The 115,343-nt window shown below is 29.5% G+C and carries 125 protein-coding genes, 5 tRNA genes, 3 rRNA genes, 1 other RNA gene, 5 pseudogenes and 1 riboswitch (2 of these 140 running past the window's edge); of the genes and pseudogenes, 30 read left to right on the top strand and 109 right to left on the bottom strand.

The window, feature by feature from the left end:
- A protein-coding gene (locus AC4KN9_RS01240) for an aminoglycoside 6-adenylyltransferase (protein WP_491016867.1) crosses the window boundary here: on the bottom strand, nt 1-580 show its 5' portion. Its footprint begins 245 nt before the window's first position; only the first 580 of its 825 coding nucleotides appear in the window; it begins with the start codon at nt 578-580; its stop codon lies off the left edge, out of view.
- Nucleotides 581-698: 118 nt separating this feature from the next.
- Between AC4KN9_RS01240 and mscL the strand changes: the two genes are divergently transcribed.
- Nucleotides 699-1,100, top strand: coding sequence for a large conductance mechanosensitive channel protein MscL (gene mscL, locus AC4KN9_RS01235; RefSeq protein WP_491016866.1), 402 nt, complete (start codon nt 699-701; stop codon nt 1,098-1,100).
- 192 nt (nt 1,101-1,292) lie between these two features.
- Here the strand turns inward: mscL and AC4KN9_RS01230 are convergent, their stop codons facing one another.
- The 6 genes from AC4KN9_RS01230 to AC4KN9_RS01205 all read right to left on the bottom strand — a co-directional run bounded on the left by AC4KN9_RS01230 (nt 1,293) and on the right by AC4KN9_RS01205 (nt 7,341).
- A complete protein-coding gene (locus AC4KN9_RS01230; protein WP_491016865.1) occupies nt 1,293-2,507 on the bottom strand; it encodes an IS256 family transposase in 1,215 nt (404 codons plus the stop codon).
- A gap of 113 nt (nt 2,508-2,620) precedes the next feature.
- Nucleotides 2,621-3,235, bottom strand: coding sequence for a ribonuclease H1 domain-containing protein (locus tag AC4KN9_RS01225; RefSeq protein WP_491016864.1), 615 nt, complete (start codon nt 3,233-3,235; stop codon nt 2,621-2,623).
- Complete coding sequence (locus AC4KN9_RS01220; RefSeq protein ID WP_491016863.1) at nt 3,228-3,791, bottom strand: phosphatidylglycerophosphatase A family protein; 564 nt, start codon at nt 3,789-3,791, stop codon at nt 3,228-3,230. The genes AC4KN9_RS01225 and AC4KN9_RS01220 overlap by 8 nt, the downstream gene beginning before the upstream one ends.
- A gap of 13 nt (nt 3,792-3,804) precedes the next feature.
- Nucleotides 3,805-5,079 carry a glucose-6-phosphate isomerase gene (locus tag AC4KN9_RS01215; RefSeq protein ID WP_491016862.1) on the bottom strand — a complete coding sequence of 425 codons (1,275 nt, stop codon included), beginning with the start codon at nt 5,077-5,079 and terminating at the stop codon, nt 3,805-3,807.
- A 35-nt stretch (nt 5,080-5,114) separates the two neighbouring features.
- Nucleotides 5,115-6,191: a PP2C family protein-serine/threonine phosphatase gene (locus AC4KN9_RS01210; protein WP_491016861.1), complete on the bottom strand. Its 1,077-nt coding sequence runs from the start codon at nt 6,189-6,191 to the stop codon at nt 5,115-5,117.
- Nucleotides 6,192-6,198: 7 nt separating this feature from the next.
- Nucleotides 6,199-7,341, bottom strand: coding sequence for a THUMP domain-containing class I SAM-dependent RNA methyltransferase (locus tag AC4KN9_RS01205; protein ID WP_491016860.1), 1,143 nt, complete (start codon nt 7,339-7,341; stop codon nt 6,199-6,201).
- 219 nt (nt 7,342-7,560) lie between these two features.
- On the opposite strand from AC4KN9_RS01205, the gene AC4KN9_RS01200 reads away from it, so the two are divergent.
- Nucleotides 7,561-8,865 (top strand): NCS2 family permease, encoded by a 1,305-nt coding sequence (locus AC4KN9_RS01200; RefSeq protein WP_491016859.1) that lies wholly within the window; start codon nt 7,561-7,563, stop codon nt 8,863-8,865.
- Nucleotides 8,866-9,081: 216 nt separating this feature from the next.
- On the opposite strand, the gene AC4KN9_RS01195 is transcribed toward AC4KN9_RS01200, so the two are convergent.
- From AC4KN9_RS01195 to AC4KN9_RS01175, 5 genes are all read right to left on the bottom strand, one after another.
- A complete protein-coding gene (locus tag AC4KN9_RS01195) occupies nt 9,082-9,732 on the bottom strand; it encodes a 50S ribosomal protein L25 (protein ID WP_491016858.1) in 651 nt (216 codons plus the stop codon).
- Between the two features lie 85 nt (nt 9,733-9,817).
- Nucleotides 9,818-10,996 carry a DUF1002 domain-containing protein gene (locus tag AC4KN9_RS01190; RefSeq protein ID WP_491016857.1) on the bottom strand — a complete coding sequence of 393 codons (1,179 nt, stop codon included), beginning with the start codon at nt 10,994-10,996 and terminating at the stop codon, nt 9,818-9,820.
- Between the two features lie 10 nt (nt 10,997-11,006).
- Nucleotides 11,007-11,192, bottom strand: a complete 186-nt coding sequence (locus tag AC4KN9_RS01185) for a TRAM domain-containing protein (RefSeq protein ID WP_491016856.1) — start codon at nt 11,190-11,192, stop codon at nt 11,007-11,009.
- Between the two features lie 34 nt (nt 11,193-11,226).
- Nucleotides 11,227-12,123 carry a PIN/TRAM domain-containing protein gene (locus AC4KN9_RS01180; protein ID WP_491016855.1) on the bottom strand — a complete coding sequence of 299 codons (897 nt, stop codon included), beginning with the start codon at nt 12,121-12,123 and terminating at the stop codon, nt 11,227-11,229.
- Nucleotides 12,124-12,148: 25 nt separating this feature from the next.
- Nucleotides 12,149-12,622, bottom strand: coding sequence for a CarD family transcriptional regulator (locus AC4KN9_RS01175; RefSeq protein ID WP_491016854.1), 474 nt, complete (start codon nt 12,620-12,622; stop codon nt 12,149-12,151).
- 189 nt (nt 12,623-12,811) lie between these two features.
- Nucleotides 12,812-12,899: riboswitch (TPP riboswitch) on the top strand.
- A gap of 32 nt (nt 12,900-12,931) precedes the next feature.
- Here AC4KN9_RS01175 and thiT point away from each other — a divergent pair.
- The gene (gene thiT / locus AC4KN9_RS01170; protein WP_491016853.1) at nt 12,932-13,477 is read left to right on the top strand and encodes an energy-coupled thiamine transporter ThiT; all 546 of its coding nucleotides are present in this window, start codon (nt 12,932-12,934) and stop codon (nt 13,475-13,477) included.
- 66 nt (nt 13,478-13,543) lie between these two features.
- Here thiT and AC4KN9_RS01165 read toward each other — a convergent pair whose 3' ends face one another.
- From AC4KN9_RS01165 to AC4KN9_RS01120, 10 genes are all read right to left on the bottom strand, one after another.
- Nucleotides 13,544-14,140 (bottom strand): peptidylprolyl isomerase, encoded by a 597-nt coding sequence (locus AC4KN9_RS01165; RefSeq protein ID WP_491017912.1) that lies wholly within the window; start codon nt 14,138-14,140, stop codon nt 13,544-13,546.
- Between the two features lie 203 nt (nt 14,141-14,343).
- Complete coding sequence (locus tag AC4KN9_RS01160; protein WP_491016852.1) at nt 14,344-14,685, bottom strand: hypothetical protein; 342 nt, start codon at nt 14,683-14,685, stop codon at nt 14,344-14,346.
- 34 nt (nt 14,686-14,719) lie between these two features.
- The gene (locus AC4KN9_RS01155) at nt 14,720-15,265 is read right to left on the bottom strand and encodes a hypothetical protein (protein ID WP_491016851.1); all 546 of its coding nucleotides are present in this window, start codon (nt 15,263-15,265) and stop codon (nt 14,720-14,722) included.
- Nucleotides 15,258-16,148, bottom strand: a complete 891-nt coding sequence (locus AC4KN9_RS01150; protein ID WP_491016850.1) for an ABC transporter ATP-binding protein — start codon at nt 16,146-16,148, stop codon at nt 15,258-15,260. The genes AC4KN9_RS01155 and AC4KN9_RS01150 overlap by 8 nt, the downstream gene beginning before the upstream one ends.
- 125 nt (nt 16,149-16,273) lie before the next feature.
- Nucleotides 16,274-17,641: a DNA repair protein RadA gene (gene radA, locus AC4KN9_RS01145; protein WP_491016849.1), complete on the bottom strand. Its 1,368-nt coding sequence runs from the start codon at nt 17,639-17,641 to the stop codon at nt 16,274-16,276.
- Entirely contained in the window at nt 17,641-20,034 is a 2,394-nt protein-coding gene (locus tag AC4KN9_RS01140; RefSeq protein WP_491016848.1) for an ATP-dependent Clp protease ATP-binding subunit, read from the bottom strand. The genes radA and AC4KN9_RS01140 overlap by 1 nt, the downstream gene beginning before the upstream one ends.
- Before the next feature lie 103 nt (nt 20,035-20,137).
- Nucleotides 20,138-20,653 carry a hypothetical protein gene (locus AC4KN9_RS01135; RefSeq protein WP_491016847.1) on the bottom strand — a complete coding sequence of 172 codons (516 nt, stop codon included), beginning with the start codon at nt 20,651-20,653 and terminating at the stop codon, nt 20,138-20,140.
- A 14-nt stretch (nt 20,654-20,667) separates the two neighbouring features.
- Nucleotides 20,668-21,129 carry a CtsR family transcriptional regulator gene (locus AC4KN9_RS01130; protein WP_491016846.1) on the bottom strand — a complete coding sequence of 154 codons (462 nt, stop codon included), beginning with the start codon at nt 21,127-21,129 and terminating at the stop codon, nt 20,668-20,670.
- Nucleotides 21,130-21,230: 101 nt separating this feature from the next.
- A complete protein-coding gene (locus tag AC4KN9_RS01125; protein ID WP_491016845.1) occupies nt 21,231-21,398 on the bottom strand; it encodes a hypothetical protein in 168 nt (55 codons plus the stop codon).
- Nucleotides 21,399-21,483: 85 nt separating this feature from the next.
- Nucleotides 21,484-21,633, bottom strand: a complete 150-nt coding sequence (locus AC4KN9_RS01120; RefSeq protein WP_491016844.1) for a hypothetical protein — start codon at nt 21,631-21,633, stop codon at nt 21,484-21,486.
- A gap of 251 nt (nt 21,634-21,884) precedes the next feature.
- Between AC4KN9_RS01120 and pflB the strand changes: the two genes are divergently transcribed.
- The 4 genes from pflB (at nt 21,885) to AC4KN9_RS01100 (ending at nt 25,888) form a co-directional block, all read left to right on the top strand.
- Entirely contained in the window at nt 21,885-24,014 is a 2,130-nt protein-coding gene (pflB, locus tag AC4KN9_RS01115) for a formate C-acetyltransferase (RefSeq protein ID WP_491016843.1), read from the top strand.
- 47 nt (nt 24,015-24,061) lie between these two features.
- Nucleotides 24,062-24,301: an autonomous glycyl radical cofactor GrcA3 gene (gene grcA3, locus AC4KN9_RS01110; protein WP_491016842.1), complete on the top strand. Its 240-nt coding sequence runs from the start codon at nt 24,062-24,064 to the stop codon at nt 24,299-24,301.
- A gap of 1 nt (nt 24,302) precedes the next feature.
- The gene (gene pflA, locus AC4KN9_RS01105; RefSeq protein WP_491016841.1) at nt 24,303-25,082 is read left to right on the top strand and encodes a pyruvate formate-lyase-activating protein; all 780 of its coding nucleotides are present in this window, start codon (nt 24,303-24,305) and stop codon (nt 25,080-25,082) included.
- Between the two features lie 101 nt (nt 25,083-25,183).
- Nucleotides 25,184-25,888, top strand: coding sequence for a Crp/Fnr family transcriptional regulator (locus AC4KN9_RS01100; RefSeq protein WP_491016840.1), 705 nt, complete (start codon nt 25,184-25,186; stop codon nt 25,886-25,888).
- Nucleotides 25,889-25,921: 33 nt separating this feature from the next.
- Here AC4KN9_RS01100 and AC4KN9_RS01095 read toward each other — a convergent pair whose 3' ends face one another.
- The 4 genes from AC4KN9_RS01095 to AC4KN9_RS01080 all read right to left on the bottom strand — a co-directional run bounded on the left by AC4KN9_RS01095 (nt 25,922) and on the right by AC4KN9_RS01080 (nt 31,567).
- Nucleotides 25,922-27,115 carry a pyridoxal phosphate-dependent aminotransferase gene (locus AC4KN9_RS01095; RefSeq protein ID WP_491016839.1) on the bottom strand — a complete coding sequence of 398 codons (1,194 nt, stop codon included), beginning with the start codon at nt 27,113-27,115 and terminating at the stop codon, nt 25,922-25,924.
- Between the two features lie 402 nt (nt 27,116-27,517).
- Entirely contained in the window at nt 27,518-29,593 is a 2,076-nt protein-coding gene (gene fusA / locus AC4KN9_RS01090; protein ID WP_491016838.1) for an elongation factor G, read from the bottom strand.
- A gap of 76 nt (nt 29,594-29,669) precedes the next feature.
- Nucleotides 29,670-30,080 carry a hypothetical protein gene (locus AC4KN9_RS01085; RefSeq protein WP_491016837.1) on the bottom strand — a complete coding sequence of 137 codons (411 nt, stop codon included), beginning with the start codon at nt 30,078-30,080 and terminating at the stop codon, nt 29,670-29,672.
- Complete coding sequence (locus AC4KN9_RS01080; RefSeq protein ID WP_491016836.1) at nt 30,077-31,567, bottom strand: Y-family DNA polymerase; 1,491 nt, start codon at nt 31,565-31,567, stop codon at nt 30,077-30,079. The genes AC4KN9_RS01085 and AC4KN9_RS01080 overlap by 4 nt, the downstream gene beginning before the upstream one ends.
- Nucleotides 31,568-31,641: 74 nt before the next feature.
- Here AC4KN9_RS01080 and AC4KN9_RS01075 point away from each other — a divergent pair, with 74 nt between their 5' ends.
- A complete protein-coding gene (locus AC4KN9_RS01075; RefSeq protein WP_491016835.1) occupies nt 31,642-31,815 on the top strand; it encodes a hypothetical protein in 174 nt (57 codons plus the stop codon).
- Between the two features lie 473 nt (nt 31,816-32,288).
- Here the strand turns inward: AC4KN9_RS01075 and AC4KN9_RS01070 are convergent, their stop codons facing one another.
- From AC4KN9_RS01070 to AC4KN9_RS00875, 40 genes are all read right to left on the bottom strand, one after another.
- Nucleotides 32,289-32,612: a hypothetical protein gene (locus AC4KN9_RS01070; protein WP_491016834.1), complete on the bottom strand. Its 324-nt coding sequence runs from the start codon at nt 32,610-32,612 to the stop codon at nt 32,289-32,291.
- Entirely contained in the window at nt 32,609-33,238 is a 630-nt protein-coding gene (locus AC4KN9_RS01065; protein ID WP_491016833.1) for a hypothetical protein, read from the bottom strand. Before AC4KN9_RS01065 ends, AC4KN9_RS01070 begins: the two co-directional genes overlap by 4 nt.
- Nucleotides 33,239-33,360: 122 nt before the next feature.
- Nucleotides 33,361-33,549 carry a hypothetical protein gene (locus tag AC4KN9_RS01060; RefSeq protein ID WP_491016832.1) on the bottom strand — a complete coding sequence of 63 codons (189 nt, stop codon included), beginning with the start codon at nt 33,547-33,549 and terminating at the stop codon, nt 33,361-33,363.
- A 96-nt stretch (nt 33,550-33,645) separates the two neighbouring features.
- Nucleotides 33,646-33,807 carry a pyruvate formate lyase family protein gene (locus AC4KN9_RS01055; protein WP_491016831.1) on the bottom strand — a complete coding sequence of 54 codons (162 nt, stop codon included), beginning with the start codon at nt 33,805-33,807 and terminating at the stop codon, nt 33,646-33,648.
- A gap of 45 nt (nt 33,808-33,852) precedes the next feature.
- Nucleotides 33,853-34,080, bottom strand: coding sequence for a hypothetical protein (locus AC4KN9_RS01050; protein WP_491016830.1), 228 nt, complete (start codon nt 34,078-34,080; stop codon nt 33,853-33,855).
- Nucleotides 34,081-34,271: 191 nt separating this feature from the next.
- On the bottom strand, nt 34,272-35,177 hold the full coding sequence (locus tag AC4KN9_RS01045) for a C1 family peptidase (protein ID WP_491016829.1): 906 nt from the start codon (nt 35,175-35,177) through the stop codon (nt 34,272-34,274).
- Entirely contained in the window at nt 35,158-35,601 is a 444-nt protein-coding gene (locus AC4KN9_RS01040; protein ID WP_491016828.1) for a C1 family peptidase, read from the bottom strand. The genes AC4KN9_RS01045 and AC4KN9_RS01040 overlap by 20 nt, the downstream gene beginning before the upstream one ends.
- Before the next feature lie 254 nt (nt 35,602-35,855).
- Nucleotides 35,856-36,785 (bottom strand): DDE-type integrase/transposase/recombinase, encoded by a 930-nt coding sequence (locus AC4KN9_RS01035; protein WP_491016762.1) that lies wholly within the window; start codon nt 36,783-36,785, stop codon nt 35,856-35,858.
- A 581-nt stretch (nt 36,786-37,366) separates the two neighbouring features.
- Nucleotides 37,367-37,558: a hypothetical protein gene (locus AC4KN9_RS01030; protein ID WP_491016827.1), complete on the bottom strand. Its 192-nt coding sequence runs from the start codon at nt 37,556-37,558 to the stop codon at nt 37,367-37,369.
- 387 nt (nt 37,559-37,945) lie between these two features.
- A complete protein-coding gene (locus tag AC4KN9_RS01025) occupies nt 37,946-38,221 on the bottom strand; it encodes a hypothetical protein (protein WP_491016826.1) in 276 nt (91 codons plus the stop codon).
- Between the two features lie 25 nt (nt 38,222-38,246).
- Nucleotides 38,247-38,402 (bottom strand): hypothetical protein, encoded by a 156-nt coding sequence (locus tag AC4KN9_RS01020; protein WP_491016825.1) that lies wholly within the window; start codon nt 38,400-38,402, stop codon nt 38,247-38,249.
- Nucleotides 38,403-38,462: 60 nt separating this feature from the next.
- Nucleotides 38,463-39,236, bottom strand: a complete 774-nt coding sequence (locus tag AC4KN9_RS01015) for an N-acetylmuramoyl-L-alanine amidase (protein ID WP_491016824.1) — start codon at nt 39,234-39,236, stop codon at nt 38,463-38,465.
- 68 nt (nt 39,237-39,304) lie between these two features.
- Nucleotides 39,305-39,676, bottom strand: a complete 372-nt coding sequence (locus AC4KN9_RS01010) for a hypothetical protein (RefSeq protein ID WP_491016823.1) — start codon at nt 39,674-39,676, stop codon at nt 39,305-39,307.
- The gene (locus AC4KN9_RS01005; protein ID WP_491016822.1) at nt 39,673-39,924 is read right to left on the bottom strand and encodes a hypothetical protein; all 252 of its coding nucleotides are present in this window, start codon (nt 39,922-39,924) and stop codon (nt 39,673-39,675) included. The genes AC4KN9_RS01010 and AC4KN9_RS01005 overlap by 4 nt, the downstream gene beginning before the upstream one ends.
- Before the next feature lie 15 nt (nt 39,925-39,939).
- A complete protein-coding gene (locus AC4KN9_RS01000) occupies nt 39,940-41,517 on the bottom strand; it encodes a hypothetical protein (RefSeq protein WP_491016821.1) in 1,578 nt (525 codons plus the stop codon).
- Entirely contained in the window at nt 41,510-44,068 is a 2,559-nt protein-coding gene (locus AC4KN9_RS00995) for a phage tail spike protein (RefSeq protein WP_491016820.1), read from the bottom strand. The genes AC4KN9_RS01000 and AC4KN9_RS00995 overlap by 8 nt, the downstream gene beginning before the upstream one ends.
- The gene (locus AC4KN9_RS00990; protein ID WP_491016819.1) at nt 44,065-44,838 is read right to left on the bottom strand and encodes a distal tail protein Dit; all 774 of its coding nucleotides are present in this window, start codon (nt 44,836-44,838) and stop codon (nt 44,065-44,067) included. Before AC4KN9_RS00990 ends, AC4KN9_RS00995 begins: the two co-directional genes overlap by 4 nt.
- A 13-nt stretch (nt 44,839-44,851) precedes the next feature.
- The gene (locus AC4KN9_RS00985; RefSeq protein WP_491016818.1) at nt 44,852-48,256 is read right to left on the bottom strand and encodes a tape measure protein; all 3,405 of its coding nucleotides are present in this window, start codon (nt 48,254-48,256) and stop codon (nt 44,852-44,854) included.
- Nucleotides 48,253-48,507: a hypothetical protein gene (locus tag AC4KN9_RS00980; RefSeq protein WP_491016817.1), complete on the bottom strand. Its 255-nt coding sequence runs from the start codon at nt 48,505-48,507 to the stop codon at nt 48,253-48,255. The genes AC4KN9_RS00985 and AC4KN9_RS00980 overlap by 4 nt, the downstream gene beginning before the upstream one ends.
- Nucleotides 48,508-48,596: 89 nt before the next feature.
- Nucleotides 48,597-48,950: a tail assembly chaperone gene (locus AC4KN9_RS00975; RefSeq protein WP_491016816.1), complete on the bottom strand. Its 354-nt coding sequence runs from the start codon at nt 48,948-48,950 to the stop codon at nt 48,597-48,599.
- A 59-nt stretch (nt 48,951-49,009) separates the two neighbouring features.
- Nucleotides 49,010-49,516, bottom strand: coding sequence for a phage major tail protein, TP901-1 family (locus AC4KN9_RS00970; protein WP_491016815.1), 507 nt, complete (start codon nt 49,514-49,516; stop codon nt 49,010-49,012).
- A 12-nt stretch (nt 49,517-49,528) separates the two neighbouring features.
- Nucleotides 49,529-49,897 (bottom strand): gp17 family tail completion protein, encoded by a 369-nt coding sequence (locus AC4KN9_RS00965; protein ID WP_491016814.1) that lies wholly within the window; start codon nt 49,895-49,897, stop codon nt 49,529-49,531.
- On the bottom strand, nt 49,894-50,280 hold the full coding sequence (locus AC4KN9_RS00960) for an HK97-gp10 family putative phage morphogenesis protein (protein ID WP_491016813.1): 387 nt from the start codon (nt 50,278-50,280) through the stop codon (nt 49,894-49,896). Before AC4KN9_RS00960 ends, AC4KN9_RS00965 begins: the two co-directional genes overlap by 4 nt.
- A gap of 2 nt (nt 50,281-50,282) precedes the next feature.
- Nucleotides 50,283-50,585: a hypothetical protein gene (locus tag AC4KN9_RS00955; protein WP_491016812.1), complete on the bottom strand. Its 303-nt coding sequence runs from the start codon at nt 50,583-50,585 to the stop codon at nt 50,283-50,285.
- Entirely contained in the window at nt 50,582-50,920 is a 339-nt protein-coding gene (locus AC4KN9_RS00950; RefSeq protein WP_491016811.1) for a hypothetical protein, read from the bottom strand. The genes AC4KN9_RS00955 and AC4KN9_RS00950 overlap by 4 nt, the downstream gene beginning before the upstream one ends.
- Before the next feature lie 51 nt (nt 50,921-50,971).
- The gene (locus tag AC4KN9_RS00945) at nt 50,972-51,130 is read right to left on the bottom strand and encodes a hypothetical protein (protein WP_491016810.1); all 159 of its coding nucleotides are present in this window, start codon (nt 51,128-51,130) and stop codon (nt 50,972-50,974) included.
- A 10-nt stretch (nt 51,131-51,140) separates the two neighbouring features.
- Nucleotides 51,141-52,004 (bottom strand): hypothetical protein, encoded by an 864-nt coding sequence (locus AC4KN9_RS00940; RefSeq protein WP_491016809.1) that lies wholly within the window; start codon nt 52,002-52,004, stop codon nt 51,141-51,143.
- 11 nt (nt 52,005-52,015) lie between these two features.
- Nucleotides 52,016-52,600 (bottom strand): DUF4355 domain-containing protein, encoded by a 585-nt coding sequence (locus tag AC4KN9_RS00935; RefSeq protein ID WP_491016808.1) that lies wholly within the window; start codon nt 52,598-52,600, stop codon nt 52,016-52,018.
- 271 nt (nt 52,601-52,871) lie between these two features.
- Nucleotides 52,872-54,218 carry a minor capsid protein gene (locus AC4KN9_RS00930; protein ID WP_491016807.1) on the bottom strand — a complete coding sequence of 449 codons (1,347 nt, stop codon included), beginning with the start codon at nt 54,216-54,218 and terminating at the stop codon, nt 52,872-52,874.
- Nucleotides 54,199-55,530 carry a phage portal protein gene (locus AC4KN9_RS00925; RefSeq protein ID WP_491016806.1) on the bottom strand — a complete coding sequence of 444 codons (1,332 nt, stop codon included), beginning with the start codon at nt 55,528-55,530 and terminating at the stop codon, nt 54,199-54,201. The genes AC4KN9_RS00930 and AC4KN9_RS00925 overlap by 20 nt, the downstream gene beginning before the upstream one ends.
- An 18-nt stretch (nt 55,531-55,548) precedes the next feature.
- Entirely contained in the window at nt 55,549-56,802 is a 1,254-nt protein-coding gene (locus AC4KN9_RS00920) for a PBSX family phage terminase large subunit (RefSeq protein WP_491016805.1), read from the bottom strand.
- The gene (locus AC4KN9_RS00915; RefSeq protein ID WP_491016804.1) at nt 56,786-57,226 is read right to left on the bottom strand and encodes a terminase small subunit; all 441 of its coding nucleotides are present in this window, start codon (nt 57,224-57,226) and stop codon (nt 56,786-56,788) included. Before AC4KN9_RS00915 ends, AC4KN9_RS00920 begins: the two co-directional genes overlap by 17 nt.
- A 184-nt stretch (nt 57,227-57,410) precedes the next feature.
- Complete coding sequence (locus tag AC4KN9_RS00910) at nt 57,411-57,611, bottom strand: hypothetical protein (RefSeq protein WP_491016803.1); 201 nt, start codon at nt 57,609-57,611, stop codon at nt 57,411-57,413.
- A 328-nt stretch (nt 57,612-57,939) separates the two neighbouring features.
- Nucleotides 57,940-58,371, bottom strand: a complete 432-nt coding sequence (locus AC4KN9_RS00905) for a hypothetical protein (protein WP_491016802.1) — start codon at nt 58,369-58,371, stop codon at nt 57,940-57,942.
- 35 nt (nt 58,372-58,406) lie between these two features.
- Complete coding sequence (locus tag AC4KN9_RS00900; protein WP_491016801.1) at nt 58,407-58,793, bottom strand: hypothetical protein; 387 nt, start codon at nt 58,791-58,793, stop codon at nt 58,407-58,409.
- On the bottom strand, nt 58,786-59,187 hold the full coding sequence (locus tag AC4KN9_RS00895) for a YopX family protein (RefSeq protein ID WP_491016800.1): 402 nt from the start codon (nt 59,185-59,187) through the stop codon (nt 58,786-58,788). Before AC4KN9_RS00895 ends, AC4KN9_RS00900 begins: the two co-directional genes overlap by 8 nt.
- Nucleotides 59,188-59,191: 4 nt before the next feature.
- Nucleotides 59,192-59,500: a hypothetical protein gene (locus AC4KN9_RS00890; RefSeq protein ID WP_491016799.1), complete on the bottom strand. Its 309-nt coding sequence runs from the start codon at nt 59,498-59,500 to the stop codon at nt 59,192-59,194.
- An 82-nt stretch (nt 59,501-59,582) separates the two neighbouring features.
- Complete coding sequence (locus AC4KN9_RS00885) at nt 59,583-59,939, bottom strand: DUF1064 domain-containing protein (protein WP_491016798.1); 357 nt, start codon at nt 59,937-59,939, stop codon at nt 59,583-59,585.
- Nucleotides 59,940-60,067: 128 nt separating this feature from the next.
- Nucleotides 60,068-60,517 carry a single-stranded DNA-binding protein gene (locus tag AC4KN9_RS00880; protein WP_491016797.1) on the bottom strand — a complete coding sequence of 150 codons (450 nt, stop codon included), beginning with the start codon at nt 60,515-60,517 and terminating at the stop codon, nt 60,068-60,070.
- The gene (locus AC4KN9_RS00875) at nt 60,510-61,166 is read right to left on the bottom strand and encodes an NUMOD4 motif-containing HNH endonuclease (RefSeq protein ID WP_491016796.1); all 657 of its coding nucleotides are present in this window, start codon (nt 61,164-61,166) and stop codon (nt 60,510-60,512) included. The genes AC4KN9_RS00880 and AC4KN9_RS00875 overlap by 8 nt, the downstream gene beginning before the upstream one ends.
- Before the next feature lie 137 nt (nt 61,167-61,303).
- On the opposite strand from AC4KN9_RS00875, the gene AC4KN9_RS00870 reads away from it, so the two are divergent.
- Nucleotides 61,304-61,510: a hypothetical protein gene (locus AC4KN9_RS00870; RefSeq protein WP_491016795.1), complete on the top strand. Its 207-nt coding sequence runs from the start codon at nt 61,304-61,306 to the stop codon at nt 61,508-61,510.
- On the opposite strand, the gene AC4KN9_RS00865 is transcribed toward AC4KN9_RS00870, so the two are convergent.
- The 12 genes from AC4KN9_RS00865 to AC4KN9_RS00810 form a co-directional block, all read right to left on the bottom strand.
- Nucleotides 61,502-61,855, bottom strand: coding sequence for a hypothetical protein (locus tag AC4KN9_RS00865; RefSeq protein ID WP_491016794.1), 354 nt, complete (start codon nt 61,853-61,855; stop codon nt 61,502-61,504). The genes AC4KN9_RS00870 and AC4KN9_RS00865 overlap by 9 nt on opposite strands.
- 10 nt (nt 61,856-61,865) lie before the next feature.
- Nucleotides 61,866-62,171, bottom strand: coding sequence for a hypothetical protein (locus AC4KN9_RS00860; protein ID WP_491016793.1), 306 nt, complete (start codon nt 62,169-62,171; stop codon nt 61,866-61,868).
- Between the two features lies 1 nt (nt 62,172).
- Nucleotides 62,173-63,018 (bottom strand): hypothetical protein, encoded by an 846-nt coding sequence (locus AC4KN9_RS00855; RefSeq protein ID WP_491016792.1) that lies wholly within the window; start codon nt 63,016-63,018, stop codon nt 62,173-62,175.
- Nucleotides 63,019-63,026: 8 nt separating this feature from the next.
- Nucleotides 63,027-63,746, bottom strand: a complete 720-nt coding sequence (locus tag AC4KN9_RS00850) for an MBL fold metallo-hydrolase (RefSeq protein WP_491016791.1) — start codon at nt 63,744-63,746, stop codon at nt 63,027-63,029.
- A gap of 10 nt (nt 63,747-63,756) precedes the next feature.
- Nucleotides 63,757-64,641 carry a recombinase RecT gene (locus AC4KN9_RS00845; protein ID WP_491016790.1) on the bottom strand — a complete coding sequence of 295 codons (885 nt, stop codon included), beginning with the start codon at nt 64,639-64,641 and terminating at the stop codon, nt 63,757-63,759.
- 9 nt (nt 64,642-64,650) lie between these two features.
- Nucleotides 64,651-66,594 carry an AAA family ATPase gene (locus AC4KN9_RS00840; RefSeq protein WP_491016789.1) on the bottom strand — a complete coding sequence of 648 codons (1,944 nt, stop codon included), beginning with the start codon at nt 66,592-66,594 and terminating at the stop codon, nt 64,651-64,653.
- A complete protein-coding gene (locus AC4KN9_RS00835; RefSeq protein ID WP_491016788.1) occupies nt 66,587-67,123 on the bottom strand; it encodes a pentapeptide repeat-containing protein in 537 nt (178 codons plus the stop codon). Before AC4KN9_RS00835 ends, AC4KN9_RS00840 begins: the two co-directional genes overlap by 8 nt.
- A 318-nt stretch (nt 67,124-67,441) precedes the next feature.
- Nucleotides 67,442-67,585: a hypothetical protein gene (locus AC4KN9_RS00830; protein ID WP_491016787.1), complete on the bottom strand. Its 144-nt coding sequence runs from the start codon at nt 67,583-67,585 to the stop codon at nt 67,442-67,444.
- Between the two features lie 150 nt (nt 67,586-67,735).
- Nucleotides 67,736-67,903: a hypothetical protein gene (locus AC4KN9_RS00825; protein WP_491016786.1), complete on the bottom strand. Its 168-nt coding sequence runs from the start codon at nt 67,901-67,903 to the stop codon at nt 67,736-67,738.
- Between the two features lie 2 nt (nt 67,904-67,905).
- Nucleotides 67,906-68,697, bottom strand: a complete 792-nt coding sequence (locus tag AC4KN9_RS00820; RefSeq protein WP_491016785.1) for a phage antirepressor — start codon at nt 68,695-68,697, stop codon at nt 67,906-67,908.
- Between the two features lie 89 nt (nt 68,698-68,786).
- Nucleotides 68,787-68,972: a helix-turn-helix transcriptional regulator gene (locus tag AC4KN9_RS00815; RefSeq protein ID WP_491016784.1), complete on the bottom strand. Its 186-nt coding sequence runs from the start codon at nt 68,970-68,972 to the stop codon at nt 68,787-68,789.
- Nucleotides 68,973-69,103: 131 nt separating this feature from the next.
- A complete protein-coding gene (locus AC4KN9_RS00810) occupies nt 69,104-69,238 on the bottom strand; it encodes a hypothetical protein (RefSeq protein ID WP_491016783.1) in 135 nt (44 codons plus the stop codon).
- A 168-nt stretch (nt 69,239-69,406) separates the two neighbouring features.
- On the opposite strand from AC4KN9_RS00810, the gene AC4KN9_RS00805 reads away from it, so the two are divergent.
- The 5 genes from AC4KN9_RS00805 (at nt 69,407) to AC4KN9_RS00785 (ending at nt 74,010) form a co-directional block, all read left to right on the top strand.
- Nucleotides 69,407-69,826, top strand: coding sequence for a helix-turn-helix domain-containing protein (locus tag AC4KN9_RS00805; protein ID WP_491016782.1), 420 nt, complete (start codon nt 69,407-69,409; stop codon nt 69,824-69,826).
- Entirely contained in the window at nt 69,823-70,275 is a 453-nt protein-coding gene (locus tag AC4KN9_RS00800; protein WP_491016781.1) for an ImmA/IrrE family metallo-endopeptidase, read from the top strand. Before AC4KN9_RS00805 ends, AC4KN9_RS00800 begins: the two co-directional genes overlap by 4 nt.
- A gap of 32 nt (nt 70,276-70,307) precedes the next feature.
- On the top strand, nt 70,308-70,937 hold the full coding sequence (locus tag AC4KN9_RS00795) for a LexA family protein (protein ID WP_491016780.1): 630 nt from the start codon (nt 70,308-70,310) through the stop codon (nt 70,935-70,937).
- Between the two features lie 311 nt (nt 70,938-71,248).
- Nucleotides 71,249-72,766, top strand: coding sequence for an RNA/DNA-binding domain-containing protein (locus tag AC4KN9_RS00790; protein ID WP_491016779.1), 1,518 nt, complete (start codon nt 71,249-71,251; stop codon nt 72,764-72,766).
- Between the two features lie 134 nt (nt 72,767-72,900).
- A complete protein-coding gene (locus tag AC4KN9_RS00785; RefSeq protein WP_491016778.1) occupies nt 72,901-74,010 on the top strand; it encodes a tyrosine-type recombinase/integrase in 1,110 nt (369 codons plus the stop codon).
- 75 nt (nt 74,011-74,085) lie between these two features.
- Here AC4KN9_RS00785 and AC4KN9_RS00780 read toward each other — a convergent pair.
- From AC4KN9_RS00780 to AC4KN9_RS00715, 14 genes are all read right to left on the bottom strand, one after another.
- Nucleotides 74,086-74,162, bottom strand: a tRNA-Met gene (locus tag AC4KN9_RS00780).
- 21 nt (nt 74,163-74,183) lie between these two features.
- Nucleotides 74,184-74,272: transfer RNA gene (locus tag AC4KN9_RS00775), tRNA-Leu, on the bottom strand.
- 4 nt (nt 74,273-74,276) lie between these two features.
- Nucleotides 74,277-74,351: transfer RNA gene (locus AC4KN9_RS00770), tRNA-Asn, on the bottom strand.
- A gap of 55 nt (nt 74,352-74,406) precedes the next feature.
- Nucleotides 74,407-74,523 (bottom strand): 5S ribosomal RNA (gene rrf, locus AC4KN9_RS00765).
- A 39-nt stretch (nt 74,524-74,562) separates the two neighbouring features.
- Nucleotides 74,563-77,625, bottom strand: a 23S ribosomal RNA gene (locus AC4KN9_RS00760).
- A 37-nt stretch (nt 77,626-77,662) separates the two neighbouring features.
- Nucleotides 77,663-77,738, bottom strand: a tRNA-Ala gene (locus AC4KN9_RS00755).
- 129 nt (nt 77,739-77,867) lie between these two features.
- Nucleotides 77,868-79,396 (bottom strand): 16S ribosomal RNA (locus tag AC4KN9_RS00750).
- The 16S, 23S and 5S rRNA genes sit together here with 4 tRNA genes alongside, the layout of an rRNA operon.
- A 418-nt stretch (nt 79,397-79,814) precedes the next feature.
- Nucleotides 79,815-80,744: a DNA-binding protein WhiA gene (whiA, locus tag AC4KN9_RS00745; protein ID WP_491016777.1), complete on the bottom strand. Its 930-nt coding sequence runs from the start codon at nt 80,742-80,744 to the stop codon at nt 79,815-79,817.
- The gene (locus AC4KN9_RS00740) at nt 80,722-81,153 is read right to left on the bottom strand and encodes an NUDIX hydrolase (RefSeq protein WP_491016776.1); all 432 of its coding nucleotides are present in this window, start codon (nt 81,151-81,153) and stop codon (nt 80,722-80,724) included. Before AC4KN9_RS00740 ends, whiA begins: the two co-directional genes overlap by 23 nt.
- Before the next feature lie 23 nt (nt 81,154-81,176).
- Nucleotides 81,177-82,025, bottom strand: a complete 849-nt coding sequence (rapZ, locus tag AC4KN9_RS00735) for an RNase adapter RapZ (RefSeq protein WP_491016775.1) — start codon at nt 82,023-82,025, stop codon at nt 81,177-81,179.
- A gap of 2 nt (nt 82,026-82,027) precedes the next feature.
- Nucleotides 82,028-82,936, bottom strand: coding sequence for a UDP-N-acetylmuramate dehydrogenase (murB, locus tag AC4KN9_RS00730; protein WP_491016774.1), 909 nt, complete (start codon nt 82,934-82,936; stop codon nt 82,028-82,030).
- A gap of 10 nt (nt 82,937-82,946) precedes the next feature.
- Nucleotides 82,947-83,867: a D-alanyl-D-alanine carboxypeptidase family protein gene (locus AC4KN9_RS00725; protein ID WP_491016773.1), complete on the bottom strand. Its 921-nt coding sequence runs from the start codon at nt 83,865-83,867 to the stop codon at nt 82,947-82,949.
- A gap of 94 nt (nt 83,868-83,961) precedes the next feature.
- Nucleotides 83,962-84,759, bottom strand: a complete 798-nt coding sequence (murI, locus tag AC4KN9_RS00720; RefSeq protein WP_491016772.1) for a glutamate racemase — start codon at nt 84,757-84,759, stop codon at nt 83,962-83,964.
- A gap of 59 nt (nt 84,760-84,818) precedes the next feature.
- Nucleotides 84,819-85,061, bottom strand: coding sequence for a Veg family protein (locus AC4KN9_RS00715; protein WP_491016771.1), 243 nt, complete (start codon nt 85,059-85,061; stop codon nt 84,819-84,821).
- Between the two features lie 216 nt (nt 85,062-85,277).
- On the opposite strand from AC4KN9_RS00715, the gene AC4KN9_RS00710 reads away from it, so the two are divergent.
- Entirely contained in the window at nt 85,278-85,445 is a 168-nt protein-coding gene (locus AC4KN9_RS00710) for a DUF1858 domain-containing protein (RefSeq protein WP_491016770.1), read from the top strand.
- Nucleotides 85,446-85,568: 123 nt separating this feature from the next.
- On the opposite strand, the gene AC4KN9_RS00705 is transcribed toward AC4KN9_RS00710, so the two are convergent.
- The 5 genes from AC4KN9_RS00705 to metG form a co-directional block, all read right to left on the bottom strand.
- On the bottom strand, nt 85,569-85,799 hold the full coding sequence (locus AC4KN9_RS00705) for a glutaredoxin family protein (RefSeq protein WP_491016769.1): 231 nt from the start codon (nt 85,797-85,799) through the stop codon (nt 85,569-85,571).
- 67 nt (nt 85,800-85,866) lie between these two features.
- Nucleotides 85,867-86,733 (bottom strand): 16S rRNA (adenine(1518)-N(6)/adenine(1519)-N(6))-dimethyltransferase RsmA, encoded by an 867-nt coding sequence (gene rsmA, locus AC4KN9_RS00700; RefSeq protein ID WP_491016768.1) that lies wholly within the window; start codon nt 86,731-86,733, stop codon nt 85,867-85,869.
- Nucleotides 86,734-87,282 carry a ribonuclease M5 gene (gene rnmV, locus AC4KN9_RS00695; RefSeq protein WP_491016767.1) on the bottom strand — a complete coding sequence of 183 codons (549 nt, stop codon included), beginning with the start codon at nt 87,280-87,282 and terminating at the stop codon, nt 86,734-86,736.
- Entirely contained in the window at nt 87,279-88,058 is a 780-nt protein-coding gene (locus AC4KN9_RS00690; RefSeq protein WP_491016766.1) for a TatD family hydrolase, read from the bottom strand. The genes rnmV and AC4KN9_RS00690 overlap by 4 nt, the downstream gene beginning before the upstream one ends.
- Nucleotides 88,058-89,680, bottom strand: a complete 1,623-nt coding sequence (metG, locus tag AC4KN9_RS00685; protein WP_491016765.1) for a methionine--tRNA ligase — start codon at nt 89,678-89,680, stop codon at nt 88,058-88,060. The genes AC4KN9_RS00690 and metG overlap by 1 nt, the downstream gene beginning before the upstream one ends.
- A gap of 162 nt (nt 89,681-89,842) precedes the next feature.
- Between metG and tyrS the strand changes: the two genes are divergently transcribed.
- The 6 genes and pseudogenes from tyrS to ffs all read left to right on the top strand — a co-directional run bounded on the left by tyrS (nt 89,843) and on the right by ffs (nt 94,069).
- On the top strand, nt 89,843-91,084 hold the full coding sequence (gene tyrS, locus AC4KN9_RS00680; protein ID WP_491016764.1) for a tyrosine--tRNA ligase: 1,242 nt from the start codon (nt 89,843-89,845) through the stop codon (nt 91,082-91,084).
- A gap of 10 nt (nt 91,085-91,094) precedes the next feature.
- On the top strand, nt 91,095-91,994 hold the full coding sequence (locus AC4KN9_RS00675; protein WP_491016763.1) for an AI-2E family transporter: 900 nt from the start codon (nt 91,095-91,097) through the stop codon (nt 91,992-91,994).
- Nucleotides 91,995-92,115: 121 nt separating this feature from the next.
- Nucleotides 92,116-92,334, top strand: a pseudogene (locus AC4KN9_RS00670) (AI-2E family transporter); the annotation flags it as partial.
- A 232-nt stretch (nt 92,335-92,566) separates the two neighbouring features.
- Nucleotides 92,567-93,496 (top strand): DDE-type integrase/transposase/recombinase, encoded by a 930-nt coding sequence (locus AC4KN9_RS00665; protein ID WP_491016762.1) that lies wholly within the window; start codon nt 92,567-92,569, stop codon nt 93,494-93,496.
- A gap of 216 nt (nt 93,497-93,712) precedes the next feature.
- A tRNA-Ser gene (locus AC4KN9_RS00660) sits at nt 93,713-93,805 on the top strand.
- An RNA gene (ffs, locus tag AC4KN9_RS00655) (signal recognition particle sRNA large type) lies at nt 93,804-94,069 on the top strand. The genes AC4KN9_RS00660 and ffs overlap by 2 nt, the downstream gene beginning before the upstream one ends.
- A 61-nt stretch (nt 94,070-94,130) precedes the next feature.
- On the opposite strand, the gene AC4KN9_RS00650 is transcribed toward ffs, so the two are convergent.
- Together AC4KN9_RS00650 and AC4KN9_RS00645 are read right to left on the bottom strand one after the other, a co-directional pair.
- Nucleotides 94,131-94,691, bottom strand: coding sequence for a DNA-methyltransferase (locus tag AC4KN9_RS00650; protein WP_491017911.1), 561 nt, complete (start codon nt 94,689-94,691; stop codon nt 94,131-94,133).
- Nucleotides 94,692-94,699: 8 nt separating this feature from the next.
- Entirely contained in the window at nt 94,700-95,053 is a 354-nt protein-coding gene (locus tag AC4KN9_RS00645; RefSeq protein WP_491016761.1) for a hypothetical protein, read from the bottom strand.
- A gap of 191 nt (nt 95,054-95,244) precedes the next feature.
- Between AC4KN9_RS00645 and AC4KN9_RS00640 the strand changes: the two genes are divergently transcribed.
- Genes AC4KN9_RS00640 through phnE (AC4KN9_RS00625) form a run of 4 tightly spaced genes read left to right on the top strand, consistent with a single transcriptional unit; the run spans nt 95,245 to nt 98,788 of the window.
- Nucleotides 95,245-96,330, top strand: a complete 1,086-nt coding sequence (locus AC4KN9_RS00640; protein WP_491016760.1) for a phosphate/phosphite/phosphonate ABC transporter substrate-binding protein — start codon at nt 95,245-95,247, stop codon at nt 96,328-96,330.
- Between the two features lie 56 nt (nt 96,331-96,386).
- A complete protein-coding gene (gene phnC / locus AC4KN9_RS00635; protein ID WP_491016759.1) occupies nt 96,387-97,142 on the top strand; it encodes a phosphonate ABC transporter ATP-binding protein in 756 nt (251 codons plus the stop codon).
- 10 nt (nt 97,143-97,152) lie between these two features.
- The gene (gene phnE / locus AC4KN9_RS00630) at nt 97,153-97,974 is read left to right on the top strand and encodes a phosphonate ABC transporter, permease protein PhnE (RefSeq protein ID WP_491016758.1); all 822 of its coding nucleotides are present in this window, start codon (nt 97,153-97,155) and stop codon (nt 97,972-97,974) included.
- A 7-nt stretch (nt 97,975-97,981) separates the two neighbouring features.
- Nucleotides 97,982-98,788, top strand: coding sequence for a phosphonate ABC transporter, permease protein PhnE (phnE, locus tag AC4KN9_RS00625; protein ID WP_491016757.1), 807 nt, complete (start codon nt 97,982-97,984; stop codon nt 98,786-98,788).
- A 79-nt stretch (nt 98,789-98,867) separates the two neighbouring features.
- Here the strand turns inward: phnE (AC4KN9_RS00625) and clpB are convergent.
- Nucleotides 98,868-101,431: pseudogene (gene clpB, locus AC4KN9_RS00620) on the bottom strand (ATP-dependent chaperone ClpB).
- Nucleotides 101,432-101,434: 3 nt separating this feature from the next.
- A pseudogene (locus AC4KN9_RS00615) lies at nt 101,435-102,325 on the bottom strand (DnaJ domain-containing protein).
- A gap of 194 nt (nt 102,326-102,519) precedes the next feature.
- On the opposite strand from AC4KN9_RS00615, the gene AC4KN9_RS00610 reads away from it, so the two are divergent.
- The gene (locus tag AC4KN9_RS00610; RefSeq protein WP_491016756.1) at nt 102,520-104,091 is read left to right on the top strand and encodes a glucosyltransferase domain-containing protein; all 1,572 of its coding nucleotides are present in this window, start codon (nt 102,520-102,522) and stop codon (nt 104,089-104,091) included.
- A gap of 13 nt (nt 104,092-104,104) precedes the next feature.
- Entirely contained in the window at nt 104,105-105,064 is a 960-nt protein-coding gene (locus AC4KN9_RS00605) for a glycosyltransferase family 2 protein (protein ID WP_491016755.1), read from the top strand.
- 17 nt (nt 105,065-105,081) lie between these two features.
- On the opposite strand, the pseudogene AC4KN9_RS00600 reads toward AC4KN9_RS00605, so the two are convergent.
- The 5 genes and pseudogenes from AC4KN9_RS00600 to AC4KN9_RS00580 form a co-directional block, all read right to left on the bottom strand.
- Nucleotides 105,082-106,466 (bottom strand): annotated as a pseudogene (locus AC4KN9_RS00600) (glucosyltransferase domain-containing protein).
- Nucleotides 106,467-106,641: 175 nt separating this feature from the next.
- The gene (locus tag AC4KN9_RS00595; protein WP_491016754.1) at nt 106,642-108,204 is read right to left on the bottom strand and encodes a glucosyltransferase domain-containing protein; all 1,563 of its coding nucleotides are present in this window, start codon (nt 108,202-108,204) and stop codon (nt 106,642-106,644) included.
- Nucleotides 108,205-108,215: 11 nt separating this feature from the next.
- Nucleotides 108,216-108,659, bottom strand: coding sequence for a GtrA family protein (locus AC4KN9_RS00590; protein ID WP_491016753.1), 444 nt, complete (start codon nt 108,657-108,659; stop codon nt 108,216-108,218).
- Nucleotides 108,646-108,855 carry a helix-turn-helix domain-containing protein gene (locus AC4KN9_RS00585; protein ID WP_491016752.1) on the bottom strand — a complete coding sequence of 70 codons (210 nt, stop codon included), beginning with the start codon at nt 108,853-108,855 and terminating at the stop codon, nt 108,646-108,648. Before AC4KN9_RS00585 ends, AC4KN9_RS00590 begins: the two co-directional genes overlap by 14 nt.
- A complete protein-coding gene (locus AC4KN9_RS00580; protein WP_491016751.1) occupies nt 108,852-109,358 on the bottom strand; it encodes a DUF2975 domain-containing protein in 507 nt (168 codons plus the stop codon). Before AC4KN9_RS00580 ends, AC4KN9_RS00585 begins: the two co-directional genes overlap by 4 nt.
- Before the next feature lie 147 nt (nt 109,359-109,505).
- Here AC4KN9_RS00580 and AC4KN9_RS00575 point away from each other — a divergent pair, with 147 nt between their 5' ends.
- The 3 genes and pseudogenes from AC4KN9_RS00575 (at nt 109,506) to AC4KN9_RS00565 (ending at nt 113,289) form a co-directional block, all read left to right on the top strand.
- Nucleotides 109,506-110,468 carry a glycosyltransferase family 2 protein gene (locus tag AC4KN9_RS00575; protein ID WP_491016750.1) on the top strand — a complete coding sequence of 321 codons (963 nt, stop codon included), beginning with the start codon at nt 109,506-109,508 and terminating at the stop codon, nt 110,466-110,468.
- Complete coding sequence (locus tag AC4KN9_RS00570) at nt 110,465-111,970, top strand: hypothetical protein (RefSeq protein WP_491016749.1); 1,506 nt, start codon at nt 110,465-110,467, stop codon at nt 111,968-111,970. The genes AC4KN9_RS00575 and AC4KN9_RS00570 overlap by 4 nt, the downstream gene beginning before the upstream one ends.
- 150 nt (nt 111,971-112,120) lie before the next feature.
- Nucleotides 112,121-113,289 (top strand): annotated as a pseudogene (locus AC4KN9_RS00565) (IS256 family transposase).
- 237 nt (nt 113,290-113,526) lie between these two features.
- Here AC4KN9_RS00565 and AC4KN9_RS00560 read toward each other — a convergent pair.
- The 3 genes in view from AC4KN9_RS00560 to deoC are tightly spaced (at most 3 nt apart) and all read right to left on the bottom strand, a layout consistent with a single transcriptional unit that may run on beyond the window.
- Nucleotides 113,527-114,849, bottom strand: a complete 1,323-nt coding sequence (locus AC4KN9_RS00560; protein ID WP_491016748.1) for a pyrimidine-nucleoside phosphorylase — start codon at nt 114,847-114,849, stop codon at nt 113,527-113,529.
- 3 nt (nt 114,850-114,852) lie between these two features.
- On the bottom strand, nt 114,853-115,281 hold the full coding sequence (gene cdd / locus AC4KN9_RS00555; protein WP_491016747.1) for a cytidine deaminase: 429 nt from the start codon (nt 115,279-115,281) through the stop codon (nt 114,853-114,855).
- Nucleotides 115,281-115,343: the 3' end of a deoxyribose-phosphate aldolase gene (deoC, locus tag AC4KN9_RS00550; RefSeq protein ID WP_491016746.1), read on the bottom strand. The gene runs 603 nt beyond the window's last position; only the last 63 of its 666 coding nucleotides appear in the window; the start codon falls outside the window, past its right edge; the stop codon is at nt 115,281-115,283. The genes cdd and deoC overlap by 1 nt, the downstream gene beginning before the upstream one ends.

Raw genomic sequence — 115,343 nt, 5'->3', positions numbered from 1 at the left:
TGTTATATTTTATAGCAATAAATACATTTGAAACTCTTATTAGTTTGTTAATAATTTCACTCTTTAACAAATTAGTTTTTAAAATATTTTCATTATGTAAATTAACATATATGCTTATTAGTTCAAAGTAAAATTCTATACATTCTTCTATGTATTCATCTCCATCTGGTATTCTTAGATGATCATACTCTTGTGATTTTTCATCATACTCGACAAGGACATCATCTTTATCAGAAATTATCTCGAAATTACCTAGACATTTTAACACATTATTTATCTCACTAATATTTACAAAAATTAACTCAATGTATTTTTCATTTGAAAATATTTTATAATTATAACTGTCAATACTGTTTATTTTCTGTGGTACTATTTTACTTAATATTATGTCTTTGTCATTACTTATATCTCTAACTATATCAGAAAAATTTGATAAGTCTTTAAGACAAACTAATAATTTATGTTCCATCATTGACTTAGAATAAATATAGCTTAATTTTTTTTGTCTTAGATATAAGAACAATCTAACATTTTTATTTTTTTCAATTTTATTTCTTAATAATATCAAATAATTATCCATATACACTCCTTTATATTATTCTATTATATCGGTTTACTAATATCAATAAATAATATTATTTGACATCACAATGATTAGTCGATAGAATGTGGTTAAAATAAAATAAAAAGGAAGATATATGTTTAAAGAATTTAAGAAATTTATTTCTCGTGGTAATGTATTAGATTTAGCTATTGGGATAATAATGGGGACTGCATTCAGCGCTATTGTAAAGTCGCTTGTTGATGATATTATTATGCCCCTTGTAGGTGCATTAATAGCAAATGTAGATGTAAAAAAATTAACATTAAAAATTGCTGGTGTTGAATTGGGTGTTGGAGTTTTCATTAATACTATTATTGTATTTTTAATTGTTTCATTTGTAATGTTTATACTTGTAAAAGGATTTAACAAACTTAATGATAGATACAAAAAAGAAGAATCTCAACCAACCACAAAAGAATGTCACTTCTGTAAGACAGATATTCATATAGATGCAACTAGATGTCCTCATTGTACAAGTAAATTAGATACTATATAAGGGTCTGTAAATAATTTTGTGTATCAACCTATTTCCTGATATTAAAGGGTATGGGTTGATACATTTTTTGTATCAATAGATATTCATTTCTTAAGAAATGAAGCTTAACTTAATTTTACACATTATTAATACACTGTCAAATTTTGTTAAAAATTTGCAGATATTTTTTACTATTGCTTTCTATTTTTTTTATTATATCCTCCCTTCAAAATATATTGATAATTGTGATAACACCTTATCCCAACCTCTTATTCTACTAGTCCACTTAGCTGAAGCATCTGCCATAGCTAGATAAAGACTTTTTTGTAATGCATAATCATTTGGAAATATTGCTTTATTTTTAGTTACTTTTCTTAACTGTCTATTAAAGTTTTCCATAGCATTTGTTGTGTATATCATCTTTCTAATACCTTCAGGATACTTAAAATATGTTGATAATTCAGCCCAATTATTTCTCCATGAAGATACACATGTAGGATATTTCTTACCCCACTTATCTTCAAATACATCTAAATTGGTTAGTGCTAAATCTTCTGTAGGTGCTTTGTATATTGACTTTAAGTCCTTCATCAACTCTCTAATATCTTTGTATGATACATATTTAGTAGAGTTTCTTATTTGATGTATTATACATTTTTGTATTTCCGCTTTTGGATAGACTGCTTCTATTGCTTGAGTAAATCCTGGTAGATTGTCTGTTGAGAAGATTAATACATCTTCTAGCCCACGTTCTTTTAATTGATTTAATACTAAAAGCCAATATTTACTTGATTCATTTTCTCCTACCCACATACCAAGTATTTCCTTAAAGCCTTCTAAATTGTATCCTAAAGCTATGTAAACAGCTTTTTTAACTACAATATTATTTTCTCTAACATGATAGTGGATTGCATCTAAAAACACCATTGGATAGACTTTATCTAGTGGTCTGTTTTGCCACTCTTCTATTGTTGGAAGTATCTTGTTAGTTATTTTACTTACCATAGTTTCTGATAATCCAAAACCATAAATTTCTTTAATATGAGCTGATATGTCTCTAGTAGTCATACCTTTTGCATACATTGATATTATTTGATTCTCTATATTTGATATGTCTTTTTCATATTTTTTAAGTACTTGTGGTTCAAATGAAGCATATCTATCTCTTGGAATATTAAGATCTATATTTCCATATGAAGATTTAACAGTCTTTTTACTTGATCCATTTCTAGTGTTTAGTGATAGTGGAGCTTGTCCATATTCATAGTCTAGATGCTCATCAAGTTCAGATTTAAGCATTTGTTCTATTGCATCACCTAAAAGGTCTTTAAGTGCATTTTGTAAATCCTGAGCAGTTTCTGGTTGATATTCTTCTAGTAACATTTTAGTTATTTTATTTAGTCTTGTTTCTGGTCTTTTTCTTGGCATAAAAATTCCTCCTAATTAGTTTTTCTTTACCCTAATCAGTAGGTTTCTATACACAAAATTTTACACAGTCTCCTATATAATTAAATACCGGATACATTTTGATCCGGTATTTATTATATCTCAACACCAACAGATTCTTTAGCTAACTTATCCGCCATGTCATTGTATTTATCATTTGAATGCGCTTTAACCTTTATAAAATCAATATCTATTTTAGAATTTACCAAATCTATAAATTTTTTATATTTTTGCGTTAATTCTTTATTAGTTTTCCATTCACCTAAAGCCCAGGCTTTTATTCCCATATAATCAAAGTGTAAATAAATCTTGGATTTTCCTTTTTCCATTGCATATTTTATCGCTTCAATAGAACCATATATTTCTCCTGCAACATTCCTATGATCTATGTATTTTTCATTATCATCAAAACCATTAAATGTATGCTCTCCATTTACATCAATTATAACTACACCATAACCAAAAACTTTGGTATTTTGATTATAAGATCCATCTACATAAGCTATTAACTCATTATCTTTAATCTTATTTTTATTTAAATCAAAAATTTGTCTCTCTTGATTTTTTACATATAACTCAGCTTCTTCTTTTGTCTTAAAACTTTTATACTCTGCACCTTTATATCCTTTTACATAAGAACTGCACTCATCCCACGTGTTAAATATTCCTATTTTGCGACCATTTCTTACGGCGTAAAACTTTTTACTCATAAAACTTTTTATCCGGCTCTTTTTCACTATGAGCGATTCTTGATGCTGCTGATGCCGCTAATGCAGCAATTATATCGTCTAAAAATGTATTAACATTTCCTTCTTTATCTTCATCCACTTTTTTTATAATTCCAGATTTCACTTTATCTAAATAACCAAAATTAGTCAATCCTATTGAACCATATAAGTTGATTATAGATAGTGGTAATATCTCATCAATACCATATAATCCTTCGTCCGATTTTATAATGCTTAGTATAGGTTCCTCTATCAAATTTTGTTCTGCTAATTTATCTATTTGAATACCTGTAAGCACAGCGTTTACAACTTCCCGTTTTTCTAAAATTTTATTTAATGAATATATACAAAATTCTATTGAAAGATTTGGTACATATGGTGATTGTAACTCATAAACAATTTCCGCTATATCACCAATAGTTACTCCTCTTTCATTTAAGGCTTTTTTAGCATATTCTGTAAGTTCATTCATAGGGTATTTGTACTTAGCCTTTAAATTATTTTTTTTCTCATTTATATATTTTTTATCTTTACTCATTTTCTTTCCTTAATTAAAATCCTGGTTTACCTAGCATTTTAAACATATTTCTTTTGTATGTTTCTACACCTGGTTGATTAAATGGATTTACATCTAAAACATAACCTGACACACCAACTGCATATTCAAAGAAATATAATAGTTTCCCTAAATTATATTCATTGATTTCTTCGATTTGGAATAGAAGATTTGGAACATTTCCTTCTACGTGTGCTGCCATAGTAGCTCTTGTAGCTACTTTATTCACTTCATCTACAGTTTTTCCTGCCAAATAGTTTAATCCATCCAATGATTCCTGTTCTTCTTTTATTACAAAATCATATTTTGGTTTTTCTACTTCAATAACTGTTTCGAAAATATTTCTTTCTCCATCTTGAATTATTTGACCTAATGAATGTAAATCCGTTGTAAATATAACCGATGCTGGGAAAATACCCTTATTATCTTTCCCCTCAGATTCTCCAAATAATTGCTTCCACCACTCTGTAAAAAATCTTAGTCTAGGTTCATAAACTGCCATTATTTCAATTTTTTTACCATTTCTATATAAATAGTTTCTAAATGCAACGTATTTTAATATGTCATTATTCTCAAAATCTCCATTTAATGCTATTTCTCTATAATCAGCAGCCCCCTTCATCAACTCGTCAATATTAAATCCTGCTACTGCAATTGGTAAAAGCCCTACTGCTGTAAGAACTGAGAATCTTCCCCCAACATTGTCAGGTACCACAAAAGTTTCATAATCATTTTTTTGAGAAAGTGTTTTTAATGCACCTTTTTGCTTATCTGTAGTAGCAAAAATTCTATCTTTTGCTTTTTCTTTGCCATATTTTTCTTCTAGTATATCCTTAAAGATTCTAAAAGCTATCGCTGGCTCAGTTGTTGTACCTGATTTTGATATTACATTAATTGAAAAATCTTTATCTCTTATATATGATGACAATTCAAAAATCTCTGTAGATGATAAATCATTTCCCACAAAAATAACCTCTGTTTTAGACTTTTGATATTTGTTCTTAAGAGCTGAAATAACTGCCTCTGCCCCTAAATATGAACCACCAATACCTATTGCAACTAATACATCTGAATTTGATTTTATTTTTTCGCTAGCTTGTTTTATTCTTGTAAATTCTTCTTTATCAAAATTTATAGGTAAATCAACCCATCCAAGAAAGTCATTCCCTTCTCCATCACCTTCTTTTAATCTTTTATCCGCTTTTAACACTTCATTTTTTAATTCTTTCCACTCATCTTTATAAATTCCGTATTCAAAATTTAATTTCATTCTATACTCCTATCTCTAAATATAATAATGCAACATCATCCTTTTGAATCCATCCATCTGAAATTTCTAATCTCATTTAGTAAATCATGAACAAAAATATTGCTTTTTCTATTTAATTTTATCCACTCTATTAATCTTTTTTCACCAAAAAATTCACCTGAGGAATTAATAGTTTCAGTTAGACCGTCAGTATAAATCAATATTCTATCGCCCTTAACTAGCTCTATTTTCTTCTCTTCGTATTCTACATCTACAAATATATTACTAATTATTTTTCCTTTATTTTCTAGTATTTGAATTTTTGTATCATTAAATAATATTGGAAAACAATTATGTCCAGCATTTACATAACTAATAGAACTTTTCTTTTTATCTATTAACATAAATAATATAGTGAAATATTGGCTTACGTCTAATCCTAATTCAGCATATCTAGCTTTTAATTCTATAATTATTTCTGATGTTGTATAATTTGGATATTCTTGTAATATACTAAGCATAGATTGTCTAATAAACATAGTCATTATTGACGCTGATATCCCATGTCCTACTACATCAGCAATATACACACCAATTTTGTTTTTATTTATCTCTATAACATCAAAAACATCTCCTGATAAATTGTCAGAAGGTTCATGTCCATATTGAAATTTTACATAACCAAAATTATTTTTTTTAGGAAGTATGCTTTTTTGTATGCTTTTCGCTAATATCATTTCATTATTTATCTTTTGATGCGCATCAAAAAGCTCCATTGTAATATCTCTTTCGATTGTTATATCTCTATATACCTCTATAAAACCTAAAATTATATCATTATAATCATAAATTGGTGACGCTTTTATCGAATAAAGTTTATTGTCTATTCTAACTTCATCAACAAATGGCGAATTATTTTTATCATAAACATTCTTAAAATATTTTGATGAATTAATAATTGTATCATCGTAATGAATTGTTTTTTTTAGTGTATCTCTCATCGCTTTATTTTCAAATAAAATTTCTCCATGCTTATTTCTAATTCTAACAAGATCTTCCATGGCTTCCAGGAATCTAAAATTTGAATTTTCAACGAGCCGAGTGAAATTTACTGTTTTTCTAATTTGACTCATTTTAACCTCATAATAAATTTAATGGATCAACGCCTAAATATTGGTAGTAATCAACTTCTATTCTACCATTATATAGTTTCCTTTTTTGATCACTTACCTTTTTAACTTCTCTTTCAAAATTTTTATCCGATGTTATAAAGAAAAATGACCACGTTGTAAGTATATCAAACAATTTTGATATACTTTTATAAATTTTTTGAATTTCTTTTTCTTCACCTATTCTTTCCCCATAGGGCGGATTAGAAACCATTACTCCAAAATTATTTTGAAGACCTACATCTTTTATATCCTTCGTGACAAATTCTATATCTTCATCTACCCCTGCATTTATTGCATTTTTTTTTGCTATATCTATAGCTTTTTTATCTATATCAAAACCCATTATTTTGAAATTTATATCTGATTTAATAGCTTTATACGCTTTGATTTTTTCTTCTTTATAAATTTTTGAATCAAAAAAATTCCAATTATTAAAAGCAAAATTTCTAGATATCCCTGGTGCAATATTTTTAGCAATTAGGGCGGCTTCTATAGGTATTGTTCCTGAACCACAAAAAACATCTACAAAATTTCTATCCGCATTCCAATTTGATAGCTGAACTAATGCTGCTGCTAGTGTTTCCTTAATTGGCGCCAAAGTCTGATCTCGTCTATATCCTCTTTTATGTAATCCCGAACCAGATGTGTCTAATGTCACTGTCGCCACATCCTTATATAGTGCAATTTTTATATTATATAAAGGGCCGCTTTCTGAAAACCACGTCTTATTATATATTTTTGATAATCTTTTAATGATTGCTTTTTTAGTAATAGCTTGATTATCTGATATAGAGAACAACTTTGATTTTTGAGATTTACCTGATATAACAAATTTTCCATCTTCTGATAAATACCTCTCCCATTCAAAATTATTAATATTCTCAAATATATCATCGAAGGATATCGCTTGAAATTCTAAAAGTTTAATATATACTCTTTCAGCTGATCTAAGCCATAAATTCGCTATAATAATATCTCTTTGTGTACCAATAAATTCAACTTTACCATTTGAAACGGATATATTCTCAAAACCAAGAGCTTGGCACTCCTGCTTTACAACAGATTCTAACCCGAATACTGTTGAAACTATAATATTATATCTTTCTTGCATATTATCCTCCCCATTATAAATTATATCAGTAAGATACAATTTTGTTAACCATTTTATTATACAAAATTGTTATTTTAAATTTTAAATTATTAATTTTTTTTTATTTATTTAAAATAAAATCGTTTACATATTTTTTATATTGATTTTATGTTGACATAAAATCTCTTATTGATAAAATAGTTTTGTCAGCTATTACTTTTTATTTTTAAGGAGAGATTTATGGGAAAATTCTTTAAATTGAAGGAAAATAACACTACGGTGAAAACCGAAATAATAGCAGGTATTACAACATTCATGACAATGGCATATATTTTATTTGTAAATCCAAATATTTTAGCTGAGACAGGAATGAATAGAAACGGTGTTTTTGTTGCTACAGCTTTAGCCGCAGCATTTGCTACAATATTAATGGGGATTTTTGCAAAGCATCCATTCGCATTAGCTCCAGGTATGGGATTAAATGCTTATTTTACATATACTGTCGTAATGGGATTTGGATATTCATGGCAAGAAGCTCTATTTATTATTCTAGTAGAAGGGATTGTCTTTTCACTACTTTCATTCGTAAAATTAAGAGAATTAATTTTCAATTTGATTCCTAGAGATTTAAAAGAAGCTATTTCTGTAGGTATTGGCTTCTTTATCGCATTAATAGGATTTGGAAATGCAGGCATAATAACAAACAAGGGTGCAACCCTTTTATCATTAGGATCAATAAAAGAAAGTGGTCCATTATTAGCAATTATAGGTTTAATTATTACTGCAATTTTAGTTGCAAGGAATGTAAAAGGTGCTATCTTAATAGGTATTATTATTACTACAATTATTGGTATCCCTATGGGTGTAACAGTAATCCCTGAAAATTTTAGATTGATTCAAATTCCTCAAGGGTTAAGTGAAGTGTCATTTAAAATTCAAATTCCAAAAAATTTATTTGAGCCAACAATATTGATTGCAATTTTTACATTTCTATTTGTGGATATGTTTGATACAGTCGGAACACTTGCTGGTGTTGCAACAAAATCAAATATGTTAAATGAAAAAGGAGAATTACCAAGAGTAGAAAGGGCTTTACTATCTGATGCCTTGGGAACTACGGTTGGAGCTTTACTAGGAACCTCAACTGTAACAACATTCGTAGAATCTTCTGCTGGTGTTGCCGAAGGGGGTAGAACGGGGCTAACTGCAGTAACAACAGGTATATTTTTCTTGTTAGCAATCTTATTTAGCCCATTATTTCTATTAGTTCCCGGACAAGCAACTGCTCCTGCATTAATTATTGTCGGTATATTCATGGCTCAATCAGTTAAAAACATTGAATGGAATGATTTTACAATTGCGATTCCAGCATTTATAACTATTACTGGTATGGCATTCACATATTCTATCGCTGAAGGTATTGTAATGGGTATGATTACTTATACAATTATAAACTTGGCTTGTGGCAAAAAGGAAAGAGTTAATCCATTAGTTGCTATTTTAACTGTCGTATTCTTATTAAGGTATATATTTATGCCATTATAAATTTCAAATTGTTTTCTAACAAATAGTCGATACAGTTGTTGAATAAAACTGTTTCGACTATTTTTTATAAAAAATATAAATAAAAACAGAGACAAATATTTCTAAATGTCTCTGATATAAATTCTAACTTTTTAAGTTATTTCAAATATATTTTATTTTTCATTTATAAGTTTAGTTCAAATTAATATTATTTAATAAAGATTAAATTTGAACATTTTATTCTTCTGAGTCTTCTACTTTATCCTCTTCTTCACCAATAACTTCAACTGAATCTGCAGCTACATCTTCAACTTCATCATCTAGTTCCATTTCTTGAGGTTCATTTAATGTACATATTACTGTATCTTCATCTGTAATTAATGTAATATTTTCATCTTTTAATAATTCAATATCAGCAACAGTTAATGATTCACCTAATTTCAATTCTTGTACATCTAATTCTACTTGTTGCGGAATATATTTAGGTAGAGTTTCAATTTCAATTTCCTCTACAAATTGCATCAATACTGATGGTTGTACATAAATTTCATCCCTATTTAATAATACAACTGGTACAGTAACTTTCAATGTTTCATTCATGTTTACTCCAAAGAAATCAACATGTAAAAATTGATTTTTAAATGGATGTTTTTGATATTCTCTTATGATAACATTATGCTCTTCTCCATTAACATCTAATTGAATAATTGCTGACTGACCTGCATCGTTTATTATTTTTTCCAATTCTTTTTCTACAACTTGTAAACTCAAGTTTTCACTATCTCTTTGATATAGCTCTGCTGGTACAAGATTTTCTGCTCTTAATTTTTTAACTGCATTTGATCCAGAAACAGATCTTTTATCTGCTTTTAATACAAATTCGCTCATTTTTCCTCCTAATTTACTGATAAAATATCAATTGTTTAAGTATTATATCACAGAATATACTATTCTACAATTTAATTATTTTTCATTAAAATAAATTTCTAAAAAATTCTCCAATTGATTTGAAAAATCCCTCGAAAAAATTTCCAATTGATTCAAAAAAACCACCTGCTGAGTTAGCTGCTCCATCTAATGTTTCTTGACTAATACCTAGTTTATCTTTAGCACTATTTATTAAATCACCCAATTTATTTGAATCGATATTTTCCTTAACTTTATTTATGGCATCTTCTAACTCTTTAGAGTTTAATTTATCTTTAGCTCCATTAATTAAGCTTTCAAATTGTTCTTTACTCAATTTATCCTTAATTGAATCAATAAATTTCTTACCTTCTGGAGTTTGAATGTATTGTTGCACATTATTAAACTCTTTTTGTGAAAAATCAGATACTTTTGATAGTAAATCTTGTATTTGTTTTTTAGTTTGATCTAAATTTAAATTTCCAATATTAATAAAATTATTGAAGATTACATTTAAGTTTTTAATGTCATTTTTATTTATAATATTTTGAAAATTATTATCTTTAATTACATTCTCTGTTATATTATATACTTTATCAGGACTTACCTTGCCTTGCTTTTGCTTTTCTTCGATCATTTTCTCTTTAACTTCTAAAATAATTTTATTTAGTTTTTCTTTTGAAAATTCTTCATTATTTTTATTATTTTTTTCAATTTCATTAACTAACAATACTTCTTTATTTGCTATATCCGTTCTTTTATCATCAACTTTAATTCCTGATTTTTCTAACGCTTTATATACACCGGTCAATGCTGACGTACCCGTAACAGTTTCTATTGCTCCAACTTTTATATTTACAGATTCTAAGCCTGCTGTTACTGCTGCATTTGAATATTGTAGTGCTGAAACATTTTGAATAGCTAATGGGTTTACAACCTCTACATTGATTTTTTTTGTATTATTTTTAGTAATATAAACAGAGGATATCATCTCGCTATCTTTAGAGTCCTCATTAATATACTTTTTGGCATCTTTACCCTTTATTGATACTTTTTTAGAAGACTTATCTACTCCTAATAATTTAGCGGTAGTTTCAATTTGTGTTTCTGATAATCCCGCTCCATATGCAAAAAAATTATCATCTGAATCTTTTGCAAATACACTCATTAGAGATGTGCCTACTATCCCTACTAGCATCAAAACAGCTAAAGTTAGCGCTATAACTCGTATTAATTTTTTTTTCATCTTATATCTCCTAATTTTCCTCCACTTTTGTAAATATCATTTTTCCAGCCGATGTTTGCAATACAGTAGTTACAACGACCTCTACAGTTTCCCCAATCAAGTGTTTACCATCTTCTACTACTATCATGGTTCCATCATCTAAATATGCCAGTCCTTGTTTTTTTTCTCGACCTTCTTTAATTATATTAACTATCATCTTCTCGCCTGGTATAACAACCGTTTTCACTGCATTAGCGAGAATCATTTATATTTAGTATTTTTATACCCTGTATTACAGCTAATTTATTTAAATTAAAGTCGTTTGTTACTACACTATAATTATATTCTTTTGCATACTTCAATAATTTTAAATCAACTTCATTTATATCTTTATAGTCAATATTTGTGGTTGTTGTTTTTACAATATTGCTATCAAGCAAATTATTTACAATGTCGAATCCTCTTCTTCCTCGTTCTCTTTTTAATTCATCATGAGAATCTGCTATTAATTGTATCTCTTCTAAAACAAAATTTGGTATTATCAATTCTCCATCAATAAAACCTGTCTTTGCTATTTGTAATATTCTACCATCAATCAAGACTGATGTATCTAACAATTTTGAACTAATATTAGTATTATCTATGTTTTGTTTTTTCTTAAAATCTTCTTTACTTGCTAGATTTCTTTGTATTTTTGGTTGAAATCTTTTTAATAAATCATCCTTATTTCTTGTTGCAATTCTATATCCTAAAGTTGCTAACACAATATATAAAACAACATTTATAATTGTAATAATGAATTGTAAAAATTGAGATTGAGGTTTAAAACCACTTAAAGCAAAACTAATAATAAATGCTAAAATAATTCCAATAATAATTCCGATAAATCCAATAATCATGTTTTCTTTTGGGTGATTATATAAAATCGTCTCAATTCTTTCTATGACAGATTCCATTAGTGATATGAGCCGTGGTGCAATTAGATAGAATAGTAAACCAAATATTATCATAGAAAATCCATAATATGTATAAAGTAATATGCTATTTGAAATTACAAATAACTTACTTTGAAATATTATATCTCCAACTGAATATCCTAAGAATACACCTACCACTGCAATCAAAGCTCGCAGTATTTTCTTAAACATTCTATATCCTTTCTGAATAAATATTTTATAAAGTAATCGCTTCGTCAATCAACTCTAAAGCTTCTCCTTTACTCATCATACCAATAATAACTAATTCAGAGGCCATAATTCTTTTTGCGTTATCAAGCATTTTCTTTTCAGATGCAGAAAGTCCCTTTATTTTATTTAATAAAGTTAAATTTCTAACTGTGCTTGCAATTTCAAATATATCTCCTGTTTTAATATTTTCCATATTGTTTCTAAATCTTTTTCCCCAATTTTTAGACATCTCAGTCATATCTTCTTGCAATATTTCTAGAACTTTCTTACCTTCTTCTTGAGTTATTACAGGTCTAAGTCCTTCATCTTCTTTAATTGGAACTGATACCTTAATATCATTTATAGGCAATTGTAAAATGTAATATTTTTCTACATTTCCTAATATATCAATTTCTTGAATATCTACAATTGTACCCGCACCGTGAACTGTGTAAACTATCTTATCTCCAATATTATACATTATACCCTCCTAGTAATATTATATCATATTTAGTATCAATGTATATTTAAACCTATATCTTTAGCAATTACATAAATATAATATCTCATTATTTTGTGTAAATTATGTTTTATTTAATAATAGATTTTACCAAAACAAAATGCTAAAAATTTATAAAGTTGACTTTAATAATTTGTTATGCTAGTATATAAATGTCACTAGGGGCGCAAATAGCTGAGATGAACCCTTAGAACCTGATCTATATAACGATAGCGTAGGAAAGTGAATGACGCTATTATTGCGTCTTTTTTTATTTTAGAAAGAGGAAGAATGAACACAAAAAAATATTTTAATATTCAAATGATGGTTGAAGCTGGATTAAGCATGGCTTTATCTTACGTTTTATCACTATTCAAGGTGTATGAAATGCCATACGGTGGAAGTATTACACTTTCAATGTTACCATTAATGATTTTTTCAATTAGATGGGGTATGAGTAGAGGTTTTATAGTAGGTTTTTTATATGGAATTTTATCTTTAATAATAAAACCACAAGTTGTACACCCGATACAAGTATTGCTTGATTATCCATTGCCAAGTGCATTTATTGGTTTATCCGGATATTCTTACTTAAAAGATAAATCAAAATTACAAGGATATATTCCTTCCATAATAATTGCTTATATATTAAAGTTTGCATGTCATTTCTTGGCAGGTATAATCTTTTACAGAAAATATGCACCTGAAGGTTTAACACCTGAATATTATTCATTTATATATAATATTCAGTATACAGGTCCAGAACTAGTATTATTCTTAGTCGTGATTGCTCTTCTTTGGAGTCCACTAAAAAGTTTAAGAGTAAAACAACATTAAATTTAATTATATAGATTAGAAAAAGCTATTTTAGTTAAAACTAAAATAGCTTTTTAATTTATGATTTTATTCAACTATAATTTTTTCTATAATAACATCGTCTTTAGGTTTATCATTTACTCCAGTTTCCACTTCTGATATAGATTGAACAACTTCCATTCCCTTTATTACGTGTCCAAAAACTGTATGTTTTCCATCTAGATGATACGTTCCACCTAGTTTTTCATATGCGTCTACAACTTCTTTTGGAAATCCCTTCTCTTCACCTGATTCTCTCATTTGTTTAATAATTTCTGGTGATATATTGTTTTTTGCAGTTACTATAAAAAATTGGGAACCATTCGTATTAGGACCAGCATTTGCCATGGATAAAGCACCCGTAAAGTGTCTATATTTTACATCAAACTCATCCTTAAATGATTCTCCCCAAATACTTTTTCCACCTCTACCTGTTCCCTCTGGATCTCCACCTTGAATCATAAAATCTTTTATCACTCTATGAAAAATCACACCATTATAATATCCATTCTTTGCATGAGTGGTAAAATTTTCTACCGCCTTTGGTGCTACATCTGGAAATAATATGAATTTAATTTCCCCTTTATTAGTTAGCATTTTCACTTTAACATTGCCTTCTCTAAATCCTTCAATTTGATTTAACATAGCACTTTCCCCCTTATTATTTTTAGTTCCCTCTTTTTTTTCGCTCATCGTTTCTTTAGTTCTTTCTTTTTGTTTATTATTAGAACAAGCTACAAAAACAAATAATGCTAATATTAATAATAGTATTCTTTTCATCCCCGTCTCCTTTATTAGTTTATTCAGTAATTATAACTCAAAAACATAAACTCTCAAAAGTTTACAAACTATTCTCCTGTTGTAATATCTCTCTTTTTAAGCAATAAAACCGCTAAAAATAACGAAATTACTAGATATGGAATAATTGAATATATTATCTCTTTAACCGAGACCACGTGCATCGTGTTTCTTGTAATTTCTTGCATATTATATTGAAGTTTTTGTATAGCATTATAAAGTAAATAATCATTTATTTTAATTTTAGTTAACACTTCTACTAAACCAATTATAGCTGTAACTATCCCAAGTGAATATAAAACTGAAAAAGTTACTGTAACATTTGATTTTTGAAACAAATTGGATATCATAATTATAATTGAATTTACTGTTATTAATCCTAAGATTAACACTGAAGTAAACTTTAATAATTTATATGGATCAAAGCTAGTATCTGCATTTAGTATTAAAGCTGATATATATGATGCCCAGCAATTGTAACAATAAAAATATTATTGTATATGCCGAACTTACTATAAATTTTGCAAATACTGCATTTGTACGATAATTATTTCTACCTATTATATTTTTTATATATCCTGATGAAACATCAAAACCTACAAACATAGCAGTAAATAAAGTACTTAAAATTAAAACGTAGCCTCCACCACTAATTAATTCTAAGTTTTTTAGAAATGATACTCCTTCTTTAATATAGTCATTTTTTAATTTATCCAAATCTATATTATATTTTTTTGCAAATTCACTTACATTATTTCCGTCTTCGTATAATTTTTTTAATTCTCCAGCTTCAAACTTTTCTGGATTTTTTTCTATATAATTAGAAATCGATTCATAAGCTGCATTATCAACTCTTGCAGAATATTTTGCATATGAACCTGCTCCAAATAATAATAAGCCTATAATTATAGTGATATAAGTAACTCTAAAATTTAACATTTTTTTGAATTCAAACTTTAATAAATTAAACATTTTTGCCTCCTGTTAAATCTAAATAAAAGTTTTCTAAGTTTTCTCCAACTTTTATAATATGATTTAGATATAATCCATTTTCGCAAAGTTTTTTATTAATATCCTTAGAGTCAATATTACCAAACACTTGCAATTTATCTGAAAATACTTCTACATTTACATCTTCAAAAGATTCTAAAATTATCATTTTTGCTTTTTCAAGTTCATCAACCATAATTTCAATTTTTGAATTTGCTGATTTTTCTATTTCTACATTGTCAAATTCTTTAATCAATTTACCATTTTCAATAACACCAAATCTATTCGCTATTTTTGAAAGCTCTTCTAGAATATGACTTGAAATAATTACAGTTAAATTTCTCTCTCGTACTAATCGTTTTACCAAATTTCTAAATTCTCTCATTCCTTGAGGATCCATTCCATTTGTTGGTTCATCTAATAGGAGAATATCTGGATCTCCCACTAAAGCGATTGCTAACCCAAGTCTTTGTTTCATACCTAGAGAATAGCCTTTAACTTTTTTCTTTACGCCTGAAAGACCCACTAGTTCTAATATAGGTTCAATTTTACCCGATGAATCAATCCCTTCTATAGCAAATTTTAATTCAAGATTTTTCTTAGCATCAAGATTTAGATATAATCCGGGACTTTCTATCAATATGCCTAATTTTAATTTTTCACCTACATCATTTTGTATTTCAAATGAGCCAGATGTAGGTATTATCAATTCAGATATCATCTTCATTAATGTAGTTTTACCTGCACCGTTTCTACCGATTAATCCATAAATGTCACCCTTTTCTATATTGATACTTACTTCATCACAGGCTATATTTTTACCATATTTTTTGGTTAGTTTATTTGTTTTAATTATTGTAGCCACTCTAATTTCTCCTTAGATTTATTTCAAAATTTATTGATTTAACTTATAAAAATTATAACATATATTTACTATATTTTTTATTTTAAAATAAAAAACTCATTAAAATGAGTTTTCTATTTTTCATATTATCTAAATACGTCTTTTATAACCTCATTTAGATTTTCAAATTTAATAATTTTAATACTTTTTATTTTTCCAAAATCATAATCACCCTTTGAAATGTATACTTTCTTAAATCCTAATCTGTCTAATTCAAGTACTCTTTTTTCAATATCTTGTACTTTTTTTAATTCTCCTGTTAATCCAACTTCAGCAATAAAAACAGTCGAATTATCTATACCTATATTCTTCATAGATGAAACTATACTCATTATAATAGCTAGGTTTACAGATTGTTCATTTAATTTTAATCCACCCGTAGTTTTTAAAATTACATTTTTATCATATAGATTAAATCCACATCTCTGTTCTAATATTGAAATCAAAGTATTTAATTGATCTTTTCTTAACGTGTCACCTATTCTAATTGGATAAGGACCAAAAGACGTCGACACTAAAGATTCGACTTCAACAGTTAAAAATCTAGAACCTTCTTTTATTTCTGAAATTGCCGAGCCAGGTATAGGATTTTCCCGAGAAGTTAAAAAATATTCAGAAGGATTTGACACTTCTTTAAGTCCTCCCTCAATCATATTAAAAAGTCCTATTTCTCCTGTATACCCAAATCTATTTTTAGTTGTACGAAGTACTCTTAATTGTGAATCTGTTTCGGATTCTAAAATTAAGACCGCATCAACAAGATGCTCAAGAGTCATTAATCCTGCCATTTCGCCAGACTTTGTCATGTGTCCAATCATTATAGCTGCTTTAGGCTTTATAGAGTCTTTGCAAATATCTACCAGTTTATTTGCACATTCAATTGTCTGAGTAGGCGTACCTGGTCTTTGAGAATATTCATAAAGTGCTAAGGTCTGAATTGAATCTAAAAAAATAATGTCTGGATCAATTTCTTTTATTTCGCTTATGGCTACGTCCATTGAATTTGTGGATAGTAGAAATATATCATCTGGAATTTTTGGCATTATTCTATTTGCCCTTGATTTTATTTGAGATTCAGACTCTTCACCAGATATATATAGAATCTTTGCACCTGATTTCGCTAAATTATATGCGATTTCTAAAAGTAATGTTGATTTTCCTGCTCCTGGCTTTGCAGTAAGTATAGATACAGAATCTTTAACTATACCACCACCAATAGTTCTGTCAAACTCTTCTATGCCTGTTTCAAATCTTTCTGATTCACTCACTTTTATAGATTTTAATCTGTTTGATTTTTGGGAAGTTAAATTTAATTTTGATATTTGTGATTTTGATTTTTTTTCTACTATCTCTTCAACAAGTGTGTTCCAAGCATTACAACTTGAGCATTTTCCTGCCCAAGTTATATGCTCTTCACCACAGTTAGAACAAATATAGATTGTTTTTAATTTCATTATACTAATTCCAATTCATTTATTGCAATTTTATCGCCTCTTATTATAATTGATATTCTTGTTTCCTTTGTAATTTCTTCATTTAATATTTTTTCTGCAATTAAATCTTCAATTTCAGTCTTAATAAATCGATCAAGTGGTCTTGCTCCATAAGTATCATCAAATCCACCTTCTGCAATTTTTTCAGCAACTTTATCTGTATATTTTGCTTGATATCCCATATCTTCAATTCTGTCCAATAAATCATCCAGCTTTAATTTTACTATTTCTTTAATATTTTCTTTATTCAATCTATTAAATACTATAATATCATCAATTCTATTTAAAAATTCTGGCTTAAACAAATTCTTTAATTCTCTATTAACTATTTCCTTAGTATTTTCATAATCTTTTTTAACTTGATCTTCTACATTTCCAAAACCAATTATATTTTTCTTAGAAAGTTGTGATGCTCCAGCATTTGAAGTCATAATTATAACTGTATTTGTAAAATCAATTTCTCTGCCTTGTGAATCGGTCAATCTACCTTCGTCTAATATTTGTAGTAAGATATTAAAAGTATCTGGATGAGCTTTTTCTATTTCATCAAAAAGAATGACAGAATACGGTTTTGATCTAACTTTATCTGTTAATTGTCCGCCTTCTTCATATCCCACATATCCAGGAGGAAATCCTATTAGTTTAGAAACTGAATGTTTTTCCATATATTCACTCATATCGATTCTAATAAGATTGTCATCTCCATCAAATATTTCTTCTGCAATTTTTTTTGCAAGATATGTCTTACCCACTCCTGTTGGACCTACAAATATGAATGTACCTATAGGTGAATTTGCGTCTTTTAGACCTACTCTAGATCTCTTTATAGCTTTAGATACAACTTCTACTGCAATATCTTGACCAATTACTGTTCCTTTAAGATTTTTATCTAAATCTCTGTATTTTTGATTTTCTTCTTGAGTTATTTTAGATACTGGAACTTTTGACCAATTAGAAATAATATCTCTAATTCTATCTACAGTTATCTCTTCTATATAGTCAATTTCTTCTTTTTCATTTTTTATTTCTATTTCTTCAAGTATTGATAAATACTCATCTTCTAATTTTACAATATTATCCCTTACATATGCAGCTTTTTCATAATTTTGAGTATTTATAGCTTGTTCTTTTTCTTCATTTAATTTTTTTATTTCATTTTTTAATTTATCTAAAGCTTCTGGATTTTTAAAATTAGATACTTTTAACTTTGATGAAGCTTCGTCAATTACATCAATCGCCTTATCTGGTAAAAATCTATCTATTAAATATCTATCTGATAATTTTACCGTTTCTTCAATTACTTCATCTGTAATCTTGATTCTATGAAACCTTTCATAGTACTTTCTGATACCTTTAATAATTTCAATAGCCTCTTCTATAGAAGGTTCTTCAATTTCAATTGGTTGGACTCTTCTTTCTAGTGCCGGTTCCCTTTCAATAAACTGTCTATATTCTGAAATTGTAGTTGCTCCAATTAATTTAACTTCACCTTTTGATAAATATGGTTTCATAATATTTGAAGCATCAAGGCTTCCTTCTGAAGAACCCGCTCCAATAATTGTATGAATTTCATCTATAAATAGAATTATATTAGGTATAGACTGTGCTTCTTTTAATGTATCTGAAATTCTTTTTTCAAATTCTCCTCTATATTTTGTACCAGCAATCATTGAAGCTAAGTCTATCGAGAATATTCTCATATCTTTCATTATTTCAGGCACATCATTTAAGGCAATTTTTTTAGCTAAACCTTCAACAATAGCCGTCTTACCTACACCCGCTTCACCAATAAGTATTGGATTATTTTTAGTTCTTCTTGTTAAAATATTGATAATTCTTTGAATTTCTTCATCTCTACCAATAACTCCATCAATACTTGTTAATGCCTTCTCTACAAGATCAATCCCAAATTTATCTAAATTTGGATGTGCTTTCCCTTCAACAAAATTATTTTTATTTTCCATATAATAGTCTAGTAACATATAAACTTGTTGAGAATTTACATTTGTATCTGCAAGGATAACCTTAGCCTCACTATTAGATACCAAAATATTGATAAGTAATCTTTCTTCAAATGTCATTTTATCTTTATTTCTCTTTTGTTGTAATGTGACATCATCTAATAAATTCTTCAATTCAATAGTAGTACCCTCAATATTATCTGATTTTTCATCACTTGTAATCTGAAGATATTCTTTCATTAAATCATAATCAGCACCAGCTGTTGTTAGTGCTTTAGATTCTAATCCCCCCGTTCTAGTTAAAGTCAGTAAAGCATGACTTACAGTAATATATTTAGCTTTTAAATCTGATGCCTCTTTATTAAGCATCTGCATAAAATCCTTAAATCTCATTATTTTTCACCTTTTCTTGCCATTTTCTTGATTATCATAATTTTTTTATTAATCTCACGCATTTCATCTCTTGTATTTGCCGCAGCTAAATAATCTTCTTCATTTAGATTGCTATGCAATTCAGCTTTTTTCTTCTTGCTGCGTTTTGTAAATTTTGCATTTCTTTATCTTCATGAGTTAGATTATCTTTTCTATCTTTTGGTCCATAACTCCTATGCATATTCCTTTGAATGGTATTATATTTTTCACCTATCTTGCCACTTAAATTTTTCATCATTTCGTCTATATTTTGATTATTTAGATTAAATCCTGTATTTTCAAAATTCATCTCTTTAATATCAAAGTTGTCGGGAGTTAATGTGCTCATATCAAAATTTTCATCTCCAAGAGCATCTCCAAACATTTTTTCGAATTCACCTTTATTATTTTGAAAAAAATTAAACATTTGTTTTTGAATTTCATCAGGATTTACGTTGCCAAACTCATCTTGAAAACTATCCATCATATTTTGCATTTGTTCTCTATAGCAATTCATACAGATTTGTAATTTCTTCATTTTTCCATTGATCATCATATAAACTTCCATGTCTGCATCATTTCCACAATTAAAACATTCCATAATTTCCCTCCTATCTAATCTCTAACTAGAGCCAATAAAACATTCTTAAAAACACTTGCTCTAACTATATTTTTACTCTTCGAATCCAAATCTTTTAATGCATTATCATCGATACTATGCTGTATTATTAAAGCTTCCTTTTGTGATAATACTTCCTCTTCAACCAAACCTTTTATTATATGTTTAGCTTTATCTAGTGTAATTTTTTTATCGATAGTACCATTTAATATATTATTGATTAACTGATCTTCAGTCATCTCTAATTTTATTATCTTAATATACCCACTACCACCTCTTCTACTCTCAACGTAATATCCTTTATACGGTGTAAAACGTGTAGTTAATACATAATTGATTTGAGATGGTGCACAATTAAACTGTTCCGCCAAATCATTTCTGCCAATCTCTATATATTCTCTTTTTTCTAATCTCATTCTCTCAAGTAGAAATTTTTCAATATCTGAAGTTAATCCCATTTTATTGTCCTTCTTTGACTTTATTATAAAAAAAATTTTCCGCACTAAAATTTTACCATCTTTTACCTTAAATGTAAAGTGTATATAGTCTAATAAGACATTTATATAAATATTATAAATAAATCTAGTAAACTAACCGGTAAATTTGATTCCAAAATTACCTCTCCATTTTCAGAAAGATATATTAACTGTGTAACTGAAACTGCTGCTGCTACAAATCTTGTAAATTCTGATTGAATATTTGAAACTAAAATAGGTGGTACCACCATATCAGCAAAACCAACAATTATCGTTTTACTTGCCGCCTACGCATTTGGCACTTGCAATTTCAATGATTAAATAAAATTTTCAAAACTAATTCAATAATTTAACATTTTCTAATATAACTAAACAAAATGTAATTGACACTGCTGAAAAAGTTGTAGCAACCACTGAGGCTTCTCTTTCTGTATAATCCCCTTCTTCATATTGCTTATTAGTTAGTGCAACCCCCAATAGTCCCATATCCAATTCATAATGCTAGACAGTCAACAGCTGATCTACCTGGTAATCCAAAAATCGGCGTCATAAATTTAGATAATAGTTAGAATTATTTTGTTTTTTATAGTATAATTAAAGTGTAATAATTAATATATATATTAAGCGTGCGATATAACTTGAAATAAATAATCAATTTTTTTATTTGTGATTTGTCTCACATTTTTATTTAAATATATATGTTAAAATAATGACAAGAAATAAATAAGGAGGAATATATGTCAATATGGGATAAATTTTTTGGAACTACTTGGAGAAAAGAAGTCAATGTTAGAGATTTCATCCAAGCTAACTACAAAGAATATAAAGGTGATGATGATTTTCTAGAAGGTCCTACTGAAGCAACAACAACCCTTTGGGATCAAGTAATGGAATTGTCAAAACAAGAAAGAGAGAATGGTGGTGTATTAGATATGGATACATCAGTTGTTTCCACAATAACATCACATGGTGCTGGATACCTAAATAAAGAATTAGAAACAATTGTAGGTTTCCAAACAGATAAACCTTTTAAAAGATCACTACAACCATTTGGTGGTATAAGAGTAAGTGAAGGTTCATTAGAATCATACGGCTATAAAGTAAATCCGGAAGTACATAAAATATTTACAGAATATAGAAAAACACATAATCAAGGGGTATTTGATGTTTATACTCCTGAAATGAAAGCTGTTAGAAAATCCGGTGTTGTTACAGGTTTACCAGATGCATACGGTAGAGGTAGAATTATCGGGGACTATAGAAGAGTACCTCTATATGGTGTTAATAAATTGATTGAAGATAAGAAAAATCAAATTAATTCAATATCAAGTATCATGACCGAATACAATATTAACTTAAGAGAAGAATTAGCCGATCAAGTAGTTGCGTTAAAAGAATTGATTGAATTAGGAAAGATCTACGGATTTGATATTACAAGACCTGCTGAAAACGCAAAAGAAGCTATTCAATGGTTATATTTAGCTTACTTAGCAGCAATCAAACAACAAAACGGTGCAGCTATGTCACTTGGTAGAACTTCAACATTCTTAGATATATATATTGAACACGATTTACAAGAAGGTATCATAACAGAAAAAGAAGCTCAAGAAATGATAGATCACTTTATCATGAAGCTAAGATTAGTTAAATTTGCTAGAACTCCAGAATATAACGATTTATTCTCAGGAGATCCTACATGGGTAACAGAATCACTAGCTGGTATGAGCTTAGATGGAAGATCATTAGTAACAAAGACTTCATTTAGATACCTACATACTTTATCAAACTTAGGAACATCTCCAGAACCAAACTTAACAGTATTATGGTCAGTTCATTTACCAAATAACTTCAAGAGATTCTGTGCTAAGATGTCAATCAACACATCATCAATCCAATACGAAAATGATGATATCATGAGAGAGACACATGGTGATGATTATGCTATATCATGTTGTGTATCATCAATGAGAGTTGGTAAAGAAATGCAATTCTTTGGTGCAAGAGCTAACCTAGCAAAATGTTTACTTTACGCAATCAATGGTGGTGTTGACGAAAAATTAGGTATACAAATTGGTCCTAAATTTAGACCTATTACATCAGAATACTTAGACTTCGATGAAGTAAAAGAAAGATTTGAAGATATGATGGAATGGTTAGCTGAAATTTATGTAAATACACTAAATGTAATTCACTATATGCATGATAAATATGCTTATGAAAGTATTCAAATGGCTCTACACGATAGAGATGTTAAGAGATATTTTGCAACAGGTATTGCAGGACTATCAGTAGTAGCGGACTCACTATCAGCTATTAAATATGGTAAAGTTAAAACAATCAGAAATGAAAATGGATTAGTAGTTGACTACGAAACAGAAGGTGAATTCCCAACATATGGTAACAACGATGATAGAGTAGATGATTTTGCTGTATATGCTGTTGAATCATTTATGAATAAAGTAAGAAAACACCCAACATATAGAAATGGTATCCCTACAACTTCAATCTTAACTATTACTTCAAACGTAGTTTATGGTAAGAAGACAGGTAACACACCTGACGGTAGAAAACAAGGCGAACCATTTGCACCGGGTGCTAATCCAATGCATGGTAGAGATTATTCTGGAGCATTAGCATCATTATCATCAGTTGCTAAAATTCCATATAAAGATGCTCAAGACGGTATCTCAAACACATTTTCAATTATACCTGGAGCATTAGGTAAAGATGAAAAAGTATTTGCTGGAGAAATAGACTTGGATGATTTAGGTATTGAGTTAGATTTATCACAAATAGATTTAGATGGCTGTACAAATAAAGCATGTAGCGAACCTACTTTACAAAATATTCAACCAGAAGACAAATAATAAAAAAAATTATAAACAATAAAAAAATAATAATTAAGGAGAAAAAAATGACAAACAACAAACAAATAGATAATTTAGTATCAATGTTAGACGGATATGTTGAAAAAGGCGGACACCACTTAAACATCAACGTGTTTAATAAAGAAACTTTACTAGACGCTCAAGCTCATCCTGAAAAATATCCACAATTAACAATTAGAGTTTCAGGTTATGCAGTTAACTTTAATAAATTAACAAAAGAACAACAAGACGACGTAATCGCAAGAACATTCCACAGAGGTTTATAGTATGAAATTTGATACCGTAGGATACATCCATTCTAAAGAAACCTTTGGTACCGTGGATGGTCCCGGTGTCAGATATGTCCTATTTTTACAAGGTTGCCCAATGCGATGCTTGTATTGTCATAATCCTGATACATGGGCTGCATTTGGCGGTAAACCAATGACAGTAAAAGAAGTTTTGGATGATTTTGAAAAATATAGACCATTTCTAAAAGACGGTGGTATTACACTTTCAGGCGGAGAATCTTTAGTTCAAATGGATTTTGTAATTGATTTATTTGAGGCTTGCAAAGAAAGAAATATACACACCTGTTTAGATACTTGTGGTGTTACATATAGAGATGACAATCCTGAATTAATTGAAAAATTTAAGAGATTAATTGATTCTACAGATATTGTCATGCTAGATATAAAACACGTAAATCCAAGGCAGCACAAAGTATTAACTGGTCATACAAATGAAAATATTATAAAATTCTTAGGATTTTTAGATGAATACAATGTCAATACTTGGATAAGACATGTTATTGTTCCAAGAATTACCTTTAACAAAGATTTTTTATATCAAACAGGTGAATTATTAGGAAATTACGATTGTATTACTGCAATTGATGTACTTCCCTATCACACAATGGGTGTAAATAAATATAAAGAACTTGGATTTAAATATCCATTAGAGGGCGTTGAAGCCTTATCAAACGATGATGCTGCAAAAGCAAAGCAAATCATATTGATGGGTAGAAAGGCTACAAGAGATAAATTAGGTAAAACACAAAAAAAATAAAACAAAAATATCTGTTTGGGAGTATCCCTTACAGATATTTTTTATGATAAATATATGTATTTTTATAGAATTTATGTTAATATATTATTAAGAGGAAGATGATGAGAGAAAAAAGAACACTACAATTAGGAAAATTAAACTATAAGGATATACCATTACTTAATTTATTAAAAGAAAACGAGTATTCCCATATTAAAAATGATCTACATATAATTCAATTTCAAAAAGGAACTCATATTTTTAGAGCCTTTGATCCTGCAGATAAGATGTTTATTATATTAGAAGGTGAAATGAAAATCTCTAAAATAATGTCTGATGGAAAAGAACAAATACTCTACATTTATGAAAAAGGTGATTTTGTTGGTGGACATAATATTCTTACAGGTGATAAATATATTTATAGTGCTTATGCATTAAAAGAAACTACAGTCTTAACCATAGCTTCAAGAGCATTCAATGAAGTTATACGGTCAAACAATCTAGTTCTTTGTGCAATATTAGATAAATCATATGAACGTATAAGAAGAGCTGAAACTCTTATTGATAGATTGTCCGTTATTAGTACAGACGTTAAGGTAGCCAAATTACTTATAAATCTTAATTCATTGTATGGAAAGAAACATAAAAATGGTATCATGATTAAATTCAATATCACAAGGGAAGAGTTAGGTTCTCTAGCTGGAATTTCTAGAGAAACCATGAGTAGAAAACTCAATCAATTTGCTGAAGATGGTTTGATTGAGCTCGTTTCTAGAGGTAAAATTTTAATCAAAGATATTGAAACATTAGAAAATATACTTATATAGTTAAATCCTAAAAATTGTTTATAAGAATGGTTTTTAGGATTTATTGTTATATTCTTCGATTGCCTTTGTCAATATCCTACCCGCTAATTCAACTTCTTTATCAGAAACACAATATGATAATCTTGCTTCATTTCGACCTACTCCATCATTTGTATAGAACGACTCTGCAGGTGTTAACAAAATAGTTGTATTTTCAATTCTAATATTTTTTAAGGTCCAAATTATAAATTCCTCAGCATCTTCAACGGGTAGCTTTACAATTGTATAGAACGCTCCTTCTGGTGTAGCATATTCTAGATTAGGTATTTTTCTTAATGCCTTTTCCAAAATATCCCTTCTTTTTTTATAAATACTGCGATTATTCAATACAAATATATCATCCACAGTATCCATAGCTCCTGCTCCAATCTGGTCTAGCGTCGAAACAGAAAGTCTGGCCTGTGCTAATTTTATTAAATGCTCCATAAATTCTTTATTTTTTGATGCGACAGATCCAATTCTAGCTCCACATGCTGAATATTTTTTTGAAATTGAATCTATTAACACCACTCTATCTTTTATTTCTTCATAATCTGCAAAAGAAATAAATTCTCTCTCAGTAAAATTGAATTCTCTATATACTTCATCTGCCAAAATAAATAGTTCATATCTTTTAGCTAGTTCTACCAATGTTTCAATTTCATCTCTCGTATATACTCTTCCTGTTGGATTTGCGGGATTTGAAATTAATATAGCTCTCGTTTTTTCATTTATTTTATATGCAAACTCTTCTATATTTGGTAATCTAAACTTATCTTCAATCCTCGACATAACTCCAACTAACTTCACATCAGACATTTTACAAAATGCACTATAATTTGGATAGTAAGGTTCAATAGTAATAATCTCATCCCCAGCGTCACAAACTGACATTATTGAAAATAATAATCCTTCACTTGCTCCACTTGTAATTATTATCTCATCTAAATCAAAATTTAAGCCATAATTATGCAAATAAAGTTGCGTTGTTTTAAGTGTTTTTTCTAAACCTTGAGATGGTGCATACTCTAAAACATTTATATCTAAACTACGAACCACATTTAAGAATTCTTTGGGAGTTTCTATATCAGGTTGACCTATATTTAGCTTTATGACTTTAACCCCTTCTTCCTCTACTTTTTTAGCATAAGGAAATAGTTTCCTGATTGGAGATTGAGTCATTCTATTTATTCTTTTAGAAAATTTCATATTAACCTCTCTATTTTTAATAGTTTATTATATAATTTTTTATTATATAAATATTTTTTGTAATAATGAATTTTTTATCTTTTTATATGTCTTATGTTTTCCTTAAGACTATATTTTAGGGGATAACGATTTAAAAATTTTCCTATTAGAGATTGAGCTTCTATTGTTTTTGATGTAATAATTTTAAAATTTGATAAACTTGATTTTTAAATATCTAGAAAATTCGAACTTAATCTATCGCTGATTATATATTATCTCTTGATATTAATTGTATCATATCTGTTTATCTATAAAAAATAATATATCAATCATTAAACTATTGTTTAAAAAAATAAAAGTAGATAAATTATAAATTATCTACTTTTAAGATTTTTTGTATTATTTTAAAATTAATTTATATATCTATTCCTTATTAGCTTTTTCAATAATCCTATCAGCTAATTCTTTTGGAACTTGTTCATATCTTACAAAGTTCATTTCAAATGTACCTCTACCTTGTGTCATAGAACGCAAATCAATAGCATATTCGAATAGTTCTGCATAAGGAGCTTCCGCAACAATTATTTGTCTACCGTCTTCCTGAGGATCCATTCCTAAGATTCTACCACGTTTCCTATTGATATCTCCCATTACATCACCTAAATAATCTTCTGGAATCTTTATTTCTATATGCATAATCGGCTCAAGTAAAACCGGTTTTGATTTTTTCATTCCTTCTCTAAATGCTATTCCTGCGGCTAGCTTAAATGCCATTTCGTTAGAATCAACCGGATGATATGACCCATCATAAAGCGTAGCCTTTACACCTACTACTGGATATCCCGCTAAAACACCTTTTTCTAAAGACTCTTCTATCCCCTTTTCAACTGCTGGAAAATAATTTCTTGGAACTGCTCCCCCAAAAACTTCCTCGTCAAATTCAAAACCTTCTGCAATCGGCTCAAATCTAATATGAACATCTCCATATTGACCAGCTCCTCCAGATTGTTTTTTATGTTTTCCTTGTACATCACTTTTAACTGTGATTGTTTCTCTGTATGGGATTCTCAGTGGTGTAGTTTCTGTCTCAACTCCATATTTATTCTTTAACTTATTAAGAATAACTTGCAATTGAACATTCCCAACTCCTGAAATAGTTAACTGATGTGTTTCAGCGTTTCTTTCAAAAATAAACGAGGTATCCTCTTCCTGAAGCTTCATCAAAGCATGACCAATCTTATCTTCATCTTTTTTAGATACAGGAACAATTGAAAATTTTAAGGATGCCTGAGGTTGTTTCAATGTTTTATAAATAATTGGATGATTTTCATCACAAATTGTATCTCCTGTCTCTGTTTCTTCAAGTTTTACAAATGCACCTAAATCTCCTGCTACAATTTGATCTACATCAATTTGTTTTTTACCCATTAATCTATATAGCCCCGAAGATTTTTCCACTTTGTCTTTATTTATATTATATATAGGCGTTGATTTTTTAACTTTACCCGATAAAACCTTAAATAATGAAATCTTACCAATAAATGGATTTACATATGTCTTAAATACATATGCTGAAAATGGTTCATTCTCATCAACTTTTTTACCTTCCCCTTCTAACGGCTTAAATCCAATATGTGCCTTTGGGTTTGTGGCAGAAGGTATATAATAAGATATAATATTTAATAATTCATCAACTCCATAACCTTCAATAGATGAGCCAACTATTAAAGGTACTACATTACCCGAAATCATAGCATTTGTAATTCCTTTATAAAATTCTTGAGTTGTAAAGTTTATACCTTCAAAATATTTTTCCATCAATAAATCATCTGTCATAGCAACTATTTCAGCTAAATTACTATATACTTCTTCAACTTCTAATTGTCTAATCTCAGGGATAATCGTTTTCTCTGTACCAAACCCATTATACTTGTATGCTTCACGTTTCAAAACATCAATTAGTCCCTTAAAGTCTTTTCCTGATCCAGGATGTGCTCCATCACTAAGAGTAAGTACAAAAGGTGTAATTTTACTTCCAAATTCTCTATGCAATCTAGAAACTGCTTCGTTAAAATTCACATCTTCTTTGTCGATTTTATTTATAAATATAATTCTAGGTAATCCAATTTTTTCACAATACGCCCAATATTTTTCTGTACCTACTTCTATTGGAGACTGTGCATCAACTACAAAAATAGCTGCTTCACTAGCTTTAAGTGCTGATTTTACCTGCCCTTCAAAATCAAAGTATCCTGGAGTATCTAGTAAATTTATTTTTGTATCATTCCATTCTAAAGAAGCTGTAGATAAAGATATAGATGCTTTTCTGTCAATCTCTTCTCTATCAAAATCTGAAATTGTTGTACCCTGATCTATATTTCCTAATTTTTTTATAGCTCCAGATTTATATAGCATAGCTTCCATTAAAGAAGTTTTACCACTTCCACTATGACCGACTAATGCAACTGTTTTAATCCTTTTTGAATTATAATTTTTCATACAACCTCCATTTAATATTTTATTTATCTAAATTATATCACTTGTGAAATCGTATGGCAAATCATTGATATAAAAATTATAAAAGCTCTATTTCATAAATATTTTCAATGTCTATATTAATGTCATCTTCGAAAATTATAATCTTTTCTATTTCTTTAATTTTTTTTACCACCCCATTTAATACTTCATAACTTCCACCTGATTTTTTTTCATCCTTTACAAAATGAATCAATCTAACATTTATTTTTTTATCCATATTATTCAATATGTAAAATATAGAGTGATCTATTTCCTCTTTTTTATTTTCATCTAAAATTCTTTTTTTCTCAGTTACTCTAGCCTTTTCATCTACGGCATTTTTATGTCCTTTTAATGATGCAAATGGTGCAAATTGTGCAGCTCTATCTAAAATATCCATTTTTTTATATTTTATAAATTGAGGTCTTTCGATATTAACTATATCTGAATAATCGTGTATATCATTCATGATCTATGCCCTCCAATAGTTTTATTTCTTTCAATAGAAGTAGATTCTTCATTTAAATTTAATCCTTTTAATAAAGCATTTTTACCAAATTTTTTTTGAATTTCTATAGTAGCTTTTTGTAGTCTTTTTTCTTTTTCTAGATCTTCTATATTTTTTTCATCATCTATTGTATCTTCAAAAAAATCCAACTGCATATTGTTATCCGATTGTTTATTATTTTCTAAATTTATATTATCAAATGAAATATTAAATTTTCTTATCCATAACTCTCTATTAACATTTTTTTCATACCATAATAACGCCTTCTTTATCATATATTTCGCTGAACTGGTATAAAAATCTAAACTTATCGAACCACGAGATTGTTTCGGAACAGTTCTTCCATACATATCTTTCATTGTTTTACCTTTATATGTTTTCATGTTTTCAATATCATAACTTATATAAATAGTCATATGGTCTGTTACTAAAGCTTTTCTTACTAAACTTAGAGATAATTTATCAATCATTTCAATTAAAATGGTTTTTCCCTCATTAAATTCATATGGTCTAGTTAAAATTTGTCCTGAATTAATTGACTGTTTTCCTGGTTTATAAGCTTTTATATCTTTTATAGTTACAATTTCATGTCCCCATGCATGATCAATTAATAATTCGGCATTGACACCAAATGTGTCATACAACAATTTTTCATTATAAAAAGAATTTTCCCTTCCTACAGAACATTTTGCAATATCACCCATAGTGTATAATCCTAAACTTGCCAATCTATTTGCATAACCCTTTCCAATTCTCCAAAAATCAGTTATTGGTTTGTGGTTCCATAAATATTTTCTATAATCCATTTCATTTAATTCAGCTATCCTCACACCATCTTTATCAGCTTTTATATGTTTTGCTCTTATATCCATTGCTATCTTTGCTAAATACATATTTGTACCTATACCTGCTGTCGCGGTGATTCCAGTAGTACTATATACGTCTTTAATTATCATCTTTGCAAATTCTTTTGCTGTCTTTTTTGCAAATTTCAAATATTTTGTAGCATCAACAAATATCTCATCGATAGAGTAGACATGAATATCATCTTCCGATACATATTTTAAATACACTTCATATATCTTCGTGCTATAATCAATATAATAGGCCATCCTTGGTGGAGCTATGATAAAATCTAATTCTAGATATGGATTTTCTTGAAGTTTATTGTTATCAAATGATTTCCCCTCAAAATCCTTCCAATCAATTTTTCTTTTTCTTTCGATATTTACTTTTTTAACCTTACTTATAACATCATAAAGTCTAGCTCTTCCACCGATTTTATACTTTCTTAATGATGGCGTAACCGCTAAACACACTGTTTTTTCTGTCTTATTATTATCTGCCACTACCAGATTTGTATTTAAAGGATCTAAACCCCTCTCCATGCACTCAACAGAGGCATAAAAAGATTTTAAATCTATTGCCATATATGTTTTGTCTTTCATTTTGCCTCCTTATATTTATTATATCAAAAATTTTAATATCTTATTATTAACAATAAGATTAAATATCTTTATTCATGATGGACCAAGAATTAGAACTACTATTTTTCAAAGGCTGTCAAACAGGAGCATTAGGGTACAAAGGAGGTGATATTTATTTAGATGAAATCGAAAAAGAAATATTAGCAGATATCGATTTCTATGATGAATCTGGAGGAGGTATAACCATATCTGGAAAAGAATTCCAATAATTCCTGGTTTTAATGATTCTCTAGAAGATACTAAGAAATTCGTCAAATTAATTAAAAATTTAGAAATTGAAGAAGTAAATTTATTGCCTTTTCATAATTTTGAAGAAAATAAATACAGACTCTTAAATAGAAAATATGAATATAAAAATGGATCTCTTTTATATTTTTCATACTCTTTTGATAATTGTTTTTTATTCTTATCACAATATGTTCCCTAATCTATTAAGTTTGGACAGCCTTGATAAGAGCATGGTTTCTTTGATTTTCATGGCATTATTTTCTCCATTAAAAAAGCCCGTAGATTTATCCACAGGCTAATTTATATTTTTTCCTATTCTAATAATAACATATTTTCAACTTTCCATGTCGTACCAAATAGTACCAAAGCGTACCAAACTTTCCATTTTTTATTTTTCTGATAAATTTATATAATTTTCTGGTGATTTTAATCTTTCAATAAATAATATTTTTTATCACATACGAATTAATTTACGATTAAATTTATAATATATCATTATTATAAAAGCTATTAAAAAATTATTAAGTATTCCTAAATTTTTATCATTAACTAAATAATAATATAAAACTAAAGTTAAATTTAACACAAATAAATTAAAAATCCATTTATTTCCTTTTTGATTAAGTATGTTTATAGTTACCAATATAGTATTTCCTAATACTATTAACACCAATGGAAACAGCATATTAACATTATCATTTATATATATAGTAGTACCCAAAAATAATAATATTAACCCTAAAAAATATAATTTTTTATATTTATCTAAAATAATCATTCTTCACTCCAAACTCCTTGTACTATATTAGGAAATATTCCATTAAATTCAACACCGATATAAACTCCTTGTTTATTGAATTGTGCTTGAATTACATTGTATGTGAATGAAGCTAAACTTTGTGCTCCAATAATTCCTAAAGCAGCGACTAAAGTTGTACCAACTGGTCCTAAAGTACTACCTAAACCTACTAAAACTCCATATACTGCGACTGGTCCAATTTGTGCAGCAGAAACTAATAGACCTGCAACATCATTATGTGTAAAATATATCTTTCCAGAAGAAATATGAATTCTTGATTTGATTTGTCCATCAGCATTTGTTATAGGATATGCTAATTTTACAGAATTTACAATTCCTTCTGCCTCATTCTGATTAAAGCCATATACTTTAATTAATTCTTCTTTATTTACATTTAATTTTAAATATCCATCTTTGTCTAAGCTAAATTTATCTAGAAGTTTTTTATATTTTTCTAAAAATTCTCTTTGAGAATCATTTAATCTAATAACCTGTTTATTTTCTCCACTATCATTATTTGCAAATGCTATATGTGGGATAAATAATGTTACAACCATTACCACTGATAGAATGATAGAAATCACTCTTGTTTTTGTATTTTTCATATTTCCTCCTAAAGTGTAAATTATGATAAGCTTATCTAATATAAGTTTACCCACAAAATTTTCAGTTAAACATATTTTTAATTATTTTCTTATTAAAATTTATAATTTTCAAAATTTATAATTTATCTTTTATATATTAAGAAAATTAAACTTTCTATTTCTTTTTTTACTTTTTCACTTCCATATCTTACACTTGATACGGAGGTTGCTAATTTTCTTAAATCTTCCAATTCTAATTTGTTTAATTTTATTCTCTGCTCTAATTTCATATTTTGTAAAAAATAAGTTTTTACATATATCTTATCCTCCAATCTGTGCTTTTACAGCATCAATCAAAGAATAATGTATACTCCGGAAATATTGGTGAGTTTCCATTTGAACTTGCTTGATTCCCTACAAGAAATGATTCATCTTCTATATATAGTCATATTTTCTAAAATATTCTTAAGCATTAAAGCTCTTTTCATTATAACTGGCTGATTTTTAGTTTCTTTATAACTTTCAGTCGCTAAAATAGCTCTCTCAGAATCAATGTATGGTTTTGAATTCAAAACTTTTTCTCTATACATTTCTCACACCATCGTACGTGTGCCGCTGGGCATACGTACGGTGTTTCAACTTAATCTAATACTATGCTTAATGTAGCATTCATAAGGGTTTACTAATCCATTTTTGATTAGTCTTTCCTTTGATATTGCTCTTACTAGGCAGGTTTTTGTTGTTACAATATAGTATCTATCACAACAATATGACGTCAATTTAGCTAAGTCTTTTCCAATTCCCATTTTTATTAACGCCCATTGTCTTTTACTCGGTACTTTCGACATCTTCAAATATTTCATTCTTAGTCTTGTTCTCGGTTTCTCACTCAGTTTATTTATGGTATGCCAAGTTTTCTAATTCGTTGATAACTACGCTCTTTAGGGAATTTTATCCCAGTATTAGAACATGCCCGCCATACATAAAAAAAATTAGAAATTTCTATTTCTAATTCTTTTTATCATATTAAACTATTCTAAAAACTTCTAATATATTATGCTAGCGACCCCATTGGATCCCATGGTTTTAATTTAATAGGCTCTTTCTGATATGCTTCAATTATATCTTTTGATAAATGTTTTTTATTAATTAATACTTGATACATGTACTCATCAAACCATTCATCACTCATTACTAAGAATCCTTTATTTCCTGATTTTTCACCCCATGTATTTTCAACTTTATATCTATTTATTTTCCCAGTCTTTTCATCATAATCACATCCCATAAATACCATTGCATGTGTCATCAGGGACTCATGGTAGTCCAGCCTGTCTTCTTTATTAAAGTCATAATCAACATCTAGCATATCCATTACATTTACTGTTGTAAGATTTAATCTTGATCCTGATTTATCAAAAAATTGACCTACATCACATCCAAACCATACTGGTTCTTTATCTTGTAATTGGTGTAGTACTGCACTTTTCATGTCTTCAATTGGTAAGTTTACATATCTAACAATATCACCTTCAATTACATTCCCTAAAAATTCTACTGTATAAGATTTATAGTAAGGTTTATCTTTTGTTGGGGCATTTATTATTGACACATATTCATCTAGGTCCATTTCAACTAATTCAAAAAATTCTTTTGGTGTAATATCTTTATATGAAATAAATTTATCGTCTTTATCTCTTGCTTCAAAATCTATACTTGTTGGAGGAGTTCCTAAAGAAATTGAAAGTGTATTATAGATATCTGTCATATAACCATCAATCATTTTTTCCAATTCTTCTTTAGACCTACCAGTTTCATGAGCTTTTCTTAAATTTTTAGCATTCATTCTTAATATTTTAGTCAAGAAATTATTCATTTGTGCACTTTTTGATGAACTTTCTGATTCTGGCATATAATTTTTTGGAACAATACCATATTTTTTAATTATATTTTTTACCATATCCCATTGACCACCGTCTCCCATAGGATTCTGTAAGAATATGTGATACCAATCTTCCTTCTAGCTGTTCTTCTAAAGTATTTAATATTGATTCATAAAAATAATTGCATCTTTCTAATTTATCAAAGAAATAAATATAGCTTTGAGAAATTTCAAATTCTTTTAAATTAAATTTCTGTGCCAATTTATATTCTAATACATTCATTGCAGCAAAAATCCAACATCTACCTGATTGTTTTTGATATCTGATTTTTGTATCTTTTAAATTAACATTAAACTCATGCCTATTCGTATTATCTTCCCTTCTATCAATTGTAGATTCAAGTAATCCTGTATTGGTCACTGCTCTTTGAGCAATTCTAAATGCTCTATCTAATCTAAAATTTTTTTTAGAATTTTCTAAAAACTTTTTATCAATTTTCATAATTTACTCCTTTTAAAATGATACAATATATTATTAGGTATACCTAATAATATATTGTATCACTCTTTAATCAATCAGTAAAGTCTACAATAAATCTTCATAAAAAATCAAATCTAGAGTTGTCAAACATATGTGACAAGAAAACCATCTAATAATATTTTTAAAGGGCATATAAATTCTACACAAATAATGCATAGTTCTGTCAAGGGGAAAAGCGAAGCGAATATTGACAGGGATATGCATTATTTGTAGGCTTATGAAGCCCTCTTGAAATAGCTTTCAACCATCTCATTTGGAGTCTTAAAAGCTAATACCTTTCTTGCTATATTATTTGTTCTTACGCTATATCTTTGAAACGATTTATACATTTCTTCTTCACTCTTAAATCTTCTTTTGCTGTAAAATAGATCATTGTCTATCTTATGGCTTCTTTCTACTACTCCATTTTGCCACGGTGAATATGGTCTTGTTCGTATATATTCTATACCTAAATACTCTAGAACCTTTTCGAATGCTGATTGCTTTTGTTCTCTATCATTACAGAATTCTTTACCATTATCTGTCTGTACTGTGTTTATCTTAAATCCAAAGTCTTGTTCTATTGTCTTTAGCATTTTTGAGGTTTCATAAGTGCTATTTTCATTTACTAATTTAAGGATTCTTTTTCTACTATATAGGTCTATTGCTGTTATTTGATAGTATCTTTCGTGATTGCTTTTAAAACCTATGCATTCAATCGGAACATATTTTACATCTATTTCTACAAACTCTCCTGGATATTTTCCTTTCAACGGTTTATATTTGCTTTTTGGATAACTTATTTTCTTAGGTTTTTCATAGTTTTTAAGTTTTTTTATTTGTTTGCACATTGAGCCATAGCTTCTTTTATATCCTGCGTCAAGGCATTTTCTATATACTTGAGCTAATCCTTCATGTTTGTGATATTGATATTTTTTCTTAAGTAATTCTATTTCATCTTGTGTATGTTTATTGGGATGGCTATGTGGACGTCTTGATTTATTTGCTAAGGATTCTACGTTTCCATCATATTTTTTTAGCCATCTTTGCACTTGTTGTCTGCTAGTTTTGTATCTTCTTGCAGCCTCTGCATTGTTTTTGTGTTTTTTCGCATATTCTACAACTTTTTGACGAAATCTCATTTCTTCTGTTATACTAATTTTCATAGGAAGCCTCTCTTTCTGATAATTTGTTTGTAGTTAAACTTATATTACCAGATGGCTTCCTATTTTTTTATTTTTTTGTCACATATCTATTATCACCTAACAACAATAGATCTTCATAAAAAATCAAATACACTTTATATCCTTATATTTTTGTATTACGACTATTATACCATTTACATTTACATTGTATTATTAACAATATAACTATATTATTATATCTTATTATTTACCTTAAAATTTTATGATTAGATGAGTAATAAAAGATTAGCTGAAACTAGAAATCGTACGTGATTTACTTATTTATCAAAATTAATTTTTAAATTAGGTGTACTGTTATCTTATCAAAATTAATGTAAAAAAAAACGACTTACATAAGTCGTTTTATAATATAGTTGGTTGCGGGAATAGGAGCGTATCCCGATGTTTTTTTATCATTTTATATCATTCTCAAAGGCTCTATTTTACTATGTTTTTGGTTCTTTCATTTTATATCATTTCACATTGTTTAAAAATATCGTAACTTTTTTCGTAACTTTTTTTACACACTCAATCTCTAATCGCTATAAGCAATATTATATTTTTTATTCTTTAATTGATTTTCTTCTTTCTTTAATTAATTTTTCTAACTCTTTCAAATCCTCCTCTTCAGCATGTTTTCTAATATATAGCCTTGCAACTCTTTTATATCCACCAATCGTGGCTTTTCTTCTGTTTTTTTCTTCCCATTTTCTTGACGCCTTAATTTGTGAATCAGATGTTTTATTATCAGTCATATTATCCCCCTTATTTCGATAATAAGTATATGATTAAGGCTATTATTAAAGCCCAACTAATACCACCTATTATTTTTTCTTTTAGTGTCGTTTTTCTAACTTCCATTTTAATTTTCCACTTGTTTTTGCGTTTCATTATATTTTATGATATGATTTAGATATAGAAAAGGTATTAAACCCTTTCTATATCGATTTTAATTTGGAAGATTATAAGATTTATTGTGATGGATATTTCTTTTATCTTCCATTTTTTTATTTTCATTTCAATCATATCATTTACCTCCTTTCATATCTATATTATAACATTAGCGTTATATGTTGTCAATACTTTTTTTTATTTTTTCCATAAAAAAAGACCAGTTTGCACCAGTCTTTATCTTATATATTCTATTGTTTTATACCTTTATTTTGTGTCAATTTTCCTACAATGTCGTAAATATAGTTAGACCCTCTACTTGCTATAATTCCTGTCAATACAATATCAGCAACTGTACTAACCTCAATTCCTAAATGATTAAATAACTTTGCATTAAATAACATTGCTATTAACACGCCTAAGCCAATTGTAATCAGCAATACAGGTTGCTTAACTATCTGCTTTCCATATTCTGTTAAGGCTTCAATTAAGATACCTAAAGCCCCTATCAATACTAATCCTTGCATATCTTCTCTCCTTTATTTTTTTAATTTAATTAATTAAGTCGGTCAAACCTAAATATAACCAACCTTTTTTCTTTGGATTGTAACCAAATCCGTCTTTTATTATATTTATTTCTAATATTTCTCCCTTATCAGAGTGTCCGACTACAGTTGAGTCATTCTCTGATGTCATTCTAACATTCATATCTTCTCTAACTTTAACTTTGAATTAATCAATAGGTTGTAACATTCCTAAATATATCCATTAATCCTTATCTTCAATCCTACCCCAATTATCCTTTAATTCAGTAATGGCTAATAAGTCACCTTTATACACTTTATCAACAATCTTCTTTTCTGAATTTCTTGTGTTCATATACGCATCAGTTACCTTGTATAGCAATTTTATATTTGATAAATCAATCTTGTCGTTGACTACATTATTGTTTTTCTTTAGTAGTCCAAAATGATATGCGATACATTTTGCAACTTCTATCGATAAATCCCATTTATTTTCTAAATATTTTTTAGAGTCAGTTTCCGTGTCGTGGAAAAAATGTTCCACAATGATTGCACAGTCCGCCTTATTTCCTCTTAATTCTCCATAGTAATTTGTGCTGTTACTTTTTGCTTGTTCATAAGTTTCAAATTTTTCAGTGTAATTATTTCTAAATTTTACCCCTCTATTAGGAATATCTAAAGTTTCAGAAATAACTCTACATAAATCTCTTGCGAAATCAATATATCTTAATGATTGATAAGATAATATGACTTCACACCCTTTACCCTTTCCAGCGTTGGAATGCCATGAATAAAATAAATCTGCACCATTTCCGTACGAACTTCTTGTACTTGGTGAGTGATCATAGTTTCCTTTTTCTTTTCTAATTTCTTTTATATCTGCGATATATTTTTCGTTTAAAGTAGCAATTATACGATTTGTTGCATTAAAATTCTCATCACCTTCATTAAAGTATAATCCACCCCTGTTATATTCCCTTCCTTGACCGTGTCCAGCCGAAAATCTTATTTTTTTCATTTATTCCCCCTTTTAAGACGTTTTTATTTCTTAGTGATACTTTTATATTAATTAACTTTTTAAGTGCCTTACAATTTAATTGCTGTTGTATGTTTTAAAGGTATTTTTTCTAAAACATAATTATATCTCATCTCTGTTGACGAATTGCCACCTAATGCCTGATAAGCTTTAAATAAATCATCTAAATCTGCTTTTTCTCCAAATGTTATTTCCTCAACTTCTATTACGTGACTACATATTTTATTTATTCTAAAACGTAACAAACTTAACATTGCAATTTTAATCAATTCTTGCTCGTTGGATTCTCGTAAAAATTTTGTTTTTTCAAACTCCAACTTTTTTTTGTAGGTTTCATAGATTTTTTTTAATAGTAAAGCGATAAACCCAAAAAAGCCCCCAAATAAAAACTCGTAAAAATGTTTAAGAAAGAACTCTATCATTGATCACCTCTTTCCTCTACTGTTAAATATTCGTCAACCGTTTCTAATCTATTTAACTTTTCTTGTAAAGTTTGATTAGATATTTGTAATTCCTGTAAAGTGTTTTGCACTGTCTTTACCTGAATATTTGCTTGATCTAGAATATTAAAAGCAGTATCTTGATTATCTTGATTAATTTTAATTAGCTTGTTAGTTTCATCAATTTCTTTTTTCAACTCTTCCTTTATTTCTTGTAATTTTTCTACCATTTTTTTTATTCCCCCTTATAAGCTTAATAATTTTTTACCACCACTACCACTATCCACATCAATAGAGTATAGCCCGTCAGATAGTATCAATATTCCACGTTGACCTTTTTCTCCTATTATAATCCCATTCCCTGACCCCGAACCATATCCACTTGCAAATCTAATTGTCATAATCGAGTTATCCCTCATGATATTAACACTACGTCTCGAGTTGCTACTTCCACCAACCCATATGCCACCAGAATTAGGAGGTTGAACAATTCCAACTCCTATAGATGATTTTCCAACAGATAGTGGAACACTAGCACTTGGAATAGCCCCTTTGACTTCGTTTGTTGTAAATTTGTCTCCGTAAGTTATTGTGTACTCTGTGACATTTTCTACAGGTATCTTCGACGAATACATAATAGAGTTATTGTATTTTGTACCGCCAGAAGATAAGTTTATTTTCCACCATGCTGAATTATTAGAAATATTAGATATATCAATAGTGCCAGTTATCTTTCCAATATTCCCTAAAGGATCTTCACTACTTCCATTAACCCTGTACGCTCTATGATTTATCGTTGGAACAGTATAATCATAAACTTTAATCCATCTAAAATTATGAACCGTATAATTCCTGCTATCTGTTGTGTATATATCAATTTTTTTATCCCCTGCAAATTGAGGTGTAAGTTTAAGCGTTTTACTTTCATAGGTTGAGCCATCAACTACTATCTTTACATTTTTTATAGTTGCATAATTGCTCGCAGTTGCATTCACATTTATATTTAACTCATGCACTCCCTTTACACCATGCATTGCATTTTTTAAAAGACTTTGATTAGTACCTGTAAAATTGATTGATATGTTTACGTTATGCGGGGAATTTCTAAGATTGACATTACCTGTTATAGTTTTACTTTCTATTAAATCGTCCCCATATTTAACATTTAATGTTAGTAATATATCGGCTCTACTATTATTAGGTTTATCTTTGTAAAGAGATTTTATCAACTCATATTGAAGTTTAAATTTTTGTCCTGATGAATAATCTTTTATTTCTGTTCCCAGAGTCGACCTAATTGTCCATAGTTTAGTCCATTCCTCTTTATTGTTATCCCAGTATTGCCACCACATTTCAATTTTCGTATTTGAATTTAATTTGGTAAATGTTATTGTTTTTGTATCTTCTAAATTTTCCCAGCCCTCGCCTAAGCTCAGATTGGTTATACCTCTTTGTATAGTGTCTAAACTGAATGTAGCAAATCCGTATTTGTTTACTTGATTTGTGTATATTCCTGCTTGAATAGAGATATTGAAGCTTTTTTCGCCGTTATTGTCGTGATAAATAGTGATGTAGCCTGTATCAAAAGTTTCGTCGCCGTAACCTTTCGTTCTAGAGCCTTGAGTATATACAGTATTTCCATTTATTGTTACTTTAGTGTTTGAAATATACACCCATCTCCCATTACTTACAGTGTTTTTTGAGTAAACCCTCCATTTTATCCTGGAATAATTGCCACTTATAGATTGACTTTCAATTTCCCAATCTACCGCCATTGAGTAAATTTCGTATTTATTAGTTTCAATCGTCCCTCTTCTAGCCATTGTCCTCTCCTATCCAACTCCATATAGAATATTCATTTTTATATTTTTGAATAATATGATTACCAGTTCCAAGTTTTTCTTTCACATAAATTGATGTTGTCTTTGCTATACCGTCTTTTAGAGTTATTGTATCTTTATTATCAGATATCATCTTTATACCATCACTCGATACTCTAACCTTGTTTTTATCAGTTGAGCCGTCTTTATTTTTACTTATCCATTCTGTATAGGTATTTCCTTGATTATCAATCCCACTTTGGATAATTCCAGTTATTTTCTCTAATTCAATTTTATTATTATTTAATGTTCCATTTATTCTTTCAAAAACTTGTGAATATTCTGAACTTGTTTGTTTAATCTGTAGAGAGTTAGATGCTATTAACTGTTTAGTTTCGTTTTTAAAATCTAAAAAAGATTCACTTTTTACGACATTTTTTATTTCATTTGAGGTTATTTCTTGGTAGGCGTTAAAGTCTTGTTTTAGGTTTTGTAATTCATGCATTAACTCCCTTGTTATTTCCTCCCAATCTCTATTATCAGACACATAAGCTTTCAATTTGTTTGTGTTTGTGTCATACCACAATTGGTTAGTGTCGATAGGGGCTACATTTGAGTAAACAATGGCAGGATCACCTTTAGCCCCCTTATTACCTTGAGGACCTTGTGGACCAGTTTGTCCTCTTTCGCCCTTATTACCTTTAGGTCCCTGTGAACCTTGTGGACCCCTGTCACCAGTATTCCCTTTAGGTCCCTGTGAACCTTGTGGACCTCTATCACCAGTACTACCTTTAGGTCCCTGTGAACCTTGTGGACCTCTATCACCAGTACTACCTTTAGGTCCCTGTGAACCTTGTGACGATAGCAATGTCACAGGCGAGTAAGTGGTACTCTCATCAGTCCATGTCGTCTTACTATATTGCCACACATATTTCATGTTCTCTATTGGAATTAAAGGGATTGTTGTCCAAGGTGGTCTCCCATCAACACTAGGTCTTGATGGAACTTGAGGTTCGTTATTCAAGTGATAGTATGTTGTGATACTTAACACCCCTTTTCCATTATCACCTTTGAAGCTATCCTTATTTTTTTTAACATAATTTTCAACCGTTGAAGAGACTCTTTGAGTGATTGAGGTATTGGAAGATAAGTCAAGAGATTGTCCTACATCTGGAGCGAGTTTATTTACTGTAATAGAATGCGTCACAATCTCATTTCCATAAATTCCACTCCCATCAATTGCAGTATTCCACTTCCAATTACCATCTGAACCTTTCCCATCAGCAATCATGACCTTACCAGCACCCACGTACACTACTTTTGTCGGATTTTCGTCTATAGGTTTGTTAAATGAGTAATATCCAGCAGGTAGGTTGTATTTGTTACCAGCTTTAAGGTCATAGCTGTACCCGTCTTCGTTGTTGAAATCAATATCAATATTTTTTAAAGCTTGCTCTAGTCTTGATTCGATTTCTTGTAATTCTTTTTCTTTAGTTTTTTGTTCTGCCCTAATTCTGTCGGCTCTAGATAGAACTATTTTTGAGCCAAATTCAAACTCTTGTAAATTTGACAATCTATCAGTCTTTACTTTGAATATTCTTGTTTTATATCTAATAGCCAAGTTAGGTCTAATGATTGCACATACTTCGCCAAGTTCAACCTTGTTATCATCTACTGCCGTTGCTTTTAATTGAAGTTTAGGACGTGAATTTTCAATAGCATATTCATAGGTCAATCTCAATAGATTCTCTCTATCATCTTCATCAAAATCAACAACAGTAACTCTAGGCTGACCATCAGGGTAGCCATATAGTTTTGTTGCTTCCTTAATTTCAACATAATCTTGACCAACAGGTTTATTTATTGGATCCCCATTCTCAACTGACCAATGGATAGTATCAAACTTAATTTTCCTACTAAAGCCATCTCCAGTTTCTTCACCTTTACCTCTACCAATAAATGCAGTAAATACATTAGAGTGATCTTCTTCTGCAACTACCGTAAGCAACTTATCTCCATATTCAAACCAACGTCCATAATCTTTTGATATATGGTCTTCTAGATATATCTTTTTAACAAAACCATCTCCATCAAAATATGTTTCAAATCTAAATTCACATTGCCATTTTTCTAATAAATCATAGAATGCATCTAGTTTTGAAATATAATAAAAATTAGTTGAGTTTAAGCCTTTAGCAGTTGAGAAAACTTCCCATTTTGTATCTTTGAGTATTTCTGTTGCTACTTGTAAAGCTGTTTTATTGCTTGGTCTTACGTCTCTTATAACTTTTCCTTTTAGGTCATGGAAGAATATGTGAACACCATTTATATCAACAAAATCATCACTTCTAGATGTGTTTGTCATTTTATATAATTTAAATTCATTGTTATCCTTAAATCCAACATATTCAGCTTCTTTTTCGTGTAAAGAAAATGGATAGCTTATTTCAACTATCCATTGGCTGTTTAATTCTTCAGTTGTTGTAAATTCCCTAAGGTCATCTTTTCCGATTACACTTATTTTTTCTAATTCATTATTGTATAAATAAATCATAATCTTAACCCCTCAATCTTGAATGTAAAATTAGATAAGCCTTTTATTTGAATCTCATCTTTTCTTTTTAATGGAAATGTCTTCCAAATAGATATCGACTCATCTAATTTAGTTATAGAATTTACTCCATTTATTGTTATTTTATCTCTAGTTATAACCAAAGATCCCGTTGAATTTAAATCTTTAAGTTTTAGTCTTATACCTTTTGATATATTTATAATTTCAAATACATTGTCATTTATAGTTCCTTTTATTTCATGTATCCTATATTCTAGGCTATCATCTTGAACTTTAGCCTTATTATTAGAAAACATTAATTCTAAAGGATTCGTTCTCTTAAATGAAGACGGCGAATAAAACTCAATTTCTACTTCAAATGAATTTTGATATTCTTGACTAACTCTAAGATTGTTATAAATTACATCAAATATTAGATTTTCTTCATCCGAAAACACTAAAGGCTTCAAGTACTGCCTTGATAAAAATATTTTTAACTTTTCAATCAAATATCTAAAATCAGCAGTATTCTTAAAATCAATATTTGCTATTACTTTAATTACTCTATATTTGTAATTATATCCAGTAAATATGCTGCCATTTCTACCTTTAATGCCGTCATAGGTATATAATTCTCTTTCAATTTCATCTCGACCTATAACATCAATAATAGTCATCTCAGGTATTATTTCTTTTATATCTTGATTATCAAAAAAGAGCGTGAACCCTTTTTGATTGTCTTGATATTCAGCCATATCTATAAATTCATACATTTCTCACGCTCCTTTAATATGCTAATTCTAAATCAACTTTTCTATTTTGTGCATTTGTTACATCATCAACAAAGGATTTAAATGTCTTGCCAAATAAGTTAAATGTAAATTCTGCAGGTTGTTGATTTAATTCAATACTAGAATTAAATTCTCCAGTTAAGGCTTTTGTACTATTTATACTATCTCTTACTTGATTAAATCCAAGATTTAAACTTGATGTATCAACCATATCTCGCATAGCTGATTGAACACTTTTTGTTTTTTCTTCAATCCCTATAACCATACCATCACCAGTATAGTTACCGATAGATCTAAATACTCTAGACGGAGAGTGAATGCTTAAAGCTCTTTTAGCTGCTCTTGCTGCACTATATGCTATGTTGTAGGCTGTGTTATACACTGCACTTTTTCTATAATTCATACCATTAATTAAGCCTTGCATCATGTTTTGCCCGTATCTAGAAAATAAATTTTGTTGTCCTGAAAATTCAGATTGAACTTTATTAATTACTTTGCTCATTTCATTGGCTGGTTTATATGAAACAATTCCAATACCGTTCCTAATACCTTCAACTAAGTCTGAACCATATTTTTGGAATGATTTCCAAACATCAACAAATTCTTCTTGAGTTCCAGTTTTAACATTAGATACAGCACTTACTGCCTCACCTTTTTTATCTGAAGCACCTTGACCATAAGCTCGTGATACATCTTGACCTGATTTATAAGCTTTATTGTATCCACCATTATCTAATGAGGCTGTAGATTCATTCTTGACCATTTCGGCTTGGTATATAGCAAATCTCTTTTCACTTGTCATACCTTGACCGTATGATTTTGTCATGGTCTTCCCTAAACTATTTGCAGTCGCTCCAATTGTTGGCTTAAATCCATCAATAGCTTTCTGTTGTTCCCATAACATCCTATCTGTTGATGTAGTTACATTAGGTTTGTTATTTTCAATTCCTTTACTTATTCCATCAGGAATCATAACACCATATCCAGCCCAATTTATTCCCTTGAATTGTTCGCTTAATGAACTTTCGGTAGTTTGAACCATGGTTGTTATTTCTTGTGGCATTTTTTCAGCCGATGCAAATCCAAATTGTTGAGCAAGTGTATTCGCTGCACTAGCACCACCCTTGCCAAGTAAATCGACTAATTCTTTTATATTTCCATCTGTTGAATTAACTAAAGCTTTAAGTGTTGATGCGTATTGTGGTCCAGCTTCTTCAAATTGCTTAATTAGTAAATGCCCAAATTCCATGCCATCAACTTTTTTTCTAAGTTTTAGCATGTTATCTCCCCAGTTAGCCATGGTTTCTTGATTTTTCTTTAAGTTTTTAATAAGCTGTTGTGCAGATACAGTGGACTTTTGCTTCATTTGTTCGAACATATTGGTCGTAGCATCAACTAGATCTTGATACCTTTTCTTAGTATTTTCTACAACTTTTTTTTCTTCTTCCGATAGTTCAACCCAGATATTCTTTTTAATACCTGCAACTTCTTTTTCTTTTTTAGCTACTTCATTAAGTAGAACTTGCCTTTCATTAGTTAATTTTGTTGTAACTGTTGCATTAGTTTCTTGAGATTTCACAAGATCTTTTTCTGCTTCTCCTAACTCTTCTAAAGTCTTTTTATATTCTTTTTTCTCTCCACGAGCAAAGAAGGAAGCTTCATTCAATTTTTCTTGAATTTCTATTTGTTTTTTAGCATTATTTTCAAGTTTGGCTTCGGATTCAAGCCTTTCAGTATTTAGCTCAATCAATCTTTTATTAATCGCTGCTAATTGCTCTTGTTTCATTGATGTTTCAATATATGTTTTCATTGCTTTTTCAGATAGATTCAACTGTCCCGTTTGTTTATCAAATTGAACTACTGATTTACCTAAATATTCATTTAAGCTATTGATATTTTCATTCATCTCTTTAGTTTGAGCCCCTGTCCTACCTTGACTATTAGCAAGTTCAGCCGTTCTTGCAGCTAAATCCATCATTGATTTGCCTGTTGCTTTAATAGATTTTTGATTTCTCTCAAAGGTTTCGTTATTACTCTTAAAGTTTTCTGTCATATTTTTAGCAATTTCAGCAGATTTTCTCATTTCCTCATTTGCTTTTTTAGTTTCTGGTGATACTTTACCAGTTATTTTTACAAATGCTGCAACCGCCGCTGTAACTCCACCGATTACCCAACCAACTACAGGTATTGATGTTATAGCAAGTTTAGCAGCTGCTGCCATTCCAGTTATACCAGCTCCTGCTGCGTTATAGGCGATTGTCATTGCAATGATACTTACTTTAACCTTATTTATTATTGCTGGTAATACTGCCATCTTAGTGAATATAAAACCACTTACTGATCCATATTCAGTCATTAACTTGTTAATTCGTTGTACTACTTTTAAGGCTACAAAACCTGTTGCAACACCAATCAGAGCTGAGCTAAGTATTACACTGTCATTAGCTAAGAATCTAAACACATTACCAATCCCTCTAGCTACAGGTTCAGCCATTGATATAGACTTTATGATAATATCAAAACCTGTTGCTATAGCTCCTTTTACTATATTCATATTCTGTGCTATGGAATTACCTGTAAAAGCTTTTGATAAGTTATCAAGTGCAGTTATAACCTTAGCTGTACCATTAACAACAGCTGTACGAATATTCTTAAAGCTTGTTGCTATGCCCTCAGAAGCAGTCTTTGCTTGGGTAGCAAATCCACCAACTTGCTTATCCATTTCAATTATCTTATCTGAGAACTGATTGAATGTTATTGCTCCACTCTTTAAAGCCTCATATAAATCATTTTGTGCTGATTCTCCAGCAAAACCAAATGACTCAGCAAGTTGATTTAGTCCTATACCCATCGTATCTGTTAAGGTGTACCAAGATTGCATATCAACTTTACCTTTACTCATCATTTGGGTAAATTGTACAAGTCCTCTTTGTGCTTCATCTGCACCTGCTCCTGAAGCAAGAAACGCATTATTAAGTGCAAGTGTTAAATCCGTTGAATATGATAAATCTTTATTCATTAAAGCAAATTTAGAAGCAGTTGAGACAACCTCGTCAAGTCTAGTCGGTAGCCCCTCAATGCCTTTACTTAATTTTTGAGTAGATTTTTCAACTTCTTTTGTTGCAAACCCCAAACCTTTCATTTGTTTTGGGAATCTATTTAAGGTGTCATATCTAGATACAGCATCTCCAATAGATGCAGATAATATTTGAAATCCTTTTGCAACTCCAGCAGTAACTAATCCACCTTTAACTATTAAAGAGAAAAGACTGTTTGTATTTTTTTCGCTTTTTCTAGCTCCACTGGTCAATCCACTAAGCTGTTTATTAACATTATCTAATGCTCTAGTGAAGTTATTATCTTTGGCTGATAATATGACTCTTACATGCTTATCGCTCATCTTTCCCCCCTTTCCCTTAATTTTTTTACTCTTTTAGCAACTTCAACAAGTCGCTTATTCTTTGATACTTGATTACTATTAACTTGATTTTCTAAGGCTTTTAAATCAACTAATTCATCAGGTGTTTTATACTTGTAATACTTCTTATCCCCTCTAGTTTCTGTTATTTCAGCTTTTCTATTTATCATTACTTTTTCAGCCTCAAGGTATAATTTATCAATTTGGCTTAACTGTCTAGCCTTTAAGTGCATTTGATATTCTACAAGCGTTAGATTTTCAATGTATTCAATATCGTTTTTTATATATCTTAGACCATTTAAGATTATGTCTTCATATGTGTCTATAAATTCATTAGTTCGTGTTCGATTGAGTCTTTCACTATCTTGACTGCTCCTTTTGTTGTAGGTGCTGTCTCTAATTCCTTTAAAAAATCATCACACAACTCTTCAATATCAGCTTCATCAAGCCATTCTTCTATTTCTTCATTTGTTACTCCACTATCTTTAACTTTTGCATATCTTATTGTGTCTTCAACTGCCATAGGATCATATACTCTAAGTGCTGCATAAAGTAAATTAATACCAATATTTATTCCAGCTCTCTCACTTTCTTTTTTATAGTTTTCATTTAACTTTTTCATAAATTTTAAGTTGAATTTCAATTCTAAATCTTTACCATTTACATCAATAATCATAAATAGTCTCCTTTATAATAATATTTTTAAAATAGGGAGCTTGTATGCTCCCCTTAGTATTAAACTTCATCAGTATGTTCGTTTAAATCCCTAAATGTGTATTGAATATCTTCATAATCTTTTTTTGTTATTGTAACTTCTCCAGACTGTGGTTCTCCAATAACATTTGCAGTTGTTGAAAATTCTGAATATTCTCCAACAGTCGCAGGATCAGCCCATTCATTTAATTTAGCTTGCATGTATAAAGCTTCTGCTTTACCAGTTTCTTTAATTGATTTTAGGTTTACTTCCCATAATTCAATAGCCTCACCTTTTTTAACTGCATCTCTTAACATTTTATTAGTATCATCATTAGTTAATACAGCGGTTAAATCTATTGTTGTTTCAAGTCCTGATGATTGTTGTAAGTTTCCATCTTTAGTTTGTTTAACTTCTGATGTATTTGAATAGTTTACTGTGTGTTCTACTTGATAAAGTATTTTAGATGCCTTTTTAGTTTTTGCATCGGATAATAATCTAGCGAATAATATCTTATCTTTACCTTCAATTGGTGCAAATTGTGCCATATTTTAATCTCCTTATATAAATTTATATTTTAGTTCTAATATTCCATGCCATAAAGTATTGCTTGTAGTATTATCTTTTAACACTCTTGTATATATTTCTTTAGGCATGATTTTAAAATGTTTTACTTCTCTTAAGTTTCTTATTAGGTTGTCCATTATATTTGTTACAGTTTTCCTGTCTTTCCCATCTCCCCATACATTGATAATAACTGTCGCTTCTCCAAACCATATATTCTTAGTTGGTATCGGGATAACAGCAACTTCGCCTAAATGGATAAATGGATATTTTATATTTACTGGTGGTAAATAATCATAAGTTTTGTAGCCTAAATCTAGACACTTTTGAAAAATACCATCATATAAAGCTTGATTATGATTCATAAATTTTTCTCCACTAGTTTTTCTATATCTTCCTCGAATAATCTCTTTTGTTTCTCGTACGCAGGTTTCATATAAGGTTCAGCTTCCATTTTCCTAGTACCATATTCAACATAAGCGGCATAATCAGTAGTTGATTCTACTGTTGCGATTAATCCATCATCAGATATCTTTACTCCGTTTTGTTGCAGATTTCTTCTCGTATGACCAGTTGTATAACCTTTATCAAATACACCACCACTAGAACTATCTCTAGCGTTTTTCATAGCTTCTTGAAGCATTTGAAATCCATGTTTTTTAACTACAGCTTTAATATCATTTTTAGTTTCAGATAATTTTTTTAGGTCTCTTTGCAATTCTTCTAAGCCTTGAATTTCCATTTTCATATCTACACCCTCTCTCTAACATAAAAGGATGTATCACGTCTAGTAGTAGTTTTTTTGATTATGCTATATGCTTTATCCTTGATTTTTATATAATCAGGATTTGTTTTAATCAACCCTTGAAGTCTTATTATAGTTACATCACTATCTATATCGCCAAATAATTCTCTATTTCGTTCTAGAGAGACTTTTGATATGTTGGCATATCTTTTATTGTCTACAGTGGTTTCGTCTCCATATCGCCCTAATTTTGGACTATATAAAGACTCTTTTACATAGACTAAATATATAATGTTGTCATATCTCATATAAATCTCACCTTATTAGCATTTATCTTTTTATTTTCATCTATGCTATCAAAATATCTATCAATTGCTGGAATGTATTTTTCTAAGATGTCTGATGTAATATATTTCGCTCTATAGTTTTCAAAGGATTCTTCCTGCATGTTTTCTGCCCCTATTGTGTTATATCTTTCAATAGTTGCTTCAATTAAGATATATTCTAAGTTTTCTGGTATGAATAATAATTTATTGTTATAAGCTTTACAAATATTTAAGAGTCTAGTTTTAATTAATTTATAAATAACTTCTACTTGGTCTTTATTTACTTCTTCACCTAATAAAATAAGTATGTCGTCCATATAGCCCCCTTAAAAAGTTAAAGAGGACTATTTGTCCCCTTTTTTGCTTTTTTAGTTTCTTTTCTTTGTTTCTTTTATTTCTTCTAGATATCCAGGAAGCTTTTTGTTTATCTCTTCAAATCTATCTTTTGTAAGAGTAAATTCGTCCCCTGGATTTCTTAATGTATCTTCTTTTAAGTCTTTAAATTTTTCTAATACTTTAGCTTTCATTTACTTATCCTTATGCTACAGGTGTTTCTGTGATTGTAACTTTTACAACACCATCTAATCTTTCAGCAAATAAAGCTAATCCATAGATTGTTACTGTTTCAGATGTTAATCTTTGTTTGTTTACATCTTTAGTTACACCAATAATTCCTGTTTCTTCAGTAGTTAGGTCAAATGCATTTGATAATTCTCCTCTAACATCTACATAGGCAAATACTAAGTTATCAGCAGCAGTTACATAAGCTTTTTTAGCTTCAACTAGAGATGTGATAATTGCTACATCTACACCTAAGAAGTTTTCTACATAGTTTAAACCAAATGATGATTGAATTGTAATTTGTGCATTACCATTATATTCTGCTACATCAAGTGGGTTTACAAATGCTATAGTTCTTACTGCATCATCTTCAAATGCAACTTGAACTTTACCCCAACCTTGTGCTAAAGCTTGTTGTAGTCCTTTACCTGTTGCTTCTCCTGTACCTTTTTCTAATTGCTTAATCATTGATTGTCTTAAGCCTTTTTGTAATTCTCTTATCAAGGCTTTATCAGTCATTTCAACCGCTCTATCAAAACCATACTTTTGAATATCTTCTGCAGGAACTGCTTTTCTTTTCTTGTCCCATTCGATTTCAATCTTATCAGCTTCCATCATTACAACTTTAGATAATGGAATTACTGCACCTGGTTCAACTTTAGTACCATCAAGTGTAACCTTAGCTGATTTGTATGTTCTCAAAGTTGTACCTGAACCTACAGGAATTCTTCTTTGTACTGATAATAGTTCTAATAGTCTTTTAATGTTGTTTCCAAATTGATTTGTGAAGTCAATTTCTTGTGCTTTTATTGTTTGTCTAGTTAAATTTGTTTCTGGCATATTTCTTCTCCTTATTTATTAAATAAATGTATGTTTTCTTGAATTAATCTTCTTCTTTCAACACCATCTTCTATCTTTTCAATTTCTTCTTTTGTGATTGCAGAATTGATATTTTTAGTTTTTGGTGTTCTACCTTTTAGTCTTTCGATAACTTGCTTTTCTGCTTCCTTGTTTATTGCTGATTCTATTATGTTTATGCTTTCCTTTACAGATTCAGCATCTTTATAATCTAAAATACTTGCTAAGTCACTTGATAGACCTTTTTCAATTAGTATATCTTTAGCTTCTGCAGTTAATTCTCTAAGCTGGATATTTCTTTCTCTTTCTTCTATATCCTGTCTTTTTTTATTCAGTTCATATTCAGCTTTTTCCTTAGCATTCATTGCAGCAAGCTTTTCAGCTTCTTTTCTTTGTTCTTCTGCTTTATGCAATGCTTTTGCGACTGCTCTATCAACATTACTTCTTACCATTTCGTCTATTTCATCTTGAGTAAATGTTTTAACCTCTTCTTGCTTTGTTTCTTCTTGTTGATTGTCGACTTTATCAACTTTTTGTTCTTCAGTAGTTTCTACATTTTCTCTTAATTCTTCTGACATATTTCTCTCCTTTTCTTGTTTTAAGTCATGTCTGACTATATTCTCTTGCACAGTTTTAAGCCTTAAGCATGTTTTGGGCATAAAAAAAGCAAGGTCTTATCCTTGCTTAAAGGTCATAAGGTAGCGAAATTCCTTGTATGACTTTATTTGTTTTTAATTGTTGCTTGATAATATCTATATATTAATGTATAATATACATAGATAATTATCGAAGAGTAGGTACGACGCCCCCACAAGGCTTTATAGCTGGGTGTCGCCACCTGCTCTTTTTTTATTTTTTATACTTTTTAATAATTTTCCCATTATATAGTATATATACTTTTCTAATCCAACTTCTATTTTTTGAATCAAATAAACTGTTAACTTGTTGTTCCAAATAATCATCGTTAAAGTTTATTTTAGATACATCAAATACAAAGTAATCTGCCTGATTTCTTTTCCCTTTAGTTAGGTTATAAAATACACTTTTACCATCAGACTTTATAGTTTTTAAATCCCACTTCTCATTGCTTATTAAATAATCAGGAGTACTTATTCCTTGTGGATATAGAACCCTAGGTACCATTTTAACAGTAACATCTAATTCCTTCGCTAATATTTTTGCAACATCTTTCTCATGTCTAGAATAATCCAATACAACATGTTTACCATCAACTTTATAAGTTTTACCATTGATTGTAACCTCTTTCAAATCTACAACATTAGCGTAATCATAATAAGCAGAAACAGTACACCTACAAAACGGATGCCATATTGGAACATTCTTTCCCATTTCAGCTTTGTCTATATCTACTATATTTCCATCATGTGGTTTACAAAGTTTACATGCTCCAGGCTCGGTTATAACAATTACTTTATCATATCCATTTTCTTTAGTACTTAATAAACCAGCCTTAGTCTGTGCTATTGCTGTTTCTGTTACTGCAAGTCGTCTCGCATAAAATTCAGCCTTTTTCACATTACTCTTAAAGTACTTGTATAAGTCGCTTTTCCATACATTAGGATTTTGCCCTCTTAATATCGACCTGTTAAGTCCATTTTGTAAATCATTTCTTAGTTCCTTTAAGTTAGTCCATATATAATCAGAGAAATGTGCAGATACATGAGAATCATTTACGATTTGTTGTGATATAGTTTTCATCTTACTATCACTAATTAAGTTCTTACCTAATATTCCAGATTGTCTTTCCAGTTCTTCTATTGATTCATTAAATATTCTATCTTCTAATAGCTTTTCTTCTTTTGTACCAAGTTTTGCAAGTTCAAAATCAATGTATTTTTGTAATAACTCATCACGAGCCACTTTCATTTTAAGATTGTAGATTCTCATCTCTTTGTTAGCTCTTGGTGATAAGTCTTTGTTTCTTACATATTCTTTAGCTTTTTCTTTTAATTCTTTTACATCAGCTTCAGCTACTATTTGTTTAGCTTGTTCAATATATATTTCATTATCATCTGCATATTTACCAATCCACCAATTGATACGATTATCTATTTCTCTTAATGTCCTTTGGTATTCTTTTTCAAGCACTTTAGAAAACTTTTCATCATCCTTGATTTTTTCTTCTTGGTGCTTTCGCTCCCTATCCTTAAAATACTTATATGTTTTCTTGTTCATTTTCTATCCCTTTTAGAAAATCATAATCAAGTGGTTTAGATGAGTTTTCTTTTTCCATTCTCTTGATTTCCTCAATCGGACTATCTACTACTGATAATACTGATAAGGCTGTTTGTTGTGATGTTAGGCTTGAAAGCCCTTTGGCTGTTTCAACTTCATCTCTTATATTGTTTGGTACATTTCTTGTAAACACCATTTTTATATTGATGTAGTCATCTTTTTTGTTAGCTGGTACATTAGTTGGTAGATTAAATATCATCTTATATCTTCTCGTCATACTTGCCTTGAATTTACGTTCTTTTGTCATTGCAAGGTTTGACATTGGTAGTAGTTTATATTGTAGTGCTACACCTGATGTCCTTGAATTAAAGGTATCATCATTGATATTTGCTATCATTGATATTTGATATATAAAATCTACTAATCTATCAATTAAATTTTCCTGAGTTTCATCAGCATTAGGTTTATCTAAGAAATCAACTACAACCTTTTCTGAGTTTAGTCCAGATAAGTTTATTACTCTGTTATCTCTTAGAGTTTTTAGTGTTTCATCATCTAAATCAGCACCTAATATTTTTAAGTATGCATCTGAGAAATAATCGACATCATTAGCCTTTTCGCTTAACACCTTATTTAGTGCGTTAATTAATGTTTCTACTGATTCAAATATCCCTTTTCTTTCTTCATTTTCTACATATTCAATTAAAGGTACATCACCATAGAAGTGTTCCTCTTCATCACTAAATTTAATATCTGCAAGTGTCCCAGATAAAGTTATCTTTTCATTTTTGGTAAGTAACTCACCTTTTATATTAAATCCATTTAGTTGATAATAAACACCAAATAAAGGCTCTCTTGCTATTGTGTTATCGTAAACAATAAACGCATTTGTTGGCGATACATAAGTCACTCTTGTGTTAGCTTCTTCATCTTGATATAAATACTCAAATCCATGTCCATATATATCGGCATCTTTTGAAATTTCAGCTTCTATATCATCTATTGAGTTTAATCTTTTAAATTCATTTATACTTGTATTTAAGACACTATCTTCAATACTTGTCTGCACTGGTACTCCTATGAAGTATCCATTAAAAGTATCAGTTAAGTACTTCGCATAATTGATAACTAGCCTATTATCAGGCTTATATTCTTCCTTTTGTTCCTTAAATAAAATATCATACTTACCTAAATACATATTGTTAAGTCTCTCGTATCTATGAAGATTTGTCCTGTGCCTACCAATAAAATCTTGTACTACTTTTGGTGTGATATCCTCTTCCCTAGAAAAAGTAAATATGTAATTTTCCATTGTTTCTCCTTTTTAATATCAAAATATACTTTTGAATGTTTTTGCTTTGATTTGTCCTTGAATATACTCTTCAACTGCGTATCTCATTGCATCTATTAGGTGGTTAAAATCATCTACAGGCTTGTTTAATCTTTGTCCAAACTTATCTTCTGCCCATTGATAATTACTTATTTCAGTCAAAAAATTAGTACATCTAGGATGAATTATAATCTCTAAATCTTGAATCCACTGAATACCATTTAATATACTGTCTTTACCTTTTTTAGCTGCTTTCACCCTTAAACCTAATTCATTTAATTCATTTATTGACTTAGGTTCAGCACTATCTGCAGTTATTTTCTCTTTTGAATATCCTAAGGCTTTAATCTCTTTATAGATGTCTTTATTACTCATTTGTTTTTTGTAAATCTCATCATAGACATATAGCTTCCTTTCATTCTCATTTAAAAATCCAATAAAAAAAGCAGATGGATCATTGGTATAACCAAAGTCTAAACCTGCTACTGTGACACTATCTCCAGTATCTTTTATATTGAATTTTTCTTCTTTCCAATTTTCAAACACTAATCCATCAACTATCCCCCAATTACCTAGTCCAGCAACTTGATATCTTCTAGGATTATGTGATTTCATTCTTTCAAATACTTGTAAATCAATATGATCTAACCATTCATTACATAAATAATTAGTTGTAATTGATAATGTTTCTTTATCTTCTACATCAAAGAATCTTGTTTTAAGCCAATGTTTCTCACTCCACGGGTTGAATGTTATAGTCCATTGTTTGAATAAAGGTTTAGGCACTTCACCTCTTATAGACTCATCTAGCATATCAAAGTCTTCTTCATTCATTACTTCATAAGCTTCTTCAATCCACGCCCAACATAAATGACCATTTTCAACAGTAACTGATGTAATCTTTAATACATCATCAAGTCCCCTAAATAAAATCTTTTGCCCTGTGCTTTTTCTAGTTGCTTCTAATGGGCTTAAAGTAAATACCCAGTCATCTATAACTCCAAGTCTAGTAAATGCCCATTTTAAATCTGTGAAACATGAATCTTTTAATGTTCTATATGTTTTTCTAAAGACTATTAAATTAGCTTTTTCAAATCCTTTTTTATTTAGAAATGTTGCATACCATAAAGCTGTTGTCTTTGACTTCTTACTTGCTCTAGATCCTTTTACAACTCTATATCTGCCCTTAAACTTCCAAAACTCATTGTATCCACCGCCTACATATTCACTAGTCTTTTTAATCTTCAAGGTCATCTACTATCACCACTCTTGATTCTGCTGTAAGGTCTACTTTATCTATAAATCCGCCATTAAGTTTAATAATATGTTCTAAGCTCTTTTGTACTTCTTCAACTGTAGGTGTAAAATAATACTCAACCTCTTTTTCAACATCTCCAGTTATTTTGTTTATTGTCTTAGAATATCCTTTTTGTGGCTCTCTTCTAGCAATTGATGTTGTTCTTTCTATAGCTTCTTCTAAAGACATTGTTCTAGCTTTTTTAAGTTCGTCTAACCTTTCTTTTATGTATTTTGAAATATTAGGTTTTATTAGGTTTTCAGCCCCAATTACAGACGCTGTTTTCTCACTATATCCAGCCTTTTTAGCGGCTTGAGTAGCATTACCACTGATGATATATTCATCAGCAAACTTTTTTTGTTTAATTGTTAATTTTTTCATATCATCAGCTCCTTTCTTTGTACTAAAAAAGAGACTGCAGAAGGTGCAATCTCTTATAAAGTATATGATATAGAAGTAATAAAAGACTGATAAATTCAAGTCTATACATTTATTCTTCTTAGGTGTCGTAATTTTCTTTCAGTCTTTAATCTTCCATACTACTATATTAACACAATTCACAGTGTCATTTAGTGCCATCTTTTATTCCTTTTTCTTTTTCATCTAACATTAATCTTAATTCTTCAATATCTTCTAAAGTTGCATAGTTTCTTATAAAGCTTCTTGCAGAACTTTTTGAACTATTATACCTTGCTTTTTCTCTGTTCTTTTCTCTCCACTTTTGAGTAGCTTTTATCTGTGCTTGTGATGTTTTGTTTTCTGTCATTATTTTCTCCCCTTATTTACAAAATAATAAGAATAAACCTACTACAACAATTCCTAATCTTAATATTGATAAAACTAGTTTAGTAATTTCTCTTTTCATTTGTGTTTTTTATAATGTAGTGATATACTTTAGTTAAGAAAAGGGGTTTTCCCCTAGTCTTAACTATTGATTATAAGCTTGATTACGGCTATTAATGTACCTATTTCAAGCATTAACTTCGTAAGTTCTATCACAACTTTACGAAGTTTTTTTATTTTTACTATCATCTACACCATCTCCTCCTTTCTTATTTATTATATTTATATTATACACCACGGCTTATATATTGTCAAGTATTTTTTTTTATTTTTACCAAGTTTTTTAAGGCTAAATTATAGATTCTAAAACACTGTTTTCTTGAATAATTCATCTCAAGCTCTATTCTATACCAATCAAGATAATTAAAGTGTCTCAAAATAATAACCTTTCTTTGAAAATGGTCATCAAGTATATTAATAGTCTTTGTTATTTCTTCCTTGATTTCTTCCTTTTCAACTATCCTCTCTTTTATACTTTGCTGAATTTCATCAAGCCTTATGACTCTATCTTCAAATCCAGCACTTTTAGGAGCAGAAGATTGAACGTTTGGCTTACTTGTATCAATAGCACCGACTGAGTTTTTCACAGCATTAATTCTTTCATATTCTTTTTTTTCTCTTTCGATTTCCTCATCTATTCTATAAGCTCTATTGAGCCAATCCTTTATTTCTTTTTCAGTCATTTCCGCTCCTATGTTCATCTTTCTTTATTCCTATTTTAAAGTATATCTAAATACTCTTCCATTAAGCTTATAACTTCATCAGGAGTTTCTTTTACATGGACTACACCTTCAGTAGTTTTTATTCCTGAGAATATCGTTTCTTTATCATAAGCATTATGCTTACTATAATCATAATCATTTTCATGTAATAAATCCTCTGTTAAAGGCACAACTATTTTAATTGTATCTAATTCAACATAACAAGCAGTCCCTGTTGAATTATCTATTAGTTTTATAAAGTTTCTTTTGCTTTCTCTCATCTTTTCAACATCATCAAATATTTCACCTAATAGTTCTCGCTCATCTTCTCCAATGCTTTCATAGCTTTTATAAAATTTATTTATATCATTTTGTATTTTTGTAATTATTTTGTTTCTATTCATTTTCCACCTCCAACAATTCCTGATTTTTGTAAATATTGCCGATTATTTCCCATTCAGCCGTATTTTCATAATTTGAAAAATATGAGCAAGCCCACTGTTTATCTGCTGGTCTCAATTTCCAATTCCCCTCATTCACGCTATAGCAAATAATATTCGTAAACCCTTTTGAAACTTCTACTATATCACCCCCAAATATCTCTTTGCCGTTCTTGTCTTTTAGTCCTGTAGACTGCATTAAAACTAATTCGTCAAAATAACACTCTCTATCACTTCTATTACCATCTTCATTCACTACACAGTATTCAAGAATTTTATCTTCTAAATTCAGTTTAACTATATTTTCAACTTCCAGCATAAAGCCTTGTTCGTGCCATGCCCTAAATTTTGGAATCATTTATTTACCTCCATAATCTTTCAAATTCTTTAATATTATCTTCATCATATCGTTGATTGTTCACTTCAAACCACCAACTGTAATCTTTTATGAGTTTTAAGCATATTTCTTTTTCACTTTCATTTTCCATATTATCAAAATCTTTAGCTCTTACTACAGACATATCTAAAAAATCAACTTCATCTAGTTCAGATTGATACATAGTACCATTTGAGTATCTCGCTTGTACTTTCGCTTTACCAGCTGTTTCGGCAAAAACTAAACTGAAACAGGAGTAAAACCCCGTCTTATCACTTACTATAAATGCTTTCATCTACTCCACCTCTTCTTTTTTAATAAAAATCATCTAAATAGGTTACCTAATTCTTTATTTGTCATTATTGTAATCTCCTTTTTCACACTTCCTTAAACTCAAATTCATAACCATACAACCCTTTTCTCATATTATGAATAAGTAGTTTTCTTTTAATTCGATATACACCAGTCTTAAAGCCTTTTACATCTTCAACTACTATTTGACCTTTTTCATCTTCATACTTGAAATCAGCCTTGTATACTGTTTTTCTATCAGTCCTTTGATTTTCATATCTCAATGTTGGGATAAGCAGAAATTCTGGTTGTAATTCCAGATTTTTTATAGCCTTCCCCTTTTCTAAAAGTTTTAATTCTTGATATCTTCTCATCTCTTTTTTTGAGTCAAATGTTATATCATCATAAGTGGTTTTTTTATTTTTATATTTGTTATGCCTCAATCTACACTCCTATATTAATTTATAATCGCCTATTTTATACCTATTTTAAGTTGTATGAGGACTTTTACCCTTTAGGTATATTATCCCTTGTCTAATAAAATAAAAGCCCTTAAAACTTAAATTATTGCTTAAAATGGTATTCTACTATCTTCTACAGGAACAAAATCATTTAAATAATCTATTTGCTCATTAACTGTTGTATTTGTAAATGTTGAGTTGTTTCCATTTTGAGAATTACTGTCTTTCCAATCGATAAACTGGACATTTGAAACTACAACAGATGTTGTATAAACTGTTCTCCCATCTTTTTCATACGAACCCGTCTGAATTCTTCCTTCAACAATAACTCTTAAACCTTTACCTGAATACTTAACTAGGTTTTCTGCCATCTTTCCCCAAGCTTGACAATTTATAAAATCAGCTGTTTGTTGACCTTTTGATTCTAATTCCTGTCTTTTTTCTCTTGATAAGTTTTTATCTACTGCTAAATTAAACCTTGCTACTGCGTTATTATTTGTTAAATATTTTAATTCTGGGTCTCTTGTTAGTCTTCCCGATAGTTGTACTATGTTAGCCATATATTTTACCTCTTTCTTTTAGTCTTTTTTTATAGTGTGATATTAAACTTTGAGTACAGTCATACGCTTCTGCTATTTCTATGTTAGTTTTACCTTGCTTTATTTTTTCCCATAAGTCTTCTTCAGTTATTTGATATTTCGTGACTATTTCCTTTTTAGCTATACCATATTCTTCTATCAGAAAATCTACGGGTCCTCTGGTTATCCCAAATATTTCTCCTATTTCATTAGGTGAGAGATTCTTGTCAATATAGAGGTATTCTAAAGACTTTTTATCGATATTAAACGAATCTTTTAGTCCACTTTCCACCGAGTGTATCATATTTTCGCCATGATTCACCCATTCCAGATTGTTGTATGCGTTGTTTGTTTTGTTACCGTCCTTGTGATTGACATATCTCTTTTTATAAGGATTTGCAACAAAATGTAAAGCTACTAATCTGTGTGCTTTAAAAGCTTCTCTTTTGCTGTTATTCGTTAATTCATACTTCTTGTATCCCGTTGAAGTTTTGCTCGGTTTTAAAATTTTAGTTTCAGTGTAATAACCTCCGTTTCCGTTTTTTCTATACTTCCTTAAACTTAAAACTCTGCCTAAACTACTAATGAGATACAAGCCTTCATATCCTTTAATATCTTTCCATTCCTCCATTTTTACTCCTTTTATACTATATGTTGTATTTTATTTTATATTCTGTACTATATATGTTTATTCTTTAGTCAAATTTGGTATAATTTGTAATGAGTACATCCTCCTAAGATAAACTTCTAACCAGGAAAGGAGGTTATATGAGAAAAGTTAAAGTGACTAGAGAAACTAAGTCTGGAAGAAACATCAACTTTAAGGACACAACCTCAAATAGATACATGAATAGAAAAACCTTTGTAAAAGCTATTGAAGCTGGAAACTATAGCAATTATCATATTAGGGTTATAAACGGTGTTAAAACTCCTGTATCAAATCCTGATAAGTCTAATAAAAATAATTTAGGTTAGATCTAGTGGGATGTACTCAACTTTATAATCGTTGTTTACTATTGTCTTTGGATAGGATATAGATGCTATTAAATTGTTATAAGTATCAGTAATGACTATTTCTTGAAACTTTTCATCACCAATCAATATTGGCAGAGGTTCTAATAATTGTTCTACGTCATCTATATACACATCTTTTAACTTCTCTAATTTCTTCAATGTCTTTTTGCCACATGATATGTTTTTTTTCATCATTCCATCAAAATGAGATCTTGATATATTTATAAACCTGCAGAAATCACTTACTGATTTGAAATTATTAATTATAGTTTCTTGAACTTCGTCTTTATCTAAATATCTTTTCAATGTCTATCTCCTAATTCCTGTAAAACTCTCTGTATTCCTCTTCTAATTTTCTTCTATATTTTTTTATAGTTTTACTTGATTGTAATTCCCAATCTTTTATATTCTTATTATTTCGTTCTACTTCCTGAACTCTCCTTCTTGCTCTAGATATTGATGCAAAAGATGGAAGCTTATAAGTCTTATAATTAGCAAATGTTTCTTTGTTGATTTCATGACCTTTTCTTTTTAGTACTTCCATGTACAATACTTCATCACTATCTCTAGTTTCAGGAATAGCTATGAGGATATTCCTGACTATTCCTTGTAAATCTTTCATGCTATCTCCTATTCTTGTAATTTATCGGTATTTTCTGTTGTAGCTTTTCCTCAATAAATGATTGTCTTTCAGCTACATCATCTCTGTTATCTTTGCTAAACAAGTTATCAGCCTTATCACTTTTAGAATTATCATAGTTGCCCTCTAGTACTTTTATAAAGTTATTAGGCTTTATAAACCAATCAAATGTAATCTTCCAAGACTTCTCATAGCCCTTTAAGAAACTAGAATTATTTATATTTCTAATAGCCTTTACTATATTATCTTTTCCATACTCATTTTCTCTTGCCTTTAATAACTTGTATCTTGCAGTACCTGAATTTATAGTTTGAATATTAGATATATTTTTATCCAGGTTATTCCATTCTGAAATCACATAATCGAATTGAGTGCTACGTATATCTTGTTTATTATTGTTATTATTGTTATTATTGTTGTTTGTTTTTTTCTGTATTACTTCTGTGTTACTTTTGTTTTTTTTCTGTATTACTTCTGTGTTACTTTTTTGATTTTCTTTATTTTGGTAATCGCTGTAATTAACTATGGTATAGGTTGTTTTTTTGGTGTTACTTTTGTAATCAATCATGTTATCCTGCATTAACAACTCCAAAAACCTCTTAACCTTAGTTGTACTCCAGCCCCATTTTTCTGATAAGTATCTTAAAGATGTAATCCTGGAACCTCTTCTAGCAATTATTAAGTTACCATCAAACAATACTTTTTTATCCTGGTAGTTAGCCATAAGAATTAAATCTATCCAGGCTTGACCTTTAGAAAATGGTTTGTCTAGCCATAGCCAATTATCCTCTATCTTTCTGTGTAGAGTAATCCACCCCTTATCCGCCATATTCTCTCCTAACACACTTCTACTATTACACCCGTTGCCTTTTGAACTTCTTCTAAAATTATTTTTTCATCTGAATTGCTGTCGGATAAATGTAAAATATAAATCTTTTTTAATTTCTTAAAATCAGCTTGTCCTAATGCTTTTAATAAAGTTTCTAAAGCCATGTGATTTTTAATAATCCTGTTTCTTAAACTTACATTTATCTTTCCAGACTCAGTTTTTTCATCTAGTACAGATTTTATGTAGTTACATTCAATCATTAAATAGTCACAATCTGGTATCTTATACTCAAGATATGCTGTATCAGTTATAAAGACTATACTTTCTTTGGTGTGAGTATCCTTTATAAAAAAGCTTACAGGTTCATTAACATCATGAATAGCTTTGAAAGGTTTTATTGCCAATCTATTAAAAAACTTCCAGCAATAATCATCATTAGCATCTTTTGAAAAGTAATTTAATCTATGACCACTTATTTCTAATGCTTCTGCAGTCCCCTTAGTCATATAACAATCAACACCTGCTTTCATTAATTCTTTTACAGCCTTTGCATGATCCATATGTTCATGAGTTATTAAACAAGCTTCTATATCTCTAAGTTTAAATTTCATAGCTTGTTGAATTTTCTTAAAAGGCAATCCTGCTTCTAGTAGTATTTTTATATTGTTTATATTGACTAGGTAGCAGTTACCACTACTACCCGAGCCAATTACTTTAATATCTATCATTTCTCAACTCTTAAAATGGTACTTCGTCCATCATTTTCTGTTGTTCTTGAGTCAACTCAACTTCATCATCGTATATAGCTTCTACAATTTCTTCGTCTATTACTTCATATTCTGTGTCTAACTCTAATAAATTAGCTTTTTCTTTTAACTCATTAGAAAAACTTTCATCTATAGCTTTAATTGATTTTTCTTCATAGCTCATTAAATCTTCATCATTTGATGAATTTATAAACGATTTTACAGCCCTAGATTTTACTGTTTTTATCGCCATTTGGTCTGGAAAGTTCTTGTGTGCAGGTGAATTTCCGTTCATAGCTCCCATATTCCAAGCACTTTGAATTTGTTCCATAGTCATATATTCTGTGTATTTAACTTTATCTTCGTTATCTGTAATCACAGCGAACGCTCCTATTAATGTATCTTTGCTCCATTTGGTAACATTTGGATTATATTTTTTAATAGTATATGTTCCGCTTGTTATGTTGAAGTCAAGTTCGAATTCATCGTCTTTATATACTGCGTAGCCATAGCTATCTTTTATATCTTCACCTTCTCTTTTAGCTATTGCAACTTTCCCTTGATAGCTAACAGATAAAGTACATGCGTCCCCGAAAGGAACAAAGTAACATTGCTCTTTAGCTGGATTAAGTCCTTTTTGTGCCATTTCCATAACTGATTGCATAACACTTTGCGGCGTACATACTTCTAATATTGTTTTCCCTCTATTTTGTCCACTTTTAATCTCTTTGGTTAATAAAAATCTTGTTTGTTGTATAGCGTTTTTATAACTATAGTTTTCTGGTAAGTCAAAATGACCTTTTGCTATCATGTCGCCAAATCGTTCTATAGCTTGATTTATTACTTGTGTTGCTTCTGCTCTTTTTAATTCACTCATATTATTCTCCTAAATTATTAATTCTTTATCTTCACTTACTATTAGCTCTACGGTTTGTGCTTTGGTTTCTCTTACTTTATTTATACTTTCAGCATTATCAATAAATATCGGTACTTGTTTATCTAAATGTTTACTTAAGGTGTTAATTACATCTAATCCAGCGTTAATTTTGCCAGCATTATTTACATCTGAATAAGGCACTCCATCAACTGTTACTTCTGCTGTTTCAACTATAGACCCATTAACTTGTGTATCAAATAACTTGAATGATACATACTCAAATAAACTATTTACATTATCTTGAATTAAGCTTGTATAAGCTTTTGTATACTCATCACATAGATAAAGCACATATTGTTGTTCTTCATATTTTGAAGCAAGAGTTTTTTCTTTTTCTTTTAATTCGTTAATTCTAGTGTCTATCTTTGTGTTATTTTCTTTTTGCCCTAGAAGTGATAGGACTTCATCTAAATTTTTCCTAAATTCTTTTTTGTCTTCTAACAATTTAGTATTATCCCCTATAGAAAATTGATCTAATTCCTTTGTTATAGCTTCTATTTCTTCATCTATTGCCTTTAATTCATTAGATATATCTTTTCTTTCAGCTATTTCTTTTTCTTCTGAAAATTCTCCTATTTCGTTAATTTTTTTGTTTAGAACTTCTACATCTTTTTCATTTTGTAAAATCCTATTATTTAATTCTTTAATATATTCGTTTTTAGTAGATAATTCAGACTTCAAGTCGCTTGCTTTTTTTGAAATATCTTCTAATTCTTTTGATTTGTTAAGATTGAAATGTTCTAAAATTTCTTCTTTTTTATGTTCTTCAAACTCTCTATCACATGTAGGGCATTTGAGCGAACCATTAAACTTACTATTATTGACTTCTATCCATTTTAATCTTAATTCATCTAATTCAAAACTTATCTTTTCTTTTTCGTTTTCTTTGTATTTTAAGTCATTATTAAAATTATTTAATTGATTTTTTATGGTGTTCAAATCAGCTTCTAAATCAAATCTGTATTGATTAAAATCTTTTTGCTTTTCATAGAATTTAGAATCTATAACTTCTTGAGCTTTTCTAAATTCTTCCTCATTTTTATTTTTAATGCTTCTTTTTTCATTTTCTAATTCATTAATCCTTGAATTAAGCTTTGTTATTCCCTCAGATAATTTATTAGTATTTGCTAGCTTATCATCTATCTTGTCTAGTTCATCTTCTATAGATTTCTTTATTTTTTCTAGTTTTTTAAAGTCATGATCATTCTTGGAGTTCTCTAACTCATCTACTCTTGCAGGAATGCTTTCAATTTCATCATTAATCTTTTTACTTGAAGCTTTCGCCATTGACCTTAATTCATCAATACTATAGTTTTCTAAATCTAAATCTTTTAAGTCTTTATTAACTTTTATTAGCTCTTCAAGGCTAACTTCATCAATTAAATTAAAAAGTATTTCTCTTCTTTCTTTTTTATCTAAGATTTGATTGAAATATAAAGGGTTCGATAATAAATTAAATTCTTTTTCATCTATAATCTCTGATATTTTTTCGTTATATTCTGATTTCTTAACAGGAACATCATTAATGTAATAATCAGTAGTATGACCTGTAAATGTTTCTTTTATTTGTCCACGCTTCTTAGTCCAGACTTCTCTATAAGTTTTTGATAAACTTAGTTTCTTGCCATTAACTTCAATTACTCCACTAACTGTTGATTCTATTCCTTGTTTTGAATTGCCTTTTTTTTCTATAGGCTTGATATTAAAATCTTTTCTATTTAGACTGTCTTTATCCCATAAAAGCCAACTATAGGCATCAAATATAGTAGTTTTACCAGTTGCATTAGCACCTTTTATTTTTGTTTTATCATTAAAAGTAATTGATAAATCCTTTATTCCTTTAAAGTTTTTTAACTGTAACTCTTTCAAAATTATTTTCATTTTATTAATCATTTTTATAATCCTTTGCTAAAAATTTTATAAACTCAATAGCTTTTTCATATCTTTTTCGTATCTTTTCATTATCTTTATGTGTAATTTTAACTCTATTTTCCAAATCTTCTAAAGTGCCCTGAAAGCAACCCGCAGAACCCCAGTCAATATCAGGTATATAGTTTATTAATCTATTTTTAACAGCTGTATTTAGTTGAAGGCTAATAATACTTTTACCACTCACATTAATAAAATTAGTATCCCAAGTTTTTGTACCTGTGAAATTTACATCTGTTAAATCTGCACCTCTTAAATCTGCATCTCTTAAATCTACACCTCTTAAATTTACATCTCTTAAATCTGCACCTCTTAAATCTACACCTCTTAAATTTACACATCTTAAATCTGCACCTCTTAAATCTGCACCTCTTAAATCTATATGTCTTAAAAAAGCACGCTCCCCATCAGGTTGATTATTAAGCCACTTTCTATGTTTTTCTAAAATCTCTTTCAATTCTTCTGGATTAATTTTTTTTATTTTAATTTTCATTTTCCTTATCTCCTAGTTTTTGTTATAATTAGGTTAGTAAGGTCGTATTTACTAACCATGAGTTGTCTTTTTTGACAGCTCTTTTTTTATTTAAGTAATTCATTTAATCTTTTATTAATATTTTCTAATTCTTTTTCGTAATATTTTTTAATATATTCTGCTAACTTTTCATCTTCTCCTTTTAGTGGAATTTCACGAAACCTAGTTTTTACTACTATTTCATAATATATACAGGTATCTAAAAATATACGTATATACTTTCTTCTTTATGTTAAATCACTAAATTCTTTTATTTTGTCGTTTAATTTTAATTCCATCTCAATTCACCATTAAAAAATACAAAAACCACATTCCAATCATTGTCCAACCTATCGTTGCAAGCCCTGTAAATCCTATTACTATCGCCTGTAATACAGGATTCATTTTATAAAAATCCCATGTGTATCTTCTTCTTTTTTTCATTGTTTGTTCCTTTCTATATCTAGTTCATTTTTATTGCAATTCTTCTTCTAGAAAAGCAATACGATTTATTGAATAAATCAAACTGTAACCAGCTTTCCACAAATAACTTCCCATTAATTCGATATTTTGTAATATAATGTTTTATCATTCCTATTCCAACCTTTCTTTTCTAAACTCTTCAAATTCTTTCCTGCTATATAGAACCGTCTTTTTATCCTCTTGATACCTTTTAAGTCCTTCTTCTTCAAATTGAATTAATTTAGAATGACTTATTCGATATTCTTTTCTTAACTCTTTTTGTGTTAATAAATCTTTCATTTCTAACTTCTTTCGATAGTTGGCAAATAATCATTAGCCTTTAATTTTTCATATAAAAACAGTCTTCCTTTCTGTGCCCATTTAGTTGTCATTGTAGTTTTTGTAATTCCTTTGCTATCTGTAAATTCAAATGTTTCTGATGAAGTGTATCCCTTATCTTGATATTGACTATATAAAAGCCATTGTCCATTCATTTTGTACTGAATTTTTAAGATGTTTAGGATCTTGTTGAATTGTGTTGCACTCATTCCATAATCTTTAGCTATTTGAGTAGTATTTACTAATGATTTAGATTTTAGTATCTTATCTGTATAATCAGCTTTAGGTTTTAATTCTGCTATTTGTTGTGATTGCATAGCGTTTGTAGTTTCTAATTGCTTTACTTTGTCTTGTTCTTCTTTAAGGTTAGTTAGTAATCCTATTAGATAATCAGGATTAGTTATTGTTCTTTGCAGAACTTCTTCTGTCATATAAGCTCCGTGTTTTCTTATACTTGGTAAAACTTCGCTTGTAACCCATCTTTTGAATTGTTTTGCTTTTGGTAACTTGCTAGATAATATTAAGCTGTATAAGCCTGACTCGTTTATGATTATTGTTTCTCTTGATTGTTTACCATCTGACATCATAAGTTTTGTTCTATCCTCTTCGTCAACGTGCCTATTAATATCTCGACTACCGTTTTGGTACTTCAGGATTTTTGTAATTTCTTGTCCTACAAACCAAGGTTCATCATTCTTTACTATTGTTCTGATTTCTCCAAAATCTTTATTATTGAATATTTGTAATTCGTTCATATTGTCTCCTTTTTGTTTCCTTTTGGTAGTTGTTAATTCAAATGATTTTATTTCAATTGAATTTAATTCATGTAATAAGGTAAAAAAAATCATATTTTAATTTCTTCTATCCCTACACCAAAATATTTACTAATTTTTATCGCATTAGAAAGTTTTATAATCCCTGGATTATTTTCCCAATTATTATATGTAGCTGTTGTCACACGCAAGTCTTCAGCCACTTCTTCTTGAGTTTTATTTTTTCTTGCTCTAAGTTCTTTTAATGTATATTTCAACGCATTAACCCCCTTTCTAAATAAATCTTAATATTAAATCTATAATATTTAACCCTATTAAGATATATAATAATATCCTTATTGTCTTTTCATCTTTTTTCATATATAATTACAAGTGATATAGTTAAGGCTTAAAGCCCTAACTTATCTAGTATTTTTAAGATGATATCCAATACTTTTTCAATTATCAATAGTATTCCAAGTACTATAGCTAATTTAGTTGGATTATCATCTTTTTTTTGTTTCTTTCTTAAATACTTTCTCACTTGTTTACCCCCTTTCTTTATCTTATGTATATATTATATACATGAATTAAATTCATGTCAAGTCTTTTTTATATTTTTTTTATAAATTACTTGAAAATTAATCAAGTTATTGATAATATATAGTTAATAAAATATAAATTATTTATAATTGTTAAAGGAGGTTATTAAATGAATTATTTTGCAAAGAATGTTAGATATTTAAGAAAAAAATTCAATATGGGTCAAGATGAATTAGCTGATAAATTAGGGTATAAATCCTATACTACCATTCAAAAATGGGAAAGCTCACATAGTGAACCTACTTTATCTACTTTACATAAAATAGCTGATATATTTAATATTAGCATTAATAGTCTTGTAGATGTTAATTTGGAGAATGAAGGTAATAAAGAAGATTTAGATAACTCTATCCCAAGCCATTTTACTACTCCTGAACAAGCTATGCACTTCTTGTTACATCAACAAGTAGTAATGGGATTTAATGGCTTGGATATTAGTAAACTTTCAGAAGATGATCAGATTTCTTATGCTAATGAAGTTTTAAATATGATGAAATTAGTTTCTTTAAAATACAAGGATAAAAAATGAAATGGATAGACGATATTATGTTAGGATTAATCGAAACTATAGGAAGTAATGATATTTACGAAATATTAGACTATCTAAATATATATCACTTCTCTGTAGATAAAGATAATGAACTTCTACAAGGTAATCAAGCTATATATAATAGAATCGGTCAATTTGAATGTGTATATTATAGTAATGATATTAAAAACAAAGAATACGTATTAGCTCATGAATTAGGTCACGCTATATTACACATAGAAGAGTCTCAAATGTTCTATAATCCCTTATTAAATAAAGGTAAAATGGAACGTGAAGCTGATTACTTCGCTACCAAACTATTGTACTCAAGTTTAGAAATAGAAGACGGGATAGAAACAACTGGACAACTGGCAAGCTTGCTAGGGATTAAAGAAGATAATGTTAAATATATTATTGAAAATAGGAGGAATAATGTCGAAAGTAATTGAATTAATATAGTATATATCTAATGGAGGACATAATGCAAAATATTAGAGGTGTTTTTTCATCAAATTTAAAAAGACTGTTAAAAGAAAAAAATATAACACAATTAGAATTAGCTGATTATATAGGGGTTTCCGATGCTTCTGTAAATAACTGGGCAAATGGAAAAAAAATGCCCCGAATGGATAAGGTTGATAAAATATGTAAATATTTAAAAATTAAACGTTCGGACTTAATTGAAGATAAATCTGATTTGTCAAATATACCAGGAGTTATCCCATTAGAGAAAATAAGAAAAATTCCAATACTAGGTACAATCTCTTGTGGCGAGCCAATATTTGCTGATGAGAACTATGAAGGTTACTTTATAGCAGACTCTAGCATTAAAGCCTCTTTTGCTCTAAGAGCTAAAGGCGCCTCAATGATTGAAGCAAATATCAATGATGGTGATCTAGTTCTTTTAAGGAAAGACTTTGAATTTATAAATGGTAACATATATGCTGTTCTTATAGATGATGAAGCCACTCTAAAAAGAGTATATAAAACTGGTAATACATACACTCTAAATCCTGCAAATGTCAATTATCAACCTATTGTATTGACTGATAATGAAGAAGCTATGATATTGGGAGAAATGGTTGGAGTTTATCAAGTGAGGAGTAAATAGGGAGTAATCAATTTTTATTTTAAATTAAATTAATTTTAAAAACGAGATTCACACGAGATTTACACGAGATTTACACGAGATTCACAAGAGATTTACACGAGATTTACACGAGATTCACAAGAGATTTACACGAGATTTACACGAGATTTACACGAGATTTACACGAGATTCACAAGAGATTTACACGAGATTTACACGAGATTCACAAGAGATTTACACGAGATTCACACGAGATTTACACGAGATTCACACGAGATTTACACGAGATTTACACGAGTTTAAAAAATGAAAAATTAGATTTGGAGAATTAAATGGAAATAACAAAAAAAATTCATCTTAAAACATTAAAAGAAGGAAAAAATGTAGAATTTAAGAAAACATCGGATACCTTTCCTAAAGATGCTCTTGAAACATATTCAGCTTTCGCAAATAGTGACGGAGGATTAATAATTTTAGGCGTTGAAGAAACAAATAATGATATTAATGTAACTGGAGTTTCAAATACTTCAAAAGTAATAAAGGAAATGTTCGATAATCTTCAAAATAGCAATAAAGTAAGTAAAAATTTATTAAGTGACGATGATATTATTATCCAGGACATTGATGGTAAAAATATAATAATTATGAGAGTCCCTTCTGCAAAATATACTGACAAGCCTATTCACTTAAATAATAATAAATATAAATCATACTTTAGACTTGATTCAGGCGATTATCCTTGCTCAAAAGAATTAGTAGATGAGATGATTCGAGATTCTGTTCGAGAATCTTTTGATAGTAAACAAATAAAAAATTTTACAATTGACGATTTAGATAAAGCTACAATCAAAAAATATAGAACATACTTTTCAAACATTAAGCCTGATCATACTTTTAATTCTTATGATGACTTAGAATTTCTAATTAGAATAGGTGCTATGGTTCCAGATAGATCATCTTCAGGAGCATTAATTCCAACTATTGCTGGACTATTAGTTTTTGGTAAATATTCATCTATTACTGAAAAACTTCCTCATTATCATATAGAATTTATTGATAAAATTGATGTAGGTGTTGACTATGATAGATGGAGAGACAGAGTAGTGTATGATGGCACTTGGGGAGAAGGAAATTTATATAATTTTTTCTTTTTAGTAATAAATAAATTATACAGCACCTTAAAATCAAGCTTTGAGCTTGATTCCAACTCAATAACAAGAAAAGAAGATAGTCCCATGAGACAAGCCATAAGAGAAGCGTTTGTAAATTCAATAATCCATAATGATTTTCAAAGTTCAACAGGTATAATCATTACAAGATATGAGGATAGATTTGAATTCTTAAATGGTGGTTCTTTAAGAATTACTAAAAAGCAATATTTTGCAAAAGAATTTTCTGAACCTAGAAATCATACTGTTCAACGTATATTTTCATTTATAAATTTATGTGAGAGAGCAGGAACTGGGGTTCCTAAAATATTAACAGCTGTAAGAAAATATAATTTATTTTTTCCAGATTTAGAAACTCAACCTGGAAGAGTTTTATTAACTATATATGATACATCTATAATAGAAAATGCTAATGATTTAAATAATCAAGAAAAAGAAGTATTAAGTTATATTATAAATAATATAACAGTAAAAAGACTTGATATAGATGAATATTTTAATATAGATAAGCCTACATCTCTTTTAATTTTAAATTCATTAATACAAAAAAATTACATTGAATCATTTGGAAAATCATCAGCAACCAGATATAAGTTGAAAAATAATAATCCCTATGGATTAGAAATAGATTTAATTAAAACTCTTGATTCATTAAAAAATATAATAAAAAAATCAATTTAATTAGAAAATCAATAAAAAAAAGCCCTACCACTCTCACCTGGTAAGGGATTATATAAAGAGTATATTGCTATACCCTATCCACAATAGAATTATAGCATATACTCCTCTTAACATACAAGAAAGGAGTATTTTTTATGAATATTAAAAGCTATATTGATAAAAATGGAAAAAAGAAATATAAGTTTAATGCGTATTTAGGGATAAATCCATTAACAGGTAAAGAAAAAAGAACAAATCGAAGAGGATTTACTTCTGAAAGACAAGCAAAGATAGAATATGCTAAATTAATAAACGGACTTGAAGAAGTAAAATCACGTCATTATACAATTCAATCAGTATATGATGAGTGGATTGAAATTTATAGAAACACTGTAAAAGAATCTACATTTAAAAGAACATTAGACATTTTTAGACTTCATATATTAAATGAATTTGGAGAAGTTTTTGTAGATAAAATTAACGTAAAAATGGTGCAAAGTTGGGTAAATGAGAAGTCAAAACAAATAACGAAGTATAAAGAGTACTGCGGGTATTTAAAAAAGCTAATAAATTATGCTATCTCAAGAAACTACGCAAAAGAAAATCCTTGCAATTATATTATTTTTCCGACAAAAGAGGTAAAAATGAAAAAGAAAATCGATTATATCTGGACTGTAAATGAATTAATGCAATTTCTTGAATATGTAAAAATCGAAATATCTTTAATGTGGTATGCTTTTTTCAGACTTCTTGCATTTTCTGGAATGCGTAGAGGTGAAATTCTAGCGTTAGAATGGAGAGATTTAGATTTTACTCACAATATGCTTACAATTTCAAAGTCGAGGAAATATACCGTTGATGGTGAAGTTACAGGTAGCACTAAGACAAGCAAGTCTCGAGAAATATCAATAGATAAAACCACTATGTCAATACTACATGACTGGAAAAAAGAGCAATTCAGATTAATTGGTAGATGTGAATTAATGTTTTCCAAGTTTGATAAAACTCATATAGGCTTAAACTATCCTATCAAAGTTTTGGATAGTATAACTAAAAAATATAACATGAATAAAATTGACATTCATAGGTTCAGGCATATGCATACTACAGGGCTAATGCAAGCAAACCAAAGCGAGGGTTCGTTACCCGCCATAATGGATAGATTAGGTCATTCTGATATAACTACGACACTTAACATATATAATCATGTCATGGAGAAAGACAAAATAAATATATTGGATAACTTAATTGAGAATTTAAAATAAGACTCGTAACTTTGTCGTAACTTTAATTTAACACACTTAAAAAGGATAGCTAAAATTAGCTATCCTCTTCTTATTTGGTTGCGGGAATAGGATTTGAACCTATGACCTTCGGGTTATGAGCCCGACGAGCTACCAAACTGCTCCATCCCGCGATATTAACTTAATTAAATAGATGGTGCCGAGGATCGGAATCGAACCGATACGGAGTTTAACCTCCGCAGGATTTTAAGTCCTGTGCGTCTACCTATTCCGCCACCCCGGCATATTGGCTCCCAGGGTGGGTTTCGAACCCACAACCTATCGGTTAACAGCCGATTGCTCTGCCGTTGAGCTACCTAGGAACATTCTATTTAAATTTGATGATATCTCGGTCACAAGGACCGAGATCACCAATATATTTGGCGACTACCTACTCTCCCAGGACGTCTCCATCCAAGTACCATCAGCGTTAAAGGACTTAACTTCTGTGTTCGAGATGGGAACAGGTGTATCCCCTTTGCTATTGTCACCATATATTTTTTTTGAACTCTTTTTTAATAGTAAGAAATATTTCTGGTCAAACTTTCGAGTTATTAGTATCGATTAGCTACATACATTACTGTACTTCCACCTTCGACCTATCAACCTCATTTTCTACAAGGACTCTTTTAGAAATCTAATCTTGAGGGGGGCTTCGTACTTAGATGCCTTCAGCACTTATCCCTTCCAGACTTAGCTACTCAGCCGTGCCATTGGCATGACAACTGATACACCAGCGGTCTGTCCATCCCGGTCCTCTCGTACTAAGGACAGCTCCTCTCAAATTTCTTACGCCCACGCTGGATAGGGACCGAACTGTCTCGCGACGTTCTGAACCCAGCTCGCGTGCCTCTTTAATGGGCGAACAGCCCAACCCTTGGGACCTACTCCAGCCCCAGGATGAGACGAGCCGACATCGAGGTGCCAAACCTCCCCGTCGATGTGAACTCTTGGGGGAGATAAGCCTGTTATCCCCGGGGTAGCTTTTATCCGTTGAGCGATGGCCCTTCCACTCGGTACCACCGGATCACTAAGTCCTACTTTCGTATCTGCTCCACTTGTAGGTGTCGCAGTCAAGCTCGCTTTTGCCTTTGCACTCTTTAAATGGTTTCCGTCCATTCTGAGCGAACCTTTGAACGCCTCCGTTACTGTTTAGGAGGCGACCGCCCCAGTCAAACTGCCCAACTGACAGTGTCCCAGTGCTAGATTCATAGCACCTGGTTAGAACCTTAAAGCTTAAAGTGTGGTATTCCAACGGCGACTCCTCATCAGCTGGCGCCAATGATTCTTGTCTCCCACATATCCTCTACATTAAGCCTCAAAATCCAATATCAATCTACAGTAAAGCTCCACGGGGTCTTTCCGTCCTAGCGTGGGTAAGTTGCATCTTCACAACTAATACAATTTCACCGGATCCATTGTTGAGACAGTGCCCAAATCGTTACACCTTTCGTGCGGGTCGGAACTTACCCGACAAGGAATTTCGCTACCTTAGGACCGTTATAGTTACGGCTGCTGTTTACTGGGGCTTAAGTTCTAGCCTTCGCTTGCGCTAAGCCTTCCCCTTAACCTTCCAGCACCGGGCAGGTGTCAGCACCTATACTTCGTCTTGCGACTTAGCAGATACTTGTGTTTTTGGTAAACAGTCGCTTGGCGAATTCACTGCGGCCCTCTTTTGAGGGCACCCCTTCTCCCGAAGTTACGGGGTCATTTTGCCGAGTTCCTTAACAATGGTTCTTCCGCGCGTCTTAGAATTCTCTTCCTACCTACCTGTGTCGGTTTGCGGTACGGGTACTTTTAATCTCGATAGTGTCTTTTCTCGGCAGCTTGGTGTCAGTTACTTCTCTACTTATTTTTCGATTCCCATCACGTTTCATCGTTACCCGGGGGATTTGCCTCCCAGGCTAACTTTACGCTTAGACGCACATTTCCATTCGTGCGCTTAACCTAACCTTCTGCGTCAACACATCTCTCAAGCGATTACTAGTAGTACAGGAATTTCAACCTGTTGTCCATCGCCTACGCCTTTCGGCCTTAGCTTAGGTCCCGACTTACCCTGGGAGGACGAGCCTTGCCCAGGAAACCTTAGGTTTTTGACGGGTGAGATTCTCACTCACCTTCTCGCTACTCATGCCAGCATTCTCTCGTGTACTCTCCACCTAATCTTACGATTCAGCTTCAACGTGTACACGATGCTCCTCTACCAATCTAGAGACGAGAAGTAAATTTTCTAAGTTTACTCTGTTTTTTAATCCATCTTTTCTTGAAATTGTTTCTTTTATACTTCATTTTGTTTTCTTTCAAATTGATTTTTCTTCAATCTGGAGATAACTTGATGTCTGACGTATGAAATTTTTATAATTTCGTCTTTTTCATTTGATTATTTTTGAATTAATATTTCTGATTAAACTTAAATCACTTACTTCTTGTCTCTAAATTCCGTAGCTTCGGTATCATGTTTAGCCCCGTTTATCTTCGGCGCAATCCCACTTGACTAGTGAGCTATTACGCACTCTTTAAATGAGTGGCTGCTTCTAAGCCAACATCCTAGTTGTCTAAGTAGGATCACATCCTTTACCACTTAACATGATTTGGGGACCTTAGCTGACGGTCTGGGCTGTTTCCCTTTCGAGCGTGAAGCTTATCCCTCACGTTCTGACTGCTGATTATAACTATTGGGAATTCGGAGTTTGATAGATCTTGGTAACGTCATACGCCCCGCGACCATTCAGTGCTCTACCTCCCATAGTCTAAAATCAACGCTAGCCCTAAAGCTATTTCGAGGAGAACCAGCTATCTCTGGGTTCGATTGGCTTTTCACCCCTAACCACAAGTCATCCGATACGTTTTAAACCGTACCCGGTTGGCCTTCCATTGAATTTTACTTCAACTTCACCCTGCTCATGGCTAGATTACCCAGTTTCGGGTCTATGGCAACAGACTATTCGCGCTTTTCACACTTGGTTTCCCTACGGCTCCTTAACTTAATTAATTAACCTCGCCAATTACCATAACTCGCTTGCCCGTTCTACAAAAAGTACGTAGTCACAGGTCCTGCCTGCTTCCACTGATTGTAAGCACAAGGTTTCAGATTCTATTTCACTCCCCTCCCGGGGTTCTTTTCACCTTTCCCTCACGGTACTCTTCACTATCGGTCACATGGTAGTATTTAGCCTTAGAGGGTGGTCCCTCTATATTCCCGCCGAATTACACGTGTTCGACGGTACTCTTTCTAGCTAGCTTAATCTATCTTTCGTATACAGGACCTTTACCTTCTTTGGTTAAGCTTTCCAGCTTATTCTACTAGATATCATAAACACGTTGCTAAGTTGGGCTCTTTCCATTTCGCTCGCCGCTACTTTGAAAATCGAGTTTTCTTTCTCTTCCTCCGGGTACTTAGATGTTTCAGTTCTCCGGGTTTTCCTCCAGTAAGCTATGTATTCACTTAAAGGTACATGATTCTTCATCATGTGGGTTTCCCCATTCGGACACCTACGGATTGACTCTTTTTGCAGATCCCCGTAGCTTTCGTTTGCTAACGTCCTTCTTCGGCTCCATGTGCCAAGGCATTCACCTTGCGCTCTTTTCTGTTTGACCAGAAATATTTCTTACTATTTAATTTTTAAGGTTCAATTGGTGGAGGTAAGGAGATTCGAACTCCTGGCCTTCTGCGTGCAAGGCAGACGCTCTCCCATCTGAGCTATACCCCCATAAAGAAAATCTGATATAAATATCAGATTAATATTAAATTAACTAAACAATAACGCCAACACTTGACTGAGTCGTAATTTCTCTTTTTTTGTTAATGAATACTTGTTTCTCCATTAACTTTTCCTTAGAAAGGAGGTGATCCAGCCGCACCTTCCGATACGGCTACCTTGTTACGACTTCACCCCAGTTATTGACCCTACCTTCGGCGTCTGCCTCCTAAAAGGTTAGCTCGACGACTTCGGGTATTGCCAACTCCCATGGTGTGACGGGCGGTGTGTACAAGACCCGGGAACGCATTCACCGTGGCGTTCTGATCCACGATTACTAGCAACTCCGACTTCATGCAGGCGAGTTGCAGCCTGCAATCCGAACTGAGATTTGTTTTATGTGATTCGCTTGCTCTCACGAGTTAGCTGCACTTTGTTCAGACCATTGTAGCACGTGTGTAGCCCAAGACATATAGGGCATGATGATTTGACGTCATCCCCACCTTCCTCCGGTTTATCACCGGCAGTCTCTCTAGAGTCCTCGACATTACTCGCTAGTAACTAAAGACAAGGGTTGCGCTCGTTACGGGACTTAACCCAACATCTCACGACACGAGCTGACGACAACCATGCACCACCTGTATACATGTCCCCGAAGGGAAAAGCTTATCTCTAAACTCGTCATGTATATGTCAAGCCTTGGTAAGGTTCTTCGCGTTGCTTCGAATTAAACCACATGCTCCGCTGCTTGTGCGGGTCCCCGTCAATTCCTTTGAGTTTCATACTTGCGTACGTACTCCCCAGGCGGAGTGCTTAATGCGTTAGCTGCGTCACCGAGGTTTGACCCCCGACAACTAGCACTCATCGTTTACTGCGTGGACTACCAGGGTATCTAATCCTGTTTGCTCCCCACGCCTTCGTACCTCAGCGTCAGTTAGATTCCAGAAAGTCGCCTTCGCCACAGGTGTTCCTCCATATATCTACGCATTTCACCGCTACACATGGAATTCCACTTTCCCCTCATCTACTCAAGTTTACCAGTATCTAAACCTTACAATGGTTGAGCCACTGCCTTTTAATTCAGACTTAGTAAACCGCCTACGTACCCTTTACGCCCAATAATTCCGGACAACGCTTGCCCCATACGTATTACCGCGGCTGCTGGCACGTATTTAGCCAGGGCTTGCTTCTTGGTTACAGTCATTATCTTCACCAAGGACAGAACTTTACAACCCGAAGGCCTTCATCATTCACGCGGCGTCGCTGCATCAGGGTTTCCCCCATTGTGCAAAATTCCCCACTGCTGCCTCCCGTAGGAGTCTGGACCGTGTCTCAGTTCCAGTGTGGCCGTTCAACCTCTCAATCCGGCTACTGATCGTCGCCATGGTACGCCATTACCCTACCATCTAGCTAATCAGACGCGAGACCATCTATTACCGAAAAAACTTTAACATCTAAATCATGCGATTAAAATGTATCATAAGGTATTAATCCCGGTTTCCCGAGGCTATCCCTTTGTAATAGGCAGGTTTCTCACGTGTTACTCACCCGTTCGCTACTTTCCATTTAATCTTTCATCCGAAGAATCAATCATAAATTTCTCGTTCAACTTGCATGTGTTAAGCACGCCGCCAGCGTTCGTCCTGAGCCAGGATCAAACTCTCAAAATAAAGTTTGATCTAGCTTATATAATTATTTTTGAAATTATCAACTCAAAAGTTATTGACGTTATTTATTTGTTTAGGTTCTTTATATACACTTCTTCTTAGTCAGAAGAGTGTTATTTAATGTTATCATCTTTTAAGTGCTTTGTCAAATATTTATTTTTAAAGCCTTTTTTGAGACAACTATTAAAGTATAATAAGAATAAAATCTTTTGTCAAGTTTTTTTTCTTATTTTTTATTGTCGTAAATTGTTTTTTTCGACAACTTTTATATAATATCAACTATACAAATTATTGTCAAGTTTTTTTTGATATTATTTTTTACCGTTTTTTCAACGGTTTCTGTATCTTATCAATTTTATTTTATTTTGTCAAGATTTTTATCTCAAAAAAATAATACGTAATTCAGTTTCTAAATTACGTATTATTTTATTTCTTTTGCTAATTTTTTTATCTTATTAATTTTATAGGCTAAATTCGATTTAGATATAGGTGGACTAAATTTTTCTCCTATTTGCTTTAGAGAGTATTCAGGATATTCCTTTCTATATTTAGCTAATTCTATATATTCTTTTGGTAGTTTATTATTTTTTTCCAGTATATTTATCGCTTCTATTTGTTCGAGTGAAGATTTTACAGTCCTGCTTATATTTGCCATTTCAAAATTTAGTCTTCTATTAATATTATTGCTTATATCTTTTTTTACTTTTATATTTTCTAGACTTAACATAGAATTTGTAGCTCCTATAACGTGTAAAAATTCGCCTATAGCTTCTGAATTCTTAAAATATATTATTTTTTTTTCTTTTCTTTCTTTATATAAAGATTCTATATTTAAATAGTTTAAGATATTTCTTGTTATTTCATCCTCTTCTTTGTTGGTTAGTATAAGTTCAAGGTTGTAACTTTTTTGAGGATCAACCACTGTTCCGGCACCCATAAAGATACCTCTTAAGAATGCTGATGCTCCCCTTTCTTTAAGACTGATTGCTCTTAAATACACTACATTTGTACTAGTTTTGTATCCACCAAATATGTCAAAACCTGATTCCGCCATCATTTTTTCTACAATATGCTCATCCTCTACGCTAAGACTGTATAAACCATCCTTCATTATATTATTATTTTCCAATCTACTTATGGTGCATTCATAATCATATAAATAGTCTATTAATTTGTATATCCTTTTTACTACATATTCACTTTCTGTAAAAAAATTTATATTAATAAAAGCATTTCTTATAGAAATGCTAGCATTAACCTTAAGTATGGATGAAAGTTCTAATAACGCTTCAAGTTTTGATCCTATTTTTTTCTTTGAAAGTTCTTTTTTAATCTCGTTTGAAAATGACATCTTGATTTTTTATTTCCTCGTAAAATTTCATTGCGTTTATTACCATTTGTTTTTCTGAATTGTGTTTTAATATTTCTAAAGCTCTGTCATATTCTACAAATTCAGCTAACGAAAACCCTTCTTCACGCTGAGGTTTTAGTTCTCCACCAGAATAACTCATTAAATAATAGTCAACTCTTTTAGATATTTTTTCACTTTTATAAAAATAATAATATCTTGCATAACCTACTTTTTTTATAACCTCTGCATTAATCCCCGTTTCTTCACTTACTTCTCTAATCGCAGTAAGAGCTGTGGTTTCGTCCGTTTCTATTTTTCCTTTAGGAAGAACCCAATCACCATAAAATTTTTTCAATAGTAATATTTTATAGTCATTAATTACTACGCCTCCAGCACTATGCTCCTTCATAAACCACCTCCTTTTCTGCATCATTACCATTTCTTTTCTTCTCTATGAAAAACCCTTGAATTATACTTATTTCTTAAAATCTTATTTATTTCTTCTGAAATTACTACCGATTTATGTTGCCCACCACTACAACCAACACCGATAACAAGGTTATTTTTGCCCACTTTCTTAAATTTGGGAATAACAAATTCTAATAAGTCTACAGATTTAGATATAAATTCTTTAGTGTATTCTAATCCCATCACATAATCTATAACCTCTTTATCTAACCCGGTCTTCGATCTTAAATTTTTTATATAAAAAGGATTTTTAATAAATCTAACGTCAAAAATATAATCTGCTTCTATTAATTGACCATATTTAAATCCAAAACTCATAATTCTTATATCTTCAATACTTGAAACTTCAAGTATTTCGAGTAATTTAGATTGTAAATATCCTATATTTCTATTTGTGGTATCTATATATTCATCTGCTATTTTTTTTATTTTACTTAATTCATTTCTTTCTCTATAGATAGCCTCTTCTAGTGGAATACCTCCATATATATGAGGTCGTCTTTTTTCTTGAAACCTTCTAATTAACTCATTATCACTGGCATCAATAAAGATAATTTTTACCAAATAATTTTTACTTCTTAAATCTTCAACTATATTTTCTAGATCTTCTAATAATCTCCCCAATCTTATATCTATTACAAATGCTATTTTTTCTTTTTCTATATTATTTTTTTTAGCATAATCAATGTATTGTGTTATAAGTTTAGGAGGTATATTGTCAATACTGTAATAACCATTATCTTGACAAATATTTATAGCTGAAGTTTTTCCCGCACCACTCATACCTGTTATTATTACAATATCTTTAGTCATTTTTATCTTTCCCCTATTAATTTAACTTCTCTTTCTAAATGAACACTATGTTTTTCATTTACAACTCTTTTCACTTCTTCGATTAATTTTAGAAAATTTTCGCAAGTAGAATTTGATTTATTGATTAAAAATCCACAATGTTTTTCTGATACCATCGCTTCTCCAACCGTAAATCCTCTTAGTCCTGATTCGTCTATTAGCTTCGAAGCAAAGTATCCATCCGGTCTCTTAAATGTAGAACCAGCTGAGTAAGCATCCATAGGTTGCTTACTCCATCTTTTTTCATCATATTCTTTGAATTTTTCATAAATATCATTTTTTACACCTTTATCAAGAATAAAAGTAGCTGATAAGACCAATAATTCTTTTTCTGCCGCTATAGAATTTCTATATGAAAATTGCATTTCTGCATTTGTGTAATCAAATATTTCACCGTGTTTATTGATACATCGTACTGTTTTTACAATATCAACCATTTCTCTACCATATGCTCCAGCGTTCATTATGATTGCACCACCAACAGTACCCGGTATACCGCTAACTGGTTCCATTCCTGTTAATTCATTTTCAAATGATTTTATAGCAACATCTCTCAAACTGGTTCCAGCAAATGCCTTTATTTGATTCCCATCTACAGATATTTTGCTAAAATTTTCTCTCAATACAATCACAACTCCTCTAATCCCTTTATCAGAAACCAAAATATTAAATCCTAGCCCTATTACAGTGTATATTTCATCATATCTTGAACATAACTTCACCAAAGAAATGATTTGTTCTTCATTTTCAGGAAAAACCATAATATCTGCAATCCCACCAATTTTTAGCGTTGTGTAGTCTTTCAATTTTTCAACTTCTGAAAACTTTCCATATTCTCCACTTTTAATTTGATTTTTTACTTCTAATATCATTTTTCACCTACTAGTTTGAGCGTTTTAAATTAAAGTATTCCTCTATGGTCATGTTTTTCTCATACATTTTAATTGAGTGTTCTGTACCCACATATCTGTAAATACTATTACTATGCTTGAAACCTGTTATTTTTTCTTTATTTTTTGGGTATCTCAATACGAATCCATATTTATGAGCATTTTTTTCTAACCACTTTTTTTCATCGGTATTGTCTAAATCACCTCCAGAAGCAGATTTGAATTCTACAGCTTCACCTGTTCTTAATTCGTTATATTCTATATCTGGATAATTTTTTTCACCTTTTTCAAAACTAGATTCAATATATTTGTTTGCTATGTCTATATTTAACCCATCTCTTCTAATCGCTTCAATCATAACCATCATAGCACTTTCAGTTTCTACTGAAAATCTTGTTTCAAAATCCTTTGGAATGTAATTACCTTTAGAGACCACTAAAATGCCATTAACTATTTTTAGTTGATTTTCAGCAGTATCACGAAGTTTTGAGCTTCTTACATAACCACTATATCCCTTATGTTGAACTTTAGACCATCCCTTTTCTTCTCCCAAATATTTGATGTACTCATTTTTTTTTATATTTAAGAGTTTATGAGAATCTAATTCTAAAGATTCTAATAATTGTGTGTCTTCTACAACTTTTTTGTATGAAATCACCACATCATAAAATTTGTCTTTAGCTTCTTCTTTAGATTTTTTTTCAATGTTTTTCTTATCATATTTGTCAGTAAGTAATTTTGCGGAATCTGCATTTGCATTTTTATTTGAAAATTTAGCAAAATACCAAGATGTTACTGAAATTGATAGCACTAAAAATAATGATACCAGCTTAATTCTATTATTTCTCTTTCTTTTTTTTATTTTTCTTTTTCTCTCTAACTGATTTTTCTGCAATCTTTTTTTGTCAATCATCCTAAATCCTTTAATCTCTCGTTTTATCTATTATACAATATATAGTTTTATAATAAAAGATGAATTTCAAAGTAGTTTATTACATTTTTAATTTTTAAACTTCTATACTATTAATTTTTTTTATATCTTTTTTATTTAATATTCTTAAAGCGTTTATCTTGAATTTTTTTGGATTATCTGTAACTAAAAATTCATCTCCTAAGCTTTGATTTTCCGATAATAAACTGTGATTTTCTAGATATTCTCTTACATCTAAGGATAATTTTATTGCTGGGTTTATAATATTTATATTTTTTTCAAGTGAATTTTTAAAATAATCTATTAAAATTGGATAATGAGTACAACCTAATATGAGAGTATCTATTTCTTTATTTTTATATTTTGATAAATATCCATCAACTATATATTGTATTTCATCATCTTTTATGTTGTTCGTTTCAATAGCCGGTACTATCAAAGGACAAGGCATACAATCCACGTCAATTCCCTTCCTATTTTTCAATATAATCTGACTATATAGTCCAGCCTCACAAGTAGCTGTTGTTGCAGCAATAAGTATTTTTTTTGAATTCGTAGAAATTGATTTCGCACCCGACTCTAAAACCGTTAAAATTGGAACTTTATAATCTCTACGAATTTGATCTATATTATATGATGATGCCGTGTTACATGCTATTATTATCATCTTCACACCTTTTATTATAAGTTGATCAATAATTTTTCTAGTCAAAGATTCTATTAGTTTTCCACTTTTTTCACCATAAGGATTATTTTTCATGTCTGCTAAATATATAAATTTTTCGTTAGGTAATTGTTTTTTTAATTCTTTTAGAACCGTTAATCCTCCAATTCCAGAATCAAAGATACCAATAGGTAAATTTTTGTTTTCCATGTCTCCTCATTTATAATAATTTAAAAAAATAAAAAGCATCGTTAAACGATGCTAGCCTTCTAACTTACTATTTTAATTTTTACTGTTGATGTTAATACGTCAGAATAAGTATATGAAAGAATTATGCTCTCATCAAAATCATTATTTACTTTAACTGTAAACAGATTTGGAAAAACATTTTCAATATAACCTACTCTAGTTACAATTCTCTTTCTTCCTCTATCGGCTTTAAGTTGAACTTTTTTGCCAATATGTTCTCCAACTTCACTTCTAATTGCTTCTAACGTTTCTGATTGTCTCATATACATCATCCTTTATAGTTTCAGTTTTATGCTCTTTGTAATTATAGCATAAAATATTACTTTCGTCAAATATAGTTATATTAACCACATTTGAATTATTTGACTTTATGATTGTATACTTTATATTATACAATTTTTAGGTTATAATAAAAATTAATAATAAATAAGGAGGGATTTATGTCAGATTAACAAGAACAATTAGTTATCACTGGAGATATGATGTTAGCAGATGTTATAAGATTGAAACCTCGTACATTGGGAATTCTCATGTCTTTTGGACTTGCATGTATAGGTTGCCCTGTAAGCCAATTAGAAACTGTAGAAGAAGCAGCAATGGTTCATGGTATAGAACCTGATTTCCTAATTGAACAATTAAATAAATAATTATATATACTAATCATCAACTTAAAAGGAGATAGAAACTATAATAAGTTTCCACCTCCTTTTATTAATTAATTCACTTTCTGTCAATTGCATTCAATAAAGAAATTGAATTTATTTATTTTATTATAATCCTAATAAGTTTGATAACTTATTTTTATCAAATCCTACAATTTCCTCTTCATCGACAACAATTACTGGAACACCTCTATAACCTTTTTCGATTAATTCATTTCTAGCTGACTCGTCTTTAGTTACATTTTTTTCTGTATATTCTACATTATTGTTTCCTAAAAATTCTTTTGCTGCCACACAATATGGGCATGTATCTGATGTATAAACTGTTACATTTGCCATTTTTATCTCCTTTATAAAATTTATATTATATTATACTAACTACTTTGCTAGTCCAAACAAATATACCCTAGATTCTTTTTTCTAAACATTTAGTAATATTAACAAAATCATTTAATGATAAATCTTCCGCTCTATAATTGGTAGGTATGTTTAATGATTCTAAAATTTCTCTCATTTCTTCTTTATTCACACCTAACGAAATATCTGTTGTTAATGAATTTAAGATGTTTTTTCTTCTTTTGGTAAATCCACCTCTAACAAGTTTAAAGAATTTATTTTTATCAACATCCGGTAATTTTTCTTTCATTTTTAATTTTATAACAATACTGTCTACTTTTGGTTGAGGCATAAATACTGATCTTGGAGCTTCAGCTATAAAAGATGGAACAGCATAAAATGATGTAAATACAGTTAAAAATCCATACACTTTATTTCCTGGTAAGGCCATTATTCTGTCACCAACTTCCTTTTGAACCATAAACGTCATTGATTTCACGTTAAATTTTGATTCTAAAAACAATTCAATAATTGGAGTTGTAATATAATACGGTAAATTAGCCACAACCTTAAATGGCTCTTTACCAAATTGATCTTCTATCATTTTATTTAGGTCTGCCTTAAGTATATCAGCATTTACTAAAACGAAATTATCAAATTCAGATAACGTCTGATTTAGGACTGGATTTAATCTTTCATCTATTTCCACAGCTACTACTTTTTTTGCATGCATCAATAATTCTTCAGTTAATGTTCCGAAACCCGGTCCAATCTCTAAAACATTATCATTTTTTGTTATATTAGCTCCTTTAGAGATGCTTCTTATAATATTACCATCCATAAGGAAGTTTTGACCTAGACCTTTCGAAAAATTAAACCCAAATAGTTCCTTCAATTGTTTTATTACTTTAGGCGAATATAGTCTATCTCTTTTCATCTAATCCTCAATCCTTTTTAGTGCTTCTTTAAATTCTTCTCTAGTGATTCCAAAGGAATTTAATTTTATTAACAATTGCTTTGCATTACAATACCTTATTGATAACTCCTTACATAATCTGATTCTTTTATCTTTAGAATTTGGAAATCCTGATAGTTCATTTTCATTTATATCATAAATCGTAAATCTATCTTCCATATCAAAAAATTCCGGCCTAGATTTTTCAATGGCCATAATAATTGATTCATTAGATGCGTTTTCAACTCCTACATTTGAGTTTTTAGTAGCATTAAATTTAGTTATACTTGCAAATTTAGCGTTTGGTATATAGTCTCTAATTATATTTGAGATTCTTTTACCAGCATAGTCTGGATCTGTTAAAATAATTATTCCCCTTCTATCATTTAATTCTGAAAGTTCATCAAGCACTTCTTGCGTGATTCCTAACCCATGAGTCGCTACCACATCTATGTTCCCTTCAAAAGCTCTTTTTACAGCGATAATATCATTTTTACCCTCTACGACTATAATTTCTTTTACTTTTTTCATAAATCTAATCCAAAAAATTTTATCGTATTTTGATTTGTCTTTTCTTTAATATATTCTATGTCCTCAAGACGCATTTCTGACATTCTTTTCGCAACATAATGTGTGTATTTAGGCTCATTTCTTTTTCCTCTATGTGGAACTGGTGTTAAATAAGGAGCATCTGTTTCAAGTAATATCCTCTCTATTGGTGTATTTTCGACTACTTTTATTAGATTTTTTGCCGTCTTAAAAGTCATCATTCCACCTAATGAAATATAAAAACCTAAATCTAAATATTTTTTACATAAATCCCAGTCTTCATTATAGGAATGTAGCAAAACTTTCATATCCTTTGCATACTCTCTTAAAATTTCATATGTTTCATTAGCTGCTTCTCTAGAATGTATTACTATCGGTAAATTTAATTCTTTAGCTAACTTTATTTGATCTATAAAAACATCTTTCTGTTTATCTTGATCAGAAAAATTATAATGAAAATCTAGACCTATTTCTCCTATAGCAACAACCTTTCTATTTTCTAAAGCTAAAGTTCTATATTTTTGTCTTAAATTATAATCATAGTCTTTTGCATCATGTGGGTGTGTCCCAACCATTGCGTAAATTTTTTCATATTTATTTGCTAACTCAATAGATTTTAATGCAGAGTTTAAGTCACAAGAAGGATTTATAACGCACAGAACATTTTCATCTTCTAATTTAGAAATTATTTCATCCCTATCTCCATCAAATTTAGAAGAATCTAGGTGTGCATGTGAATCTATAATATACTTTGTCATTATTTCTCTTCCATTTCATTTTCTAAATCTTTTTTTCTCTTTAAATTTAATTCTTCATTTGCTACTTTTATCTTTTCTAATTCTTTTGGTATATCCAATCTCTTAAACAGGTTTTCTCCCTTTTTAACTTTGTTTCCAATTGGATATGCACCAAATTTTCTAGCAGAATCCCAGCCCATATTTTCAACTCGAATTTGTTCAAAAATTCTCTTTGATGTACTTGGAATAAATGGTTCTATTAGTTGAGCTATAATTCTTATACTTTCAATTAAGTTATAAAGAACTGTATCAAGTCTATCTGTGTCTTCTTTGGCAAGTATCCACGGCGTTGTTTCATCTATATATTTATTTGTTCTTTTTACTAAGGTCCAAATCGCTTCTAATGCACTTGAAAATTGGAAGTTATCCATTTCTTTTTCGACATTTACAATTGCATCCTCTGCTACTTTTGCTAAATCTTCATCTAATTCATTTTTTGTATTTGCTTCTACAACAACTCCATTATTATATTTTTCAACCATTGCAACAGTTCTAGAAATAAGATTTCCTAGTTCATTTACAAGCTCTGCATTTATCCTATTTAAAAACTTTTCGTTTGTAAATGAACCGTCATGTCCAAATGTAAATTCTTTTAATATAAAATATTTAAGTGCATCTATTCCATATAAGTCTATTAATGGCTCTGCGTAAACTACATTACCTATTGATTTACTCATCTTAACATCGTCAAAAAGTATCCATCCATGTGAAAAAATGCGTTTAGGTAATTCTAGATTTAGAGCCATTAATAATGCTGGCCAAATTATAGCATGAAATCTTACAATTTCCTTACTCATTAAATGAACTCCAGCAGGCCAATAATGATTAAATTTTTCTTCATCTTCACCATATCCAATGGCTGTTAAATAACATGTTAGAGCATCTATCCAAACATAAATTACGTGATTTTTGTCAAAAGGAACTTCAATTCCCCATTGTAATGCTTTTTTAGTTCTAGATACGGATAAATCTTCTAATCCTTTATCTAAAAAATTATTAATCATTTCCTTTTTACTTCTTTCAGGCATTATAAAATTCGGCATGTCCTCATATAATTTCTTTATTTTTTCTGTATATTTTGATAATCTAAAGAAATATGATTCCTCTTTATGTCTTTTCGTAGGACGTCCACAATCAGGACAATTCCCATTTTCATCTAATTGACTTTCTGTCCAAAAAGATTCACAAGGCACACAATAATACCCTTCATATTGACCCTTGTATATTTCATCCTTGTCATACAATTTTTGAAAAATATCTGCTGCGTTTTTTTCGTGATTTTTATCGGTTGATCTTATGAAGTAATCTATATCTATTTCTAATTCAGACCATAATTTATTTATACTTTTTAGTATCTCAGTTGTAAACTGTAAAGGTGATATACCTTTCTCTCTTGCTTTATCTTGAATTTTTTGTCCATGCTCATCTGTTCCTGTAACTAAGTAAGCATCATATCCTTGTATATTTTTATATCTTTTTAATGCATCTGACGCTATAGTCGTATAAGTATGCCCTAAATGTAAATTACCACTTGGATAATATATTGGTGTAGTAATATAGTAGGGTTTTTTAGTCTTATCCATTTCTCCTCCGTTTAATTTTATCTTTTCTATAATTATAACAAAGAAGTAAAGCTTGATACAAATATAATATACATAATTAGAATTTAATATCTTGTATGATTTAAGTTAATTAGATATAATTAAAAATACGAATATATTAGATTTAATTATAATGGAGGATAAATGGAATACGAAAAAAAACACGATAATGTTTACGATGAGCTTATCGAGAGAGGATATTTGGAGCAGTGTACTCATGAAGATGATTTGATAAAGTTATTGAAAAATGAGAAAGTTCCTTTCTATATAGGTTTTGATGCTACTGCTGATTCTCTTACAATAGGACATTTTATCCAATTGATGGTTATGATGCGTATGCAAGCTTATGGACATATACCTATCGCTTTATTGGGTGGTGGAACTACTATGATTGGAGATCCTTCAGATAAATCCGATATGAGATCTATAATGACAAGAGATATGATTGAAAAAAATTCAGATAGATTTCTTCAACAATTTAAAAGATTTATTGATTTTTCAGAAAATAAAGCGATTATAGATAACAATGCAAATTGGTTGTTAGAATTGAATTTTTTAGATTTTATAAGAGAAATTGGTGTACATTTTAATGTAAACGAAATGTTGAAAAAAGATGCATATAAAAATCGTCTTAATAATGGACTAACTTTCTTTGAATTTTCATATATGCTTATGCAATCTTACGACTTTCTGGTCTTAAATAGAAAATATGGATGCAAAATTCAAATGGGAGGATCTGACCAATGGTCCAATATACTTGGTGGTGCAGAATTGGTTAAAAAATATGAAGATGAACAAGTTTATGCAATGACTTTTAAGCTTTTAACTAAGGCTGATGGCCAAAAAATGGGTAAATCAATGAAAGGGGCTATCTGGTTAGATGAAAATAAAACAAGTTCTTATGAATTATACCAATATATGAGAAATTGTGATGATAGAGATGTAGAGAAATTCTTAAAACTACTTACATTTGTTCCAACAGCTGAAATTGAAACGTTAGTTAAATATAAGGATGAAAGAATAAATAAAGCTAAGGAAGTTTTAGGCTTTGAAATAGTTAAATTAATTCATGGAGAAGAAAAAGCTAAAGAAGCTTTAGAGACTTCAAAATCATTATTTAATAAAGGTATGTCTAATGAGAATATGCCTACAACTGAAATCTCTCAAAACGAATATGAGAAAAATAAAGGGTTATTAAATATGCTTTCATTTGCAAATATCACAAATTCAAATGGCGAAGCAAGAAGGCTTATTCAACAAGGTGGAATAAAAATAAACGATGAAAAAATTGAAGATATTTCACTTGAATTATCTGAAGAAGAATTAAAAAATGGAATTATCATTCAAAAGGGTAAAAAAGTATTTCATAAAATCATTTTAATTTGATGGAGGTCCGATGTTTATAAGAGAAAGTACGATAAGTCCTATACTGCAATATATACTTTTTATATTATTAATAGTTTTTTCTGGATTAGCAGTATATTATTTAATATATATAGGAAATGAAAAAGTAGACGATGAAAAAAAATTAAATATTAACTGGAAAACTGTAGCAAAATTTATAATAATTACATCACTCATTGCTATAATAGTTTATCTATATAGAAGATATCCTGTGCTTGGATTATCTACTTCAGCAATATTTCTATCTGCTTTAATAGCCTTTCTATTAAATCCGATAGTAAAATTAATGGAAAAATACAAAATCCCACGAGGTCTTGGAGTATTGATTTCTTACATTTTAATTGTTGTGATATTGGTATTTTTAGGAATTGCAATTGTCCCTGATTTAGTTAAGCAAACTACAACATTTTTATCAAATTTGCCATCAACTGTTATGCAACTAACTCATAACGTTGAAGAATTACTAAAAAATTGGAACATAAACTCAAGTATATTAACTGATTTTAGAAATACAGCCAACGAGTATCTAATAGAGATTAGTAGAAATATTCCAAAATGGTTAGAATCACTAATAAATACTATACAAGGTGGATTTTCTGCTATTATAGTTTTAGTTTTAGTGCCTATTATAACATTCTACTTTATTATAGATAAAGAAAAAATATTAAGAAATATTTACAATATAATACCTAAAGCTTGGAAAAAAGATAGTTATTATTTATATAAAGAAATTAATTTTGCTATGAAAGAATTTATTATATCGAGAGCCTTAATGGCAATATTTATAGGGGTATCAACTGGTATAATGCTATGGTTATTTGGTATACCATTCGCTATTATAATCGGTATAATTACAGCTATAATGGATATTGTACCTTATGTCGGCCCGTAATAGCCACTGCACCTGCTTTAATATTTGCTTTTATTAGATCTCCGATGACTTTTGTTTGGGTAGCCATACTTTCATGGTTTTTGCAATGGATTGAGCAAAATATTGTTGCCCAAAACTATTTAGTAGTTCATCAGGATTACACGAAGTTGTAATACTTATTTCAATAATAATTGGTGGTGGTCTATTTGGTGTTTGGGGGATGATACTTTCAGTACCTGCAGTCGTTATAATCAAAATACTTATAGAATATTCTTTTATGAAAATGAGAGGAATTGAACCTAAGTTCACAAAGGATTTAGAAAAACAAAATTTAAAAGAATCAAGGTCTAAGAAAAAATAATTTTAATCATCTACTGGGAAAATCCTAATTTTATAAACAATTTAGGATTTTCTGTCATTTTAAACCTAAAATTTATAATTTAAAATCTTATAATAATTTACATTTATTAGATATTTTATTAAGCTTTAATTGTTAGGTGATAATAGATATGTGACAAAAAAATAAAAAAATAGGAAGCCATCTGGTAATATAAGTTTAACTACAAACAAATTATCAGAAAGAGAGGCTTCCTATGAAAATTAGTATAACAGAAGAAATGAGATTTCGTCAAAAAGTTGTAGAATATGCGAAAAAACACAAAAACAATGCAGAGGCTGCAAGAAGATACAAAACTAGCAGACAACAAGTGCAAAGATGGCTAAAAAAATATGATGGAAACGTAGAATCCTTAGCAAATAAATCAAGACGTCCACATAGCCATCCCAATAAACATACACAAGATGAAATAGAATTACTTAAGAAAAAATATCAATATCACAAACATGAAGGATTAGCTCAAGTATATAGAAAATGCCTTGACGCAGGATATAAAAGAAGCTATGGCTCAATGTGCAAACAAATAAAAAAACTTAAAAACTATGAAAAACCTAAGAAAATAAGTTATCCAAAAAGCAAATATAAACCGTTGAAAGGAAAATATCCAGGAGAGTTTGTAGAAATAGATGTAAAATATGTTCCGATTGAATGCATAGGTTTTAAAAGCAATCACGAAAGATACTATCAAATAACAGCAATAGACCTATATAGTAGAAAAAGAATCCTTAAATTAGTAAATGAAAATAGCACTTATGAAACCTCAAAAATGCTAAAGACAATAGAACAAGACTTTGGATTTAAGATAAACACAGTACAGACAGATAATGGTAAAGAATTCTGTAATGATAGAGAACAAAAGCAATCAGCATTCGAAAAGGTTCTAGAGTATTTAGGTATAGAATATATACGAACAAGACCATATTCACCGTGGCAAAATGGAGTAGTAGAAAGAAGCCATAAGATAGACAATGATCTATTTTACAGCAAAAGAAGATTTAAGAGTGAAGAAGAAATGTATAAATCGTTTCAAAGATATAGCGTAAGAACAAATAATATAGCAAGAAAGGTATTAGCTTTTAAGACTCCAAATGAGATGGTTGAAAGCTATTTCAAGAGGGCTTCATAAGCCTACAAATAATGCATATCCCTGTCAATATTCGCTTCGCTTTTCCCCTTGACAGAACTATGCATTATTTGTGTAGAATTTATATGCCCTTTAAAAATATTATTAGATGGTTTTCTTGTCACATATGTTTGACAACTCTAGAATTAGATATTTTATTAAGCTTTAATACATTTGACTTATTTATTTATAAATTATATAATTATTATTACAGTTTATGGAGAATTGTCCGAGTGGCTTAAGGTGCATGATTGGAAATCATGTGTACGTTAAATTAGCGTACCGAGAGTTCGAATCTCTCATTCTCTGCCAGCACTAGACGGGATGGTAGCGGTATCTTGTAACCTGCAATCCGCTATAGCAGGGTTTAATTCCCAGATGAGGATGGTCTTTTGTCGAATTGCACGTAGCAAGTGGTGATGAAGGGATGGTCTCACGCAATAAGAATCTATGAACCATGTCAGGTCCGGAAGGAAGCAGCATTAAGTAGTCCCTCTTATGTGCCGTGAGGGTGCCTTCCCCGAGCTAACTACTACGCACGCGTCGGGAATTGTCATTCGATTACTGGGTGTGCCTACATAATAAAAAAAAGATAGCATTGTCTCCCTTTTAAGACGCTATCTTTTTTTGTTTTAAATCAATTGTTATAATTTCTATCATAGAAGATTCCATCTTCATATCCTTGTATAGAGTCATCTTTATCAGCATCTAACAATCTTTTTTCCGCCCATGCAACATAAAGTTCATTTTGTTCTATAGTTATAAATTTTCTTCCTAATTTTTTACACACAACCGCAGTAGTTCCAGAACCTGCAAAAGGATCTAGTATCAAATCACCCTTATTAGAGCTTGCTAAAATTAGTTTTGCTATAAGTTTTTCTGGTTTTTGTGTAGGATGAGCTGTGTTTTCAGACATAGACCAGAATGGAATAGTGATATCATCCCAAAAATTTGATGGGTGCGTATCTCTATATTTAATAGATTTTTCTTCTGTCCAATCTTTAGGCTTACCATTTTCTTTATAGGGGGCTATTACTTTTTTTCTAGTCTTTACCATATCAAGGTTAAAGGTATATTCATCTGATTTAGTCGCAAACCAAATATCTTCAATTGAGTTTTTCCAATCTCTTTTTCGGCCTCTACCTTTTTCTCTTTGCCAGGTAATTCTATTTTTTATATTAAAATATTTCGCTAATATGTTTCCAATTATGATTGATGATTTCCAGTCACAACATACATATAGACTTCCATTTTTTTTAATTTATTTTTAATTTTTTCAATCCATAAAATAGTGTACTTTTCATACTCAGTTATACTTTTTTCGTTAAAAATATTGCCATGATAATTTTTTCGTAAATTATATGGCGGATTTACAATTATTAAATCAATAGAATTGTCTTCTATTTGATCCAATACTTCAAAAGTGTTTCCTATTATATTCTTATTTTGAAGTTTTGATATATCAATATTTTCATTAAAGTATAAACTGTTCATTAAATATTTTTTTCCCACTTTTATATCAAAATCTATTGTTTTATTTCTTTTTGATTTTTTTTTCATATTTTTTCTTTCATAATTTTAGTTATTTTTTACGTGTAGTAATATTTTAAATAAAATTTAATATTATTTTTATTGAAATTATACCATAGTTAATATAGCTTTATCAAAAGTTTAACCTTAAATTTTATTTTTTCTTGTCATTAGTGTTTATAATGATATAATAAAATTGCGAGAAAAAAATAGGAGGATTTATGAACGCAAAAAAAATATTATCTTTATTACTAGCATTAGTAATGGTATTTGCTCTGGTAGCATGTGGAAACGGTAAAGACAAAAAAGGCGGAAAAGATACTAAATCAGAAACTACAGCAGACGGTGGTAAGGAAACTAAAAAAATTGATACACTAAAAGTACAATTTGTTCCATCAAGAGATCCTGAAGCTGTTACAAACGCAACTAAACCACTAGAAGATATCCTAAAAAAATATCTAGCAAAAGAAGGTTATGAAGTTGGTAAAATTGATGTGTCTGTAAGTACATCATATGAAGCTGCTGGAGAAGCTTTATCAGCTGGATCAGTAGATGTAGCATTTATACCTGGTGGTACATATGTACTATACGATGATGGAGCAGATGTTTTATTAACTGCTACAAGAAAAGGATTGAGCGTTCAAAGTGAAGATCCTAAAGAATGGAACGAAAAAAAACCAATAAAAAATACTGATGAACAAGTTAGTTTTTATAGAGCAATGGTTCTAGCTGGACCATCAGCAAAGGGGCAAGAATTAGCAAAAAAAATTAATTCTGGTCAAAAATTAACATGGGAAGAGTTAAACTCAGCAAAATGGGGAGTTCAATCAGCTACTTCTTCTTCTGGATATATATATCCAACACTATGGTTAAAAGACAATTATGATGGAAAAACAATTAAAGACTTAGCAAATGTAGTACAAGTTAAAGGTTATTCTGCAGCGATGGCTCAATTAGCTTCATCACAACTAGATATTTTAGTAGCTTACACAGATGCTAGACTTGATAATGTAAAACAATGGAAATCAGATTGGAAAGGTAAAGATATTTGGGAAGATACAAATATCTTAGGTATATCATCAAAAATTTATAATGATACAATCTCTGTATCTAAAAATTCTAAAGTTATAACAGATGACTTTAAAAAAGCACTATCTAATGCTTTTATTAAGTTAGCTCAAACAACTGAGGGTAAAGAGATAATTAAAATCTATAACCATGATGGATACAAAGAAGCCAAACCTTCTGATTACGATAAAGAGAGACAAGCACAAGAGCTTATTAAAAATTCTAAAAAATCTCAATAGGGCTTAATTACTATTTGGAGGCTAAGTTTTAGCCTCCATTTTTATAGGAGAAATACATGATTAAATTCAATAATGTTTCAAAAATTTATCCAGGTGGATATAAGGCTTTAAAAAATATTTCATTGGAAATACATAAAGGTGAATTTGTCGCCATAATAGGTAGATCCGGTGCGGGTAAATCTACACTCATTAGAATGATAAATCAAATGATTGATGTTAACGAAGGAAAACTAACCGTAAATGGTATTGATGTAAGTACACTAAAAGGAAAAAAACTGAGAGAATTTAGAAGAGATGTTGGTATGATTTTTCAGCAATTCAACTTAGTAAATCGTACCACTGTGATTAAAAATGTTTTATCTGGATTTGTACCTGATTTAAATCCATTACGTTCTATACTAGGAATATATCCAAAAGAAATGAAAGTTAAGGCATTAGAGGCTTTAAAGCAGGTTGATATTTTAGATAAAGCTTATAATAGAGCTGATCAGCTATCTGGTGGTCAACAGCAAAGAGTTGCTCTAGCGAGAACTCTTACCCAAAACCCAAGTATTATACTTGCTGATGAACCTGTTGCAAGCCTAGATCCTATTACTGCTAAACAAGTAATGGACTACTTCAAAAAAATTAATGAAGAAAAAGATATTGCTATTTTAATTAATATTCACCACGTTGATTTAGCACTTGGATACGCAACTAGAGTTATTGGTATCAAAGAAGGTACTGTTGTATATGACGGTAAGGCAGAAAATGTTGATGAAGCCGTATTAAAAGAAATTTACGGCGAATTAGATGAAGAAATTGTTCTTTAGGGGGGAAAATATGAATATATATAATAAAATACTTCCTCCAAAAAAATATGTATTAAATGACGGTACAGAAAGTTTTGAAAGAAGATCCCCACTAATAATTGTTGTACCTATTATTATTTTATTAACTTATTATTTTGCAAAAATTACAAATATTGATTTTCCAGAATTTTTTACTAATTTTTCAAAAGTCGGGACTATTGTCGGTAAGATATTCAATCCAAATTTTGAATATTTTCCACATGTCTATAAACCTCTTATTGAAACTATTCAGATGAGTTTCATAGGATCATTTTTGGGGGCAATAACAGCTTTACCTTTTGCATATTTAGCAGCAGAAAATATGGTTCAAAACAAATTTGTAAATTGGTTTGTTAGACTTTTATTTTTAATATTAAGGACTATGCCAACTATTGTCAACGCTTTGATTGCAACTTTTATTTTTGGTATCGGATCTTTAGCAGGTACGGTTGCTATTTTCATTTATTCATTTTCATATGTCGGAAAAATCACTTATGAAAATATTGAAAATATCAATACCGGTGCATTTGAAGCTCTAATTTCCATGGGGTTAACTAGAAGAATGGCTTTTATAAAAGCTATATTACCAGAGGTTCTGTCTACATTTTACTCTACCGCACTATATAATTTCGAGGGTAACGTTCGTTATGCTGCAATATTAGGTTATGTAGGCGCTGGTGGTATTGGTATATTAATGAATGAAGTTATTTCATATAGACAATATGAAGAATTAGGTACAGTTCTACTTTGTCTATTTATATCTATTATAGTTATTGAAAATATAAGTATATATATTAGAAAAAAATTAGTGTGAGGTTGAAATGTCAGATAAAGTTTTAAAAAAATTAGAACAAGAACCTAATTATAAAGTTAGAATCGCAATAAATATCTTAATTGTTCTTGTGTTATCAATCTGGTCAATTTCAGGTCTTAGTTCATCAGGAGCTGGAGAAAAGGGTGTTTCTATTGTAGGAAGTATTTTTAAGGGAATATTTACCCCCGATTGGTCTTTATATAATTTTACCGAAGTTGGTATTCCCTACCTTTTGGTAGAAACTATTGCTATTGCATTTATTGGAACACTTTTTGGGGCTATTTTGGCAATTCCATTTGCCTTTTTAATATCTCCAAATATTCTTCCTAGACCTATTGCTTATATTTTTAGGATATTATTAGTTGTTTTAAGAACTGTACCCACAGTAATTTATGGACTAATTTTTATTAGAGCAGTTGAACCACCCTTTGCCGGTGTTCTAACAATGGCTCTCACTTCAATCGGTATGATTTCAAAATTAATGTCCGAATCAATACAAGATTTACAATCAGAAATACTAGAATCACTATCCGCTCTTGGTATGAACACATTTCAAAAAATAAGACATGGTGTTTTACCTCAATTATCAGGTATATTTATATCAACAATAATATATAGATTTGATATTAACTTAAGAGATGCTACGGTACTTGGTTTAGTAGGGGCCGGTGGAATAGGAGCTCCTTTACTACAAGCAATTTATGGATTCAAATGGACTCAGGCTGGCTCAATATTATTAGGATTAATCATATTAGTGTTAGTTATAGAGTTCTTTTCATCAAAAATTAGAAACAAATTAGTAAAAGGATTTTAATATTAAAAGACCAGGTATCCTAAATACCTGGTTTTTTACATTTATCTACTTGATAAAAATATTTGTAAATTATCTAAAACTATTGAATATTTAATTGTCCATTTTTTATCGATATTTCTATATCACTTTTATCTTTTATTTCACCAGAAATAAGTTTTTTAGCTATTTCCGTTTCTATATTTTTTTGTAAAAATCTCTTTATTGGTCTTGCTCCATATATTGGAGAATATGCATTTTCTATAATATAATTTTTAGCATCATTATTTAGCTCAATATTAATCTTCCTGTCTTCTAATTTTTTAACAATTTTGATTAATTCTAGATCTATAATATCTCCAATTTCAGATTTTGTTAGTGGTTTAAATAAAATTATATCATCTACTCTATTTAAGAATTCCGGTCTAAATGCTCTTTTTAACTCATTGTCTACTTTGTTTTTTACCAATTTAGTTATTTCATCATTTTCATCAATACCTTCTAACAAATATTGTAATCCAATATTTGAAGTCATGATAATTATTGTATTCTTAAAACTTACAGTTCGTCCTTGATTATCTGTTAGTCTACCATCATCCAAAACTTGAAGTAATATATTAAATACATCTGGATGTGCTTTTTCTATTTCATCAAATAAAATAACAGAGTATGGCTTTCTCCTAACTTGTTCTGTTAATTGTCCACCTTCTTCATATCCAACATATCCTGGTGCTGCACCAATTAATCTTGAAACCGAGTATTTCTCCATATATTCAGACATATCTATTCTCACAATATTTTTTTCATCGTCAAACATTAATTGAGTAAGTGTCTTAGCTAATTCTGTTTTACCAACTCCTGTCCACCTAAAAATATGAATGACCCTATTGGTCTATTTTCATCCTTTAATCCAGATCTAGACCTTAATATAGCTTCTGATACTGCTGTAACTGCTTCATCTTGACCTATTACACGTAAATGAAGTTCATCTTCTAAATGTAATAGCTTTTCTCTTTCTGATTCTACTAATTTTGTTACTGGAACTCCCGTCCATTTTGATACTACATTAGCAATTTCATCTTCTGTTACTTCTTCTTTTAATCCTGATTCATTATCTGATTTAGTTTGAGCCTTATCTAATTCTTCTTGTAATCGAGGTAAATCTCCATATTTTAATTTTGATAATGTATCAAAATCATATTTTCTTTCAGCATTTTCGATTTCAATCTTTACTTTATCAATTTCAGCTTTAATTTCATTTACTCGCTCTAAAACTTTCTTTGAATCTTGCCATTTTGCAAATAGTTCATTATATATATCATCTTTTTCTGATAACTCTTTTTCAAGATTTTTAAGTCTTTCTTTTGAAGATTCATCTGTTTCTTTTTTTAATGCTGTAATTTCTATTTGTAATTGTAAAATATCTCTTCTTAAATTATCAATTTCTTGTGGCATAGATTCAATGTCCGTCCTAACCATAGCACAAGCTTCATCCATAAGATCTATTGCTTTATCAGGCAAAAATCTATCTGAAATATATCTATCTGATAAAATAGCTGCTGAAATAACTGCTGAATCTGCAATTCTAATACCATGATGTAATTCATATTTTTCTTTTATCCCTCGTAAAATAGATATGGTATCTTCTACTGTTGGTTGATCAACTAAAACTTTTTGAAATCTTCTTTCTAATGCACCATCTTTCTCTATATATTGTCTATATTCATTCAATGTTGTTGCACCAATTACTTTTATCAATCCTCTTGAAAGTGCTGGTTTCATAATATTTCCCGCATCCATTGCACCATCAGTTTTGCCCGCTCCAACAATCATATGCATTTCATCTATAAATAAAATTATTTCTCCATCTGATTTTTCAAGTTCTTTTATAACTTCTTTTAATCTCTCCTCGAATTCTCCTCTATATTTCGCTCCAGCAATCAGTGCAGCTAAATCTAGTGATAATAACTTTACTTTTTTTAAATTTTCAGGAACATCATTATTTACAATTCTTTGTGCTATTCCTTCTACAACTGCAGTTTTACCAACCCCCGGTTCACCTATTAAAACTGGATTATTTTTAGTTCTTCTTGATAATATTCTTATAGCCGATCTTATCTCTTCATCTCTACCAATAATTGGATCAATTTTCCCCTGACTAGCTTTATCAGTCAAATCTATCGTATATTTTGATAATGATGATTTTTTTGAATCTTCACTAATATTTTCCTTATCTTTCTTAAACTCATTTAATTTTTGCTTAAATTTTTTATATTCAATATTATGCTTCTTAAATATATTTACTATATCATTATTTTTTTCTTTCAATAGAGCTAGAAAGATATGTTCTATACCAATATAACTATCTCCACTTGCATTTGACTCGTCTTCTGAGTTTAATAAAATTCTCTGATATACTGTAGAGGCATGTAAACTTCCACCATTTTGACTTGAAAGATTCTCTACTTGTTGCTTCAATTCTCCAGCAATTAATTTAGAATTTTCACCCATTAAGTTTACTAATCTATATATTAAACCATCAGAATCTAAAAACATCGATAGAGCTAAGTGCTTTTCATTTAATTCCGGGTTTGAATTTTTAATAGCAATATTTTGTGCTTTTTCAATATATTCTAATGTTTTGTTTGAAAATTTATTCATATCCATATCTTATTCCTCCAATAATTTTTTATAAATCTCCTCTTGTTCTACCGTTAATTTCGAAGGGTTCATTATTTTTATTCTTAAATATAGGTCTCCTATATTATCTTTTCAATCCCTAAACCCTTTATTTGGTATTTTTATCCTTTTGTCTGTCTGTATATCTTTAGGAATATTTACTTTTATCCTTCCTTCTAAAGTTTGGATAGTTTTTTTTGTGCCGAAATATGCTTCCCAAGGGAGTATCTCTATATCTTTTATAATGTCTAGGCCTTCTAATTTATCTTTTGAATCTATTTTTACTTTAATATAAATATCGCCATCTATATCAAATTTATTTCCGTTGATTTTAATCTTTTTAGAATCAGTAATCCCTGCTGGCCATTTAAACTCAATTTTTTTTCTATCTCCACCTAAAGATGTTAGTATCTCTTTACTACCACCCTTATATGCTTCTTCAATTGTTAAATATTGTTCTAATTCAAACTTATTTCTTTGAGATTTTCTTTTTGAACTTCCTCCACCACCAAATAAGTCTGACATTGAAAATCCACCTGATGAACCTCCTCTTGAAAATCCACCACCAAATACTGTTTCAAAAAAATCTGAGAAACCACTATTTCCGCCTGTGTTTGTATATGTGTATCCATATTGTGAAGGATCAAAATTCATTCCATCATGATATGCAGAACCAAACTTATCGTATTTTGCTTTTTTATTTTCATCTGATAATACTTCAAAAGCTTCATTTACTTCTTTTAACTTTTCTGCCGCTTGTTCATTTCCTCCATTTAAATCAGGGTGATATTTTTTTGCTAGTTTTCTGTATGCTTTTTTTATTTCTTGAGATGTAGCTTTTTTATCTACTCCCAAAATTTCATAATAATCTTTATATTTCATAATAAACTCCTGTCTCTTTTCTTAATTTTATAATCAAAAATAACTCTGACTATCTTTGACTTTAATTTTATTATACATTGATAAACAAAAAAAATCAATATATATTAATAATCTAAGTTTTATCTAATAAAACATTATTTAGTCTTTTTATTGTATTTAAGTTATAATATAATAAACATATAAAAGGAGTGATTATGTTACCAGAAAATAAAATATATAATTGGTATAAAAATTTAAATATCAATATAAAACTTACCTTTTTATCAACAATTATTATCGGATTGATTTGTCATGCATATATGATGACTAATAAATGGGTTAATTTAGATGATATTGTTCAATTAATTGATAAAATGGATAGAACAACATCGGGAAGGTGGTTTTTACAATATCCTTCTGCAATAGGTTCTGACTTTAGTTTACCATGGGTAAATGGACTTCTAACTATAACATATTCCGCTGTAATGGCTGTTTTTATTGTAAAAATGTTTAATATAAAATCAAAAGTTAATTCTATACTTATTGGTGGTATACTTATAACTTTTCCTACAATTGGATCACTTATGCCATTTATGAATACTCAAGATTCATATCAGTTTGGTGCAATGCTTGCTGGAATTGGGGCATATCTTTTAGTTAAGAAAAAATGGGGCTTTATATTTACTGCTATATTATTAACACTTTCTCTTGCTATATACCAAACATATTTGGGCTACGCTGCTGGTTTGATACTTATATATATAATTAAAGAATTATTAAAAAATAAGGATAATTTAAGAGAACAAATTATACTATTCATTAAAACCGGTATAGCCTTTGTTGTAGCTGTTGGCCTTTATTTATTTGTATCAAGAGTTATTTTTGGACATTTATTAACTGACTATAAGGGATTGCAAACTATGGGATCTGTACCTTTGTCTAAATTGCCAGAACTTGTTGTAAATACATATGTACAAATGTTTAAATTCTTCTCCGGACAAGAATTTAACTATCATTTCCCATATATGAAATATCTTTTCCTATTTTCAACTTTACTAACACTTTATGTATTGTATTTTATAATTAAAAAACGTGAATTAGATATGGGTAAAATTGCAGCTATAGTATTTATTCTTATTGTTTTTCCTATCGCAATAAATATAATGTATATAATGAGTTGGGAAGCTGGAGTTATGCTAAGAATGGCATATCCTTACACTGTATGTTTTATATTTCCATTAATATTAATAGATTTTTTAAGTAAAAATGAATCTGATATTTTAGAAAAGGAAACTAGCCTTAATAAGAAGGGTCTTGTCTATTACTCATCATGGGTACTTACAATTACATCTATATTTGCAGTCTATAATAATATTTATGTGACTAATAAAACCTATTTTAAGGTAGGTATTACAAACCAAAGTTCACATTCGTATGGTAATAGAATAATGACAAGACTTGAAATGACACCAGGGTATAATACCAAGGATAAAGTTGTTTTTGTTGGTAATCCAGATTCAAGAACGAGTTTTACAAAAGAGTACGATACCGACGATATAAAACCTTTTGTGATAGCAAATCACTTAACCAGACTTTATTCGTTCAAATATTATCCTGTGAGATTTTTAGGATTTCCTAATGTTATTCATGATTATGAAACATATAGTGAAGTTCCAAAAAAAGATTTAGAAGAAGTTAAAAACTTAGGTATTTATCCATCATCAGATTCCATCAAGAAAATTAATGGTGTAATTTATGTGAAATTTAAGGAAATAAAAGATAACTAGAATAGAGGCAAATATGAAAAAAATATCGATAGTTGTACCATGTTATAATGAAGAAAAGAATATTTTCTCTTTTTTCGAATTATGTGATGATACTCTAAATAAAAATTTTCAATATGAATATATTTTTATAAATGATGGTAGTAACGATGATACATTCAATAAAATTAAAGAATTAATCGAAATCAATCCTTTTAAGGATATTACATGTATTAATTTTTCTAGAAATTTTGGTAAAGAATCTGCAATTTTAGCTGGTATAAAGAAATCCACAGGAGATTATGTATCCTTAATCGATGCAGACTTACAACAACATCCAAAATATATAAATGAAATGATTTCAGTGCTAGAATATAACGAAAATCTTGATGTTGTAGCATGTTATCAAGATAAAAGAAAAGAAGGCAAAATCTTATCTGGATTTAAGAGTTTATTTTATTTACTAATTAATAAAATAAGTGACACAAAATTCGAAAAAAACGCATCTGATTTTAGAACTTTTAGAAGAAGTGTTGCTGATTCAATCTTAGAACTAAAAGAATATCATCGGTTTTCTAAGGGATTTTTTGCTTGGGTAGGATACAATGTTCACTTTATGCCATATGAAGTAGAAGAAAGAAAACACGGTAAAACTTCTTGGTCATTTTATAAACTTACAAAATATGCTCTAGAAGGGTTTATTGGATTTAGTACTGCCCCACTTAAAATTGCAACATTTTTAGGTTTGATAACTTCATTTATAGCTACCATTTATTTAATAACTGTACTTATACAGAAGTTTATCATAGGTATAGATATTGCAGGTTATGCTACAATAGTTTCTCTTATACTACTATTATCTGGTATACAGTTAATTTGTATAGGAATCATCGGTGAATATTTAGCAAAAACCTATATGGAAGTAAAAAAGAGACCTCACTATATAATTAAAGATATAATTAAAAATGACAATATTAAAAATCTCATAGATAGTTAAACTATCTATGAGATTTTTTAGTTAAAATTTGAAAATTTAACATATATTTTATTGTTATATTCAAAAATAGAAGATTTTTTAGGATACGTTTTAGAATTTTTTATCTTATCCTTTAGAGCTTCATCCTCTAATTTATTTATATCTAATTCATCAAAAGTTTTAATATTATTTGGAAATGCCATATATCTTTCATGATACAACACCCAATGTATTGTACTAGGTATCTTGTTTTTAAGTAATGTACTCGCCTTTACATCATCTGTAAAATATTCATTTGTAAATTCATTTTTTATAATAGGATATCCAATATATACAATTTCTTTTTCTGTATCATATCCCTCTACTTCCTCAATTTTATTTATTACTCTATTGGTATATGCTTGTAAATTTCTTTGATCTATATCTAAAGTTAAATAAACTTTATTTGTAACTATAGAAAATTGATAAATAGATAATAGTGACATTATAAATATAAAATATTTTATCGCAGTATAAACTTTGGATGATGCAAAATTTTCTTTTGCATCGTAAACGACTTTTAAAATCACGATATAAACTAATACATATGGATAAAGCATTCTTAACCCTGCATGTTCACCATTATTTAGTATGTATAATAAATTTATTGATACAGGCAAGAGCAATATTAATATTATAGATATAATCTTTCCTTTGAGGCTTTTCTTTGTAGAAAATACGTGATAAAAAACTAAAGCTATACTAATAATAGAAAATATTTTATTAAAATTTTGCATCCAACCAAACTGGCTAAATTCATCATTTATAAAAAAGTTATTTAATTTTTCATATTGTTTTGTTATTAATTTGGGAAGATTTTTATAGTCTATCTGCCCCATTTTATCTAACCCCTGATATGATGTTAGTTGCACAGTAAATATGTACTTTACACTAATCACATATCCTATCAAAACTATTAACGAATTAAACAATAGTAAAAATAAATTTTTAAATAGACTTTTTTCTTCTATCTCATTATTAATATATCTAAAAATATAGTAAATAAAAATTAGACTAATACTTATTCCAAAATAAATCTGATAAGTAGCTAATGATAGTATATTTAATAATATAAAAAAACAAAACCTTTTGACATTTTCAAATATAAATACGCTCCTAATACACTCATAAATAGTGCTAAAAAATAGGCATCAGCTGAATTCATATATACAAATACTGCAACTACTCCAGTAAATGAAATCATTATACCTGATATTATTAGGATAAATATTTTACTTTTAATTTCTAAAATTCCTACTATTAAAGATGTGGACAGAGATATATAGAATAAAATTAAAATGCCATTTACCCATGGCATACTAAAGTAACTACTTATAGTTCCTGCATATTGCAAAAACCATCTTCCTGATATTCTTAAATCCATGTTAAAAAATAACTGGTGAATATCATCGTGATTAGGCAATTTATTTGTCATCATGTACAAATGCACGAGAAGTCCAAATGCAAATGTATATATAAATCCTAATCTAAAATTTGTATCTATATTCGAAAATATTTTTTTTATTATTTTATTATTTTTCATTTAATTTAATCTTCCTCTATTTATAATTCACATATTTTACATAAATTTTATTGTTATATTCAAAAATAGAATTTTCTCTAGGAAATATTTCTGATTTATCTATTAAATCTTTTAATTTTTTGTCATTATTTTTTACATAGTCATCTTTCTCAAAATATTTTATTGGATTTGGAAAGGCTGCATATCTCTCTGGATACAATGTCCAGTGCCATCTTGAAGGTATTTTTCTTCTAAAAAATGTAATTGAATATACATCATCCGTAGTATATGAATCCGTAAATTTATTTGAAATATCTGGAAGCCCTACGAATACGACCTCTTTTTTCTTATTATAAAAATATTTCTCCTCTATTCTTCCAATAACTCTAGATGTATAGGATGCCATATTTCTACTATCTATATCCAAAGTCATGTACGCCTTATTTGTTACTATATAAAATCTCCCAATTGTAGCTAACAATATCATTGGTATTAACCATGAAAATAGGACAATTTTTTTCCTCATATTAACATTATATTTTTCTATCTTTGTTATTATTTCTTTAAGTAAAATAATTATAAATATATAAATACAAATGTATGCTCCAAGCATCCTAGAATCAACTGATACATCTCCTGATGCTAGATATATAAAGTTTATTGCAAGTGGAGAAAAAAATATTAATATTCCTGCAAATATTTTATCTCTTGATTCTTGTAAATTTTTATTTATTATAAAAACATACATTGCAAAAAACATTGCAAATAATGGATAATTTAAATATTTAACAAATCCAAATTGACTAAGTCTATCACCTAAGAAAAACATTGGTATATCAAGATATGCTCTAGCTACTGATATTGGTAAATAAGTTATATCTATATTTGTCATACTATTTAAGCCTTTATATGAGCTCAATTCAATTCTAAACACATACTTTATTGAAACTATATATAAAATTAGAGTTAACAAACTTAAAAGAGCTAACTTAAAACCTTTTATAATTGTTGCATACACATTTGATTTTCCAGTAATAAATTCTAATACGTAATACAAGAAAATTAGAGAAATACTTATCCCAAAATATATTTGATAAATAGCTAAGGAAAATATATTTAATACGACAAAAGCCATTTTCCCATATCTATTATTTTTTATATATAGATATGCTCCTAATACACTTAATAGATATCCTAAATAATAAGCATCGGCACTATTTAGGAAAACAAAGAGAGCTACTACTGTTGTTATAGACATAGTAAGTCCAGATAATAATATAATTAAAATTCTATCTTTAATTCCAAAAAGACCGACAACTAATGCGTTTGAAACTGATAGATAAAATAAGATTAATCCACCATTTACCCATGGCATACTAAAATAAGAACCAATACTACCTGCATATTGCAAAAACCATCTACCTGAAGTCGATAAATCCATCTTGTTATATAACTGTTCAATATCATCATGATTGGTAAGTTTGTTTGTCATCATATAGAAATGACATATTATCCCAAATACTATTGCATAAAAGAAAGCTTGTTTGTAGTTCTTAGGAATTTTTTTATACAATTCACTAATTTTTTTTGTTGCTACCATGAAACCTCACATTATTTATTTTTCTTAAAAATGAAAAACTTTGATCCGATATAATTAGATATAAGTACGAATATATTAGATAAAATTTTTGTTATTAAATCATTAAATTTAAGGAAATCTACTCCTATAATCATTATCCCCATGTCTACTAATCCTGTCGCAAATCTAAAACTAAAAAAGGAAATTATTTCTTTAATAATAATATTTCTGTTCCAAGATTTAGATTCAAAAACCCAAATCTTATTTGTCACGAATGCAAATAAAACTGAAAACAGCCACGCTATTGCATTTCCTAGGGTATTTGCTAAAAATGGTAAATCTGAAAACACATAATTCTTGAAAATATAATATGAAACTATATTTATCAATGTAGTTAATCCACCAAAGAATATGTATAAAATAATACTTTTATATCTGAAGAAATATTTTATGAATAAATTTTTAATTATTATCATCTACGTACTCCAATATATCTCTAGGTTGACATTCTAATACTTCACAAATAGCCGATAATGTTTCAAATCTTATTGCCTTTGCTCTATTATTTTTTAGTATTGATATGTTTGAAATTGTAATGCCTACTTTATCTGATAATTCTGTAACGGACATTTTTCTTTTTGCAAGCATGACATCTAAATTGACTAAAATCATATCGTTAAATCCATTTCAATTTGCATTTCAGCACTTTTCTCAACTAAAAGATATAACGGCTTAACTAATACATGTGCTATTAAAATAAATCCCGTGAATACACCCCATATTATTAATAAGTTAAAGTCATGAATTTCTGCTAATACGAATACTATATTTATTATTACTGAAAAAAATAGTGTTATAAGTAATTTATTATCTATTCTCTTTATTATATTTGCATTTTCATATGTAAATATATTGTCTTTTTCTAGGTTTGCTAATAGTCGTAAAACATCTTTGATTCCTAGAATAATAAATATTGTTGTAGTATAAAAAACTATTAACCATGAGATAATCTTTATGCTTTGTGACTTATATTGTTGTATTATGTTTATACCTTGATATGTAGATATCCCTATACCTAAAAAAAATATGACAAAAATCATAGTGTATGCCATATATCTTAAACTTATTATTGATTTTTTAATTTTAGTATCACTAAAAGAGAATTTTCTATTCATTTTTCCTCCTTAACTATAATTAGAAATTATACCACGCTATTTATTATATATCAATAAATATTGTAGATGAATCTTACAAAATTTTAAAATTTAATATATTTATTTTTATATAAAAATGATATAATCATTAATAAGAAAAGAGGAAAAATGAATACACCAATTTTATGGATAGTAATCCCATGCTATAACGAAGAAAAAGTTTTACCGATTACTGCTCCAATTTTTTTAGAAAAATTAAATAATTTAATAATAAAAGGTTTAATTAATGCTGAAAGTAAAATTTTATTTATAAATGATGGTTCTAAAGATAATACCTGGAAAGTAATTTCTAAATTATCAAACTCTAATGATAAATATCTAGGTATCAGTCAAAGTAGAAATAGAGGACATCAAAACGCTGTACTGGCTGGTCTCATGGAAGCAAAAAGATATTGTGATGTAACAATATCTCTCGATTGCGATGGACAAGATGATGTAAACGCTATAGACGACATGATTAGAGAATATATGGATGGCGTAGAAATAGTTTATGGGGTACGTAGCAATAGAGATTCTGACACATGGTTTAAGAAAACTAGCGCACAAGGATTTTATAAAGTAATGAATGCTCTTGGAGTAGAAACCATATACAATCATTCTGACTATAGGCTCATCACTTCTCGAGTATTGGATGAATTTGAAAACTTCAAAGAAGTAAATTTATTTCTAAGAGGTATGATACCTTTGGTTGGATTCAGGAGTACAAGTGTATACTATAAGAGAAATGAAAGAATAGCAGGAGAATCTAAATATCCTTTTTCAAAAATGCTGTCTCTTGCCCTTGACGGTATAACGAGTTTATCTATTAAGCCAATCAGAGTCGTTACAAGTATAGGGTTTGTAGTAAGTATTCTCGGATTTTTAGGAATATTATGGGCTATTTTTCTTGTTTTAACAAATAATGTTGTTGCTGGTTGGGCTTCTACTGTATGTATTATTCTTTTCTTGGGTGGCATTCAATTACTTTCATTAGGTATTATTGGAGAATACATAGGAAAAACTTATTTAGAAACAAAGGCAAGACCTAGATATATAATTTCTGAAAGAACTTATCAGGAGAAAAAACAATGAGAAATAACACTAAATTTTGGAATAAAATCACATCAATATCTGAAAATTTTGTTACAGTTGTATCTACTATACTCTTTTTTATATTAAGTTTTATTTCTCTTACATTGACCAGTCAAATCCAACTCATCGAACATAGTTTGGTAGTTTTTAGATATTATTGGGTATTTGCTATCTTCTTATATTTTATACTAATATTTTTTATATTGAAAAATTCAAATAAAATAAAAGAAAATTATTTATTTTTAGGATTTACAATAGCACATATAATTTTTTCGATATTTATTATATTTTCAATTACTGAAGAAATGCGTGCAGATGCATCTATAGTTCGTAGTGCTGCTGAATTATTTAGTAAGGGAGATTACCAATATTTTAATCATGGTAGATATCTTCACTATTATCCACATCAAATAGGATTAATGTATTATCATATTTTGTTACAGAAAGTTAATTCTAGTGGATATTTTGTATTTTTAATAAATTCATTGATGGTTTTAGGGATAAACTATTCTATTTTACAAATAACAAAAATAATCGGAAATAATAATCGTAAAAAAAATATTTTGATTATATTATTATCATTTTTATTTTTACCACAATTCTTCTTTATAACTTTTGGATATAATTTAATACCAGGATTTTTCTTTTGTGCATTAAGTTTTTGGATGTATATATTGCATCTCAAAACAAAAAAATATATGAGTTTAATGCTATCAATTTTATTTATGGTATTATCAACTATAATTAGAAATAATTTTATGATAGCTTTACTTGCAATAATTTTTTATCACTTATTTTTTGAAACGAAAAAAAAATTTGGAATTTATTTATTGTTTGGATTTATAACTTTAAGCTATCTAATTAATTATAGCATTAAATCTTATACACAAAATGTAACCAAGATGCCTTTGAGTAAAGGAAATCCTAAAACAATGTGGATTGCTATGGGCACCAAACCTGATAATAAGGATATAAATGCTGGTTGGTACACTACTTGGGTAACAAAAACTATGAAAAAAAATGATTATGATTATGAAAAAATAAATCAAATTGCAAAAAAACAAATTAAATCAAATTTTTCATATTTTATTACTCATCCAATTGAAATGTTTAATTACTTTTCTGAAAAATTTTTTACAACATGGTTTGAACCTAGCTTCCAATCTTTTTGGAGCGGACCTAGAGAAATTTATGACCAAACTTCATATAACTCTATTGTTAGATCGATATACAATAAAGGTTCACTTTACGAGGTGATTTTTACTTTTATGAAAGCTTTTTTAGTATTAATTTATGGATTGGTATTATATTATTTACTTAAAACAAAAAAAATTAAAGAGTATTTCTTGTTTTTAATTTATTTTATAGGTGGGGTTCTTTTTCATTTAATTTGGGAAACTAAGGCTCAATATGTTTATCCATATATTTTTATGTTATTGCCAATAGTTGTAGAAGTTATTTATTCAATTTATAAAAAATATACATTGAGTAATAAACTATAACATATATATTTAATATGAATTAACGTCTTAATTGAGACTGTGTAAAATTTTGTGTATAGAAACCTCCTGATTAGGGTAAAGAAAAACTAATTAGGAGGAATTTTTATGCCAAGAAAAAGACCAGAAACAAGACTAAATAAAATAACTAAAATGTTACTAGAAGAATATCAACCAGAAACTGCTCAGGATTTACAAAATGCACTTAAAGACCTTTTAGGTGATGCAATAGAACAAATGCTTAAATCTGAACTTGATGAGCATCTAGACTATGAATATGGACAAGTTCCACTATCACTAAACACTAGAAATGGATCAAGTAAAAAGACTGTTAAATCTTCATATGGAAATATAGATCTTAATATCCCAAGAGATAGAGATGCTTCATTTGAACCACAAGTACTTAAAAAATATGAAAAAGACATATCAAATATAGAGAATCAAATAATATCAATGTATGCAAAAGGTATGACTACTAGAGACATATCAGCTCATATTAAAGAAATTTATGGTTTTGGATTATCAGAAACTATGGTAAGTAAAATAACTAACAAGATACTTCCAACAATAGAAGAGTGGCAAAACAGACCACTAGATAAGGTCTATCCAATGGTGTTTTTAGATGCAATCCACTATCATGTTAGAGAAAATAATATTGTAGTTAAAAAAGCTGTTTACATAGCTTTAGGATACAATTTAGAAGGCTTTAAGGAAATACTTGGTATGTGGGTTGAGAAAATGAATCAAGTAAATATTGGCTTTTAGTATTAAATCAATTAAAAGAACGTGGGCTAGAAGATGTATTAATCTTCTCAACAGACAATCTACCAGGATTTACTCAAGCAATAGAAGCAGTCTATCCAAAAGCAGAAATACAAAAATGTATAATACATCAAATAAGAAACTCTACTAAATATGTATCATACAAAGATATTAGAGAGTTGATGAAGGACTTAAAGTCAATATACAAAGCATCTACAGAAGATTTAGCACTAACCAATTTAGATGTATTTGAAGATAAGTGGGGTAAGAAATATCCTACATGTGTATCTTCATGGAGAAATAATTGGGCTGAATTATCAACATATTTTAAGTATCCTGAAGGTATTAGAAAGATGATATACACAACAAATGCTATGGAAAACTTTAATAGACAGTTAAGAAAAGTAACTAAAAATAAAGCAATATTTCCAAATGATTATGCATTACAAAAAAGTCTTTATCTAGCTATGGCAGATGCTTCAGCTAAGTGGACTAGTAGAATAAGAGGTTGGGATAAGGTGTTATCACAATTATCAATATATTTTGAAGGGAGGATATAATAAAAAAAATAGAAAGCAATAGTAAAAAATATCTGCAAATTTTTAACAAAATTTGACAGTGTATTAATAATGTGTAAAATTAAGTTAAGCTTCATTTCTTAAGAAATGAATGTCTATTGATACAAAAAATGTATCAACCCATACCCTTTAATATCAGGAAATAGGTTGATACACAAAATTATTTACAGACCCTCTTAATTAGTTTTAATACTGATTAAGACGTTAATTAAAATTTATTTAATATCTAACTATATTATCCTTTTCAACTCTAGCCAAAACTAAAGGAGAAAGTTTTGGTTTTATATTTGAAATTGTGTAAGCTTCTAATACTAATTCTTCTGCTGTCTTTATTGAGGACTCATCATTTGTATATAAGATCGCTATAACGTCTCCTTTATTAACTTCATCACCTGTCTTTTTCTCCAGCCTTATACCAGCTGAAAAGTCAATAATATCCTCTTTTGTTTTTCTTCCTGCGCCAAGCACAACTGAAGCAATTCCGATTTTTTCAGTCTCCATTTCATTAACAAATCCATCAGCTTGAATTTTCACTTCATACTCGTATTTTGCTTTTTCAAATTTCGAAACATCTTCTAAATATGATGAATCTCCACCTTGTGCTGATGTAAATTCTATAAATTTTTTAAAAGCAAATCCATCTTGTAATTTTTCTCTAACTTTTTCCCTATTTTCCTCAAGATTTCCTTTATCTGACATTGTCACTAAGTTTGCGGCAAGCTCTATACATACCTCTGTAAGATTTGATGGTCCTTTTCCTTTTAAGGTATCCACTACTTCTATAATTTCAAGAGTATTACCGATATTATGTCCTAAAGGAATATTCATTTCTGTAATTAATGAAACCACTGATTTACCTGCATTTTCTCCTATTGCTACCATTTCAGTGGCAAGTTCTATTGCTGAATTTAAAGTTTTCATAAATGCTCCAGATCCCATTTTTACATCGAGTAAAATAGCATCTGATCCTGCTGCAAGTTTTTTAGACATAATAGATGCAGCGATAAGTGGAATACTGTCTACTGTTAACGTAACATCCCTTAAAGCATATATCTTTTTGTCTGCTGGAGCTAAGTTACCAGTTTGTCCTATTACTGACACACCTATATCATTAACGATATCTATAAAATCCTTGGTATTCAATGATGTGTTAAGTCCAGGGATAGCTTCCATTTTATCAACAGTTCCACCTGTGTGACCAAGACCTCTACCGGACATCTTAGCCATTTTAACACCAAAAGATGCTACTAATGGAGCGATGATTAATGTTGTTTTATCTCCTACTCCACCAGTTGAATGCTTATCAACCTTTATCCCCTTAATTGAAGATAAATCTACCACATCTCCACTATCCCTAACAGATAGAGTTAACTCGAGTGTTTCTTTTTCAGTCATTCCCTTGAAATAAATCGCCATTAAAAGTGATGACATCTGATAATCGGGTATTTCACCTTCTACATATCCTTGAATAAAAAACCTAATATCTTCTCTAGTTAATTCTTCTCCATGTTTTTTTTTCTCAATAATATCTGTCATTCTCATAAATTAGTCCTCTTTTAAGTCCTTATGTCCAAATCCAAATGGCAACAACTCCTCAAGAGTATGTACTCTATAATTATCTTCATCTATGGCTATAATTATTTGGAATGTTTTTGGATCACAGTTATCCATCATCACCTGTCTACATACACCACAAGGTGGGGTATAATTTGTTACCTTGCCTTCTTTTCCTCCAACTATAACTATATTTTCAAATTCTGTGACACCTTCTGATATAGCCTTAAAAAAAGCTGTTCTTTCCGCACAAATTGTTGGAGTATATGATGCTGATTCAATATTTACACCGGTAAATTTTTGTCCGTTTTTTGCTGTAAGCAATGCTGAAACATTAAAATTAGAGTAAATCGCTCTAGAAAATTTTAAATTTTCTAGAGCTTTATTAATATTTTGTTTCAATTGATTTTGATCAAGCATTAATATCCCTCCGCTACTTCTTTTTTTGCAAGTTTTATTAATCTTGATGTCCCTAGTCTTTC

The organism is Helcococcus sp. SA-HE-C1, from assembly GCF_985670335.1.
This window is presented reverse-complemented; position numbering and strand designations above follow the sequence as displayed.

Excerpts from the sequence above, each read along its gene's own strand:
- mscL (WP_491016866.1), top strand. The coding sequence starts at position 699 with ATGTTTAAAGAATTTAAGAAATTTATTTCTCGTGGTAATGTATTAGAT.
- AC4KN9_RS01230 (WP_491016865.1), bottom strand. The coding sequence starts at position 2,507 with ATGCCAAGAAAAAGACCAGAAACAAGACTAAATAAAATAACTAAAATG.
- AC4KN9_RS01225 (WP_491016864.1), bottom strand. The coding sequence starts at position 3,235 with ATGAGTAAAAAGTTTTACGCCGTAAGAAATGGTCGCAAAATAGGAATA.
- AC4KN9_RS01220 (WP_491016863.1), bottom strand. The coding sequence starts at position 3,791 with ATGAGTAAAGATAAAAAATATATAAATGAGAAAAAAAATAATTTAAAG.
- AC4KN9_RS01215 (WP_491016862.1), bottom strand. The coding sequence starts at position 5,079 with ATGAAATTAAATTTTGAATACGGAATTTATAAAGATGAGTGGAAAGAA.
- AC4KN9_RS01210 (WP_491016861.1), bottom strand. The coding sequence starts at position 6,191 with ATGAGTCAAATTAGAAAAACAGTAAATTTCACTCGGCTCGTTGAAAAT.
- AC4KN9_RS01205 (WP_491016860.1), bottom strand. The coding sequence starts at position 7,341 with ATGCAAGAAAGATATAATATTATAGTTTCAACAGTATTCGGGTTAGAA.
- AC4KN9_RS01200 (WP_491016859.1), top strand. The coding sequence starts at position 7,561 with ATGGGAAAATTCTTTAAATTGAAGGAAAATAACACTACGGTGAAAACC.
- AC4KN9_RS01195 (WP_491016858.1), bottom strand. The coding sequence starts at position 9,732 with ATGAGCGAATTTGTATTAAAAGCAGATAAAAGATCTGTTTCTGGATCA.
- AC4KN9_RS01190 (WP_491016857.1), bottom strand. The coding sequence starts at position 10,996 with ATGAAAAAAAAATTAATACGAGTTATAGCGCTAACTTTAGCTGTTTTG.
- AC4KN9_RS01185 (WP_491016856.1), bottom strand. The coding sequence starts at position 11,192 with ATGATAGTTAATATAATTAAAGAAGGTCGAGAAAAAAAACAAGGACTG.
- AC4KN9_RS01180 (WP_491016855.1), bottom strand. The coding sequence starts at position 12,123 with ATGTTTAAGAAAATACTGCGAGCTTTGATTGCAGTGGTAGGTGTATTC.
- AC4KN9_RS01175 (WP_491016854.1), bottom strand. The coding sequence starts at position 12,622 with ATGTATAATATTGGAGATAAGATAGTTTACACAGTTCACGGTGCGGGT.
- thiT (WP_491016853.1), top strand. The coding sequence starts at position 12,932 with ATGAACACAAAAAAATATTTTAATATTCAAATGATGGTTGAAGCTGGA.
- AC4KN9_RS01165 (WP_491017912.1), bottom strand. The coding sequence starts at position 14,140 with ATGTTAAATCAAATTGAAGGATTTAGAGAAGGCAATGTTAAAGTGAAA.
- AC4KN9_RS01155 (WP_491016851.1), bottom strand. The coding sequence starts at position 15,265 with ATGTTTAATTTATTAAAGTTTGAATTCAAAAAAATGTTAAATTTTAGA.
- radA (WP_491016849.1), bottom strand. The coding sequence starts at position 17,641 with ATGAAATTAAAAACAATCTATATTTGTTCTAACTGTGGTGAAGAGCAT.
- AC4KN9_RS01140 (WP_491016848.1), bottom strand. The coding sequence starts at position 20,034 with ATGAGATTTAAGGATTTTATGCAGATGCTTAATAAAGAGGCATCAGAT.
- AC4KN9_RS01135 (WP_491016847.1), bottom strand. The coding sequence starts at position 20,653 with ATGGAATGTTTTAATTGTGGAAATGATGCAGACATGGAAGTTTATATG.
- AC4KN9_RS01130 (WP_491016846.1), bottom strand. The coding sequence starts at position 21,129 with ATGGGATTAACTTCAGATATTGAAAAATTTCTACTTGAGAGAATGAGA.
- AC4KN9_RS01125 (WP_491016845.1), bottom strand. The coding sequence starts at position 21,398 with ATGGTGGTACCACCTATTTTAGTTTCAAATATTCAATCAGAATTTACA.
- AC4KN9_RS01120 (WP_491016844.1), bottom strand. The coding sequence starts at position 21,633 with ATGGGACTATTGGGGGTTGCACTAACTAATAAGCAATATGAAGAAGGG.
- pflB (WP_491016843.1), top strand. The coding sequence starts at position 21,885 with ATGTCAATATGGGATAAATTTTTTGGAACTACTTGGAGAAAAGAAGTC.
- grcA3 (WP_491016842.1), top strand. The coding sequence starts at position 24,062 with ATGACAAACAACAAACAAATAGATAATTTAGTATCAATGTTAGACGGA.
- pflA (WP_491016841.1), top strand. The coding sequence starts at position 24,303 with ATGAAATTTGATACCGTAGGATACATCCATTCTAAAGAAACCTTTGGT.
- AC4KN9_RS01100 (WP_491016840.1), top strand. The coding sequence starts at position 25,184 with ATGAGAGAAAAAAGAACACTACAATTAGGAAAATTAAACTATAAGGAT.
- AC4KN9_RS01095 (WP_491016839.1), bottom strand. The coding sequence starts at position 27,115 with ATGAAATTTTCTAAAAGAATAAATAGAATGACTCAATCTCCAATCAGG.
- fusA (WP_491016838.1), bottom strand. The coding sequence starts at position 29,593 with ATGAAAAATTATAATTCAAAAAGGATTAAAACAGTTGCATTAGTCGGT.
- AC4KN9_RS01085 (WP_491016837.1), bottom strand. The coding sequence starts at position 30,080 with ATGAATGATATACACGATTATTCAGATATAGTTAATATCGAAAGACCT.
- AC4KN9_RS01080 (WP_491016836.1), bottom strand. The coding sequence starts at position 31,567 with ATGAAAGACAAAACATATATGGCAATAGATTTAAAATCTTTTTATGCC.
- AC4KN9_RS01075 (WP_491016835.1), top strand. The coding sequence starts at position 31,642 with ATGATGGACCAAGAATTAGAACTACTATTTTTCAAAGGCTGTCAAACA.
- AC4KN9_RS01070 (WP_491016834.1), bottom strand. The coding sequence starts at position 32,612 with ATGATTATTTTAGATAAATATAAAAAATTATATTTTTTAGGGTTAATA.
- AC4KN9_RS01065 (WP_491016833.1), bottom strand. The coding sequence starts at position 33,238 with ATGAAAAATACAAAAACAAGAGTGATTTCTATCATTCTATCAGTGGTA.
- AC4KN9_RS01055 (WP_491016831.1), bottom strand. The coding sequence starts at position 33,807 with ATGTATAGAGAAAAAGTTTTGAATTCAAAACCATACATTGATTCTGAG.
- AC4KN9_RS01050 (WP_491016830.1), bottom strand. The coding sequence starts at position 34,080 with ATGAAATATTTGAAGATGTCGAAAGTACCGAGTAAAAGACAATGGGCG.
- AC4KN9_RS01045 (WP_491016829.1), bottom strand. The coding sequence starts at position 35,177 with ATGGTAAAAAATATAATTAAAAAATATGGTATTGTTCCAAAAAATTAT.
- AC4KN9_RS01040 (WP_491016828.1), bottom strand. The coding sequence starts at position 35,601 with ATGAAAATTGATAAAAAGTTTTTAGAAAATTCTAAAAAAAATTTTAGA.
- AC4KN9_RS01035 (WP_491016762.1), bottom strand. The coding sequence starts at position 36,785 with ATGAAAATTAGTATAACAGAAGAAATGAGATTTCGTCAAAAAGTTGTA.
- AC4KN9_RS01030 (WP_491016827.1), bottom strand. The coding sequence starts at position 37,558 with ATGACTGATAATAAAACATCTGATTCACAAATTAAGGCGTCAAGAAAA.
- AC4KN9_RS01025 (WP_491016826.1), bottom strand. The coding sequence starts at position 38,221 with ATGCAAGGATTAGTATTGATAGGGGCTTTAGGTATCTTAATTGAAGCC.
- AC4KN9_RS01020 (WP_491016825.1), bottom strand. The coding sequence starts at position 38,402 with ATGAATGTTAGAATGACATCAGAGAATGACTCAACTGTAGTCGGACAC.
- AC4KN9_RS01015 (WP_491016824.1), bottom strand. The coding sequence starts at position 39,236 with ATGAAAAAAATAAGATTTTCGGCTGGACACGGTCAAGGAAGGGAATAT.
- AC4KN9_RS01010 (WP_491016823.1), bottom strand. The coding sequence starts at position 39,676 with ATGATAGAGTTCTTTCTTAAACATTTTTACGAGTTTTTATTTGGGGGC.
- AC4KN9_RS01005 (WP_491016822.1), bottom strand. The coding sequence starts at position 39,924 with ATGGTAGAAAAATTACAAGAAATAAAGGAAGAGTTGAAAAAAGAAATT.
- AC4KN9_RS01000 (WP_491016821.1), bottom strand. The coding sequence starts at position 41,517 with ATGGCTAGAAGAGGGACGATTGAAACTAATAAATACGAAATTTACTCA.
- AC4KN9_RS00995 (WP_491016820.1), bottom strand. The coding sequence starts at position 44,068 with ATGATTTATTTATACAATAATGAATTAGAAAAAATAAGTGTAATCGGA.
- AC4KN9_RS00990 (WP_491016819.1), bottom strand. The coding sequence starts at position 44,838 with ATGTATGAATTTATAGATATGGCTGAATATCAAGACAATCAAAAAGGG.
- AC4KN9_RS00985 (WP_491016818.1), bottom strand. The coding sequence starts at position 48,256 with ATGAGCGATAAGCATGTAAGAGTCATATTATCAGCCAAAGATAATAAC.
- AC4KN9_RS00980 (WP_491016817.1), bottom strand. The coding sequence starts at position 48,507 with ATGCACTTAAAGGCTAGACAGTTAAGCCAAATTGATAAATTATACCTT.
- AC4KN9_RS00975 (WP_491016816.1), bottom strand. The coding sequence starts at position 48,950 with ATGATTATTGATGTAAATGGTAAAGATTTAGAATTGAAATTCAACTTA.
- AC4KN9_RS00970 (WP_491016815.1), bottom strand. The coding sequence starts at position 49,516 with ATGGCACAATTTGCACCAATTGAAGGTAAAGATAAGATATTATTCGCT.
- AC4KN9_RS00965 (WP_491016814.1), bottom strand. The coding sequence starts at position 49,897 with ATGAATCATAATCAAGCTTTATATGATGGTATTTTTCAAAAGTGTCTA.
- AC4KN9_RS00960 (WP_491016813.1), bottom strand. The coding sequence starts at position 50,280 with ATGAAAATGGAAATTCAAGGCTTAGAAGAATTGCAAAGAGACCTAAAA.
- AC4KN9_RS00955 (WP_491016812.1), bottom strand. The coding sequence starts at position 50,585 with ATGAGATATGACAACATTATATATTTAGTCTATGTAAAAGAGTCTTTA.
- AC4KN9_RS00950 (WP_491016811.1), bottom strand. The coding sequence starts at position 50,920 with ATGGACGACATACTTATTTTATTAGGTGAAGAAGTAAATAAAGACCAA.
- AC4KN9_RS00945 (WP_491016810.1), bottom strand. The coding sequence starts at position 51,130 with ATGAAAGCTAAAGTATTAGAAAAATTTAAAGACTTAAAAGAAGATACA.
- AC4KN9_RS00940 (WP_491016809.1), bottom strand. The coding sequence starts at position 52,004 with ATGCCAGAAACAAATTTAACTAGACAAACAATAAAAGCACAAGAAATT.
- AC4KN9_RS00935 (WP_491016808.1), bottom strand. The coding sequence starts at position 52,600 with ATGTCAGAAGAATTAAGAGAAAATGTAGAAACTACTGAAGAACAAAAA.
- AC4KN9_RS00930 (WP_491016807.1), bottom strand. The coding sequence starts at position 54,218 with ATGAACAAGAAAACATATAAGTATTTTAAGGATAGGGAGCGAAAGCAC.
- AC4KN9_RS00925 (WP_491016806.1), bottom strand. The coding sequence starts at position 55,530 with ATGGAAAATTACATATTTACTTTTTCTAGGGAAGAGGATATCACACCA.
- AC4KN9_RS00920 (WP_491016805.1), bottom strand. The coding sequence starts at position 56,802 with ATGACCTTGAAGATTAAAAAGACTAGTGAATATGTAGGCGGTGGATAC.
- AC4KN9_RS00915 (WP_491016804.1), bottom strand. The coding sequence starts at position 57,226 with ATGAAAAAATTAACAATTAAACAAAAAAAGTTTGCTGATGAATATATC.
- AC4KN9_RS00910 (WP_491016803.1), bottom strand. The coding sequence starts at position 57,611 with ATGACAGAAAACAAAACATCACAAGCACAGATAAAAGCTACTCAAAAG.
- AC4KN9_RS00905 (WP_491016802.1), bottom strand. The coding sequence starts at position 58,371 with ATGACTGAAAAAGAAATAAAGGATTGGCTCAATAGAGCTTATAGAATA.
- AC4KN9_RS00900 (WP_491016801.1), bottom strand. The coding sequence starts at position 58,793 with ATGAATAGAAACAAAATAATTACAAAAATACAAAATGATATAAATAAA.
- AC4KN9_RS00895 (WP_491016800.1), bottom strand. The coding sequence starts at position 59,187 with ATGATTCCAAAATTTAGGGCATGGCACGAACAAGGCTTTATGCTGGAA.
- AC4KN9_RS00890 (WP_491016799.1), bottom strand. The coding sequence starts at position 59,500 with ATGAAAGCATTTATAGTAAGTGATAAGACGGGGTTTTACTCCTGTTTC.
- AC4KN9_RS00880 (WP_491016797.1), bottom strand. The coding sequence starts at position 60,517 with ATGGCTAACATAGTACAACTATCGGGAAGACTAACAAGAGACCCAGAA.
- AC4KN9_RS00875 (WP_491016796.1), bottom strand. The coding sequence starts at position 61,166 with ATGGAGGAATGGAAAGATATTAAAGGATATGAAGGCTTGTATCTCATT.
- AC4KN9_RS00870 (WP_491016795.1), top strand. The coding sequence starts at position 61,304 with ATGAGAAAAGTTAAAGTGACTAGAGAAACTAAGTCTGGAAGAAACATC.
- AC4KN9_RS00860 (WP_491016793.1), bottom strand. The coding sequence starts at position 62,171 with ATGAAAGATTTACAAGGAATAGTCAGGAATATCCTCATAGCTATTCCT.
- AC4KN9_RS00855 (WP_491016792.1), bottom strand. The coding sequence starts at position 63,018 with ATGGCGGATAAGGGGTGGATTACTCTACACAGAAAGATAGAGGATAAT.
- AC4KN9_RS00850 (WP_491016791.1), bottom strand. The coding sequence starts at position 63,746 with ATGATAGATATTAAAGTAATTGGCTCGGGTAGTAGTGGTAACTGCTAC.
- AC4KN9_RS00845 (WP_491016790.1), bottom strand. The coding sequence starts at position 64,641 with ATGAGTGAATTAAAAAGAGCAGAAGCAACACAAGTAATAAATCAAGCT.
- AC4KN9_RS00840 (WP_491016789.1), bottom strand. The coding sequence starts at position 66,594 with ATGATTAATAAAATGAAAATAATTTTGAAAGAGTTACAGTTAAAAAAC.
- AC4KN9_RS00835 (WP_491016788.1), bottom strand. The coding sequence starts at position 67,123 with ATGAAAATTAAAATAAAAAAAATTAATCCAGAAGAATTGAAAGAGATT.
- AC4KN9_RS00830 (WP_491016787.1), bottom strand. The coding sequence starts at position 67,585 with ATGAAAAAAAGAAGAAGATACACATGGGATTTTTATAAAATGAATCCT.
- AC4KN9_RS00825 (WP_491016786.1), bottom strand. The coding sequence starts at position 67,903 with ATGAAAGATTTATTAACACAAAAAGAGTTAAGAAAAGAATATCGAATA.
- AC4KN9_RS00820 (WP_491016785.1), bottom strand. The coding sequence starts at position 68,697 with ATGAACGAATTACAAATATTCAATAATAAAGATTTTGGAGAAATCAGA.
- AC4KN9_RS00805 (WP_491016782.1), top strand. The coding sequence starts at position 69,407 with ATGAATTATTTTGCAAAGAATGTTAGATATTTAAGAAAAAAATTCAAT.
- AC4KN9_RS00800 (WP_491016781.1), top strand. The coding sequence starts at position 69,823 with ATGAAATGGATAGACGATATTATGTTAGGATTAATCGAAACTATAGGA.
- AC4KN9_RS00795 (WP_491016780.1), top strand. The coding sequence starts at position 70,308 with ATGCAAAATATTAGAGGTGTTTTTTCATCAAATTTAAAAAGACTGTTA.
- AC4KN9_RS00790 (WP_491016779.1), top strand. The coding sequence starts at position 71,249 with ATGGAAATAACAAAAAAAATTCATCTTAAAACATTAAAAGAAGGAAAA.
- AC4KN9_RS00785 (WP_491016778.1), top strand. The coding sequence starts at position 72,901 with ATGAATATTAAAAGCTATATTGATAAAAATGGAAAAAAGAAATATAAG.
- whiA (WP_491016777.1), bottom strand. The coding sequence starts at position 80,744 with ATGTCATTTTCAAACGAGATTAAAAAAGAACTTTCAAAGAAAAAAATA.
- AC4KN9_RS00740 (WP_491016776.1), bottom strand. The coding sequence starts at position 81,153 with ATGAAGGAGCATAGTGCTGGAGGCGTAGTAATTAATGACTATAAAATA.
- rapZ (WP_491016775.1), bottom strand. The coding sequence starts at position 82,025 with ATGACTAAAGATATTGTAATAATAACAGGTATGAGTGGTGCGGGAAAA.
- murB (WP_491016774.1), bottom strand. The coding sequence starts at position 82,936 with ATGATATTAGAAGTAAAAAATCAAATTAAAAGTGGAGAATATGGAAAG.
- AC4KN9_RS00725 (WP_491016773.1), bottom strand. The coding sequence starts at position 83,867 with ATGATTGACAAAAAAAGATTGCAGAAAAATCAGTTAGAGAGAAAAAGA.
- murI (WP_491016772.1), bottom strand. The coding sequence starts at position 84,759 with ATGGAAAACAAAAATTTACCTATTGGTATCTTTGATTCTGGAATTGGA.
- AC4KN9_RS00715 (WP_491016771.1), bottom strand. The coding sequence starts at position 85,061 with ATGAGACAATCAGAAACGTTAGAAGCAATTAGAAGTGAAGTTGGAGAA.
- AC4KN9_RS00710 (WP_491016770.1), top strand. The coding sequence starts at position 85,278 with ATGATGTTAGCAGATGTTATAAGATTGAAACCTCGTACATTGGGAATT.
- AC4KN9_RS00705 (WP_491016769.1), bottom strand. The coding sequence starts at position 85,799 with ATGGCAAATGTAACAGTTTATACATCAGATACATGCCCATATTGTGTG.
- rsmA (WP_491016768.1), bottom strand. The coding sequence starts at position 86,733 with ATGAAAAGAGATAGACTATATTCGCCTAAAGTAATAAAACAATTGAAG.
- rnmV (WP_491016767.1), bottom strand. The coding sequence starts at position 87,282 with ATGAAAAAAGTAAAAGAAATTATAGTCGTAGAGGGTAAAAATGATATT.
- AC4KN9_RS00690 (WP_491016766.1), bottom strand. The coding sequence starts at position 88,058 with ATGACAAAGTATATTATAGATTCACATGCACACCTAGATTCTTCTAAA.
- metG (WP_491016765.1), bottom strand. The coding sequence starts at position 89,680 with ATGGATAAGACTAAAAAACCCTACTATATTACTACACCAATATATTAT.
- tyrS (WP_491016764.1), top strand. The coding sequence starts at position 89,843 with ATGGAATACGAAAAAAAACACGATAATGTTTACGATGAGCTTATCGAG.
- AC4KN9_RS00675 (WP_491016763.1), top strand. The coding sequence starts at position 91,095 with ATGTTTATAAGAGAAAGTACGATAAGTCCTATACTGCAATATATACTT.
- AC4KN9_RS00665 (WP_491016762.1), top strand. The coding sequence starts at position 92,567 with ATGAAAATTAGTATAACAGAAGAAATGAGATTTCGTCAAAAAGTTGTA.
- AC4KN9_RS00645 (WP_491016761.1), bottom strand. The coding sequence starts at position 95,053 with ATGAAAAAAAAATCAAAAAGAAATAAAACAATAGATTTTGATATAAAA.
- AC4KN9_RS00640 (WP_491016760.1), top strand. The coding sequence starts at position 95,245 with ATGAACGCAAAAAAAATATTATCTTTATTACTAGCATTAGTAATGGTA.
- phnC (WP_491016759.1), top strand. The coding sequence starts at position 96,387 with ATGATTAAATTCAATAATGTTTCAAAAATTTATCCAGGTGGATATAAG.
- phnE (WP_491016758.1), top strand. The coding sequence starts at position 97,153 with ATGAATATATATAATAAAATACTTCCTCCAAAAAAATATGTATTAAAT.
- phnE (WP_491016757.1), top strand. The coding sequence starts at position 97,982 with ATGTCAGATAAAGTTTTAAAAAAATTAGAACAAGAACCTAATTATAAA.
- AC4KN9_RS00610 (WP_491016756.1), top strand. The coding sequence starts at position 102,520 with ATGTTACCAGAAAATAAAATATATAATTGGTATAAAAATTTAAATATC.
- AC4KN9_RS00605 (WP_491016755.1), top strand. The coding sequence starts at position 104,105 with ATGAAAAAAATATCGATAGTTGTACCATGTTATAATGAAGAAAAGAAT.
- AC4KN9_RS00595 (WP_491016754.1), bottom strand. The coding sequence starts at position 108,204 with ATGGTAGCAACAAAAAAAATTAGTGAATTGTATAAAAAAATTCCTAAG.
- AC4KN9_RS00590 (WP_491016753.1), bottom strand. The coding sequence starts at position 108,659 with ATGATAATAATTAAAAATTTATTCATAAAATATTTCTTCAGATATAAA.
- AC4KN9_RS00585 (WP_491016752.1), bottom strand. The coding sequence starts at position 108,855 with ATGATTTTAGTCAATTTAGATGTCATGCTTGCAAAAAGAAAAATGTCC.
- AC4KN9_RS00580 (WP_491016751.1), bottom strand. The coding sequence starts at position 109,358 with ATGAATAGAAAATTCTCTTTTAGTGATACTAAAATTAAAAAATCAATA.
- AC4KN9_RS00575 (WP_491016750.1), top strand. The coding sequence starts at position 109,506 with ATGAATACACCAATTTTATGGATAGTAATCCCATGCTATAACGAAGAA.
- AC4KN9_RS00570 (WP_491016749.1), top strand. The coding sequence starts at position 110,465 with ATGAGAAATAACACTAAATTTTGGAATAAAATCACATCAATATCTGAA.
- AC4KN9_RS00560 (WP_491016748.1), bottom strand. The coding sequence starts at position 114,849 with ATGAGAATGACAGATATTATTGAGAAAAAAAAACATGGAGAAGAATTA.
- cdd (WP_491016747.1), bottom strand. The coding sequence starts at position 115,281 with ATGCTTGATCAAAATCAATTGAAACAAAATATTAATAAAGCTCTAGAA.